This window comes from Streptomyces odontomachi, assembly GCF_024435355.1.
Lineage (GTDB): Bacteria > Actinomycetota > Actinomycetes > Streptomycetales > Streptomycetaceae > Streptomyces > Streptomyces odontomachi.
Genome location: NZ_JAMJWG010000006.1, coordinates 1 through 115,343, shown reverse-complemented (window position 1 = coordinate 115,343; position 115,343 = coordinate 1). Strand labels below are relative to the sequence as shown.

The following is a 115,343-nucleotide window of genomic DNA, read 5'->3' as shown; positions in this document are numbered from 1 at the left end:
CCCGCTGGACGGCGTGGTCCTGCTCTCCGGCTGCGACAAGACCACCCCTGGCCTGCTCATGGGCGCCGCCAGCGTCGACCTGCCCACGGTCATGGTCACCGGCGGCCCGATGCTGAACGGCAAGTTCCGTGGACAGGACGTCGGCTCCGGCACCCATGTCTGGAAGTTCGAGGCCGAGCTGGCGGCCGGGCGGATGAGCGAGTGCGAGGCACGCGCCGCCGAGGGCTGCATGGCGCGCTCCAAGGGCCACTGCATGACGATGGGCACCGCCTCCACCATGGCGTGCATGGCCGAGGCGCTCGGCATGCAACTGCCCGGCAGCGCCGCCTACCCCGCGGTGGACGCCCGCCGTTTCGAGGTGGCCCAGCAGGCCGGCCGGGCGATCGTCGACCTCGTCGAGCGCGACATCCGGCCCAGCGCGATCATGACCCGCGAGGCGTTCGAGAACGCCATCCGCGCCAACGCCGCCATCGGCGGCTCCACCAACGCCTTCATCCACCTCATGGCCATCGCCGGCCGCATCGACGGCGTCGAACTCGACCTGGACCTCTTCGACGCACTGGGCAGGGACGTGCCCACGCTGGTCGACCTGATGCCGTCCGGCCGCTTCCTCATGGAGGACTTCGCCTACGCGGGCGGGCTGCCCGTCGTGCTGCGCCGGCTCATCGACGCCGGGGTCATGCACCCCGAGTGCCTCACCGTGACCGGCCGCAGCGTCGGCGAGAACGTGGCCGGTGCCGAGTGCTTCAACGACGAGGTGATCCACCCCTGGGACGCCCCGTTCCAGCCGGCCGGCACCGGCACCGCCGTGCTGCGCGGCAACCTCTGCCCGGACGGCGCCGTGCTCAAGCAGTCAGCGGCCAGCCCCGAACTCCTGGTCCACGAGGGCAGGGCACGCGTCTTCGACTCACCCGAGGCCTACCACGAGGTCAGCGACGACCCCGACCTCGACATCACGGCCGACGACATCATCGTGGTGCGCGGCGCAGGGCCCAAGGGATACCCGGGCATGCCGGAGGTCGCCAACGTGGCCCTGCCCACCAAACTGCTCAAGCAGGGCGTCTCGGACATGGTGCGGATCAGCGACGGGAGGATGAGCGGCACCGGCTACGGCACCGTCGTCCTGCACGTCAGCCCCGAAGCGGCGGTGGGCGGACCGCTCTCCCTGGTGCGCGACGGCGACCGCATCCGCCTCGACGTGCCGGCGCGCGCACTGTCCCTGCTGGTCGACGATGCCGAGCTGGACAACCGCCGTGCCCAGGCCGACGCCGCCGCGGCCGGGAACAGCGAGGCCCCCGGCGCACCGGACGGCGCCGCGCCCACGACCCCCGGCGGCTACGCGTGGCTGTACCGCCGGCACGTCCAGCAGGCCCACCTGGGCGCCGACTTCGACTTCCTGTCCGGCACCCGGGGCCACGCCGTCCCTCGCGACTCGCACTGAGCGCGGCGAGGGGGCCGGTGTGACGATTCGCCGGGAGATCGTCACACCGGCCCCGTTCCGTGGTGAGGGAGCCGGAACGCGCAGGCGGTGTGTCAGTCGCGCCCGGCCCGTGCGGTGGCCGCCACCGCGGCCAGATGGTCCTTCAGGCCCTGGCCGTAGGCCGTCGGCGTGCCGTCGTAGTCGCTGATCAACGACGGACCGCTGCCGCAGTCCCAGGTGTTCCAGGTCCAGCCCAGGTAGCCGACGCCGTGCTGGTCGGCCCAGTTCATGACCTGGTCGACGAAGCCGTGCGAGCAGTCGTTCTCGCCGATCTCCGAAAGAGTCAACGGGACCTGCTGGGCCACGGGCGCCAGCTGGCTGTCGAAGCAGGACGTGTTCGAGCAGGAGTTGAAGTTGTACAGGTGCGCGAACGCGGCCAGATTGCCCGTCGGGTCCTGCGGCTTGTACTGCAACCACTGCGTGAGGTCGTTGGAGTACGCAAGACCACCCAGCAGGATCACATCGGTGTTCCCGGTCGCGCGCACCGTGTCGACCAGGGACTGGAACCCGGCGACCTGATAGCCGATGCCGGGGCAGCTGCCGCCGTCGCGCCAGCAGGTCCAGCCGGAGGCCTCACTGCCCGTGGCACGCTCCGGGTACGGCTCGTTGAACAGGTCGAGGACCACCCGGTTGTCCTTGAAGGCACCCGCCACGCCCTTCCAGAAGTCCGGCGCGTACTGGGCGTCCGGCATCGGCTTCTGGCAGGTCGCCTCGGCGTCGGAGCAGCCCGCCGACGGGCCGCTGTACGCGCCGTAGTTCCAGTGCATCTCCACGATCGGGGTGATGCCGCCTGCCAGCAGCAGGTTCACGTAGTCCTTGACGGCGCTCTGGTACGCCGCGCCACCGTACGCGGCGGGCACGTCGGCGGTGCCCAACCAGCACTCCTCGTTGAGCGGCACACGTACCGCGTTGACGTGCCAGGACCTGATGGCGTCGATGGATGCCTGGTCCATCGGTCCGTCCCAGAACCCGTTGCCCTGGATACAGGCGAACTCACCGCCGGAGCGGTTGACCCCGAGCAACCGGTGGGTGGCACCGCCGGCGTCGACGAGCCTGTTGCCGGACACCTGCAACGCGGGCGCTTCGGCTGCGACCGCCGGCCCCGGATCGGCCATCGCGGGAGCGACGGCGGAGAACACGGCACCGGCGAAGAGGGCCAGCGCGGACGCAAGGAGCGAGACATGGCGTCTCATGGGGGGCATCCCTTCGTTCTCGCGACAGGAGAGCCATGGGAGCGCCGGAAAACAGTGATCTTGGAAGCGCTTCCATAGCTGGCTCACAGTAGCGGCGCCGTATGCCGTTGGGAAGGCCCGCGCAACCCGGCGAGCAACGTGGGTGGTAGCACCGAGTTTCGCCGGGAAACCGCGGGTTCGCACCTGTGAGCGGCGAGGATGTTTCCCCCAATGCCTCCCCACGCACGTTCCAGTCGCCGTACAGTCGCGCCCGGCGACGTTTTCTCGGGAGCGCTTCCACACGCGTGGAGCAGCGCACCAGCGATACCGGCTCTCACCCAACGAAGGGAACGCACCGATGCAACGCGCGAGGCTTGCCGCGGCCGCGGCGGTCATGGTTCTGGCGGCGCTGACCACCGCAGGGTGCAGCTCGGGCGGCGACAGCCCGGCGAAGCCGAGTTCGGCACCCCCCGTCGGACCGGACGCCACCTCGTTGGTGAAGACGCTGAACCAGATTCAAGCCACCGATACCTCGCGCGCCTGGACCACCTACGGAGACCTGGCGGCCCAGCGTGCCCTCGGCGGCGGGAAGACACCGGAGGAACTCCGGGGCATGGCGTCCTACGGCTGGTCGACGACCTGGGAGCGCGACCCGGAGGCCAGGGCGCAGCTCGGTCTGTCCGGCGGCACCGCCGACCGGGCTGTCGAGGTCGGCCAGTCACACGGTGCTGGGCGGTTCGACGGCGGGGTCGACACCGCCGCGGTCGTCGACCACGCGAAGAAACTGGGCGCCGCGAAGGACGGCACGGCAGGCCCGCTCACCCTCTGGCGACTCGCTCCCGACAACGAGAACCGCCTCAGCCAGGAACTGGCCGAACTCTCCCGCGGCACTGCCGACTTCGACGTGCTGGCGGTCGGACCCCACACCGTGGTGCGCGCCGCGAGCCGGGCCCGGGCCGAAATACTCAGTGCGCAGGGGGGTAAGAACACCCTCGCCAGGGACCAGGACTTCCGAGCCGTGGCCGACTGCCTGGGCAAGCCCCTGGTGGCCACCTTGAGCAACGCCCGCATCGCGCCGGCCAGCGACGTCCAGAAGCCGGCCGGCTTCGTCGCCGGCGCCGGGGTGGTCGGCGGCAGCTCCACCAAGCTCGTCCAGACGGTCTGCCGCACCGCCTCCTCCGCGGACGAGGCGAAGGGGATCGCGGCCGCGCTGCGCAAGGAACTCGCCCACGGCAGCACGCGGTTGAGTCACCTTGCATGGCACACCCTGCTCTCCGGCGTCCAGGTCAAGGAGATGGGTGGCCCGGCGCACGTCGTCAGGATCACCGGCACCTCCGCGAAGAGTCCCCAGCTCGTCCTGGAGATGCTGCGCGGCGGCGACCTCTCCGATCTGCTGGACACCACCGACTGACAACAGGTCAGGCGCCCCTCGGGCAACGACGGCATGGTCCGTAACTCCCCTGCGGCGCCGCCCGGTTGAACCCATCCGTAACGCTCGTCCATGCACTCCTTGTGGAAATAGTGAGAATATTCCATGAAGCATGGAAGAGTGTCCGCAAGAGCATTTACCTCGCAACTGGCGCGCGCTACGTTAATGGGAGCGCTCCCATGTTGCATGGGTGCGACATCCGCATCACCCGCTCATTGCGTGTCCCGCAAGGCGGCACGCGATCAGCACGCCACCCGCACACGCGTCAGGTGCCGCCGTCACCGGTCGGCGTCCGTCCGGTCCACGGACCCGGCTCTCCTGCCGTAGTGGCATTTACCCCCCAGAGGAGACTCGTTCATGGTCATCCGAGCTCTTGAAAGAGCGAAGGTCCCGGTTCGCGCACAGCGGCTGTTGGGTGTGCTCGGGGCCGCGCTGCTGGCCTTCGTCTTCGTGTCGCAGCCGACACCCGCAGCGGCCCACGGCGTCGCCATGATGCCCGGTTCGCGCACCTACCTGTGCTACAAGAACGGGCAGCAGTCGGGCGGCGACCTCAACCCGTCCAACGCCGCCTGCAAGGCCGCCGTTGCGTCGGCCGGTACCACGCCGTTGTACAACTGGTTCGCCGTCCTCGACTCCAACGCCGGGGGCAAGGGCCAGGGTTACGTGCCGGACGGGAAGATCTGTAGCGCGGGCGACAAGTCCCCGTACAACTTCTCCCCCTACAACGCCGCTCGCTCCGACTGGCCCAAGACGCACCTGACGTCCGGCTCGTCGATCCAGATCCAGTACAGCAACTGGGCGGCGCACCCCGGTGACTTCCGGGTCTACCTGACCCACCAGGGCTGGTCCCCGACCACCCCGCTGGCCTGGGGTGACATGGACCTGATCCAGACGGTCACCAACCCGCCGGCCTCGGGCTCCGCCGGTCAGGACGGCGGCCACTACTACTGGGACCTGTCGCTGCCCTCCGGCCGCAGCGGTGACGCCCTGCTGTTCATCCAGTGGGTCCGCTCGGACAGCCAGGAGAACTTCTTCTCCTGCTCCGACATCCTCTTCGACGGTGGCAGCGGCAACGTGACGTACTAGAGGCCCACGCACCTCGTGCGCAGCGAGGTGTGCGGATGCCTTCCCCTACGTGCCCCCGGCGCGTAGGGGAGCCGCGCTCAGGTCCCCGCGTCGGCGGACGCGGGGACCTTCGTTCGGTCGGAGCCAGGACCGGAAGACCACGCCTCCCCGCAGGGTCGACGGGTCCCCGGCCAGCCACCGAGGAATCATCCCCCCTGCACGCGAGCACCGGGAACCACTTCCAGGGCCCGCGGCAGGGGGGATTTTCCGTCGTGCTCGGCCGGCTCCGCCGTGCTCCTCAGAGCGTCGCGACGCGGCCCGCGTACCGCTGGGTCCAGTCGGTCCCGGTGTCCGCGGTGATGACCACGTCGTAGTAGCCCTCGTGCGTCGGCCAGGTGACGACGGTCGACCTGCCGGCGGCGACGCTGCGGGTCTGGCTGCCGCCGAGGTAGTCGTTGGCCTTCAGGGAGTACCGCACCGGCCGCGTCCCGTCGTTGTGCAGGGTGAACCGCACCTTCCCGTGCGAACCGCCCACGAGGTGGACGTCGACGCGTGGTATCCCGATGTCCTGCCGGCCCGCGGGGACGACCTGGCCGGCGAAGGACCGGAGGAAGCCGTCGGGTCCGTAGACGGAGAACGCGTACCTGCCGCCGGTCTGCCGGGTGTCCCAGGTGTACCGGCGCGGATCCGACGCCGACACGGTGTACGGCGTGTTCGAGAAGTCCTGGTGGGCGTCGGGGAAGACCGACAGGCTGACCGCTTTCCCGTCGGGCCCGCCGGCGAGGGTCATCAGGGCGGTCACCGTGCCGGCTGAGCGGTCCTCGGCGAGCGTGGTGTGCGGGTGGAAGGAGAGGCCGCGGTGCTTCATCCGGTCGGCTGTCGTGGGCGGCGGCGTGCCGTTGACCGGATCGGCGATGACCACGGGGCCCGGCCGCGGATGGGCGAAGTCGATGGCGCTGGTGAGGTCACCGGCGATGGAGCGGCGCCATGCCGTGATGTTCGGGTTGGTGAACGGCTTTCCCAGGTACGCCGCCCACTTCTCGAGGAACTTGATCGTCGAGGTGTGGTCGAAGACCTCCGAGGCGACGTACCCTCCGCGCGTCCACGGCGAGACGAGCAGCGTCGGAACCCGCGGACCGAAGCCGTACGGTGTCTCACCCGAGAACTCGCCGGGGGTGCCCGGCTCGGGACGCGGCGGGAGCACATGGTCGAAGATGCCGTCGTTCTCGTCGTACGTGATGATGACCAGCGTGTGGTTCCAGATGTCGGGATTGCTCTGCAAGGTCTGGAGGACCTTGTTCATGTAGCGCTCGCCGTGCTGCGTGTCGAAGGCGGGATGCTCGCTCCACGCGGCCGGCATCACGATCCACGAGACCTCCGGCAGCGGGTGCTCCGCGCCCGGCCGGCACGCGGCGATGAGGTCGCGCAGAACGCCGTTCAGGTTCTCCTCGGAGTCGTCGTTCACCACGCCGGAGTCGGTGTAGACGAACGAGTTCGCCTTCCAGATCTTCCCGGTGCCCTCCGCCATGTCGGAGTCGCTCGCGATCCGCGGGTCGAACGCCCTGAAGCTGTTCGTCACATTGCAGCCGTACTCCCCGATGAACCCGCTCTGGAGGCTGCCCGTGACGCCGTTTCCGCTGTTGTCGGAGTAGACGCGCCAGTTGATCCCGGCTGACTGCAACTGCTCGGGGACCGTCAGCCAGGCGCGGCTGTAGTCGTTCTGGCCGGCGTTGGTGATCTCCCCGTTCGCCGTACCGGTCATGAAGTAGTACCGGTTCGGGAGCGTCCCGCCGTGCAGGGAGCAGAAGCTCATGTCGCAGACCGTGTACTGCGAGGCGAGGGAGTACATCCACGGCATCGTCTCGGGCCTGAAGTACCGCATCGCGTTCGTGCCCTTGTCCACGACCCAGGTGTTCCACCGGCCGCCGTTGGCGCCGTAGAAGGCGTGGTTGCAGGAGGCCTGGCTGGTCGAGGGGAACGGTGTGACGATGGTGCCGGCGGCGTCACGCTGCTGGAAGACGTTCGTGCCGTCCTGGAAGGTGAGCACCTGCTTGTCGTGCTGCCCGCGCACACCGGGCAGCTGGCCCAGGTAGTGGTCGAACGAACGATTCTCCTGCATCAGGATCACGACATGCTTCAGATCGGCCATGGTGCCGCTGTAGCCCTCGGGCAGAACGTAGCGCGATGTGCGGTGGTGCTGCCCGCCCGCGGCGACCGCCTCCGCGGGATCGAGGCCGACGGCCACCGCCCCCATCGCCACGCCGGCGGTCTGGAGGAAGCGGCGGCGAGGGAGTCGGGCACCCTCGCCGGTGTGTCTCTCGGACTCGGGATGGGTCTCGTTCGTCATGGAGGGCACCTTTGGTCGTCGATCTGCAAGCGCGTCCAGAGCGTCCCGTGCCGGCGGCGGAGCGCCGTGCAGGGGAAGCCCGAACCGGCACATGTTCGGCCGGCCGCGCGAACGGTATCGGGACCGCAGACGAAATGTCAGGGGCGGGCGCGGGAAAGGTTCGAGGTCACGTCGCCGGCCAAGGGGGCGGACCGCGGCGTCCGGCGCTTCCGGCCCTGCCGCCAGGGCGGCGGGTGAGAAGCACGGACCGCCGGCGGGACCCTCAACCCGCCGGCGGTCGGTCTGTTCAGCGGAGCCGTGGAGCCGTCAGCTCCGCCCCGCCGGTTCCGGCACCGCCTGCTCGCCGCGGAGCCGTTCGACCACCGAGCTCAGCGCCCAGCTGCCGGGACCGAAGAACATGATGAGCAGGAACGCCCAGCAGAACATCGCCGCCGGCTCTCCGTTGTTCTGGATGGGGAACAGCGCGTGCGGCTGGTGCTTGGTGAAGTACGCGTACGCCATCGACCCGGAGCAGATCATGGCTGCCGCCCGGGTGCCGATGCCCAGCAGCACGAGTATGCCGCCGACGAACTGGATGGCGGCGGCCCACCAGCTCGGCCACTCCCCGAAGGACGGGGAGCCACCGCCGTGCGGGGTGACCAGCACGCCGAACAGTGACGATGCTCCGTGGCAGGCGAACAGTAAGCCCACCACGACTCGGAAGATCCCGAGGACATGGGATTGGTACTTGTCCAGCTGATTCATCGAGAGGCCCTTTCTTGCATGCGCGATGATCAGGAATCACCCGCGAGGGCCTACGAACTCCCCGCGGGTCTGACAGGCGCACGCCGCACGTCGAGCCCCGGAAGGGACGACGTCCGTGTGCGCTTCCGGGCAGTCCCGGCGCGTCGGGGTACGCGTCGGAACTGCCCGGTGCTCAAGGGGGGACGGGCCCGTCGGCCGTGGCCGGCCGCGTCGGGTGGGGGTGATCCGACACGGACGGCCACGGCCCGGGGGTGCGCCCCCGTTGGCCGCCTGCGGGTTCAGGACCCGTTGGTGGCCAGACCGTAGGCGAGGTCCGGCACGAACTGCCCGGCCGTCGCCGCGCAGCCGTCGGCCTCGCCGGGCAGCTTGATCCACAGGAAGGCGTCGATCTGGGCGTCTCCCGTCTGGTCGGTGCTCGGCGTGCCGATGCGGCGCCCGGACGGGTCGCACCACGCACCGCCGGCCGCGGGACCGTTCCCGTTGCGGCTGGTGTCGATCACCGCGTGCAGGCTCGAGTCACCGATGCTCGCCAGGATCTGCTTGTCGTAGCTGATCTCGTTCGAGGTGTTGTTGTAGTTGGAGACGTTGGTGGCGATGCCGTCCGCGCTGTTGGTGATGTCGGCGGCCTTCAGCCGGGAGGCGATGTCGCCGGCCGAGAGCCAGGCGGAGTGCCCGGAGTCGAAGTACACCTTCGCCTGCGACGAGCCGGCCTTGAGGGCCTTGCCGGCGTACGCCAGCGACGCCTCGGTGTCCGCCTGCTGCTGGCCGTTCATGCACTGCGTCATCAGTGCCAGGACGTCCGGCTCCAGGATGATCACTGCTGGACGGTCGCCGAGACCGGCGGCGAACTCGTCGATCCAGGCCCGGTACGCGGCCTGGTCGGGGGCGCCGCCGCTGCTCGCGCCCGAGCAGTCCCGGTTGGGGATGTCGTAGGCGACGAGCAGCGGAACCTTGCCCGCGGCGGCCGCCTCGCCGACGAAGGAGTCCACCTGGCTGCGGATGGTGTCGGTGTTGGTCTCGGTGTACCACTCCGGCTGGGGCACGCTGGCGATCTTGTCCTTGATCGTCTGTGCGCGTGAGTCGCCGGGGTTGGCGGCCGCCCACTCGGCGGCGTTGGTGTGGGGGTTGACGTAGAACGGCGAGTCGGCGGCCGCTGCCGTGGGGTGGTCGGCCGCCGCGGCGCCGCCCGGCGCGGCCAGTGCGGTCACGGCGGCGGCCAGGGCACAGGCCGCTGCGAGTGCGGACCGGCGGGAGGCGCTGCTGTGGGGCATCGGGGGCTCCTCATGTGGGGGATGGTGCGGTAGGGGCAGGTGCACGGTGTCGTGCTCTGTCCCAGCCTCGCCTTCAGGCCTTCCCGAATGGATGAGGGCCCTCAGCATCCGACTGTTGTCTAGACCATGTCAAGAGCTTGGACTAGACCAAGCTCCTCGTCGGCCCGCGCGACGGTCGCCACGCGGGGTGGGGGTGACGGGATGAGGCTGGGGAAGTAGGCGTCCGGCCCGAGCGGGGCGGGAGGTGATCGGGCCGGACGGGTCTGGGGAGGGGCCGCGGCGCGGTTGGCGTCCGGTGGCCCCGGGGGTGCCGGGCCCGGCGGGGGTGACCGGGCCCGGCGACGCTCGGTCCTATCGCCTGGGGGAGGGCGAGGGCGAGCGTCTGGCCGCGGGGACGGCGGATGGATCCGGGAGGGTGCTGCTGGTCACGGGGTGCACGTGCCGGGTGGAAGCGGCGTGCGCGGGCGGCACCGGGCGGTCGCCCTGGGTGGCACGGGCCTCGTGGACCGGGGTGTCCGACGCGTCCTTGGCCTGGTCCGTACGGTCCGTGTGGGCCTGCGCCGCCACCTGGCCGGCCGCGGGAACGACCAGCTCGGTGATGGAGTAACCGGGCAGCGTCAGCGACGCCTGGCCGCCTGCGATCGCCTGGTCGGGCAGCTGCTGGATGGCGGAGGTGTCCGCCCCGCTGTACTGGAAGACCTGCGCGCTGGCGTCGCCCGTGAGGCCCTTGATGCTCAGCGGGGTGGTCAGCTCGCTAGTGGACTTGTTCACCAGCATCAGCGTCAGCGCGCCGTCCGACGAGCGCCGGGACGCGAAGACCGAGACCTGGTCCGCGTCCGCGGTGTTCGCCGTCAGGCTGGTGTCACCGAACTTCGAGCCCTTGCCGTCGTAGTCGAGGTACATCCGGAAGGCGAAGGCACCCGGGTCGGTGGGCGCCGGCGGCGACCACAGGGTGGCCAGGTCCAGGCCCTCCCGGCCGAAGATGCCGAGCACATCGGCCTCGGCGAGCCCGCCGTCGATGTGGTCCAGCGCACCGTAGTTGTACTCGCTGATGGCGATCTTGGTGCCCGGGTAGTTCTGGTCGACCAGCTGGCGCATCCGGGGGATCAGATCCACCTTCTGGTTGATCCAGCTCTCGTCGGTGTACTCCGGGTCCCACAGCTGCCGGGTGGAGCGCAACCGCAGAGCCTGGGTGGCGTCGTCCTCGCCGCCGCCGGTGACGCCCGTGCCCTGCGGGTACCAGTGGTTGTCGTAGTAGTCCAGGATGCGCAGGCCGTGCTGCTTCTGGTACGCGGCCATCTGCTGGAGGTACCACTCGGCGTACGGGACGCCGTCGTGCGCGGCCTGGTCCGGCGGGTTGGACCAGCAGTCGCCGCCCTGCTCGTTGCAGGTCTTCTGGTCGAGGCCGGAGAGCATGATCGAGTTCCAGCCCCAGCCGACCGGGCCCAGCGTCTTCGCGCTCTGGTCGGCCGCCTTGACCGCGTCGGCGATGGAGTACGTCCTGTCCCGCATCTCGTCGTAGCCGGCACCCTCCGGGTGCACGTCGCGGTGGGTGGCGTGCCAGATGTCGGCCTCGTTGTCGAGGTCGTAGAACTTCACACCGCCGTTGTTGGACCACCCGTACTTGCTGCCGAGATGCCCGATCCAGCTCTTGACGTAGTCGCCGCCGGCCGGGGTGCTGGTGTCGGTCGGGTCGTTGCCGGTGATGTTCTTGCCGTCCGCGTCGACACCGTTCCCGCAGTCCGGAGCCCACTGGTCGGTGCTCGCCTGCGGCCCGTACTTCTCGACGCTGAACCCGCACGCCTTCGCGCGGTCCTTGGGGATCCACCCGATCAGCGGCACCGTCATGATGGTCTGCGAGCCGTTCGCCTGGTCCTTCTCGACGAACTGGTCGGTGCTGGAACCGTCCGGGAGCGCGGCCGGGTCGGCCACGTCGTCCGGGATGTTCTCGAAGTACCAGTCGGAGGCACGGTTGCTGGTGCTGGTCAGGTAGTTGTAGCGGGTGGTCGCGTTGCCGCCCCACCGGTCCACCGGCAGTTTCAGCTCCTGGGCCAGGCCGGCGTCGGCGAAGTTCATGCCGTAGACGTCCTGGCTGATGGGGTGTCCGCTCACGGTGGCGTCCACGGTGAGCGCAGGGCCGTCGGCCGCGTGGGCGAGCGGCGACCCGGCCACCACGGTCGCCGCGGTGACCACCGCCGCGGCCAGCAACGACAGACCCGAGCGTCTGGAGTGCATGACTGGCCCCTCCTCAGGAGCGCGAAAGAAGCGGGACGTGCGCCGCACACCCCCGGGCGCCCGGGGAAATCCCCGAGTGACCACCGGTGCGGTGACGGAACGAACCGTGGTGCACGATCTCGTACAGGCTCCTGACCATGACATGACACCTGAAAAGACTGCGTCGGGCCCTGGGAGCGCTTCCAGACAACAACCATGACCCCGGCTGCGTCAAGAGGATGTTCAACTCTTGTTTCATCCAGGTCTCTACCAGAGGTTCACCCGCCCTGTGATCCTTCAACTCTTTGCGGTATCCCACTTCCGTAGGGGTTTATTACTCGTTACAGTCATTAGGTGTGGGAGCGCTTCCACAGAATGCTTCCAGAGGCCTTCCAGAGGCCGAAGGCGCAAGGCAAGGCACGACCGGCAATTCGTCGACAGCAGGGACACCGACGCTAAGGAAGATCTCGATGACCACAGTTGAAGTGCCCGTGCCGGTGGGGGAGGACATGAATCCGCTCAGCGGGGATCTGCCCGAATGCCCCGCGCTGTCCTGCGACTTCTCGCTTCCCACGGACCCGGTGTCCGTCCCGGCCTCGCGTGCCATCGCCGGCCAGACGCTGGACGCCTGGGGCTTCGCCCGGGACGACTCGGTACGCGAGACCGCGCTGCTCGTGCTGAGCGAGCTGGTCACCAACAGCGTGCGGCACGCGGCCCGGCTCTCCCCCCAGGTGGACGTCGGCCTCAGCCTGACCGACACCGAGCTGACCGTCGCCGTACACGACCGGCATCCGCACCGCCCGAGCCCCCTGACCCGGCCCCGTCTCGACGGCGAGGGCGGCTGGGGCCTCCGACTCGTGATGGAACTGGCCGCGGAGTCCGGCGGCGGCATGGCAGTACGGGCCGACCTGGAAGGTCCCGGCAAGACAGTGGCGGCGTACCTGCCGTTGGGCGCGTAACCGCGCGGGTGCGCCGGCGGTCCACGGCGCGGGGCGGGAGTCGTGCGGGGTGCCACGGAGCCGGGCGCCGATGCCGGACGGCGGTGCACGACCACGGTCGGTGACCCACCCGGCGGGAGCCGGAAGCGCGACGGCCGAAGGGCAATCAGTAAGTGGCGGTGTGACCGCCGGAGGTGGCGTGCGCATGCGCCGCCTTTTTTGCGTTTCCGGCCGTATCGAAAAGCGTTTACGGCCTTACCGAGAAAACGGGGCCGTGTGGTTCCTGCTCGGCTACGGGCGGAAGCGGCGGCTCAGGTGCCGCAACCGGGTGCGGTGCCGGGAAGAAGTGGCCTTCTGCGGAAGCAGTACCGCCACGCAGGAGGCCGTGCGCGCCGACGTGGGTCGAGTGGTGTCCGTGCCGCGCTCGGTACCATGTCGCATCCCTCCATGCGGGTCGCAGGAGCGCTGCTCACGTGCGGCGTTTGGGCGGAAGGGACGGATGGTGCCGCTGGCTGCGGGGCGGGGAGTGGTGGTGACGGTGTTTGGTGTGCGTGGGCCTGCGTGTGCGTGTGCCAGGCCTGTGCATGTGCCGTTACGGGTGTGGGTGGGGTTGCGTGTTCGTGTAGGTGGTTGCGTGCGCGTTTGTGGGACCGCGATGGAAGCGGGGATGCGGTGGCACGTCCTGCCCGACAGGGCGTGGTCGGGTTCCGCGCCTGCGGTGTGCTGGTTCGGTCCGCCCGTACCTGTGCGCACTTTGGAGCTGGGCCGCGGGCAACCTGCGTTCGGCTCACGCGATCGTGTGTAGCGGTGCGTGCGGGCGTGCGTGTGCGTGCGTAGGTGTGCGTAGGTGTGCGCGTACGTGTGTTGTTGCCGGTGTGTAGGTGTGTTGCTGCCTGTGTGTACGTGTGCGCTCCCGAGGCTTGGGTGCATACCGATCGTGGGTGTGCAGGCGGTGGTGTGTGCGGCGCTTGGCCACGGGCACGCCGCGCGCCCGCAGTTGCAGTCGCGCCACCGGAGCCGGCACCCCGCTCGAGCACCCTCATGCCAGCCTGACGCACCCCGCACACACCGAAGCGGGGCCCGACACGACCGGTGCGATCGTGTCGGGCCCCGCCTGGTTGCTGCGGGTTCGAGTGACCGTTGGCGAACGGTCACCGGGGGCCTACCGGCTAGCTGAGGGGCGGGTAGGCGTTCTGTACCAGCTGCTGGAACTGGGCCGAGAACCAGTCACCGGCCAGCGGCGAGTCGGCCATCGCACCGGTCGGGTTGTTCCCGTTCCGGTCGTTGCCACCGTAGGTGGGGTCGCACATCTGGTCGAACCCCTTGCCCTCGTCGTTGGGGATCTCCTTGCTCGACCCGTCCGACTCCCCCGGGGGCTTGGCCCACACGTAGGCGTCGACGCCCGAGGCGGGAGCCGTCTTCGGACGCTCACCGATGCCGGCGCCCTCCTGGTTGCACCAGTTGCCGGCGTGGATGCGGCGGTCGATGCGGCTCTCGTCGACGAAGGTGTTCACGTCGGTCGACGAGCTCTTGCCGGTGGGCCGTTCAGAGCCGCCCCAGCCGTTGCGGGCGGTGTCGATCAGCATGCCGATGTTGGACGGGAAACCCTGGCTGACCAGCTGGGAGCGGAACGCGGTGGCGAACGACTGCTCGTCCACGTAGTTGTTCCAGTCCACCCACTTCGACTGGCGCACCGAGGTGCCGTTCACCGAGTCGGTGACCTTGAAGTAGGGCTCCTGGAGCGCCGAGTAGTTGGCCGTGTTGACGATGAAGCCCGTCACGTCGTTGACGGTCGCGCCCTCCGTCGTGGCGGCCTTCTTCATCTCCTGCGCGGCCGGGTTGAAGTTGCTGTCCCAGCCGAGCCAGCCGTGGTGGCCCGCGTCGACGTAGTTGTACACGTTGGGGATGGCACCCAGCGTGTGCAGCGCGTACCCGACGCCCTTCTCGTAGTTGCCGTTGGACTTCATGGTCGCGCAGGCCTCGGTGGAACCAGCGCTCCCACCGGCGTTCGTGACCAGGTTCGGCAGCGAGTCCGGCTCGATCAGGGCGGCGATGCGGATGTTCGCGTACTTCGAGTCGCTGAGGATGTCGGCGATCGGGTCGATGTACTCCGACTCGTACCGGTCGATCTCGTCCGGGCCCAGCTCACCGTTGGAGGCGAGCGCGGCGCAGTCACGGCCGGGCAGGTCGTAGATGACCACCTGGAAGAGGTTGGCGCCCTGGGCCAGTGCCGCGTCGAGGTGCGCACGCAGGCCCATGGAGTCGCTGGAGCCCTCGATGGCGGCGATCCGGTCAATCCAGACGAAGGAAGGCGTGTTGGCGACGGCGGCACCGCCGGGCTCCGCAGCGGCCTCCTTCGACCACTCCTCGTTCACGTACCCGGTGGCACCCTGGTACGGATTGTCCACTCGTTCAGCGACCGCACCGTTCGCCGCGCCACCGCTGACCATCATCAGCCCGGAGGCCAGAGCCATCGCGGCCATCGCGGCAAGGCCGCCGCGGCGATAGCGAGAGCTGCGTGGGGGGCCTGATCTCATGCTGAGCTCCTTCGTTGTGACCGCGACGGGAGTGTCGTGATCATGACACAACTGCCAGAAACATCGCTCCATGAAGGGCGGGGGGATTGGGAGCGCTCCCATGGTCGGTGGAAGCGCTTCCAGATCCATGACCGTACCAGTGCTGTAACACTCTGAAAAGAGCCCGCAACAATCTGGCGGACATTCGGTTCGTCGTAGCAGGTCGGGACGGTGCCCGGGATGTGCCGCGCGGTCGGCCGGGGGTGTTGACACGCATGGACGACGTTGTGGTCGGCGCCCGGTAGGGCACCCCGACCAGGCTGCTGTACGACTCTTCCAGACGTCTGGACGCCCGTCCATACCCGGGAAGGGGAGCACTTGTGGAAGCGTGGAAGTGCCGTCCGGCCGCCGCCACGGCCGGACGGCACGAGGAGCCGGCGGGCACGGTGGCCCGCCGGCCCGTACCGGGCGGACGGCCCCTCAGTCGCGGGCCGCGGCGCCGCTCTTGGCGGCCTGCCGGTCCGCGTGGGCCGTGAACTCCGCCAGCTCGGGGGAGTTCTCCAGCACCGAGTAGATCGGGTCCACCCCCTGCTCCTGCATGTCCGGGAACCACCAGAAGGCGGTGGCGTCGCCGTTCTGCGCCTCGAACTCGCCGAACAACTCCTTCCACCACGTCGTGCGGTCGACGTTCTTGGTGTTGAACTCGCCCATCAGGAACGGCTTGCCGACCACGTCATGGGAGTCGGAGATCCAGCTGTCGACGAGCTTCTTGGTGTCGTCCAGCGACAGGTTGGCCCACTCCTCCGTCGGATACGGGTGAGCCGAGGTGAAGTCGATGTACGGCGACTCCTGGATGTGGACGAACGGATTGCCCTCGTCGCCCCCGAAACCGTACTTCGTGCCGTGCCCCTCGATCCCGGCGTCCACCATGTGCCGGGGGTCGATGCCCTTGATGTACCCGGCCATCTCGTCCACCCAGGCCCGCAGGGTGGTCCCGTCGGTGTTCTCCTCGGCGCTGACGTCCTGGTAGCGGGGCTCGTTCATGAGCTCCCAGGCGAAGATGGTGGGATCGTCCTTGTAGGCGATGCCGCTGTAGTGGTTGACGCGGTTCAGCGCGTACTTCACGTAGTCCTTGTACTGGGTGAAGCAGCCGGGGCACTCGGTCTTGTTGAAGAACCGCCAGCGGTTGGACTGGCCGCTCGGCAGCCCCTCCCACTTCAGCCGGGTGTCGATGCCGCCGTAGGCCTCCCAGTAGTTCTCCAGGGTGGGCAGCAGGCGGATGCCATGGCTCCTGGCGGACTCGACGACGTAGTCGAAGAGCGCGAACTCCTGGTCGTTGTACTGGCCCTTCGCGCTCTCGAAGCCGTGCCACTCCTCGTGGTCGAACATCCACAGGCGCACCAGCCCGACATGGGCGGCCTCGAGCCGGTCGAACTGCGCGTCGATGCGCGCCTTGTCCATGTACTGGGTCTCGGTGTCGCCGTAGCTGCCGCCGTACGTGAACAGGTCGTACACGTTCGTCCCGGCGACGTAGTACGGAGCGCCGTCCAGGCAGAAGTGGATGCCGCAGCGCTGCACGAAGCCCTCGTCGGCCGCGGTCGTCGCCTGGGCGCCGGTGGCCGGCAGGAACGCGGTGGCGAGCAGGAGCGCCACCGCGGAAGTGGTGAGCAGACGTGCTCTCATCAGGACTCCTCGTCAGTGTCCGTGGCCCGGTCCATGGTCGTGGGCGTGGCCGGCACCGGTGGCCGGGCCGGGGGTGAGGACGGCCAGGTCGATGCTGTCGGCCATGGCCTGGGTGCCGGTGTCGTTGGGGTGCAGCCCGTCGCCGCTGTCGTAGACCGGGTCGAGGGTGAGCGGATCGCCGGGGGCCGCGGTGGCGGCCGCGAAGTCGATGACCGCGTCGAAGTCGCCGCCGGTACGGATCCAGTCGTTGACGTCCTGCCAGGTCTGCCCGCGCGCGGCGGTCCAGATTGACGACGACCCGAACGGGGTCATGGTCGCGCCGATCACCTTCAGGCCGCGCTGGTGCGAGGCTTCGATGATCTTCTTGTAGGCGTCGATCATGTCGGCGGCCGAGGCGTCGTAGCCGATGTCGTTGATGCCCTCGAAGACGATCACGCTGCGCACCCCGCTCTGCTGGAACACATCGCGTTCCAGTCGTTCCAGGGCCGGCACGCCGTAGTACGGCTGGCCGTCGCGGGGGGCGAGCAGGCGGTTGCCGCCGAGGCCGGCGTTGACCACCGAGATGGACGGCCGGTCGGCCGGTCCCGCGGGGTCGGCGAGCCGCTTGGAAAGGTCGTCGGTCCAGCGGTCGTTGGCGTCGCCCTTGGTGTTCGCGGTGTCCGTGATCGAGTCACCGAGCGCCACCACCGCACCGTCCGGACGCGCGGCACCGTCCACGTCCACCCCGTCCACGAGCATCCAGCACGGTGTGGTGGTGAACGCAGCCGGGTCCGTCGACGTGGTCTGGTCGCCCGAGGCCACGAAGTTGGTGTTCGTGGTGAACGGATGGTTGGTCAGCGCACCTGTGGCATCCGGCACATAGACGCTGACCAGCAGGGTGGACAACGTTGTCACATTCAGCTGCACCGGGTCGCTGAAGAGTTCCTGGCCGGCCGGGATGGTGACCGATGCACCGCCGTCGAAGGTCAGCGGCACCGTGCCGCCCGGGGTCGGTGCGGCGCCACTGGCCTGCACCCCGACAGAGGCGTGGCCGACCGTCACGGGCGCGGTGCCGAAGGCGTTGGTGAGCCGGACACGCACCGAGCTGCCGCCCGCGCTGACGAACACCGCGTTGCGGACGGTCTGGTTCGCGAGTCCGTCACCGGCGGGGCAGGTGTTGCCGGGGATGGCGGAGCCGACGACCGGAGCGCCCTGCCAGGTGGCCACCCACTGCTGGCCCGTGGGATGCGGTGCCGCGGCGACCGGCGCCTGCCCGGCGGCGATCAGCCCCGCCGAGGCGGCCAGGGTGAGCGCCCCGGCGCGGAGTCTGCGGCGCCGCGCGGCGGTGGGCGTCCCTGTGCCGGGGTGCGGGGACGGGGCGGGGGAGTGCGGGTCGGTACCGGGCGCGGCCTCTGCCGCGCCGTCGTGGATGGGGTGCATACGGCCTCCGTGTCACCGGCGTGGGCAAGGGTGCCGGCGCGCGGCCGCTGGTGCGGAGGCCTCCTGCTCCAGGAGGGCAGGGGAAGGGCGCGGAGACGTCCGGGCGGGGCCAGGAGTGCTCGACGGCCGACCGGCCCGTTCCTCGCCCATGGCCTTCGGGAGTTCCCCGTGCCCTGAGGGTGTGTCGTGCCGCCTCATGGGTGTGGGGTGCTCCGGAGGTGCCCCAGCCGTCGCGCGCTGGTATGGACGTTCGCCGGATGCGCGCACCACCAAGGTGTGTGTGCGGGCGTGCGGGCGACGTCGATCCCGGGACGGCCCGGTGGGAACCGCCTGGGAGCGCTCTTAGAGTGGGTGGGCGACGTGCCCGTGTCAATAGGGTGAAGAGGGAAAGTTCCGCTTCGTACGGTCTGGTACCGCTGGCTGCTCCACAAACTGAATTCTGGTCGACGTGCAGGGTAAAGCAGCTGGTCATGGGCGAAGTTGAGGCGGTGTGACGGTCCGTGGCGGGTGCGCTTTCCCGGACGAGTTTGATTCAACGGGGTTTCCAGCCTGTCATGTCCCGGCTACAGTCCACCCTGGAAGCGCTCCCAGGGGCTTCCGGTACGTGCAACAGCCGAGCCTTTTCTCCGCCCCACAGGAGGAACGTCGTGCGCGACCGTGTGGCACACCTTTTCTTGTCGAACGCGGGGCCGTCGCTGTCCACACAGCCGTCGGCCGTGGCGCCCGTCCTGCTCGGTACCGCCGGGTGGTGCGAGAGCGTGCGACAGGGCAGGAAGGACGTCACTGCCGCCCTGTCCGCAGGCTCACCCGAGGTGTGGTTCCGGGCTTCGGCCCGACCTTGATCTCCGGCTCCGCAGTGGCCGCTCACCAGCCCATTCCGGAGCCGGCTCTCACGTGCGAAGGCCTCGGCGGCGCAGGCCGCCGGGGTGGTTCGCCGGTGCCAGCGCACCTGCGCCGACACCATGTGCGCGGTTCGCCCCAAGGACCGCCCACCCCCACAGAAGAGAGGCATCATCTCGCGATGAGACCACATAGGAAACGCCGGCTGCGGCCCGGCCCTGCCACCGGTGCGGTGGCGCTGGCCGCGCTGCTGGCGGGTGCACTGCCGGCGGTGTCGGTGGCCCAGTCGGGCGACGCCTCGGCGAAGCACGCGAGCGCGCTGTCCGTAGGGAAGATCAGCTCACTCAAGGGCGTTGGTCAGAACTACTTCCTGGGCAAGCACGCGACCGTCCCGCTGCAGACCAAGACCACGGGCGACGTCAGCAAGGTCGAGTACTACGCCGACGAGACCCTGCTGGCCAGGGACACCACTGCCCCGTTCACGGGCAAGTGGAAGGACGTTCCGGCGGGTCAGTACGAGATCACCGCCAAGGTGTTCAACAAGGACGGGAAGTCCTCGACGACCGAGCCGGTCGACGTGACGGTGCTGTCGAAGCCGACGATCATCGCCGCGCCGATCACCAGGCAGGTCCGGCAGGGCAAGTCCACGTCCTTCGGGGTCCACCTCGCCACCAAGCCGTCCAAGGACGTCACGGTGTCGGTGTCGCGGGCTGACGGCACCAAGGACCTGAGCGCCGCTCAGAAGACGCTCACGTTCACCCCCGAGAACTGGAGCCAGGACCAGCAGGTCCAGGTCACGTCCACCAAGAAGGGCGGCGACCTCGAGAACGCCACCTTCCGGGCGAGCGCCGACGGCTACAAGTCGGGTCTGGCCAAGGTCCAGGAGCTCAAGGCCGCCGCCTCGGACTACGAGCAGGCCTTCCTCGACCAGTACAACAAGATCAAGGACCCGGCCAGCGGTTACTTCCGCAACTTCAACGGCATCCTGGTCCCGTACCACTCGGTCGAGACCCTGATGGTCGAGGCTCCTGACCAGGGCCACGAGACCACCTCGGAGGCGTTCAGCTACTACCTGTGGCTGGAGGCCGAGTACGGCAAGCTGACCGAGGACTGGGCGCCGCTGAACGACGCGTGGAAGTCGATCGAGACCTACGCGATCCCGCCGCACAACGACCAGCCGACGAACGACAAGTACAACGCGAGCTCGCCCGCGACGTACGCGCCCGAGTCGAACAAGATGTCGGACTACCCGGCGCAGCTGGACAAGGGCGTCGCGGTCGGTCAGGACCCGATCGCCGGGGAGCTGAAGTCCGCGTACGGGTCGAGTGACATCTACGGCATGCACTGGCTGCTGGACGTCGACAACGTCTACGGCTACAGCAGCTGCGCCAACGGCGGTCCGTCGTACATCAACAGCTACCAGCGTGGCGCGTCGGAGTCGGTCTGGGAGACCATCACCCAGCCGTCCTGCGACGACTTCAAGTACGGCGGTCCGAACGGGTACCTCGACCTGTTCACCGGCGACGCGTCGTACGCCAAGCAGTGGAAGTACACCGACGCTCCGGACGCCGACGCGCGTGCCGTCCAGGTGGTCTACCAGGCCAAGCTGGTCGCGGCCAAGCAGGGCAAGAGCAGCGCCATCTCCGATGTGGTCGCCAAGGCCACGAAGATGGGCGACTACCTCCGGTACTCGATGTACGACAAGTACTTCAAGAAGATCGGTAACTGCACCAGCCCGAGCTGCTCCGCCGGCAGCGGCAAGGACAGCTCGCACTACCTGATCTCCTGGTACTACGCCTGGGGCGGCGCGCTCGACACGTCGAACGGCTGGGCCTGGCGCATCGGTGACGGTGCGGCTCACCAGGGCTACCAGGACCCGCTGACCGCGTACGCGCTGTCGACGGACTCGGACATGAAGCCGAAGTCGTCGACCGGTGCCCAGGACTGGGCGACCAGCCTCACCCGTCAGCTGGAGTTCCTCCAGTGGTTGCAGACGCCGCAGGGCGGCATCGCCGGTGGCGCCACCAACAGCTGGGACGGCCACTACGGCACCCCGCCGAGCGGTGACTCCACCTTCTACGGGATGTACTACGACCCGCAGCCGGTCTGGCACGACCCGCCGTCCAACCGGTGGTTCGGCTTCCAGACCTGGGGCATGGAGCGCGTCGCCGAGTACTACCAGCTGACCAAGAACGCCACCGCCAAGAAGATCCTCGACAAGTGGGTCGACTGGGCGCTGGCCAACACCAAGGTGGGCGACGGAACCTTCACCATCCCGTCCGACCTGTCGTGGAGCGGTCAGCCCGACACCTGGAACGCGAGCAGCCCGGGCAGCAACAGCGGCCTGAGCGTGACGGTGTCCACCACCACCAGCTCGGACGTCGGCGTGGCGGCCTCGCTGGCCAAGACCCTGATGTACTACGCCGCCGGCTCGGGTGACACCGAGGCCCAGACCACGGCCGAGGGTCTGCTGGACGCGATCAACACGCACCAGGACAGCATCGGTATCGCCCTGCCGGAGACCCGCGAGGACTACAAGCGGTTCGACGACAAGTACGACTCGTCCACCGGTGAGGGCCCCTACGTCCCGTCCGGCTGGACCGGCACGATGCCCAACGGCGACAAGATCGACTCCAGTGCGACCTTCGAGTCGATCCGCTCCTTCTACGAGGACGACCCGGACTGGCCCAAGGTGCAGTCCTACCTGAGCGGTGGCTCGGCTCCGAGCTTCACCTACCACAGGTTCTGGGCCCAGACCGAGATCGCCACGGCGTTCGCGATCCACGTGGATCTGTTCGGCTGAGCCATCCGGCTCACGCCTCGGAAGGAAAAGCAATGAAGCGGTTCCGTATCGTCAGATACGTGATCGCCGCGGTGTGCGGGCTCGTCGTCTTCGCTACGACGACGGCGAGCCCGTCCCTCGCGGCCTCAGCCGGGACACTCCACCCGGCGTCCGAGCGGTCCGTCACTGCGGCCGCCGGCACGGGTACCGGCTACTGGCACGCCGAGGGCTCCCAACTGGTCGACGCCACCGGTGCGAAGGTCCGGATGACCGGCATCAACTGGTTCGGCGCCGAGACCAGCAACTACCTCCCGCACGGCCTGTGGGCGCGCAGCTACCAGAGCATGCTCGACCAGATGGCCGAGCTCGGCTACAACACGTTGCGCCTGCCGTACTCCAACGAGATGCTGAAGTCGGGCTCCACCCCCAACGGTCTCGACCCCACCAAGAACCCGGACCTGGCGGGCCTCACCGGCCTCCAGATCCTGGACAAGATCATCGACTACGCGGGCACCAAGGGCATGCGGGTCATCCTCGACCGGCACCGCCCCGACTCGGGCCAGCAGTCCCCGCTGTGGTACACCAGTGCCTACTCCGAGAGCACCTGGATCGCCGACTGGAAGATGCTCGCGCAGCACTACGCGGGCAACACCACCGTGATCGGTGCGGACTTGCACAACGAGCCGCACTCCGTGCAGGGTGGAAGCGGCTCCTGCTGGGGCTGCGGCGACCAGGCCACCGACTGGCGGCTCGCCGCCGAGCGGGCCGGCAACGCGATCCAGTCGGTCAACTCCGACTGGCTGATCATCGTCGAGGGCGTCGACTGCGTCTCCGACACGGGCGATCCGCAGTGCGGCTGGTGGGGTGGCAACCTCTCCGGTGCCAAGGAGTACCCCGTCCGGTTGACCGTCCCGAACAAGCTGGTGTACTCGGCCCACGAGTACGCGACCTCGGTCTCCCAGCAGCCCTGGTTCGACGACCCGTCCTTCCCGGACAACCTGCCGGCGCTGTGGGACCACTTCTTCGGCTACCTGGAGAAGGAGAACATCGCCCCGGTGCTGGTCGGCGAGTTCGGCAGCACCCTGCAGAACCCGAAAGACGCCCAGTGGCTGGACGCCCTGATGAAGTACATGGGCACCGGCACCAGCGGCATGGACTTCACCTACTGGTGCATCAACCCGAACTCGGGTGACACCGGCGGCATCCTCCAGGGCGACTGGACGACGGTCGACAGCAACAAGCAGTCGCACATCGCCCCGTACCTCATCCCACCCGTGGCAACCGCCGTGAAGGCGGGTGCCGGCACCGGCTGACGCCGGTCGACAAGCCACTGAGCGCGTCCTGTCGTGGCGGCGGATTCCTCGCTCACGCCGCCGCTCGTGAGGAACGACGGACGCGCGATCCCCGGTGGTGGTACCGCGACCACCACCGAACGCGGTGGAGGGCTCGGTGGGAGCCCTCCACCGCGGCCTTCCCGGCCGCGGCCGAAGCACCTCCCCCCACACTCGGCTTGGTTCGAGCAGGGGACCCCGCACTTCCCGCCGCATCCGTCCGCCGTGGCCCGGCACCGTCCGGCCGGCACGGTGGGACGCGGCGCGATCCGGCACCGCCCCCCTCTCCTCCGGAGGATGACATGGCCTCATCATCTGCTCGCCCGGCCCGCCGGCGGACAACCGCCGCCGTCGGCACCGTCCTGTCCCTGACCGCCGCGTGCGCCCTCGGGCAGCTCGCCGTGCAGCCCGCGCTCGCCGCCGGCTCGTCGGCCAGCACCCCCACGGTCACCGCCTTCACCGACGGCTTCGAGGACCAGACGGGCACCACGCCGTCCGGACGCTGGAACACCACGGTGCGCGACTGCTCGGGCACCGGCACCGCCACCGTCGACTCCAGCAAGGCGCACAGCGGCACCAAGTCGATCAAGGTGGACGGCAAGACGGGCTACTGCAACCACGCCTTCGTGGGCACCACGCTGTCCGGCGGTGGCGCGCTCTATGTCCGCTTCTGGGTCAACCACACCACCGCACTGCCCACGGGCCACGTCGCCTTCGCCGCGATGCAGGACTCCAGCGACAACAACAAGGACCTGCGCATGGGCGGCCAGAACCAGGCGCTCCAGTGGAACCGTGAGTCCGACGACGCCACGCTTCCCGCGCAGAGCCCGGTCGGGGTCAGCATGAGCAAGCCGCTGCCCACCAACACCTGGTCCTGCCTGGAGTTCGGTGTCGACAGCGGCCACCTGACCACCTGGCTCAACGGCACCGTGGTCGACGGCCTGGTCGAGGACGGCGTCTCGACGCAGGACATCGACAACCAGTGGATCCAGTCCCGGCCCGGCTGGAATCCGACCCTGCAGAACCTGCGGCTCGGCTGGGAGAGCTACTCCGACGGCAGCGACACGCTCTGGTTCGACGACATCGCCGTCAGCTCCTCCAAGATCGGCTGTTGATCCGAGCCGATCCGACCCGGCGGGGCCGCCCCCGGCCCCGAAGCACACCGGTGCGCCCTGAGGGCCACCGCACAGACCACCATGGCCGATGACCGCACCAGCGGGGCTCGCTCAGCAGTTGAGCGGGCCCCGCAGGTGTGTCCGGGCACCCGCACCACTCGCCCTGTTGGAACTCGGCGCAGTCGGCCGAGGTCTCTTCCCACCGTCGTGCGGTAGGGCTAACCGTTCCTTGGCAGTGAGCGGGAGTGAGTCCGCGCACTGGCACGCCCCGAACGGTCTTGGACGTACTGGTCCCCGGCGTACTCGACCCCGGGGCGGCGACACGGATCCTGTCCGTGGTCCGGGCCCGGGAGGCCGGTTCCCTAGCGACCTGGCCACATGGGGGCGGCCAGAGGCGACGGGGAGGCCCTGAACCATCTCTCTGGTGGAGCAGGGGCCCCGCACGCTGGCACCGCACCCGGCGTCCCAGATCGCACGATCACGCTAACCCGAATCCCCCAGAGCATCGCAAACTCGGACGCTGATCATCACTCGATCGAGCGAAGCGGTAGGGCTAACCCCCCACTGAAGACACCGGCCCACCGCAGTGCACAGATACCTGTGCACGGACGACTGTGTACACATGGCACAGGAACCCGGCTCCCGCACCCCCCAGAGCCCCGACCCGGGCACGACGGGCACCCGCACGCGGCACCACGCGGGCGCACACACCACGCCGGCACCCGCTCGAGGCGGCACCAGCGTGCCGGTCCCGCACGAGCTGTCCGACCTCGGCGCGCTCAAGGCGCTGGCGCAGCCGCGCCGGCAGCAGATACTGCACCACCTCACCCTGCACGGCCCCGCCACCTCCGCGAGGCTCGCACGCGGCCTCGGGCTCAACACCGGTGCCACCAGCTACCACCTGCGCGAACTGGCTCGTAACGGCTTCGTCGAGGAGACCGGGGGCAGTGGCCACGGCCGGGAGCGCTGGTGGCGTGCCGTTCCTGGCGACCGGCGCCTCGTGCCGCCCAGCCGGCAGAGCCCCGAAATGCGGGCGGTGATGGACGCGGTGAACCACATCTCCTACACCGTGGACCTGGAACTCTTCGAGCGGCTGCAACGCGAGGCGAGCGCCGACGCGGGGGAGTGGGCGGACGCCTTCCCGTACTCGCGCGGCACGATCCGGCTGACCCTGTCCGAGCTCGGCGAGTTCTTCGAGGCCTACGTCGCCCTGCTCAACCGGTACAAGCGCCCGGACGCCGTGACCCCGCCCGGGGCGCGCACGATACTGACCCGCTTCCTCGCCTTCCCGGTGCCCGAACAGGCCCCGGCCGCCGGCACGACACCGTCCCCGGGCACCGCCGGGGACGTCGACCCATCTCACCACGGAAGAGAGACCGAGACCCCATGATGCTGCGTTACGCCCTGCGGTCGGTCCGGGCCCGCAAGGGCGGCTTCGCCGGTGCCTTCGTCGCCCTGATGTGCGCTGCGGCCCTCGTCACCGCCTGCGGCACGCTCCTCGAGACCGGCCTGCGCGGCACGATACGAGCCGAGCGCTACGCGGCCGTGCCGATCGTCGTCTCCGCCGACCAGAACGTGCACCAGACCACCGTCACGCACAAGAAGGGCAAGACGAAGGTCAAGCACAAGGCCAAGCCGATCGCCGAGCGGGCCTGGCTGCCGGCCGCTGCCGCCGACACCGTCCGCAGCGTGCCCCAAGTGGCCCGGGTCATCCCCGAACTCACCTTTCCCGCCGCGCCCCTCACGCCGTCCGGCACCGGTTCCCGCCCCGCGTACGGCCACGCCTGGGACTCTGCCGCCTTGACCCCGTACCGGCTCACCGCGGGCACGGCGCCCCGGGGGTCGGGAGACCTCGTCGTCGACCGTGAGTTCGCCGACCGCGCCGGCATCAAGCCCGGCGCTCGTCTCACCGTGCAGTCCACCCAGGCCCCGCGCACCTACCGGGTCACCGGCGTCGCCACCCCCGCTCACGCCGTGCGCCACCAGACCGCCCTGTTCTTCTCCGCCGCCGAGGCGCGACGGCTCGCCGCGCATCCGGGACAGGTCACCGCGCTGGGCGTGGTTCCGGCCCGGGGTGCGGACACCACGCGGCTGAAGTCGGCGATCGCCGGCGCGCTCAGCGGCCTGGGGGAACGCGACGGCGGCCCGGTGCAGGTGACGTCCGGTGCCGAGCGAGGCCGGGTCGAGTTCCTGGACGCGGCGCGTGCCCGGGTCCAGCTGGTCAGCATGGGCGGGGCGATGGGCGGCACCGCGCTGCTGGTCGCCGTGCTGGTGGTGGTCGGCACCTTCGCCCTCACCGTCCAGCAGCGGCACCGCGAGCTCGCCCTGCTGCGCGCCATCGCCGCCACACCGCGTGAGGTCCGCCGGATGCTCGGCCGGGAAGCGCTGCTGATCGGCGCGGCGGCGGGGGTGCTCGGCGCGCTCGCCGGCATACCCCTGGGCCGCTGGCTGTACGGCCGGTTCGTGGACATGGGCGCCGTGCCCGACACCCTCGACCGCGTCGTCAGCGTCTTCCCACCGCTGGCCGCGCTCGCCCTCACCCTGCTCGGTGCCTGGGCGGCCGCCCGTGTCGCGGCGCGCCGCAGCGCCCGGATCCGTCCGACCGAGGCCCTGGCCGAGGCCGGTGAGGAACGGACCCGGCTCGGGCTGGGCCGCATCCTGGCCGGACTGCTGTGCCTTGCCGGGGGCGCCACGCTGGTCGCCGTGCTCGGCCGACTGCGCACCGAGCCGGCCTCAACCCCCGTGACGTTCCTGACCGTCATCGTGCTCGCCTGCGCCGTCGCCCTGCTGGGGCCGCTCCTCGTGCGGGCCGCGGCGGCGGTGCTCCGCGGTCCGCTGCGGCTGACCGGGCACGGTGGCCGGCTCGCCACGGCCAACCTGCGCGGCAGCGCCGCCCGCACGGCCTCCGTGGTCACCCCTCTCACCCTCATGATCGGGATGACCTGCACGGTGCTGTTCGCCCAGCCCACCCTCGGTGCCGCCGCCCGGGCACAGGCCGGCGACGGCACCCGCGCGGACTGGGTGGTGACCGCCTCGGGGCCCGGCGTACCGGCGCAGGCGGCGCAGCGGCTACGCACCGACGGGGACGTGGCCACCGAAGTGGTCCGCACCACGGTCCGGGTGGGCCTCGACTCGTACCCGGCGCAGGGTGTCACCCCCGAGGGCCTCACCCGCACCTGGGACCCGGACGTCACCGAGGGGTCCCTCAAGGGCCTGGGCGACCATACGGCGGCCGTCAGCCAGCTGGCCGCCGACCAGCTCCACCTACGGCCTGGCAGCACCCTGCGGCTCACCCTCGGCGACGGCACACCCGAAACCTGCAAGGTGGTAGCCGTCTACGCCCGGGGCCTCGGTTTCGGGGACATCACCCTGGCGCACGACCTGGTCGCCCGCCACGTCGACGACCCGCTCGCCTCCGCCGTCCTCGTCTCCACCACCCGGTCGGAGCAGCAACTCGCGCAGGCCGTGGCGGGCTTCCCCGGTGTGCGGGTGCTGGCCCCGGATGCCGTCGACGACCTCCAGGCCGCCCGGCAGCGGGCGCACGCCGAGGCGGACTACCTCGCGATGGGGCTGGTCCTGGCGTTCACTGCGATCGCCGTCGTCAACACCCTGGCCATGTCGGTCTCCGCACGCGTCCGGGAGTTCGCGCTGCTCCGGCTGGCCGGTTCCACCCGCCGCCAGGTGCGCCGGATGCTGTGCATCGAGGCGCTGTCGGTGCTGTTGCTCGCGACGGCGCTCGGCAGCGGCATCGCGCTGGCCGTCCTCACGGCGTTCAGCATCGGTATGACCGGCACGGCGGCCCCGGCGGTCGCGCCACTCGGCTACGCCGCGCTGATCGCCGCCGCCGGGCTGCTGGCCCTCACGGCCACCACCCTGCCGGGCCGGGTCGCCCTGCGCCCCCGTCCGGTCACGGTGGTGACGGCCAAGGAGTGACAGGCGGTGCGTGGGGACGGGCCCCGGCGGGGGCGTGCTGGTGCAGCGTCAGGGTTGGGTGCCGAGTCAGGGGCTGGTGCAGCTCATGGAGCCGTTCGGGAAGTTCCAGCCCTTGTCGGACCGGGCGACGATGTCGAACGTCACTTCCTGGTCGTTCGGCGGGATGTACGCGGTCGCCCAGGTGGGGCGCACCGTCACGGTGCCGTCGGCGTGGTGGCGCAGCCATCCGCCGCGCACCTTGGTGATGTGCGTGCCGTCGCTGGGTTTCCAGGTGACCGACCAGCCCAGCATGGGGTCGGTGGTGTGGTTCATCACCTCGACGGTGGCCCGGAAACTGCCCTCCTGCTCCGAGGAGAGGTCGTACAGCGCCATGCAACTGCGCGGCTCGGGGAACGGCGGACCGGGCAGCGGCGGGAACGGGATGTGCCATTCCGCGGCCGATGTGTCCGGTGCCCCGGTGTCCTGTGCGGCAGCAGGGCCCTGGGCGAGGAAGACCAACCCGAGGACGGATGCCGTGGTGGCGAGTGAGGTCAGCAGCGATGGCGTGCCAGGTCTTCGCACAGCGTTCCTTTCGACGGAGCCGGGCGGCTCACGTCCGCCGCGGGTGCGCGGTGGACGTCCGTGAGATGCGGGGGAGCCCCGTGAGAGCCGACTCATCTGTCGCAGGCATGACATATGCGCACGGCATCATCGCTGGGAGCGCTTCCAGAAGCACCATACCGAGACCGCAACGGTGTGTAAACGGCTGGGACAGGCATGGCTGGTGGACGGTGCACGGAGCCAGACTGGAAGCGGTCCCAGAAAGGCGTCCCAGAAGGGCCCGGATCGGTACGTCAGCACCGCCGCCGCGGCCCGGCGCCGTCCGCTGGGGGACGGGGAGCGCCGGGCGCGGGTTCAGGTGGTGGACCGGCCCACGAACTCGGTGGGCAGCAGGATCGACGGCGGCAGGTCCGGATCCCCCGCCAGCTGGGCCTGGAGCCGCCAGGCCATCGTCCGGCCCAGCTCCTCGACCGGCTGCCGTATGGTCGTCAGCGGTGGTGCGGCGGTCGCGGCCACGTCCGAGTCGTCGAAGCCGACCACCGCGACATCGTCGGGCACCGACCGGCCCGCCGCCTGGAGTACCCGCAGCGCGCCCACCGCCATGAGGTCGGAGGCCACGAACACGGCGTCCAGGTCGGGCTGTGCTTCCAGCAGCCGCCGCATCGCAGCTTCGCCGCTGGCCATGGTGAAGTCGCCGTGCTCCACCGCGGCGGTCGACTGGCCGCCGGAGGCCATGCCACGGCGGAAGCCGGACAGCCGGTCGATGCCCACGGTCATGTCGCGCGGCCCGGCGATGGTGGCCACCTTGCGCCGCCCGATGTCGATCAGGTGACGGGCCGCCATGCTGGCGCCGTTGAAGTTGTCCGCGTCCACATACGGGACATCTGCCCTGATCAGCGGCCTACCGCAGACCACGAGCGGCAGCCCAGACTCCAGGAGTTGGCCCGCCAGGACATCTCCGCCGTGCACGCTGACGAGCAGCACGCCGTCGACATGGCCCTCCCGCAGGGAGCGCAGCGAGGCGTCGTCGGCGTGGTGCTCCTTGGCCATGATGAGCGAGAGTTGCAGGCCGTTCTCCCCGAGGCTGCCGGAGATGCCCCGCATGATGCGGGCGAAGAACGGGTCGCTGACCACGAACTTCTCCGACTCGGAAACCACCAGCGCGATGGAACCGGTCCGCTTGGTGGCCAGCGATCTGGCCACCTGGTTCGCCCGGTAACCGAGGCTCTCCACGGCGCGCTCCACCGCGGCTCGAGCGGTGGAGCTCACATAGGGCAGGCCGTTGATCGCTCGGGAAGCCGTGGCACGGGAGACCCCCGCCGCCCTCGCCACCTCGTCGAGCGTTGGCGGCCGCCCCGCCGTGGGGGCCTTCGCAGGATCATTCACCGGTTCTCCACTAGTGACAGGCTCGTCTGTCGTCGTCCGCACACTGTGTCAGGCCGCATCAGCGACGCCGTCCGCTCGGCATCGACGTGGCTCTTCCCGCGCCCGACCTTGGTAATCACCTGCGTACACGCTTCCTTCCTGCCCCTCCCGTCGCCGTGACGCATGGGAGTGCCCCCCTAAGCGGCAGTGCGAGAGCCACCGTCCGCCCGAGGTGCGTGCCCGCAAGATCCGATCCGACTGTTCCTGCTGTCCTCCCCCGACAGCAGGAGCGGCCTCCCGGCTCAGTGGTGTATCGCGCCTGCGTACAGAGCCTGGAAGCCGTTCCAGATTACCTGCCGGTTAGCTCCGATCACCATATTGGACCGGTCCTGGAACGAGGTGATTGCGATCACGGAGGGTACCGGAAGTGGAGCCGGCACCGCCGTCGGCGTCACTGCATCTGGCGTCGTACCAGCTCATGCAGCCTGCCGCCGGGGTTGGCGAGCAGCTGCGCGGGGGGCCCGACTTCCGTGATGCGGCCATCCGACATGACGACGACCCGGTCCGCGTCCAGCACGGTGGAGAGCCGGTGGGCGATGACGACCCGGGTGGCCTTGAGAGCGCGGGTGCTCTCCATGACGGTGCGCTGTGTCTCGTTGTCCAGGGCGCTGGTGGCCTCGTCGAAGAACAGGATCCGGGGCCGGCGGATGAGGGCCTGGGCGATCATCAGCCGCTGGCGCTGCCCGCCGGAGACCGCCCCGCCGTTCGCGACGATGGTGTGCATGCCCATCGGCATCCGCCGGATGTCCTCCGCGAGCCCGGCCATCTCCGCGGCCTCCCAGGCCTCCTCCTGGGTGAACGGCTCCGCCCCGCAGATGCAGTCCAGGATCGAACCGGACAGCGGCTGGGCATGCTGGAGCACCACCCCGCACTGCCGGCGCACCGCCGCCTGGTCGAGGGCCGCCAGGTCCTGCCCGTCGTACTGCACGCTGCCCGAGAGGGGCTTGTCGAAGCCGATGAGCAGCCGCAGCAGGGTCGACTTGCCGCAGCCGCTGGGCCCCACGACGGCCACGAACTCGCCCGGCAGCACTTCGAACGAGACATCGTCCAGCACGAGCGGACCGTCATCGGTATAGCGGAACGAGAGCTTCCGAGTCTCGATGGCGCCGCTGAGCTCACCGGGCCGGGTGTTCGCCCGGCCGACCTCAGGCCGCTCGTCGAGCACCGGCTTGATCTCTTCGAACATCGGCAGTGCGGCGACCACGGACACCAGCGCACCGGTGAGCTGGGTGGTGGCGGTGAGCATCATCGTCATGGCCGTGTTGAACGTCAGGAACGCGCTCGCCGACATGCTGCCGCGCGCGGGACCGGCGAGCAGCATGAACAAGATGAGCGCGCACAACGGCAGGTAGAGCGCGTTCACGACCGTGGTCAGGTTCTTGATCCGGCCGACCTTCTGCTGAAGCTCCCGACTGCGTGCGAACTCCCGTGCCCAGGCCGCGTACGCGTAGTTCTCCGCCGCCGCGATACGCAGCTTCGGCAGGCCGCGCAGGGTCTGGAAGGCCTGGTTGTTCAGCTTGTTGGTGAGCACCACCAGACGGCGCTGCCACCGCACCTGCCACAGCCCGAGGGCCAGGAACACGGCCGCGATGACCAGCAGCATCCCGGTCGCCGCCAGTGCCATCGGGACGCTGTAGCACAGCAGCAGCACGAAGTTCATCGCACCGACGGTGCCGGACTGCACCGCCACCGGGGCGATGCCGGCCAGCATCCGGCGGATGGCGCTGATGCCCATCGCCGCGCTGGCCAACTCGCCGGTGGAGCGCTGGGTGAAGAACTTGGTCGGCAGGCGCAGCAGCCGGTCCCACACCGCGGGTTGCAGGGACGCCTCCATCCGCCCCTCCACCCGCAGCAGCGTCAGGTTCTCCAGCAGCATGAACGCCGCCGCCACCACGCTGCTGATCATGACCGCGAGGCAGACCTGCTCGATCAGGCCACGCTCGGCCTGCGGCACGAACTCGCCGAGCACCTTGCCGGTGGCGATCGGCACCAGCGCACCGAGTCCGACGGTCACCAGCCCGCTCAGCACCAGATTGCGCAGGTCGAACCCGGTGCCCTGGATGCTGAAGCGGAGCAGCCCGAAGAGACTGAGCGGGCGCTCCGGCAGCGGCCGGTAGAACATCACGCCACGCGGCTCGAACTCCTCGGCGTTGTCGGCGTCGATCCGGGTGCCCCGGGTGGAGCCCGCGCCCACGGCCGTGTAGCCACCGCGCTGCCACAGCAGCGCCACCGGCGCGCCGGAGGCGGTCCGTTGCCCCACCAGCGGTCCCATGTCCTCGCGCCACCACCGCCCGGCGAGCCGCACACCACGGGTACGGACCCGGGAGGCGACGGCGATCCGCTCCACCGGATCCATCCGGTCGCCCAGCACGCCGCCCTGCGTGGGCTCGGTCAGCCTGATTCCCGAGGCACCGGCGACCAGCTTGCACACGGCGTAGGTGACGTCGTCACCGGCGCCCTGACCGCCGCCGCGTCCGGTGCCGCCGCGCTGCCGGCCGATGGAGGCCAGCAGCGTGCGGTCGGCCTGCGCACGCACCTGCTCGCCGGCCCGGATCCCGGCCGCGGTGCGGTCCGCGTGGCTGCGCTCCAGCTGCTCGATCCAACGGTCCAGCGCGGACAGCAGCCGATGCTGCTGGTCGACCATGGACTGCCACAGCACGGGGTCGACGAGCAGGTCGCCGGCGGCCTCCGCGCTGTACGTGGCGCCGTACTGCACGCTGCCCGGCGGCACCTGCATCCACAGCACATCGCCCTCGGCGCCCGGCTCCGCACCCAAGGGGGCCTCGAAGAGGATGCCCAGGCTGCGCCCCACGCCCAGCGAGAAGGCGTACTCCAGCGGGCTCAGCTCCCACCCCGTGCCCGGCGCCTGCCCCTGGGCCGGGTACGGGGCACCGTACGGATCGGTGAGGTACGTACCGGTGTCGTAGCCGGCGGTCGGGTAACCGCCGGTGTCGTACGCGCCGGTGGGATAGGCCCCGGTGTCCTGGGCACCGTAGGCGACCGGATACCCGCCGGTGTCCTGGCCGACCGTCGGGTAGGCCCCGGTGTCGTAGCCGCTGCCGTAGCCCGTCTGGTACGGGTCGGGCTGGGGCTGCCAGGACAGCTCGCGCAGGGCGATGCGACGCAGCACGCAGCCGCGCGACGGCCGGCCCACCAGGGTGTGCTGCGGGCCGGGCACCGGCCCCAGCAGCAGGCAGCCCGGCTCCAGACGGCCGAGGTGGTGCCAGTGGCCCTGCTGCGCGGCGTCGACCGCGAACAGGTCCAGCGCGCCCTCGGCGACCAGCCACAGCACCACCGGGCCCTCCAGCGGCACGCTGGACAGGCCGGTGCAGTCCACCGGCTCGCCCATCGTGCCCAGCGCCCCGAGCACCAGATCGTCCCCGGCGGGCCCAGCCGCCGGGCCGGATATGGACGTCACGTCAGTTCTCCCTGACCAGCTCGGCATACGGGCCGCCGGCCGCGACCAGCGCGTCGTGCCGCCCGCGTTCGACGACGGTGCCGTGGCTGAGCACCACGATCTCATCGCTGTCGCGCACCGTGCTCAGCCGGTGCGCGATCACCACGCAGGCGCAGCCCCGACGCCGCAGATTGTCGATGATGACCTGTTCGGTCTGTGCGTCCAGGGCGCTCGTCACCTCGTCGAGCACCAGCACGCTCGGCCTGCGCACCAGGGCGCGGGCGATCTCCAGACGCTGCCGCTGCCCGCCCGAGAAGTTCCGGCCGTCCTGCTCGACCCTGCTGTGGATACCGCCCGGCCGGCGCGCGACGACCTCGTACAGCGCGGCGTCCTTCAGAGCGCTGACCACCGCCTCGTCCGGGATCGAGGGGTCCCACAGGGCCACGTTGTCCCGGACGGTGCCCTCGAAGAGGAAGATGTCCTGGTCGACGAAGGAGACCGAGGCGGCGAGCGCACCGCGTGGAATGTCCGCCAGGCGCCGGCCGTCGATCCGGATCTCCCCCTCCCAGGGGGTGTACAGGCCCGAGATCAGCCGGGACACCGTCGACTTGCCGCTGCCGGAGCCACCCACCAGCGCGACCTGCTGCCCGGGCCCCACCGCCAGCGAGAAACCGGTGAGCAGCGGCTTGTCCAGCGGGCTGTAGCCGAAGCTGATGTTCTCCAGCTCCACATGCCCGTTCAGCCTGCGGGTCTCGTCGCCGGCGCCGGACGGGGCGCGGCGGTCCGTGCGGCCCCGGCCCGAGGTGGTGGGGGACGGGCGGGAGTAGAGCGTGTCGGCGGGGAAGTTCTCGACGTCCTTCAGCCGGGCCACGTCGGCGGCGAAGTCCTGGATGCGGCCGGTGACGCCGTTCAGCCGGGTGATGGGGGCGGTGAAGCGGGTGACCAGCGCCTGGAAGGCGACGAGCAGGCCGATCGAGATATGGCCGTCCACGGCACGCATGCCGCCCACCCACAGGATCAGCGCGCTGTTGAGGGTCGCGAGCGTCGGGGCCACCACGCCGAGCCAGGCGCTCGGCACCCCGAGCCGCTGCTGCACCTCCAGCGTCGTCGCATGCTGGCCGGCCCAGCGGCGGAAGTAACCGTCCTCGCCGCCGGTGGCCTTCAGCGTCTCGATCAGCTGGAGGCCGGTGTACGAGGTGTTCGTCAGCCGGGCGTTGTCCGCCCGCAGCTTCTGGGTACCGGTGGCCCGCAGCCGCACCACCACCCGCATCGCCACCACGTTCAGCAGCGCGACCAGTACCCCGATGACGGTCAGTTGCGGATCGTAGGTCCACAGCAGCACGGCGTAGAGCAGCACGACGACCGCGTCGACGCCCGCGGCGGCGAGGTCGCGGGCCAGGGTTTCGGCCACCGCGTCGTTGGACTGCAATCGCTGCACCAGGTCGGCCGGGCTGCGCTGCGCGAAGAACGTGACCGGCAGCCGCAGCAGATGGCGCAGGAAGCGGGCGCTGCCGAGGGTGGACGAGATCAGCCGGCCACGCAGCAGGTTCGCCTGCTGCAACCCCGTCAGCACCCCGGTCAGCAGCACCGTCGCCGCCATCGAGGCGAACAGCGCCCCGAGCAGCGAGGTCTGCCCGCCGATCAGGAAGGTGTCGATGTAGGTCCGGCTGAGCGCGGGCACCACCGCCCCCACCACGACCAGCAGCAGGCTGGCCAGGACGGCCGCCGGCATGGTGCCGGAGGTGCCGCGCAGCCGCGCGGGCATGGCACCGAGGATGCCGGGTTTGCGGCCGCCCTTGCGGAAGCCGGGGCCGGTCTCGAAGACCAGCACGATGCCGGTGAAGGAGGTGTCGAAGTCCTCCATGGACACGAAGCGGCGGCCCTTGCCCGGGTCGTTGATGTACACGCCCCGCTTGCCGAGACGGCGGCCCGTGCCGTCATAGACGACGTAGTGGTTGAACTCCCAGAACAGGATCGCCGGACCCTGCACATCGGCCAGGGCGGCCACGTCCATCTGCATGCCCTTGGCCGTCAGGTCGTAGGAGCGCGCGGCCTTCAGCAGGTTGCTGGCACGCGATCCGTCACGCGAGACGCCGCAGGCGATGCGCAGCTCCTCCAGCGGCACGTGCTTGCCGTAGTGGCCGAGCACCATGGCCAGCGACGCGGCGCCGCACTCCACGGCCTCCATCTGGAGCACCGTGGGACTGCGCACCGTCTTGACCTTGCCAGCCTTGGGCGCGGCCTTCGGCGGCGCGGGCGCGCGGCGCCGGCCACCGCGGTCCCCCTCACCGGGGCGGTGCCGACCGCGGTTGCCGGCAGGGGCGGGCAGCCGCGGGGGAGCCTCAGCCTCCAAGGGCGCTGCGGATGCGGTGCGTGCCGGCTGCGCGCTGTTCCTGTCGCGCCTGGCCTTCCGTGAAGTGCTCATGGCAGCAGCCAATCGACGGGGTGCTGCCGGGCCAGCCGGATCGCGGCGCTGGTTCCGATCATGGAGTCGAGCGCGAACGGTGGTCCCTGCGAGGAGGACCAGCGGTAGCCGGACTTGGTGGTCGACGAGGTGTCGAGCTGCACCAATACGGGGATCGGCCGGCCGTCACTGGTGAAGTCCGCACCGAGCTGGGCGTCGCCGAGGAACTCGGTGATCTGCTGGCGCGTCTGCGGTGCCGTGCCGACGCTCTTCACCCGTCCGTTCAGGGTGCCGTAGCGATCGGTGGAGACCGACTGCACGGTCAGGTCGACGGTGGCGCCGACCGGGACGCCCGGAGCGCTGTCCTGGGGGACGTAGATGAGCGCCATCAACGGGGCGTCGGACCGGTTGACGCGCTCCAACGTGGCGACGTTGGCGCCGGTGGTGACCACCGCCCCGATGGTGACCGTCAGCGTGGTGACACGGCCGGCGTCGATGGTGCGGATCACGTTGTCGCCCTGTGCGGTGTGCACCTTCAGCAACGGGGCGTGCGCCGGCAGGGTCTTGCCCGCCGCGGCGAGCACTGCGGTGACCTGGCCCGCCACGGGGCTCTGGAGGACGTAGCTGCCCTGCCCGTGGGTGAGCACTCCGGTGGCGCGCAGGGTGGAGGAGACGGTGCCGGTGACCGCCCAGAACGCGCCGACGGCCATGACGATCAGTGTCACGGCCAGGACGAGCCAGCCCTGCGGGCGGGCGAAGCGCACCGGCAGGTCGAGTTCCTCCGGTGATTGCAGTTTGGAAAGGGCCTGCTTGCGGAACTCCACGGAACTCTTCCCTCAACTGCTGTGCGTCTGGCGACGCTGTACCTACCGAGCGTCTGACGACGCTGTGTCGGACGGCCGTACGTCTGGCGGCTGTGTGTCTGACCGTAACGCCTCCGCCGGCCCAGTGCCCGCGTGATGGCAGCCAGAAGCCCCGGAGCCGGCTGGCTCCGGGACTCTAGCGGTATATCTCGTCTCAGAGACCCGAGACGACGCCGGTGACGGCACCGGTGTCAACGCCCAGGGTGGACTGGGCCAGACCCGTGACGGTGGAGAGGGTGCTGGTGACCGGAGCCACCGAGTCCGCCGTGCTGGCCAGGGTGCCCACGACCTCGCCGACCAGGCCACCGGAAACGTTGTCCAGCTCGCTGTCGGAAATCTCGGTGGTCGCAACCTGGGGGGTGGTGTTCATGACTATGAGTTTCCCTTCATGTGGACATTTCTCAGCTGCGGCCGGACGACCCGGGGAAACCGGAGCGCCAATGCCGCTGTGCGGTCACCTGGCCCGGCGATGGGAGTTCGCCGGAGGTATCCCGCAACGCAGAGGATCCAAGCATGCCGCCACGTCAGGCGGCCAATCCCCGGTGAGCCGATCTATCGACAAGGCCGCCTCCGCTTTCCGTGCGGTGCAGGCGCGTCCACGGATTGGTGCACATATCTTCACGTGCGGCCTCTGGTGCCCCGGTGGTGGTGGTGGGAGGCCGGAGGGGGGAATCCGGACACTCCTCACTAATGAGGTGGCGATGCATCCTTCCCCTCGAATTTCTGTCGGAACATGGGGCGCCCCTGCGTAATCGGTGTGCAGATTTACTGAAGGCGGACCGATAGTGAGCGCTAGTGAACGCTTTGTTATCACTTCATTGCGCAGGGCGATTCGCGCATCGCGGTGTGCCGCTTATTGGCATCTATCGCCCGGCATTGCGGAGGAAATTGCTCAAGAAGGGCATGCGGCAGAGCTGTTGGACGCACCGCCGTCGCCCGGCAGGGGGCGGAGTGCGGGGCTCATGTCGGGGGTGTGGGGCACCAGGCCCGCAGCAGCGCGAAGAAGTCGTCTTCGTTCCCGGTCATGCCGGCCTCGGCCAGCGCCTGGTCGGCCTCGGCCAGTAACGAGGGCGGGATCAGCGCGGGCCGGCCCGCACCGCCCGGGTCCCCGCCGCTCGAACCGCTCGTACTCCTTGAACCGCTCGTACTGCTCGTACCGCTCGGTCCCGCGGTGACGTCGAGTGCCGCACGCACCGTGTGCAGCAGGCGGAGGTAGGCCTGGACGGCGGCGCGCTCACGGTCGGTCAGAAGGGCGGTGTGCATGACGGCTCTCCCAGGTGGCAGGCGTCGCGCCCGGTCGTCGGGCGGCGCGGTCGTCGGTCGGTTGTGTGGTGCGCGGTGCCGGGTGGTGCGTGAGGCGGTGTACAGGGCGGTGCGTAGTGCTCAGCATGCCGCCCGGCACTGACAACGGGTCCTGAAACGGGACGGTCTGTGCAAGACGGACTTCGCAAGGCTGGCGGTCCGTGACGGCGGACGGCGGGGGAGTGGCCGTCAGGAGTGCCGTGCGGCCTGCCGGCGCGGTCGGGGGTGAGAAACGGGCCGAGGGTGGCGTGATGCGATCAGTCAGCAGGCCTTATATGACCCGATAATTGACAATGCCCTGAGGCGGCAGCAGGATCGCGACAGGTTTGAAGATCCGTTTCACCAGCGGGGTGACGGGCCCCAGGACGACAGAGCTTCGGGTGGGGGTGGTGCACCGATGGCGGACCGGGCGGGCGGGCGGCAGCCTGGGTCGGGGCTCGCCCCCGGCGATCCCGAGGTGCACGCCTACCTCGTGGACTACGCCGCCCTGCTGTACAGCCAGTCGTATCCATCGGTCGTCTTCGACCACCGCTGGGACGTCATTCTCGCCAATCCCGCCTTCGATGCGCTCTTCGAGGGGATCTCGCCGCACCCCACCGCCATGCCGGGGGACAATCTGCTGCGTTTCGTGCTGTTCCACCCGGACGCTGGCACGGTGCTCGAGGAGCACGAGTCGAGCTGGTGCCTGCCGATGCTGGCCCACTTAGCGCAGGCGTTGACGGAGCACGGCCAGGACGCCGAGCTGATGGCGATCCGGCGCGACATCGCCCAGGACCCGATCATGGAGGCGGCCTTCCGCCAGGGCCTGCCGCACTGGCTGCGGGCCGTCGGTCCCGCCGCCGTCGCCTACGACGGGCCGGTGCGCCCGCTGTGGCACCCGAACCCGCGCTGGGGCCGTACGCACTGCCGTCTCGTGTGCAACACGCCCCGCACGCTCGATCTGCTCGGCTACCGCCATCTCACCTTCGTGCTCCGCGAGCCGCTGGGCGCCGCCCGCACCGGACGCACGACACCGGGTGCCAGGCGGCCCCTGCAACACCTACGGTCGGTACCCGCGGTCGACGCATGACCGGACCGGCCGGCTGCGCGCGGTGGGGGCGTGACCGGCGCACCGCGGCGACCACGCCCCGGACCGCGGCCGCCCAGAGGCAGCGCAAGCGGCTTGCAAAACTTGCGCTATTCTTGCGGACATGACGCGACGACTTGCTCAGGTGGCCAAGAAGGTAGGAGTCAGCGAGGCCACCGTCAGCCGGGTGCTCAACGGCAAACCGGGGGTCTCCGAGGCCACCCGGCAAGCCGTGCTCTCCGCGCTCGACGTGCTCGGCTACGAGCGCCCCACCCAACTGCGCGGCGAGCGGGCCAGGCTGGTCGGTCTGGTGCTGCCCGAGCTGCAGAATCCGATCTTCCCGGCCTTCGCCGAAGTGATCGGTGGGGCGCTGGCGCAACTGGGGCTCACCCCGGTGTTGTGCACCCAGACCAAGGGCGGCGTCTCGGAGGCAGACTACGTGGCGCTGCTGCTCCAGCAGCAGGTCTCCGGGGTGGTGTTCGCGGGCGGCCTGTACGCCCAGGCGGATGCGCCGCACGACCATTACCGCCAACTGGCAGACCGCAAGATCCCTGTGGTGCTCGTCAACGCGGCCATCGATCACCTGGGCTTTCCCGGTGTCTCCTGCGATGACGCCGTCGCCGTCGAGCAGGCCTGGCGGCACCTCGCCTCGCTCGGCCACGAGCGCATCGGTCTGGTGCTCGGCCCCGGTGACCACATGCCGTCGCAGCGCAAGCTCGCCGCGGCCCGGGCGGTCTGCGCCGCCGGTGGTGGCCGGCTGCCCGACCAGCACGTCGGGCGCGCCCTGTTCTCGATCGAAGGGGGCCAGGCCGCGTCGGCCCGGCTGCTGGAGGCCGGCGTCACCGGGTTCATCTGCGCCAGCGACCCGTTGGCGCTCGGCGTGGTGCGTGCCGCTCGCCGCCGGGGCCTGTCGGTGCCCGGTGACGTGTCGGTCGTCGGGTACGACGACTCGGCGCTGATGAACTGCACCGAACCTCCCCTGACCACCGTGCGGCAGCCCATCGAGTCCATGGGGCGTGCCGCGGTCGAGATGCTGTACGCGCAGGTCGGCGGCAGTGATGTGCCCGCGCAGGAGCTCCTGTTCGAGCCTGAGCTGGTGGTGCGCGGCTCCACCGGCCAGGCACCGCGCACCTGACGACGGGTCCGCGGCGCCGTATCTGGGCGCACCTGGGTGTACCGGGCGAATTCCGGTAGGCCCAGGTGCGTTTTTGCGTGGTGGGTGCACGGGGGTGCAACCCGGTGCGCTCGGGTCGTGTCCATGAGGCCCATCGGGTGCGTCGCGTCCATCGGGTGCGTCGAGTCCATCGATCTGCCTGCGCCGTCGCAAGGCGCTGACCGGCCAGGTATGTACCAGTCTCAAGCTTGTTGAATATTTCCAAGGTGAGCGCGACATCTTGCGCTCTCCTATCGATGGTGGTTCAGTGGCGTGCGCCACACAGCGCGCACAACCCCTGACGGTGTGCCGCGCCGTGGGCCTTCCCTGCGCCTGCCCAAGAGGGGTCCACCGATGAGAAGTCCCGGGTTCCGCCGTACCTGCCGCCAGCCCCTCGCGGGCCGGGATGCGGGCACACCCACGTCCGCACGGCAGTGGAGGAGCACCTCCATCGCCGCCCTGGCCTCGGCCCTCGCCCTCACCGCCGTCTCCGCGTGCGGCTCGGGCGACGATGCGGCGCAGGACGGCAAGACCCACATCACGGTCAACTGCGAGCCGCCGAAGAGCGCCAAGGTCGACCGGTCCTTCTTCGAGCAGGACCTCGCCTCGTTCGCCAGGCAACACCCGGACATCGGCGTCGACGCGCACGACGCCTTCCCCTGCCAGGACCCCAAGACGTTCGACGCCAAACTCGCCGGCGGGCAGATGGAGGACGTCTTCTACACGTACTTCACGGACGTCAAACACGTCGTCGACATCAACCAGGCCGCCGACCTCACCCCGTACGTCCAGGACCTCAAGAGCTACCCCACCCTCCAGAAGCAGCTGCGCGACATCTACACCGTGGACGGCAAGGTCTACGGCATCCCGCGCACCGGCTACTCGATGGGCCTCATCTACAACCGCAAGCTCTTCAGCAAGGCCGGACTCGACCCCGACAGGCCGCCGACCACCTGGGGCGAGGTGCGCGCCGACGCCAAGAAGATCGCCGCGCTCGGCGGCGGCACGGTCGGATACGCCGACTACAGCGCCCAGAACCAGGGCGGCTGGCACTTCACCGCCGAGGTCTACTCGCGCGGCGGAGCCGTGGTCAGCCCGGACGGTTCGAAGGCCACCGTGAACACGCCCGAGGGCCGCGCCGTCCTTCAGACCCTCAAGGACATGCGCTGGAAGGACGACTCCATGGGCAGCAAGCAGCTGCTCGTGATCAACGACGTCCAGCTGATGATGGGCTCGGGCAAGCTCGGCATGTACCTCGCCGCCCCCGACAACATCCCCATCCTGGTCAAGGAGAAGGGCGGCAACTACAAGGACCTGTCGCTCGCACCGATGCCGGGCGGCAAGGGCACCCTGCTCGGCGGCGACGGGTACATGTTCAACAAGCACGACACCCCGGCACAGATCAGGGCCGGACTGAAGTGGCTCGACCACATGTTCCTCACCCCCGGCAAGGGCTTCCTCGGCGACTACGCACGCGCCAAGCAGCACGACGCCCCAGTGGGCCTGCCCGAGCCCCGGCTGTTCACCGGCGCCGCCGACGCCCGGGACCAGCAGGTCAAGAAGGCCAACGCCAATGTGCCCGTGGACAACTACCAGGGCTTCCTGACGGGCACGCAAAAGCTCGAGCTCAAGATCGAGCCGCCCCAGGCGCAGCAGATCTACTCGGTCCTCGACGGCGCCGTCTCGGCCGTCCTCACCAAGAAGGACGCCGACATCGACCAGTTGCTCAAGGACGCCTCAGGCAAGATCGACGGCATCCTGGCACGGGGCTGACGGGGACGACCGCGATGAAGACCGCACGGAGCGCCGCCCCCCGGGGCGGCCGCCACCCCGACCCCGTCCCCGCCCCCGGGCCCATGCCCGCCGCCGGGCCGGCCGCGACACCGTCCGTGCCCCGGTCCCCGGGCGCACCGGTGCACGGCACCGGCAGCCCGAGCCCGCTGCGCCGCAAGCTGATCGCCCAGGCCCGGGCGTACGCCTTCCTGCTGGGCGGGCTGCTCTGCTTCGCGCTGTTCTCCTGGTACCCGGCGATCCGCGCGATCGTCATCGCCTTCCAGAAGTACACGCCCGGCTCCGACCCCCAGTGGGTGGGCACCGCCAACTTCACCCGCGTCTTCCACGACCCGGAGTTCGGCGCGGCCTGGCGCAACACCCTGGAGTTCACCCTGTTCGCGCTGGTCCTCGGGTTCGCGGTGCCGTTCCTGACGGCGCTCGTACTGAACGAGCTGCGGCACTGGCGGGCGTTCTTCCGGGTGGTGGTCTACCTGCCGGTCATGATCCCGCCGGTGGTCAGCGCCCTGCTGTGGAAGTGGTTCTACGACCCGGGCGCCGGGCTCGCCAACGAGGTGCTGCGCTTCGCGCACCTGCCCACCTCGAACTGGTCCAACGGCGCCGACACCGCCCTGGTCTCCCTCGTCATCGTCGCCACCTGGGCCAACATGGGCGGCACCGTCCTGATCTACCTCGCCGCGCTCCAGGGCATCCCCGGCGAACTGTACGAGGCCGCCGAGATCGACGGGGCGAGCCTGCTCCAGCGGATCCGGCACGTGACGATCCCGCAGACCCGGTTCGTGATCCTCATGATGATGCTGCTCCAGATCATCGCCACCATGCAGATCTTCACCGAGCCCTTCGTGATCACCGGCGGCGGCCCACAGAACGCCACGGTCACCGTGCTCTACCTGATCTACAAGTACGCCTTCCTCTACAACGACTTCGGCGGAGCCTGTGCCCTGAGCGTCCTGCTGCTCCTCCTGCTCAGCGCGTTCTCCGCGCTCTACCTGCGCCTGACCCGTTCGGGGGAGGACACATGAGAAGCACCGACCGTCGTGCCGTGCGCACCCTCGTCTCCCCGCACACCCTCGGCCGCCCGCGCGGCAGGGCCGTGTACTGGACCGTCTTCAGCGGCGTGGTGCTGCTGTTCGCCTTCGCGTTCCTCTTCCCCGTGTACTGGATGGTGTCCGGCGCGATGAAGTCACCCGACGAGGTGACGCGCACCCCGCCGACCGTCGTCCCGCACTCCTGGCACCTGACCGGCTACACCGACGCCTGGGACCTGATGCAACTGCCGCAGCACCTGTGGAACACGGTCGTCCAGGCAGCCGGCGCCTGGGTGTTGCAGATCGTCTTCTGCACCGCCGCGGCCTACGCGCTGTCCAAGCTGCGGCCGGCCTTCGGCAAGGTCGTCCTCGGCGGCATCCTGGCCACCCTGATGGTGCCGGCCCAGGCCCTCGTCGTACCGAAGTACCTCACCGTCGCCGACCTGCCACTCCTGCATGTCAGCCTGCTCAACGACCCCCTCGCGATCTGGCTGCCGGCCGTCGCGAACGCCTTCAACCTCTACCTGCTCAAGCGGTTCTTCGACCGGATACCCCGGGACGTGCTGGAGGCCGCGGAGATCGACGGCGCCGGCCGGCTGCGCAGCCTCGTCTCGATCGTGCTACCGATGTCGCGGCCGGTGCTCGGCGTGGTGTCGATCTTCGCGCTGGTCGCCGTCTGGCAGGACTTCCTCTGGCCGCTGATGGTCTTCTCCGACACCACCAAGCAGCCCATCAGCGTGGCCCTGGTCCAGCTGTCCCAGAACATCCCGCTGACCGTGCTGATCGCCGCAATGGTGATCGCCAGCGTGCCGATGGTCGTGATGTTCCTGGTGTTCCAGCGGCACATCATCGCCGGCATCGGCGCCGGCGGCAGCAAGGGCTGAGCCCACCCGGACAGCACCACACCCCGCCCGCACCTGCGCACCGGCGCCGCCCACCACTTCGGCCCGACCGCCGACCCGTACCACCCCGCTCCTACCACCCCCCTGACCAGCACCTGCGAAAGGCATGCCCCGTGGGACAGCCCACCCCTGCCCAGAAACGGACCCCTGACCCGAGCCCGGCCGACACATGGTGGCGATCCGCCGTCATCTACCAGGTGTACGTCCGCAGCTTCGCGGACGGCGACGGCGACGGCACCGGAGACCTCGCGGGCGTCCGCGCCAAGCTGCCGTACCTGGCCGACCTCGGCGTCGACGCCCTCTGGTTCAGCCCGTGGTACCTGTCACCGATGGCGGACGGCGGCTACGACGTCGCCGACTACCGCACCATCGACCCGGCCTTCGGCACCCTCGCCGAAGCCGAGAAACTCATCTCCGAGGCGCGTGAACTGGGCATCCGCACCATCGTCGACATCGTTCCGAACCATGTGTCCGACCAGCACCCCTGGTTCCGTGCCGCACTCGAAGCCGGTCCCGGCAGCCCCGAGCGCGAGCTGTTCCACTTCCGCCCGGGCCGCGGGCCGCACGGCGCGCAGCCACCGAACGACTGGCCCTCCGAGTTCGCCGGCGGCACCTGGACCAGAGTCCCCGACGGCGAGTGGTACCTGCACCTCTTCGCACCCGAGCAACCCGACCTGAACTGGGACCACCCCGCGGTCCGCCAGGAACACGAGGACATCCTGCGCTTCTGGTTCGAACGCGGCGTGGCCGGTGTACGCATCGACTCGGCCGCACTGCTCGCCAAGGACCCCGAACTGCCCGACTTCGTCGAAGGACGCGACCCCAACCCGTTCGTCGACCGGGACGAACTGCACGACATCTACCGCTCCTGGCGGCGGGTCGCCGACGCCTACGACGGGGTCTTCGTCGGCGAGGTGTGGCTGCCCGACACCGAACGCTTCGCCCGCTACCTGCGCCCCGACGAACTCCACACCGCCTTCAACTTCAACTTCCTCAGCTGCCCGTGGGACGCGACCCGGCTGCGCGCCGCCATCGACGACACGCTCGCCGAACACGCACCGGTGGGCGCCCCCGCCACCTGGGTGCTGTGCAACCACGACGTCACCCGCACCGTGACCCGCTACGGCCGCGAGGACACCGCCTTCGCCTTCGCCACCAAGGCCTTCGGCACCCCCACCGACCTGGCCCTGGGCACCCGGCGGGCACGCGCCGCCGCACTGCTCTCGCTGGCCCTGCCCGGCTCCGTCTACCTCTACCAGGGCGAGGAACTGGGGCTGCCCGAAGCGGACATCCCCGCCGACCGCATCCAGGACCCGATGCACCACCGCTCCGGCGGCCGCGACCCGGGCCGCGACGGCTGCCGGGTACCGCTGCCCTGGCTGGCCGACGCCCCCTACGCCGGCTTCGGCGCACAACAGGAGCCCTGGCTGCCGCAGCCACCCGACTGGGCCTCGTACGCCGCCGACCGTCAGGAGGCCGACCCCGACTCCATGCTCCACCTGTACCGCACGGCCCTCAGCATCCGCCGCACCCGACCGGGCTTCGGCGACGGACCCCTGCGCTGGCTGCCCGCCGAACCAGGAGTGCTCGCCTTCACCCGCACCGACGGACTGATGTGCATCGTCAACCTCGCCGCCGAAGCGGCACAACTGCCCGACCACTCCGACATCCTGCTGACGAGCGGCCCGCTCGACGACACGGGCCGACTGCCCTGCGACACGGCGGCCTGGCTGCTCCTGTTTTGAGCCCCCTTTTTTTAGAGCTCGGTTCGCCTCCGGGCGCCTCAGCCGGTGTCGAGCGCCTCTTTTTTAGAGCTCGGTTCGCCTCCGGGCGCCTCAGCCGGTGTCGAGACCCCAACCGTGCTCGACCCTCCTTCGTCGGGCGCTCCGCGCGGTTGGGGTCTCGACACCGGCGCGCCCTTCGGCTCACTCGCTGGGCGGGGGCGCCGGGCCGACAAGTGTTCGACAGCGAACTAAGCATCCCCCCGACGAACCCCTATCCCCCCAACGAAAGGGAAGAGTCATGCAGAGCACAGCTCGGCGCATCGCCCCACGCTGGACGGCGGCTGCCGCGGCCGTAGCGCTGGCCAGCGGCATGCTCAGTGCCCTCGCTCCCACGGCCCAGGCGGCAGCCACCGTGGGCGCGAGCCTGCCCTTCACCTCGGTGGAGGCGGAATCGGCCACCACCGACGGCCAGAAGATCGGCCCCGACTACACCCAGGGCACCGTCGCCTCCGAGGCCTCGGGTCGCCAGGCGGTGAAGCTGGGCGCCGGCCAGCAGGTCGAGTTCACCGTGCCGTCGGCCGCCAACGCGGTGAACGTCGCGTACAACGTGCCCGACGGGCAGACGGGCACCCTCGCCGTGTACGTCAACGGCCAGCAGACCGGCAAGACGCTCGCCCTCACCTCCAAGTACTCCTACGTCGACACGTCGTGGATCGTCGGCTCGAAGACCCACCACCTCTTCGACAACACCCGGGTGCTGCTCGGGCAGAGCCTCAAGGCGGGCGACAAGGTCGCGCTCAAGGCGTCCGGCACGGTCACCGTCGACGTGGCCGACTTCGAGCAGGTCGCTGCCGCCGGCCAGGCCCCCTCGGGCGCGGTCTCCGTGGTCGACAAGGGCGCCGACCCGACCGGCCAGGCCGACTCCACCCAGGCCTTCAACTCCGCCATATCCGCCGCCCAGGGCGGCACGGTGTGGATCCCGCCGGGCGAGTACAAGGTGGGCTCCGCACTACAGAACGTCGCCAACGTCACCCTCAAGGGCGCCGGCAACTGGTACTCGATCGTGCACTCCTCGCACTTCATCGACCAGATGAGCTCCTCGGGGAACGTCCACATCCAGGACTTCGCCGTCATCGGTGAGGTCACCGAGCGCGTCGACTCCAGCCCGGACAACTTCGTCAACGGCACGCTCGGCCCGAACTCTTCGGTCTCCGGCATGTGGATCCAGCACGTCAAGGTCGGCCTGTGGCTGATGAACAACAACGACGACCTGGTCGTCGAGAACAACCGGATCCTCGACACCACCGCCGACGGCCTGAACCTCAACGGCAACGCCAAGGGCGTCGTCGTCCGCAACAACTTCCTGCGCAACCAGGGCGACGACTCCCTCGCCATGTGGTCGCTGTACGCCGCCGACACCGGCAGCAGCTTCGAGAACAACACCATCTCGCAGCCCAACCTGGCCAACGGCATCGCGATCTACGGCGGCCGGGACATCACCGTCAAGGGCAACCTGGTGCAGGACACCAACGCCCTCGGCAGCGGCATCGCGATCTCCAACCAGAAGTTCGCCGACCCGTTCTCCCCGCTCGCCGGCACCATCACCGTCTCCGGCAACACCCTGGTGCGCACCGGGGCCATCAACCCCAACTGGCAGCACCCGATGGGCGCGATCCGCGTCGACTCCTACGACAGCGCCATCGAGGCGAACGTCAACATCACCGACACCACGATCACCGACAGCCCGTACAGCGCCTTCGAGTTCGTCTCCGGCAGCGGCAACGGGTACGCGGCCAAGAACACCACCGTCGACGGCGCCACGGTCGACAAGGTCGGCACGGTCGTCGTCCAGGCCGAGGCCCAGGGCGCCGCGAAGTTCAGCAACGTCCAGGCCACCGGGGTGGGCTCGGCCGGCGTCTACAACTGCCCGTATCCGAACGGCTCCGGCACCTTCACGCTCACCGACGGCGGCGGCAACTCCGGCTGGGACAGCCTCTGGTCCGACTGCTCGACCTGGCCGCAGCCGGGCGAGGGCAACTCGGACCCCGACCCCACCCGCAACCTCGCCAAGGGCCGGCCCGCCACCGCCACCGGCTCCGCGGACGTCTACACGCCCGGCAAGGCCGTCGACGGTGACGCGAACACCTACTGGGAGTCCACCAACAGCGCCTTCCCGCAGGCCCTGACCGTCGACCTCGGCTCGGCCCAGGCCGCCCGCCGGGTGGTACTGAAGCTGCCGCCGGCCTCGGCCTGGGCCGCACGCACGCAGACCCTGTCCGTACTCGGCAGCACGGACGGCTCGGCCTACTCGACGGTGGTCGCCTCGCACGACTACCGCTTCGACCCGGCATCCGGCAACACGGTGGCGGTGGACCTGCCCAGCGGCACGAACCTGCGCTACCTGAAGCTGAACGTCACCGCCAACACGGGGTGGCCGGCCGCCCAGCTCAGCGAGGTGGAGGCCTACCTGAACTGACCCGCAGCAGCAGCGCACGGGCTCAGGCCGTGATCCGCCCGTGCGTACGGCTGCCCGCTCCGGCCGCGCCGCAGCGCCGGGCCGGCCGCCCGGCCCCGGTGAGGTCCACGTCACATGGGCTGGATCACACCGGGGCCATCCGCATAGTGTGCTTGGGTGACGACGCAATCGAACGTGCCACCCGGCTGGTATGCGGACCCCCACGGCACACCCCAGTTGCTGCGCTGGTGGGACGGCTCCCAGTGGACCGAGCACACCCACGCCGGCCAGCAGGGGGCCCAGGCCGGCCAGCAGGCTCAGGCCCAGCAGGCCCCTCAAGCGCAGCAGGCCCCTCAGGCGCAGCAGGCCCCTCAGGCGCAGCAGGCACAGGGCTCCCCCCAGCAGTTCGGTCAGCAAGGGGGACAGCAGCAGTTCGGGCAGCAACAGGCCCAACAGCCGCAGGCCGGCCAGCAGCACGCACAGCAGTCACAGCAGCCGCAGTTCAACCAGCAGCACGCACAGCAACAGCAGCACGCACAGCAACAGCAGCAGTTCGGGCAGCAGGCAGGGCAGCAGCAGTTCGGGCAGCAGCAGGCCCAGCAGCCCGGGCAGCAGCAGTTCGGTGGGGGTGCGCAGCAACCCGGTGGCCAGCCGCAGTTCGGCCACCCCGGGCAGCAGCAGGGGCAGCCGCACCCGCAGCAGCAGGCAGGTCAGCCGTTCGGGCAGCAGCCAGGGCAGGCGGCCGGGGCGGCGCGGGACGCCGAGCGGGTGCAGCGGCAGGTGCAGGGCCAGGCCGGCGTGGCACCGTCGGGCCCCGGTGGCGGCTCGCTCTTCACCGAGCCGGTGCTGGTGGTCAACCAGAAGGCCAAGCTGATCGAGCTGACCAACGAGTACAGCGTCTTCGACCAGAACGGCAACACCATCGGCTCGGTCACCGAGGTGGGGCAGACCGCGCTGAAGAAGGCGGTGCGCTTCCTCTCCAGCGTCGACCAGTTCATGACCCACCGCCTGGAGATCCGCGATGCGTACGGGCAGCCGCAGCTGGTCCTGACGCGGCCCGCGAAGTTCGTGAAGTCCCGGGTGATCGTGGAGCGCCCGGACGGCTCCCCGGTCGGCGAGATCGTGCAGCAGAACGCCATCGGGAAGATCAACTTCGCGATCAACGCGAACGGTCAGCAACTCGGCGCGATCAAGGCCGAGAACTGGCGGGCCTGGAACTTCGCGATCGTCGACCACGCCGAAACCGAGGTCGCCCGGATCACCAAGACCTGGGAGGGCCTGGCCAAGACGATGTTCACCACCGCGGACAACTACGTCCTACAGATCCACTTCCAGCTGCCCGAGCCGCTGCTCAGCCTGGTCGTGGCGACGGCGCTGACGGTGGACACGGCGCTCAAGCAGGACTCCCGCGGGTTTGGGTGATCCAGGGCTGGCGTCCTGGTCGACCTGCTGATGGGCCTGGGGTGCCCCCTGCTGACCCGGCGGTCCGGCTGGTTTTCAGGCCCTTTCGGGCCTGTCCCCCCGGGGGGTACGCGCCGCGGGTTGTCGGCGGTTTGTGGGGGTGCGGTTCGGGGTGTTCCCTGCGGTAGTGGCGATCCGGCCGTTTCGTTGTGGTCGGTCGCGCAGTTCCTCGCGCCCCTTCGCGGGGTGCCCCCTGGAGTAGCGGCGATCTTGCGGTTGCGTCGTGGCTTGTCGCGCAGCTCCCCGCGCCCCTTTGCGGGGCGCCCGGAGGCGCCCCTTCAGGTGTGGGGTCAGACCTGTTTGCCGGAGCCGCCCGCGCCGCCGCCGGCGGTGCCAGCGGACTTGATGCCCTTGGTGATGGTGTCCATCTCGGACACCTTCGGCGCCTTGGCGTTCACGTCGAAGCCGAACCGGACCACCACCAGCATGCTGGAGTCGGCCGGTGACGGGAACGCCAGCGACTCGACGTAGCCGTCGTCGCCCTTGCTGGTGACGACCTTCCAGCGCACCAGGTAGCCCTTCTGGCCCGCCACGTCCACGGCCTTCGAGGCGAGTTCGTCGTGCGAGGAGATCTCGCCGTAGACGCTGCCGCCGTACGACTGCTCGGCGTTCTTCGAGATGTCCGCCTTGGCTGCCGCCTTCGCCGTCGTCTCGGACAGCTTCAGGGCGGCCGCCGGCGCCGAAGAGACACCGCCGCGCGAGCACTTCTGCGACGTGTCGCCCGGGCACTTGTAGTCGCCGATGGTCAGCTGGGCTCCGATGGTGCCCGACTGGCCCTTCCAGCCGTCCGGTACCGGCAGGCTGATGCCGCTCGCCATGTCGACGGCATAGCCGTCCTCCACCTGCGGGCCGGGGCTCTGCGGGGTGTCGGGCTCCCCGGATCCGCCGGATCCACCGGATCCCCCGGGACCGTGCGGGAGGCCGCCGCCGTTGTGGGAGGTCTCCGGCTTCGGCGCGGACGACTCGCCGGCCTTGTCGTTGCCGGTGAGCGCGTACACACCACCGCCTATGCACGCCAGCACCACGACCGCCACCACCGCCGCGATCGCCGTGCGTGGTCCGCGCCGCGCGGCGCCCGGAGCTCCGGGCGGCATCATCGGGGCGCCCGCCGGATACGCGGGCGGCGCGTACGGGCCCGCCACCTGGGCCGGGCGGACCTGGTCCGTCCAGGCACTGCCGTTCCACCAGCGCTCGGCGCGCGGTCCGTCACTAGTCTGCCCGGGGTCCGGATACCAGCCGGGAGGAGTTGCCTGAGTCATGACGCCACACTAAGAGACCTGAGTGAAAACGCTATGAGAGGGGGCAGAAAGAACGGGGTGCCCGGCCGCCCGGCAGCGAGTCGGAGACACCGGGAGGGGCGGCACGTTGCTCCTACCACCCCCTATGCGCCCATGTCCGCGGTTCGTGCACACCGGCCGCATCACGTCTCGCGGTCCGCCGCCACGTCCCGTGCCGGGCTAGTCTCATGGTGTGTTCACGTGTGCTGACGGGCCTTGGGGAGGGACTGGGATGACACAGGGCCGGCAGGAGGGCGCCTTAGCGACGCTGTTCGAGCGCGATGTCGAACTGGCCGAGGCCACCGACGCCGTCGACCGGCTCCGCGCGGACCGCCACGGCCCCGGCAGCCTGCTCGTCTACCGCGGTGAGGCCGGCATCGGCAAGACCGCGCTGCTGTCCGCGGTGCGCCGGACGGCCGAAGGCCGGTGCACGGTGTGGAGCGCGCGCGGCGGCGAGACCGTCACCTCCGTACCCTTCCACGTCGTACGGCAGTTGCTGACCCCCGCCCTGCTGGCACTCGACACGTTCGAGGCGCGCGAGTGCTTCGGCGACTGGTTCGAGATCGCCGGGCCCGCGCTGGGCATCGCCGAGCCGGGCGAGCGGCAGCCCGACCCGCAGGCCGTCTGCGAGGGCCTGGTCGTCGCGGTCGGCCGGCTCGCCACGCTGACCTGGCCGCTGGTACTGCTCATCGACGACGCGCACTGGGCCGACCTGGAGTCCCTCCAGTGGCTCGCCGCGTTCGCCGAACGCCTGGACGCCCTGCCGGTTCTCGTGGCCGTCGCGCACCGCCCCGGCGAGGCCACCGCCCGCGGCACCACCCTCCTCGAGCGTGTCGGAGCCGCCGCCCGCCCCACCGCCACCCTGCGCGCCCTCACCCCCGAGGCGACCGCCGAGCTGACCCGTGCCAGCCTGGGCGAGCACGCCGACGCCCCGTTCTGCCGTGAGGTGTGGGCCGTCACCGGCGGCAACCCGTACGAGGCGGTGGAACTCCTCGCCAAGGTGCAGGACTGCGAGCTGGAGCCGGTGGAGGCGGCGGCGAACGAGCTGCGGGCGTTGGGACGCACCTCCCGTGGCCGCGGCCTCGTCGCCCGGCTCGAAGGGCTCGGCACCGATGTCACCCGCTTCGCCCGGGCCGCCGCCGTGCTCGGCACCGAGATCTCCCTGGACCTCGCCGCGACCCTGGCCGGCATGGGCGCCGAAGAGGCCAGACGCTGCGCCGAACGGCTGTGCACGGCCCGCATCCTGAGACCGGGCCCGGACACGTCCGGCTCCCGGCTGGGCCCCGACGAGCTCGAGTTCGTCCACCCTCTGATCGCCAGCGCCGTCTACCGCTCCATCCCGCCGGCGCTGCGCACCGCGCTGCACGGCCAGGCGGCCTGGGCCCTCACCGAAACCGGCCGGGGCGCCGCCGCGGCCTCCGGGCACCTGCTGGAGGTGCACCCCGACGACGACCCCGAACTCGTCGAGCAACTGCGCGAGGCCGCACGGGAACACCTCGCGGTGGGCGCCCCCGACGCGGCACGCCGCTGCCTGGAGCGCGCCCTGAGCGAACCGCCGCGGCCCGGTGCGCACGCCCAGGTGCGCTACGAGTTGGGCTGCGCCACCCTGCTCACCTCGCCCGCCACCACCATCGGCCACCTCCAGGACGCGCTCACGAGTCCGGGGCTCGACGGCGATCTGCGGGTGGACGCGGTGTGCCGGCTGTCCCAGGCACTGGTCCACAACGGCCAGCTGGAGGAGGCGGTCGCCGCCGTCGACGCCGAGGCGGCCCGGTTGCCACCCGGCCCGGCGCGCCTGCGGTTGCAGGCCGTGCACTACATGTGGGAGAGCATCCACGCCGGTGTCGAGGACGGTGCCGACCATCGCTCCGAGCGGCTCGCCGCGCTCGCCGGACCGCTCACCGGCCGCGACAACGCCGAGCGTGCGCTGCTGATCCTGCGCGCCTTCGACGCGACGAAACGCGGCGAGAACGCCGAAGAGGTCGTCGAACTCTGCGACCGCGCGCTGGTCAACGGCCGTCTGGCACCCGGCCTCGGCTGGACCGACACCGAATGGGGCTTCGAGCTGCTCACCATGCTCGGCAGCTCGTATCTCTTCGCCGACCGGCTCGACCGCGCCGAGAGCCTGTTCACCGAGGCCCTGCGCGCCTACGAGAGCGCGGGCTGGAGCGGTGGCCACCTCGCCCTCGCGCACGCCTTCGTCGGCTTCGTGCACCGCAGGCGCGGCCGGCTGCCGGACGCCGAGGCGTTCCTGCGGGAGGCGCTGCGACTGGCCGACCGGGTCGGCACCGGCCTGCCGATGCACTGGGACGCGGCGTGCATGCTCATCGACACGCTGCTTGCCCGCGGCAGGACCGGAGCAGCCGAGGAGATCGCGGAGCGCTACGGGTTCACGCCGCCGTACCCATCCACCGTGGTGCTGCCCGACGCGCCCTCCGTACGCGGCCGGCTGCTGATCGCCGCCGGCCGCACCAAGGACGGTGTGGCCGCACTGGAAGCGGCCGAGCAGGTGGCGGTCGCCCGCGGCCAGCACAACACGGTGATGGCGCCGTGGGCCGCCGACCTGGCTCGCGCGGTGGCCCCCGAGGACCCCGGCCGAGCCGCCGAGCTGGCCGCGACCGCCCGGGTGCAGGCCGAACGGTTCGGCACCGACACCGCGATCGGCGAGGCACTGCGCTGCGCAGCCGCCCTGGAGACCGGCCAGCGCCGGGTCACCCGGTACGCGCGCGCCGTGGCCTATCTGGAGGCGTCGCCCTGCGCCTACGAACACGCCCTGGCCCGCGTCGAGTACGGCATCGCGGCGCGTTCCACGGCGGAACTGGGCCGCGGCCTGACGCTGGCCCGGGCCTGCGGTGCCGAGGGGCTGGTGGCCCGCGCCCGCGAGGTCCTGGAGACCGGACGGGGCCTGCACTGACCCGCAGCGACCGCGCAGCGCACCGGCCGGTACGCCGTCAGGACGCCAGCAGCTGCTCCGTCACCGCGGCGAGCCGCTTGCGCAGGTCGGGGTCGTAGGCGTCCGGGTGGGCCTGCGAGGGGCGGGTGCCGTCGAAGTAGCCACCGTTGTGGGTGATGCCGGCGTCGGTGGTGGCCAGCCGGAGCACCCCCGCGACGCCCTCCGGGACGGACGACAGCGGCGTGACCCCGCTCTCGCGCACCATCGCGGTGTCCATGAACGTCGCCGGATGCAGCACGTTGACCGACACCCCGCTGCCCGCCAGCTCCTCGGCCAGGGTGAAGGTGTACGCGGCCAGCGCGAACTTGCTGCGCCGGTAGGCCTCCACACCCACGTAGCCCTCGGTGAACTCGATGTCGTCGGGGTCGATCGGCAGCTGTCCCGCCGAGCCGACGTTGACGATCCGCGCGGGGGTGTTGGCGCGCAGCACCGGAAGGAGGGCACGGGTCAGGGCGACGGGCGCGAGGTAGTTCACGGCCAGCCGTAGCTCGTGACCGTCCGCGCTCTCCTCGCGCCCCGCGTCCGGTGCGCCGAAGCCGATCCCGGCGTTGTTGATCAGCACATCCAGGTCCGGATGGGCCTCGGCGACCCGGTTGCCCAGGGCGCGCACCTCGGCGAGCGAGGCGAGGTCCGCCACGACCGCCTGGGCCTCGCCTCCGGCGTCGTCGAGCTCGGCTACCAGCTGCGCGGTGCGGTGCCCGTCACGCCCGTGGGCCACCACGACATGACCGGCCCTGGCCAGCTCGAAGGCGAGCTGGCGGCCCAGGCCCGACGTCGAGCCGGTGAGCAGAACGGTGGACATGTCGGCTCCTTCCGTGCGGAACACGTTCTTCACCCTAGGTCCTGCCGGAGTCAGGCAGCGGCATACGGGACCCTGGTCGGCCACGTACGCCCGGCAGGAGTACCCGGGTGCACGGAGGGCGATGCCGTCAGGAACGCTCGGCCGGCGGATCCGCCTCCCCGGACTCCTCGGCGAGTACCCGCCGTGCGATGGCGAACGCCGTGTTGGCGGCCGGCACCCCGCAGTAGACCGCCGTCTGCAACAGCACCGCGCCGATCTCCTCCGGCATGAGGCCGTTGCGCCGCGCGGCACGTACGTGCATGGCCAGCTCGTCGTGGTGGCCGTGGGCCACCAGCGCGGTCATGGTGATCATGCTGCGCTCGCGCCGGGAGAGCGTGGTGTCGGTCCAGATCTCGCCCCAGGCGTAGCGGGTGATGAAGTCCTGGAAGCGCGTGGTGAAGTCGTCCGTACGGGACTGGGCGCGGTTCACGTGCGCATCGCCGAGGACGGCCCGGCGCACCGCCATGCCGCTGCGCGGCTCGCCGTCGAGGTGGCCGCGCAGCGCGGCGAGCACCGCCCCGGGGTGCTCGGCCGGCGCCAGGTGCGAGGCACCGGCCAGCTCGGTGAGCGTGGCGCCGGGCACCGCGTCGGAGATCTCCCGCAGATGTGCGGGCGGGGTGGCCGGGTCCTCGCGGCCGGCGACGAGCAGCGTCGGCACGGCGATCCGGGGCAGCTCGGCGCGCAGGTCGAAGCCGGCGAGCGCATCACAGCACGCCGCGTACGCGCCGGGATCGGCCGCGCGCTGGTCCGCCAGGAGCCCGGGGTCGCTGAACCCGGGCGTGAACCAGCGCGAGTTCGCCGTCTCCACCAGCGGTCCGGTGCCTTCCGCACGCACCAGTGCGGCGCGCTCACGCCAGCCGTCCGGCTCTCCGAAGCGTGCCGAGGAGCAGATCGCCGCCAGGCTCGTGATCCGCTCCGGATGGTGCACCGCCAGGTGCATGCCGACGGCGCCTCCGATGGAGACCCCGGCGTACCCGAACCGCTCGACGCCCAGCGCGTCGGCGAGCCGGAGCACCAGCTCCGCCAGGTCGGCGACGGTGGCGCCCGGTCCGATCAGCGCCGGGCTCGACCCGCCGTGCCCCGGCAGGTCCCAGCGGATGACCCGGTGCGTGGTGGACAGCTCGGGCGCCACGCCGTCCCACAGGGCGAGGGAGGTGCCGAGTGACGGGCCGAGCAGCAGCGGCGGCGCGGTGGGCGCGCCTTCGATGCGGTGGTGCAGCAGCGTGTCGTTCATGAGCGCTCCAGAGCGCGATCGGTGAGGGCCTCCGCACGGCCGGTGTACCGGGCGGGGTCGGTCAACTCGGCCAGGTCGAGACCGAGGCCGGCGAGGTCGGGAAGGTCGGCGAGCACGTCGGCGAGCGCGCGCTGCTCGGCGTCGGCGCGCCGGGCCGCCTCGGTGAGCAGCGCGCCGGCGCGGTGGCGGCCGAGCAGCGGGGCGAGCCGGGCGGACAGCCGCTCGGAGACGATCAGACCGTGGGTGAGGTCCAGGTGGGCGCGCATCGCCTCCGGGCGCACGATCAGGTGCTCGGCCAGGTCCGCGGCGTCCCGGGCCGCCCCGCCGGTGAGCCTGAGCAGCTCGCGCAGCGGCTCCCACTCGGCGTGCCAGGTCCCGGCCGGGCGCTCGTCCTCGGCGGTGAGCGCGCCGTAGAGGGTGGCGGCGAGTGCGGGGGCGCGGCGGGCCGCCGCGGTGATGAGGGTGGCGCGGACCGGGTTCGCCTTGTGCGGCATGGCGGACGAGCCGCCCCGGCTGCCCTCGGCGACCTCGGCGATCTCCGTACGGGACAGGGTGGCCACGTCCGTGGCGGGTTTGCCGAGCGCGGCGGCGGTGAAGGCCAGCGCGTGCGCGAGGTCGGCGACGGGGGTGCGCAGGGTGTGCCAGGGCAGGAGCGGTGCGGCCAGCGAGAGTTCACGCGCGTAGGCCGCCGGCAACGCGTCGACCCCGGCGTGGTCCGCGCTGCCCGCGTCGGCGGCGTACACGGTGAAGGCGGCCAGCGTGCCCGCCGCCCCGCCGAGTTGGCACGGCAGCGCCTGTCGCACGGCGCCCAACCGGTCCCGTGCGTCCAGTACGAGGGACCGCCACCCCGCCGCCTTCAGGCCGAAGGTGGTCGGGACGGCGTGCTGGGTGAGCGTGCGCCCGGGCATGGGGGTGGCGCGATGGGCGCGGGCGAGCCGGCCCAGCGCGTCGGCCGTGCGGACCAGGTCGGCGTGGATCAGGTCGAGGGTGCGCGCGGCCACCAGCATCAGCGCGGTGTCCAGGATGTCCTGGCTGGTCGCGCCCCGGTGCACGTATCCGCCGCACTCCTCGGGAACGGCCGCGGTCAGCTCCTTCACCAGCGGGATCACCGGGTTGCCGCCGGAGCGGGCGCGCAACGCCAGGTCCCGGGCGTCGAACCGGTCCGCGTCGGCCGCCGCCGTCACGGCGTCGGCCGCTTCCGCGGGCGCCAGCCCGCACGCCGCCTGTGCGCGGGTGAGCGCCGCTTCCGCGTCGAGCAGCGCCTGGAGGACGGCGGTGTCCCCCGTCGCTGCCTCGGCGGCGGATCCGGCCCGCCCGGGGGAGAGGAGGCCGGTGTCGGGGTCTGCGCTGGTCACGGTGGCTCCATCGGGTCGGGTGTCGGCCTGCGGCCCGCGGCGCCGGGCGCGGGCGAGTTGCCTGTGGGGCGGGTCGGACGTCCGGTGGTCCGGCCGGCCCCGCGCCCCTTCCAGGGGAACCCACGGGCGTCGGGGGGAGCCGCCCGTGGGTTCCCCTGCAAGGGGCGCGGGGCCGTTATACATGCGGCTTCGCCACGGTCAGGACGCGGCGCGCCACCGTCACCGACCAGGGGCCGATGCCCGGAACCGAGACCAGCCGACGGGGATCGGCGGGACCTGTCTTCCCCGGAGGCAGGACCTAGCCGAACTGGAGGAACACCGTTTCGTCCGCGCCCTGGAGACGGATGTCGAACCGGTACGAGCGGTTCGGCTCCGCCCGGGCCAGCAGGGTGCGCCGCCGCTCCGCCGGCAGCGAGTCCAGCAAGGCGTCGCCCGACGTGGCGGCGTGCGCCGGGTCCGCCGCGCCCGCCACGTCACCGTCGACCAGGTAGGCGCGGGTGAACAGGTGGTGCAGCAGGCCGCGGGCGAAGACGCACACGCTGATGTAGGGCACGCCCGGGTTGCCGGGGGGCAGGGTCTGCACGACGTAGTGGCCGTCGGCGTCGGTGCCGACCCGGCCGAAGCCGGTGAAGTCGGTGCCGTTGCGCCCGAGGAAACCGCCGTCGAAGGGGTCACGCCGCATCGATCCGGGCGCGCCCTTGAGGGAGCCGTCGGGTGCCGCCTGCCAGAACTCCAGGAGCGCGTCCGGCACGGGATCGCCCGCGCCGTCCAGGACCCGGCCGTGCAGGGTGATCGTGTCGGGGTGGCGCTCCGGCGCGATCCGGCCGCCCTCCCGGAACGGCAGCGCGTACCCGTAGAAGGGTCCCACCGTGTGGGACGGCGTGGGCGGCGTCGACGTCGGGACGGGCGGGGCGGCGTCCGGGGACGTCGCCGCGGCCGACGAGGGTGCGACAGCTGCGGTGTCGGACATCAGCGGCCTTCCTCGATCCAGGTTGCGGAGGGCCCGTCCAGCACGATGTCCCACTCGTAGCCGAGCGAGAACTCGGGCTGGGACAGCTCGTGCCGGTAGGACGCGACCAGACGGGCCCGGGCGGCCTCGTCGGTCACCGACTGGAGGATCGGGTCGTAACGGAACAACGGATCGCCCGGGAAGTACATCTGGGTCACCAGACGCTGGGTGAACGCGGTGCCGAAGACGGAGAAGTGGATGTGGGCGGGGCGCCAGGCGTTGTCGTGGTTGCGCCAGGGGTAGGCGCCCGGCTTGATGGTGGTGAAGCGGTAGTGACCGGTGTCGTCGGTGAGGGTGCGGCCGACGCCGGTGAAGTTCGGGTCGAGCGGCGCCGGGTGCTGGTCGCGCAGATGGGCGTACCGGCCCGAGGCGTTGGCCTGCCAGATCTCCACGAGCTGCCCGCGGATCGGGCGGCCCCGGCCGTCCAGCAGTCGCCCCGAGACGGTGATCCGCTCGCCCAGCGGCTCGCCCGGGTGCTGGACGGTGAGGTCGTTGTCCGTGTCGGTGATGTCGGTGACGCCGAAGACGGGGCCCGACAGCTCCACCGTCTCCGGGTCCGAGCCCGACACCGGGACCAGCGGCTGCTGGGGGTGGCGCAGCACCGAGCTGCGGTAGGGGCGGTAGTCGCGCGACGGGTGGTGCTGGACGGGGGCGCCTGCGGCGCGTGCCGTGTCGTACGCGCTGCGGAGGTCGGCGACCTCCGTGTCGATGTCCGACTGGGTGAGAGCCATGAGCATTCCTGGGGGTAGTACCGAAGACGTCCGGGCCGTAGGGGCGCATCGGGGCCGGTGGGGCCAGGTGCGTCACGCCGCGGCGGGGGACGGGGGAGTCAGCGGCGGGCGCCGCCGGTGGCCTGCTCCGGGACGGTCACCGTGGCGGCCGTCCGCTCGCGGACCTCGGCCTTGGTGACACCCGGCGCGCACTCGACGAGGACGAGTCCGCCGTCCGTGACGTCGAGCACCGCCAGGTCGGTGATGATGCGGTTGACGCAGGCCCGGCCGGTCAGCGGCAGCGAGCACTCCGCGACCAGCTTCGGCGTGCCGTCCTTCGCGTTGTGGGTCATCACCGCGATCACCTGGCGGGCCCCGTGCACCAGGTCCATGGCGCCACCGATCCCGGTGATCATCTTGCCGGGCACCGCCCAGTTCGCCAGGTCACCGTGCTCGGAGACCTGCATCGCGCCGAGCACGGCCACGTCGATATGGCCGCCGCGGATCATTCCGAAGGACAGTGCGGAGTCGAAGTAGGCGGCACCGGGCAGTACCGTCACGGTCTCCTTGCCCGCATTGATCAGATCGGGGTCGACCTCGTCCTCGCGCGGGTACGGGCCGACGCCGAGGATGCCGTTCTCCGACTCCAGGATCACCTCGACGCCCTCGGGCAGGTGGTTCGGGATGAGCGTCGGCAGGCCGATGCCCAGGTTCACGTACTGCCCGTCCTCGAGCTCGAGCGCTGCCCGGGTCGCCATCTGCTCACGTGTCCAGGCCATTACGCCCCCTCCGTCCGGGTCGTCCGCTTCTCGATGGCCTTGTCCGCGGCCTGTTCGGGGGTCAGTGCCACCACGCGCTGGACGAAGATGCCGGGCAGGTGCACGGCGTCCGGGTCCAGCGCGCCTGGTTCGACCAGCTCCTCGACCTCGGCGACGGTGATCCGGCCGGCCATCGCCGCCAGCGGGTTGAAGTTCCGGCTGGACTTGGCGAAGACCAGGTTTCCGTGCCGGTCGCCCTTGGCCGCCCGCACCAGTGCGAAGTCGGTGCGGATGCCGTGCTCCAGCACGTACGGCACGCCGTCGAACTCCCTGACCTCCTTCGGCGGCGAGGCCACCGCGATGCCGCCCTGGCCGTCGTAGCGCCAGGCGAGACCGCCGTCCGCGACCTGCGTGCCGACCCCGGCCGGGGTGTAGAAGGCGGGGATCCCGGCGCCGCCGGCCCGCAGCCGCTCGGCCAGGGTGCCCTGCGGGATCAGCTCGACCTCCAGCTCACCGGCCAGATACTGACGGGCGAACTCCTTGTTCGCGCCGATGTAGGAGCCGGTGACACGGGCGATGCGGCCGGCGGCCAGCAGGACCGCGAGCCCGGAGTCCATCGCCCCGCAGTTGTTGGACACCACCCGCAGGTCGGTCACGCCCCGCTCGTACAGCGCCTGGATCACCGCGTTCGGCACCCCGCTCAGGCCGAAACCGCCGACCGCGAGCGACGCCCCCTCGGGGACATCGGCCACCGCCTCGGCGGCGGTGGCGACCACCTTGTCCATCCGTGCAGCTCCCTTGTTCCGAGCGCCGGTGCCTGCCGCCCCGCATACCGCGCGGACGGCCGTGCGGCCCCGCCCCGCCGACCGGCGCTCCCTCCGGCGGGAAAAATTAATCAGGGCACTGACTATTTGGTTGGCGACCCGGGCGTTTCGGCGGGCTGAACCTCACGCTGCCACCGGACCTGCGAAGCCGTCAATACCTCTCCTGAGCTGGAATCGAAGTGATGCCTCTCCGGTTCTCGAGGATATGGAGGGGGCGGCGACGGCTGGTTGTCGACATCTCGTCCGAGGTGGGTCACTATGATCCGTGCACCGATCAAGTTTCGATCGCTCCCGGCTTGCTCCCGGCTCGCTGCGGGCCGCCAGGGCACTGCACCCACCCGCGGTGCGTCGCGTCGACCGGCCCGGGGACAATGCGGCGATCGCGTCGATACGAGCGGAGGACCGCATGGCGGCGGTGGACCTGACCACCCACCCCGGGCACCTGGCCCGGCGGCTCCAGCAGGCGCACTACCTGCTGTGGACCAGCATGGTCTCCGAGGAGACCACCTCGCCGCAGTTCGCGGTGCTGAACACCCTCATGGCCGAACCGGGCCTCGACCAGCGCACCGTGGGGGAGCGGGTCGGACTCGACCGCTCGACCGTCGCCGAGGTGATCAGCCGACTCGGCCGGCGCGGCCTGCTCGACAAGGTACGCGACCCGCAGGACGGCCGCCGCTTCCTGCTCCGGCTGACCGAGGACGGTGCCCGTACGCACCGCCGCCTGACGGTGCGCGTCGCGCGGATGAACCAGGTGTTCCTCGCCCCGCTCTCCGCCGACGAGCAGCGGGTCTTCTGCGAGCTGCTGCGCAGGGTCTCGGATGCGGCGGAGGGCCTCCGTAACCCCCTCGCACCTGCGGCGTTGGCCCCCGAAGGCGCGTAGCGGTGGCGTAGCGGGCCGCGGCGCCGTGCCGTCAGGCGGACGGTGGCGTGCCCAGGACCTGAGCAAGGTCGTAGCGGACCGGTTCCTCCAGCTGGGTGTAGGTGCAGCTGGCGGGTGTCCGGTCGGGGCGCCAGCGGCGGAAGTGGGCGGTGTGCCTGAAGCGGACGCCGTTCTCCATGTGGTCGTAGGCCACCTCGCACACCCGCTCGGGCCGCAGCGGTACCCAGGACAGGTCCTTCCGGCCCGACCAGCGGCTCGGCGCACCCGGCAGCCGGGCGGTCTCATGCGCCGTCTCGTCGGTCCAGGACGCCCACGGGTGATCCTCGGCCGACGTCATCCGCAGCGGCTCCAGCTCCTCGATCAGCGCGGCGCGCCGCTTCATGGGGAACGCGGCCGAGACCCCCACGTGCTGGAGGGCGCCCTGGGAGTCGTAGAGACCGAGCAGGAGCGAGCCCACCACCGGGCCGCTCTTGTGATAGCGGTAGCCCGCCACGACACAGTCCGCGGTCCGCTCGTGCTTGATCTTGAACATGACGCGTTCGTTCTGCCGATACTGCGAGGTCAGCGGCTTGGCGACGATCCCGTCGAGCCCCGCGCCCTCGTAGCGGTCGAACCACTCGGCGGCGAGCGCGGCGTCCGTGGTGGCGGGGGCCAGATGCACGGGGGGAGTCACTCCGGCCAGGGCCGCTGCCAGGCGGTCGTGGCGCTCGGTCAGCGGCTCGGTGAGCAGCGCCGCGTCCCCGAGCGCGAGCAGGTCGAAGGCCACGAAGGAGGCCGGCGTACGCTCCGCCAGCATCCGCACCCGGGACGCGGCGGGGTGGATGCGCTCCGAGAGCGCATCGAAGTCCAGCCGCCCACCGAGCGCGACCACGATCTCGCCGTCCATCACGCACCGCTCGGGCAACCGCTCCGCCAGCGCCTCGACCAGCTCGGGAAAGTACCTGGTCAGCGGCTTACCCGTACGGCTGCCCAGTTCGATCTCGGGCCCGTCACGGAAGACGATGGTGCGGAACCCGTCCCACTTCGCCTCGTAGTGCATCCCCGGCGGGATGCTCGCCACCAACTTGGCGAGCATCGGCTTCACCGGGGGCATCACCGGCAGATCCATGTCTGTGATTCTGCCTCCCGCACGCTCGAATCGGCCTCCGCTGGGAATGCCTCGTTCACGCGATGGGCCCCAATATGCGCCATGTGGCGGACCCCCCTACCGTGGCGGCATGGGTGCGAGCGGTAACCGTGCGCGTGACGACACCGCGGGTGCAGAGAGCACGAGCGGCAAGAGCCCTGGTGACGAGGGCCCCCATGGCGAGGGTCCTGGTGGCGAGGGCACCGGCGGTGCAGGCACCGGCCGCAAGAGCGCCGGCGGGAAACGGGCCGGTGGCAAAGGCGCCGGCGGCGGCAAGAGCGCGGCCATCGAGCTCCAGGCGGCCGGGCGCACCATCCGGCTGTCCAGCCCCGACAGGATCTTCTTTCCGGAACGCGGATTCACCAAGCTGGACGTCGCCCAGTACTACCTGTCGGTCGGCGACGGCATCCTGCGCGCGCTGCGCGACCGCCCGACCACCCTGGAGCGCTACCCCGAGGGCCTCACGGGGGAGTCCTTCTTCCAGAAGCGCGCCCCCAAGAACCTGCCCGACTGGACCCCCACCGCCCACATCACCTTCCCCAGCGGCCGGTTCGCCGACGAGATGTGCCCCACCGAGGTCGGCGCCGTCATCTGGGCCGCCCAGTTCGGCACCCTCACCTTCCACCCCTGGCCGGTGCGGCGCCCGGACACCGAGCACCCCGACGAGCTCCGCCTCGACCTCGACCCGCAGCCCGGCACCGACTACGCCGACGCCGTGCGGGCCGCCCACGAGCTGCGAATGGTCCTGGAGGAGAACGGGCTGCACGGCTGGCCGAAGACCTCCGGCGGACGGGGGCTGCACGTCTTCGTGCCGATCGAGCCGCGCTGGACCTTCACCCAGGTACGGCGGGCCGCCATCGCCTGCGGCAGGGAGCTGGAGCGCCGGATGCCGGGCCGGGTCACCACCGCTTGGTGGAAGGAGGAGCGTGGCGCGCGGATCTTCCTCGACTACAACCAGACCGCACGCGACCGCACCATCGCCTCCGCGTACTCGGTCCGCCCCCGCCCGCGTGCCACCGTCTCCGCGCCACTGCGCTGGGACGAGCTGGATTCCGCGCTGCCCGCGGACTTCGACCTGGCCACCATGCCCCGCCGCTACGCCGACCTCGGCGATGTGCACGCCGGCATGGACGACGAGCGGTACGTGCTGGACGGGCTGTTGGAGCTGGCCCGCCGTGACGAGCGTGACCACGGGCTGGGCGATCTGCCGTATCCGCCGGAGTATCCGAAGGTGCGGGGGGAGCCCAAGCGGGTGCAGCCGAGTCGGGCGCGGCGTGCGGATTGACGTCCGCGGGTCTGGTTGGTCGGGTTCCGTCCCGGGCGGGTGCGGCTCGGCCTTTGCCCCGGCGGGCAGCCTTTGCCCTGGCGGGCGGCCTGTGCCCTGGCGGGCAGTTGGGGTGCCTCGTGCGTTCCATCGGCACGCCGGTGGTCTCGGCCGGTTCGGGGTACCCCTGGGGCGGTGGCGATCTGGCGGTTTCGTCGGGGCTGGTCGCGCAGTTCCCCGCGCCCCTTGGACGCGTGGTTCCCGCGCTTCTGATGCGGGCTCGCCGGCCCTGGATGTGTGGTTCCTGCCCTCCTGATGTGGGGGCTCCCCGCGCCGAGGATGCGCAGGCCCCCGCGCCCCTTGCAGGGCGCGGGGGGTGCGTTGTGAGCTACAGGTCCTCGATGCGGACGTCCCGGTATGAGATGCGGTCGGCCGTGCTGTGTACCTGGAGGCCGATGTAGCCCTCGTCCCAGCGCCGTCCGTCGGTGCCCGGGTCGTCCGACCGCGGGGGCTCGAAGACCTGCCCGCCGACGTTGTCGAACTCGTTGATCAGTGTGCCGTTGCGGTACAACTGGAAGTGCTGGTCGATCACTCGGATCTCGTAGTCGTTCCAGGTGCCCTTCGGGGTGGGCCTGGCGCCGGCGAGGCCGACCCGGTCGAAGCCGTAGACCGAACCGGTCTTGTACATGTCGCCCGTGGGGCTGTCCAGGATCTGCATCTCGTGGCCGTACTCGATGGCCACCCACTCCGGACGGGGCTCCAGCGGGTTGTCATGCACCTGGGGGAACCGGACGAAGACGCCGCCGTTGGCGTTGGCGTCACCCGCCGCGTCGTCGCGCCACTGCAACTTCAGCGAGAAGTCACCGTACTTGCGAACCGGGTACCAGAGCATGCCCAGGCTGTCCGCCTGCTGGCTGGTGATGGAGCCGTCGTCGTTCAGCTTGAACGAGCCGCCGCCGACCTGCTCCCAGCGGTCCAGTGACTTCTGGGTGCCGTCGAAGATGGTCGTGTAGCCCTCGGTGTGTCCCGGGGTGCCGATGCCGGACTGCTTCGCCGCCTTGTTGATCAGCCGGTACTCGCGCTGGTCGATGACGCCGTCGGCGAGCAACCGGTCGGTGACCGTCTTGACGTGCTTGAGGAACAGTGCCTGGGACGTCCACTCCTTCTCGTCCTCGATGAGTTCGTTGATCCGGCACCGGTTGTTCGTCACACGGTTCGGCACCCCGGTGTCGACGGTGCCGACGAACACCGTCGTGCGCTCGTCGTACTCGGCACACGGCGGACCCGGCACACCGCCGCCCGGTGCCACCGTGAACGACACCGACGCCGCCGCACTGGTGTTGCCCGCCTTGTCGCTCGCCCGGTAGGCGACGGTGTGTGCCCCGGTGCGGTCCACCACCACCGGGTCCGCGTAGGCGAGGTACGGGCCGCCGTCGAGCGAGTACTCGACGGACGCCACGCCCGAGTCGGCGTCGGTTGCCGTCACCGTCACCGTGGCGCGGGTCAGGTAGGCGCCGTCGGAGTTCTTCTCACCGTCGACCTTGGCATGCACCTCGGGCGGTGTGGTGTCATCGGCGGGTGGCGCCACCACCGTGAAGTCCACCGACTTCTCGGCCGCCGCGTTGCCCGCCTTGTCGGTGGCCCGGAAGCGCACCGTGTGCTCGCCCGGATCGTGCACCATCACCGGCGCGGTGTACGGCTGCCACGCACCGTCCGCCTCCAGCGCGTACTCGATGGTGTTGACCCCGGAACCGGTGTCGGACGCGGTCACCGTCACCGTCGCCATGCCCACGTAGGCGCCGTCGGCGTCCTGCTCGCCGGTGACCGTGCCGGAGGTGTCCGGTGGTGTGGTGTCGTCGGTGGGTGGTGCCGCCACCGTGAAGTCCACCGACTTCTCGGCCGAGGTGTTGCCTGCCTTGTCGGTGGCCCGGTAGCGCACGGTGTGCGTGCCGACCTGGTCGATCACCAGGGCGGTGGTGTACGGCTGCCAGGCACCGTCGGCCTCCAGCGCGTACTCGACGGTGTCCACGCCGGAGCCGTCGTCGGTGGCGTCGACGGTCACCGAAGCGGAGCCCACGTACGCCCCGTCCGCGTTCTGCTGTCCCTCGACCTTCGCCGAGGCCTCCGGCGCCGTGGTGTCGTCCCCGCCCCCGCCGTCGGTGACGACGAGGGTGCCGGACATGGAGGTGTGCCCGGGCATCGAGCAGAAGTAGTGGTAGGTGCCCGGGGTGAGGGTCACCTCCGCGGTGTGCTTGCCGCCCTGGGTGTCGGTGGGGCTGGCCTGGAGGTTCAGCTTGACGTCGTTGTTGTACTGCGAGTCGGTGACGTCGAAGGTGAGGGTGTGCGGCATGTTGGTGGTGTTGCCGGTGGCCGTGCTGTTCTCGAAGACGATGGTCGCCGCGCCCGCCGTCGCGGTCGTAGGCGCCGAGGTGTATTCGGTGATGCTGTCGCCTGCCGTCCAGGTCAGCGTCTGGGCCGCCGCACCGCCGGCGCCGGCCGGTTCGGTGGTACGCCCGTAGGCGGCCGTCGAACCGAGGCCCAGCACCATCGCCAGACAGGCCAGCAGCACGACGACCGGATGCCGCTGCTGGTGCCGCTGCCGCTGCCGCTGCCGCTGCAGCGGTCTGTGGTGCCCGGGTGCTCTCCCGGGTGCTCTGCCGCTCATCACTGCGCCTTCCTTGCCAGGTCCTCGGGGGCCGGGGTCGGAGCGCCGCCCGTGTAGGTCACGTGCCACAGCGCCGAGTGCTCGTCGGAGGTGAAGAAGCCGCGACCGTAGTCCAGCACGTAGAGCGAGCCGTCCGGGGCGAACTCCCAGTCCATCAGGTTCCCGATGCCGTCGTTTCCGGTGGGGATGATCTTCTTCAGGGACTCCGAGTGCACCGGCAGCCCACCGTCGCCCATGGTCTTCGGATCCATGATCACGGCGTTCCGCGGCTGGGTCTGGTCGTAGAAGTCGCCCACGAACCACTTGCCGTCCCAGTACGCGGGCCAGGCGTTCGGGCCCGCGGTGGCGGCGTCGTAGTGGTAGATCGGGCCGTCCATGGTGGCCTGGCCGCCGCCCTTGAGCCACGGCAGCAGATAGGTGGCCTGGTCCTTGTCGTAGGAGGGGATGCCGTCCGCGTTCCTCGGGTAGTCGGGAGCGCCGCCCTGCGGCGAGTACCAGATGTTGTTGCCGGTCACCGGCGGCAGGTTCACCAGGCCGTCGTTGTTGGGCGACTCGTTCTTCGGGTGGTCGCAGTCGTACCAGCCCAGCGGTTGGGTCGGATCGGGCAGGTTGCGGTCACGGTAGGGCTGCTTGTTGCCCATGCAGTACGGCCAGCCGCGGTTGCTCGCCTTGGTGATCACGGCGAACTGGTCGTACTTGGCCGGTCCCCAGGTCGGTGACGGGTCGTTGGCGTCCGGACCGACCCAGCCCGCGTAGAGGATGTCGGTCTTCTTGTCGACGAAGATGCGTGCCGGGTTGCGTACCCCCATCGCGTAGATCTCGCCGCGCGTCTTGCCGCCGCCCTCGTCGGTCTCCTTGCCGGTGAAGAGGTTCCCCTCGGGGAGGGTGTAGGTGCCGTCCGGCTCGGGGTGGATGCGCAGGATCTTGCCGTTGAGGTTGTTGGTGTTGCCGGCCGTGCGACGGGCGTCGGCGAACGAGACCCCCTGGTAGTTGGGCTCGGGGTTGTTGCCGGAGTAGCCGTCGCTGAACTGCGAGGAGTTGTTGTCCCCGACCGCGATGTACAGGTTGCCCTTGGAGTCCCAGCTCATGCCGCCGCCCGCGTGGCAGCAGCTGTGCACCTGGGCCGGCCACTTCAGCAGCACCTTCTCGCTGCTCACGGCCAGCTTGTTGGTCGCCAGGTCGAGGGTGAAGCGGGAGACCTGCCGGGTGTCCATCTGGGTCTCGCGGTTCAGCCCCGAGAACGGGGTGTAGTAGACGTACACCCACCCGTTGTGCTCGAAATCGGGGTCCAACTCGATGCCCAGCAGACCCTCTTCGATCTTGGTGAGCTCGTCGCCGCCGCCCTTGTTGCCGAACACGTCCAGCTCGGCGGCGAGGGTGACCTGACCGGTCTTCGGGTCGTAGACGTGGATCTGGCCCTTGCCGCGGCCGACGTTCGGGTCGTTCCAGTCGGTGACCACGGGCTGTGCGGCGTCCGCGCCGCCGCGGCCGATGTAGAACACCCGCCCGTCGGGTGCGATGGTCATCCCGTGCGGCTCGCCGATCTGGTCGTTCTGGCCGGGCTGGTTGGGCTTGGTGACCCGCTCGGCCTTGTAGTCGGCGGTGATGGTGGCCTTGCAGTCGGCCTGCACCAGACGGGTCGTCCACAGCAGGGCGCCGCGCAGATGGCTGCGGAAGTCGGTCTCGTCGTACGACGACGCGGTGCCGCCCATCGCGGTGTAGAAAGAACGCCCGCCGTCGTAGTCACGACACCAGGACACCGGGTGGTCCCAGCCGTTGGCGCCGGTGCCCGGCTGGTACGTCGACTCGCGTACCCGCGCCACGGTGTGCACGGTGCCGGTCGGGTTCTGCTGCCAGTTGAACCACTGGTCGGGGCGCTTCCACTCCAACGGCAGCTGCTGGGTGGCCGGATTCACCCGGTCGCCCACCTCGACGGTGGCCCGCTGGACGGAACCGGGGCTGTCCGCGGCCGGCCGGGCGCCGATCAGGCCGGTGAACCAGTCCGAGTACGGCTCCGCACGTGCCGCGTCATGCAGGCCGACGAAGCCGCCGCCCGCTTCCATGTACGCCTCGAGGCCCGCCTCCTGCTCGGGGTCCAGCACATCGCCGCCGCCGGTGAGGAAGACGACGGAGTTGTACGAGCCCATCTTCTTGGCGTTGGTGAAGACTCCGGGGTCGTCCGTGGCCTGCACCCTGAACTGCTGGTCCGTCGGACCCGACTGGCCGATCTTCTCGATGGCCGCGATGGCCGGGTTCACCACGGGGGATTCATCACCGTCGGCGGCGCTGCCGTAGAAGAGCAGCACTTTGACGTCGTCACTGCCGGGCGGCGACGGCAGGTCCAGGGCCGCCGCCATGGCGTTCGGGTCGAGCCGCGCTGCGGCGGCCGGGCCGGTCAGTAAGCCTGCGGCGAGTGCTCCGGCGGCCATGGCTGAGTACCAGGCACGCCGCGAGCGGCTCGGTCTGTGATGTCCGGATCTGTCGGGCCCTCGCGCCGCTGAGGGCTTTTGACGCGGTGTGAGCCGCATGTCGTCAGTCACCCAACCCCTCATGGTCATGACATCAACCTGGTTGAAGCTAGACCTCTTTTCATGGTTCGCCAATAGGTATAACCGGGATTGCACGAACTTTGTCCTGAGTGTGGATAAACGAAGATCGCGGGGTTACCGTGTGCCCGTGCCGGGGCCTTCGGTGCCCCTTGTACCTCCATGCGAAGGGCGGGACTTCGGTGAAGGACGACGCAACGGACGAGACGGTCGGCACGACGGCGGACGGCACGACGGCGGACGGCACGCCAGGGCCGGCGACGGCCGGGCGCGACGCCCCCGGGACCGGGCACGGCAGACGGGCGGCGCCGCTGGGGCGGCGCGCCTTCGCCGGTCGCCTCCTGGCCGCCGGTGCGGCGACGGCCTCCCTCGGACCGGTCGCCGCGGCGACCGCCGCAGCGAGCCCGGCGAGCGCCGCCCCCGTGACCCGGCCGGCCCGAACGGCCGCGGCGGGCGGCACGGTCCGGCATCTCACGATGTACGCGGAGAAGCTGTCCGACGGGCAGCTGGGCTACGGCCTGGAAGCGGGCAAGGCCACCGTCCCCGGCCCCCTCATCGAGCTCACCGAGGGCGACACGCTGCACATCGAGTTCCACAACACCCTGGACGTCGCCGCGAGCCTGCACGTGCACGGCATGGACTACGAGATCACCAGCGACGGCACCGCGATGACCGGCAGCGACGTCGAACCGGGCGGCACCCGCACCTACACCTGGCGCACCCACGCCCCCGGCCGGCGCGCCGACGGCACCTGGCGCGCCGGCAGCGCCGGGTACTGGCACTACCACGACCACGTGGTCGGCACCGAACACGGCTCCGGCGGGATCAAGGCGGGCCTGTACGGGCCGGTGATCGTCCGCAGGGAGGGCGACGTCCTGCCGGACAAGACGTACACGGTCGTCTTCAACGACATGACGATCAACAACCTGTCACCGGGCCCCGATCTGGAAGCCACCGTGGGTGACCGGATCGAGTTCGTCCAGATCACCCACGGGGAGTACTTCCACACCTTCCACCTGCACGGTCACCGCTGGGCCGACAACCGCACCGGCATGCTCACCGGGCCCGACGACCCCAGCCCGGTCGTCGACGACAAGACCGTCGGTCCCGGGGACTCCTTCGGCTTCCAGGTGATCGCCGGAGAGGGCGTCGGCGCGGGCGCCTGGATGTACCACTGCCATGTGCAGAGCCATGCGGACATGGGCATGGTCGGGCACTTCCTGGTCAAGAAGGCGGACGGCACCATACCCGGACAGCAGGCGAAGAAGGGCTGAGACCCGCGCGGCACGGCGCGTGCCGCGTCACGCACCGCAGCGGTGCGCGGCACGCGGCCCGCCCTGCCCGACAACACGCTGCGTCAAGGGCAGGGACGGCATGTGGCCACGCCGGACGGACCGTGCGCCACCGGGACGATCATCGCGAACGGTGCCGGCCCGCTGGCTCGGCGTGCCACGCGGGGCGGTGTCCGGTCCCTCGTGTCCCCACGCAGGGAGCGCTCTCTCGCCGCCTGGGCACCGTGTATATGGTGGTCGGCAACCTGCTGTCCCACACGCGGAGGAGCCCCAGGTGTCCGAACCGACCGATGCACGGCCCACGCTGGAAGCGGTGGCCGCACGGGCGGGAGTCTCCCGGGCCACCGTGTCCCGTGTCGTCAACGGCAGCACAGGTGTCCGGAAATCGCTTGCCGAACGGGTGCGGCGCGCCGTCGACGAACTCGGCTACGTCCCCAACCAGGCCGCGCGGAGCCTGGTCACCCGGCGTCACGACGCCACCGCCGTGGTGGTGGCGGAGCCGGAGACACGGATCTTCACCGACCCGTTCTTCGGCCTCCAACTGCGCGGCATCAGCAAGGAACTGGCCGCCCACGACTCCCAACTGGTGCTGCTGCTCACCGAGGGGCCCGACGACTATGCCCGGGTGGGGCGCTATCTCGCCGGCGGCCATGTCGACGGCGCCCTGGCCTTCTCGCTGCACCTGGACGACGCCCTGCCCGGCATCATCCGGGCCGCCGGCCTGCCCGCCGTCTTCGGCGGCCGGCCCTACTGGTCCGACGGGGGCGGGGGCATCCCGTACGTCGACTGCGACAACCACGGCGGCGCCCGGGACGCGGTGCGGCACCTGGTCTCGCTCGGTCGTACCCGGATCGCCCACATCACCGGACCGTTGGACCAGACCTCGGCCGTCGACCGGCTCGACGGGTACCGCGAGGTGCTGGGCGACCCCGACCCGCGGCTGACGCAGGAGTGCGACTTCACCCAGGCCGGCGGTGAACGCGCGATGCGAGCCCTGCTGGAGCGCTGTCCGGACCTGGACGGCGTCTTCGCCGCCAACGACCTGTCCGCCGCCGGCGCCCTGCGGGTGCTGCGCGAGCGCGGGCTGCGGGTGCCCGAGGACGTCGCGGTCGTCGGCTTCGACAACATGCTCCACGTCGCGGAGCACACCGACCCGCCCCTGACGACGGTCCGTCAGAACATCGAGGGCATGGGACGGATGATGGTCCGCCTGCTGCTGCGCGGTCAGGGTCGTGGCCCGGACACCGGGAACCCGGACGAGATGCCCGGCGAGGACGACGGCCGCGTGGTCACCCAGACCACCCTGGTCCGTCGCGCCTCGGCCTAGCCTGCTCCAGGACCTGTCCGTCGTGTCCGACCTGTTCGACCTGTTCGACGTGCCCCTGCGGAGGCCGAGGTGAGAGCGCTCTCTGATCGGGGTGCGCTCGGGCGGCAGGCGCCGATGCGCGGTGTCAGACTCGGGGGTGAAGGGACAACGGGGAACCCTCAAGGAGGGCATCATGCTCACTACCCGTTATGTCGACGGGGCCCCGGACTGGCTCGATCTCGCCACCCCTGACATCGCCGGCGCCCAGTCCTTCTACAACGGGCTCTTCGGCTGGGACTACCGGCTCGCGGGCCCCGACGCCGGTGGTTACGGCATGTTCCGTACCCACGACAAGGTCGTGGGGGGCGGCATGACCGTGGAGCCCGAGCAGAGCCCGCCCGGCTGGACGATCTTCTTCCAGGCGACGGCCGCCGACACCACGGCCCGCGCCGCCGAGGACGCCGGCGGCTCGGTGCGGTTCAAGCCCATGGACGTCATGGACCAGGGCCGCATGGCCATCCTCGCCGATCCCGCAGGCACCCCCTTCGGCATCTGGCAACCCGGCTCCAACAAGGGCATGGACGTCGTGAACGACCCCGGTGCGCTGTGCTGGACCGAGCTCTACACCCCGGACGTCCAGGCGGCCGGGCGGTTCTTCGGCTCGGTGCTCGGCTGGACCACGGAGGAGCAGGCGTTCAGCGGCGGCACGTACACCATCGCCTCCCCGGCCGCCGGCGGCGAGAACGCCGGCTTCGCCGGTCTCGTGCCGCTCTCCACCGACCCGCAGGCCCCCGGCCCGTACTGGCTGCCGTACTTCGCGGTCGACGACCCCGACGCAAGCCGCGCCAAGGCGCAGCAACTCGGGGGCCGGGCGCTCGGCTCACCCATGGACATCGAGGGCGTCGGCAGGATCGCCCAGCTCGCCGATCCCTACGGGGCGCGGTTCGCGGCGTTCAAGGCTGCACCGCGGTCGTAGCACCGGCGGACCGCCTCCGCGCAAGGTGTACACGCCGACGGTGCGGCAAGGTGCGGTGCGGCGGGGGGCCTGCCGGTAGGCTCCGATCTGTCGTCGCGTGGTGACTGCACGTTCGGCCGTCCGCCGGCTGCCCGAAGGGGAAGAATTGCCTGCCCCCGAGTGCGGCGGGCCGTGGCCGCGGGTCCCTTCGGACGTGTGGCGTGCGGGGCCTGAGGGCAGCCCGCTGCTGGGTAGCGGCCTGCTGCCGGGATCGCCGGTCGGCGGCCCGCGGCGCGGGACTGAACGGGCGTTGATCGTTCGTTGATCGGTTGTTTTTCTCCGCCGGGAACGATGCCGTGCCATGCAGATCGACAGCATCAGCGAAGCCGACCTCGACTGGCAGCAGCGCGCTCTGTGCGCGCAGGTCGGTACGGATTTCTTCTTCCCGGAGCCAGGCAGCTCCGTGCGCGAGGCCAAGCGCATCTGCCAGCTGTGCGACATGCGCGCCACCTGCCTGGAGTACGCGTTGGAGCACGACGAGAGGTTCGGCGTGTGGGGCGGCCTTTCCGAGAAGGAACGTCTGGACCTGCGGCGCGACCCGTCGTGAGTCCGTGGCGCGCGATGCCTCCACTCCCGGGCGCGCGCTCCCGTCCGAAAGATCGTCCGAAAACCCTCGGGGCGCCGCTCAGCAGTCCGGGCGGCGCCGTGCGCGGCCCGGACTCCGGGCCCGCGGGATGCGCCTGACGCGTGCCACGCGCGGGGCAGAGTGGCGGAAAGGCCGCGCTGCAAGCGGGGGGGACACGCGTCCGCCCGGAGTGCCGGAACCGTAGATTCCGGTGTCGTGGGCTAGTTTCCGGAACATGGACTCCGTTTCCTTCCTCCGCCATCTGGACCAGGAACTCGGCGCCTTCCGCAGCTGCCTCGGCGCCGACCTCACGACACCCGTCGAGCACTGCGGAGCCTGGACGCTGCACGACCTCGCCGAGCACCTGGGGCAGTCCAACCTGTGGGTGGCCGCCGCGGTGACCGAGGGGCACGGTGACTTCCGGGCGCCCGCCGCACCACGCGGCCGGGATCTGCTGGTGCCCTGGTTCGACGGAGGTGTCATGACCCTGCTCGACGCGCTCGACGCCGACCCCGCCACCCCCGCCTGGACCGTTCAGCCACCCCACACGGTCGGCTTCTGGCAGCGTCGACGCTGCCTCGAGACCCTGGTGCACCGCTGGGACGCCGAACACTCCCTCGGTACGCCGGCTCCGCTCGACGCCGAGCTGGCGGACGAGGGAGTGGCCGAGGTGTTCGACACGATCGCGCCGCGGCAGATCGCACGGGGCCGCGCCCGGCCACCCCGGTACGCGGTGCGACTCGACGCCACCGACACCGGCGGGTCATGGACCTACGGTCCCGGCGACCCCGTCGCGGGAGTCACCGCCTCGGCGCAGGACCTGCTGTTGATGCTCTGGCGCCGGCTGCCGAGCGATGCGGGGGCCTTCACCTGGGACGGTGACCGGGTGGCCGGGCGCCGCCTGCTGAACGACCCGCTGGTGGCCTGACCCGTCCTGGTCGCTGTGCGCTGCATTGCCGTCGGCCGCCCCGGGGTGCGCCCCGGGGCGGCCACGCAGCCAGTGCGCCCCCGTCAGTCGTCCGCGCCGGGCGCACCGTCCGCTTCCGCCACGCCGGGAGGCTCGGACGCGCCGCCCACCACCGCACCGTCCCCGTCGAGATCGGGCAGCTCGTGATGCTCGGTGAGCTGACCGTCCGCCAGCAGCAGCCAGCGGGTGATCCCGATCGATTCGAGGAACGGCATGTCGTGGCTGGCGACCACCAGGGCCCCCTGGTAGGACTCCAGCGCGCTGGTGAGCTGCCGGACGCTCGCCATGTCCAGGTTGTTCGTCGGCTCGTCCAGCAACAGCAGCTGCGGCGCCGGCTCGGCCAGGAGCAGGGCGGCGAGCGCCGCACGGAACCGTTCTCCGCCGGACAGGGTCGACGCCTTCTGGTCGGCCCGCGCGCCCTTGAACAAAAAGCGCGCAAGCCGTGCGCGAATGGCGTTGTTGGTGGCCCCGGGGGCGCGCTGCACCACGTTCTCGGCGACCGTCAGATCGCCGTCGAGCACATCGAGCCGCTGGGGCAGGAACCGCAGCGGCACATGGGCCACCGCCTCGCCGGCAACGGGCGCGAGCTCACCGGCGACGGTGCGCAGCAAGGTGGTCTTGCCCGCGCCGTTGCGCCCTACCAGCGCGACGCGCTCCGGGCCGCCCAGCGTGAGGGTGCCACCCACCCGTGCGCCGTAGCACAGGGCGAGGTCGTGCAGGGTGAGCACGATGCGGCCCGGCGGCACCGCCGTGGCCGGCAGGTCGACACGGATCTCGTCGTCGTCGCGCACCGCTTCCACCGCCTCGTCCAGGCGTTCCTTCGCCTCCGCGAGCCGTTCCTCGTGCATGATGCGGTGCTTGCCGGCGGAGACCTGGGCCTGGCGCTTGCGCTCACCCATGACGATCTTGGGCTCGCGCTTGTTCTGCTCCATCTTCTTGCCGTACCGGCGGCGCCGGGCCAGCTTGACCTGGGCGTCGGCGAGCTCCCTGCGCTGCCTGCGCAGATCGGACTCGGCGGCCCTGACGGTGCGCTGGGCCGCCTCCTGCTGGGTGGCCAGCAGCTCCTCGTACATCGAGAAGTTGCCGCCGTACCAGGTCACTTCGCCCTCGTGCAACTCGGCGATCTGGTCGACCAGGTCCAGCAGCGCCCGGTCATGGCTGACCACGATGAGCACGCCGGTGAAGGCCTCGACCGCGGCGTACAGCCGGCTGCGGGCATAGCGGTCCAGGTTGTTGGTGGGCTCGTCGAGCAGCAGCACGTCGGGCCTGCGCAGGAGCAGCGCGGCCAGCCGCAGCAGCACCGCTTCGCCGCCGGAGACCTCACCGGTGGTCCGGTCGAGCCCGATGTGGCCGAGGCCGAGCTGGTCGAGGGTGGCGCGGGCGCGCTCCTCCACGTCCCAGTCGTCGCCGACCGCGGTGAAGTGCTCCTCGGCCACGTCGCCCGCCTCGATGGCGTGCAGCGCGGCACGGGCCTCGGCGATGCCGAGCACCTCGTCGACGCGGAGCGCGGTGTCCAGGGTGACGTTCTGCGGGAGATAGCCGGTCTCGCCGGCCACCCGGACGGCGCCGTCGGTGGGGGTGAGCCGCCCGGCGATCAGTTTCAGCAGGGTCGACTTGCCCGACCCGTTGGACCCGATCAGGCCGGTCCTGCCCGGTCCGAACGCGGCCTGCAACCCGTCGAAGACCGGGGAGCCGTCGGGCCAGCCGAAGGACAGCGCCGAACAGGTGATGGACGTGTGCGAGCCGGGGCGTCCGGACGCGGCGGATACAGAAGACATGAAACCTCGCGGTGGCAGGAAGCGGTCAGGGCGACGCGTTCGGGACACCGCGAGGTGCGGGGATCGACGACGAGGAGGCGGAGTCGCTGCCGGTCCGTACCGTTGGATTCCGGAGGTTCTCGGGAATCAACGGGCAGAAGCCGGAGCGGAGCGCTACGGGAAGCAGACGCGGGACGGACGCGGGGTCCGCACGCCGGGATCGTGCCCCAGAAGGCCTTGAGGAGGAGGGTCCGCGGGACGGCTCGTACGCCGAGGTCGCACGCTCCACACATGCTGACGCTGACGGTCAGGTGCGGCGCGCGGTGCCTTCGGACTCAGACGAGCAACGTCCTTCTCCTGTCGACGGCAATGGGACGCCATCCAACGTACGGTCCCGGTCCGGCATCGTCAAAAGAATTACCGGCGGACGATGCGCCGGGCGCACGCCGAAGCGCCGGGCGCCCGGGTCCGCACGCGAGGTGCGGCCCGGGCGCAGGGCGGAGGACCGGCGGCCGGGAGCCAGGTCAGCAGGCGTCGCGCATGAGCTCGGCGAGGTCGTGGTCCAGGTCGACGTACCGGCCCTCATCGCCGGGCGCGACCAAGGCGGCACTGCGGGTCAGGAAGCGGCGCAGGTCCTGGCTGCGGATGTGCACGAGCGCAGTGCCCTCCGGGGCGTGGAACTCCAGGACCGTACGGTCGTACCCGTACGGGCGTACCCGTACGTCGCCCTGCCCGGTCTCCTCTTCCAGGCCGTCGGAAAGCAGCTCGCGCGCGAACGTCCAGCACACCTCGACCCCCTCCAGGGTCGCGGCGGCCGGGAAGGTCATGCGGACGGCGAACGGATCGCTCCGGTCGTAGTGGAGCGTGGCGGAGACGGTCGGCGTGCGCGGCGCGGCGGCGACCAGGCGGGCCTCTACGGCTTGCTCGATGACGGTGGACATCGCCTGCTCCCTGGTGACGGCTGATTCAAGGGTTAGGACGGTGACGGCTCCCCGGCCGTTCCCGGCTGTACATGGCACGCTGTTCTGACGACTTCGTGGGCAGTGGGTGAACTGCGGGTCACCCGGACGCGGCGACCCTCACCAAGTGAGACGGTTGAGCGGCCAGTTCCGTGCACGTTCAGGCGAGTGACCTCTGTCACCGCGCTCCAAGCACCCGTGTCACGGCGCCCCGTGGAGGCCGTCTGGGCCCGGCGTCGTATCCTCGGGCGCACCATGGCCGCAGTGATCCCCGCTCCCGTACCCGCCGGCTGGCCCGTCACCGAAGGTCAGGCCACCGCCGTCCAGGACGAGTTGCGCCACCGCGTGGTGCTCGACGAGCCGGGGCCGCCACCCGGTACCGGCCGGGTGACCGGCGTCGACGTGGCCTACGACGACGAGCGTGACCTGGTCGTCGCGGCCGCCGTCGTGCTGGACGCGGCCACGCTCGACGTGCTCGAAGAGGTCACCGCGGTGGCCCGGGTCGCCTTCCCCTACGTGCCCGGCCTGCTCGCGTTCCGGGAGCTGCCGGCGGTGCTGGCCGCCCTCGAGGCGTTGCGCACCGACCCGGGGCTGGTGCTCTGCGACGGATACGGCCGGGCGCATCCGCGGCGCTTCGGACTCGCCAGCCACCTCGGCGTGCTCACCGGGCTGCCGTCCATGGGCGTGGCCAAGAACCCGTTCACCTTCACGTACACGGAGCCGGCGGCCGCGCGTGGCTCCACGGCGCCGCTGGTCGACGGGGCGGAAGTGGTCGGGCGGGCACTGCGCACCCGGCACGGCGTCAAACCGGTCTTCGTCTCCGTCGGCCACCGGGTCGACCTGGACACGGCCTGCGGCCACACCCTGCACCTCGCCCCGCACTTCCGGCTGCCCGAATCCACCCGGCGTGCGGATGCGCTCTGCCGGCGCGCGTTGCGCACGGCGATCACTTCGGCACGCGGGTGAGCGGGCAGGCCACTGTCAGTGGCCGCGGCTAGCGTGAACGGTGACGCTGGAGTCGACCGTGGAGGTGGCCGTGGCAGCCGTCGGCAGCGAGCTGAAGACCTGGGAGACCGTGCGCGCCTTCGCGCTCGGGCTGCCGGAGGCGGTGGAGGAGTTCCCCTGGGGCGAGAGCGTCGCCAAAGTCCGCAGGAAAGTCTTCGTCTTCCTCGGCGTCGACGACGGCAGCCACCAGCCGGGGATCACCGTCAAACTCGCGGACGAGGAGGCGCACGCCCACGCCCTCACCATGCCGGGCGCCGAGCCGGCCGGGTACGGCCTCGGCCGGGCGGGCTGGGTGCACATCCCGCTCGGCAAGCGGGGCGGCCCGCCGCCCGAGCTGCTGTGCGAGTGGGTGGAGGACAGCTACCGCACCATCGCCCCGAAGAGGCTCGTCGCCGGACTCGACGCGCGACCCGGGGCCGACCCCGGGACCGGCGGCCCGGCGGAGGCATAGCCACGGCCGGTGGTGCCCCGGCCGGTGCTGCCGGTCGCGGACCACCGGGCGAAAAACTGAGCGCTTGCTTGCCAAAGTCCTTGTGCCGCGCGCTGCGCATTCCTAACATCATCACTGTTACATCGGTTGTGTCACAGAGTTGGGGGCCTGATGACCGGGGCACGGACGACCGGGACCCCGCAGCAGGGGCAGCACGGTCCGCTCACCGGGGTGCGCGTCGTGGAGCTGGCCGGCATAGGGCCGGGCCCGTTCGCCGCCATGCTCCTCGCCGACCTCGGCGCCGACGTCGTCCGGGTCGACCGCCCCGGTGGCACGGACCTCGCCGTCGACCCCGCCCACGACCTCAGCAACCGCAACAAGCGGTCCGTGCTGATCGACCTGAAGTCCCCCGACGGCCCGGCGCGCGTCCTCGACCTCGTGGCCCGCGCCGACCTCCTCGTCGAGGGCTACCGCCCTTCGGTCGCCGAGCGGCTGGGCCTCGGCCCCGAGGCCTGCCACGCCCGCAACCCCCGGCTCGTCTACGGCCGGATGACCGGCTGGGGCCAGGACGGACCGCTCGCCGGACGCGCCGGCCACGACCTGTCCTACCTGGCGCGCACCGGCGTCCTCGGCATGATCGGCACCCCGGACGGCCCGCCCGCCATCCCCGCGAACCTGCTGGGTGACTTCGCCGGCGGCTCCCTCTACCTCGTCGTCGGCCTCCTCGCCGCCCTGCACCACGCCCGCGCCACCGGCGTCGGACAGGTCGTGGACGCCGGGATCGTCGACGGTGCCGCGCATCTGTCGACGTTCATCCACGGCCTGCTGGCGGCCGGCACCTGGCAGGACCGGCGCGGCGTCAACCTGCTCGACGGCGGCTGCCCCTTCTACGGCTGCTACCGCACGGCGGACGGCGGCTACATGGCGGTGGGCGCGCTGGAGCGGCGGTTCTACGATGAATTCGTGAAGCTGCTCGGCATCGCCGACGAGGTGCCCGAGCGCGATGACGTGGCCCGTTGGGGTGCGCTGCGGGCGAGTGTGGCGGCCCGCTTCGCCACCCGCACCCGCGACGAGTGGACCGCCGTCTTCGCCGACTCGGACGCCTGCGTGGCGCCCGTGCTCGCACTGCGCGAGGCGCCCGCCGACGAGCACCTCGCCGCCCGTGGCACCTTCACCGAGCACGCCGGCATCACCCAGCCCGCCCCCGCACCGCGTTTCTCCCGCACCCCCACAGCGGTGCGCACGCCCCCCACCCGACCCGGCGCCGACACGGCGGAGGTGGTACGCGACTGGGGCGTGCCCTGGCCGGACGAGGACAGCGGGACACCGGAATGAACACCGGACGCCCCCGCGCGAGTACCGCACCGCAATCCCTGAACGGCTCGTCAGCAGCCGTACCACAGGCCATGAGGAGGCCACGAGGATGACTGAGCCGACCGAAGCGTACGTCTACGAAGCGATCCGCACCCCACGCGGACGGGGCAAGGCCAACGGCGCCCTGCACGGCACCAAGCCCATCGACCTGGTCGTCGGCCTGATCCACGAGATGCGGGCCCGCTTCCCCGGCCTGGACCCGGCCGCCATCGACGACATCGTGCTCGGCGTCGTCAGCCCGCTCGGCGACCAGGGCTCCGACATCGCCCGGATCGCGGCGATCGCGGCCGGCCTGCCGGACACCGTCGCCGGCGTCCAGGAGAACCGCTTCTGTGCGTCCGGCCTCGAAGCGGTCAACCTCGCCGCCATGAAGATCCGCTCCGGCTGGGAGGAGCTGGTGCTGGCCGGCGGCGTCGAGTCGATGTCGCGGGTGCCGATCGGCTCCGACGGCGGCGCCTGGTTCCACGACCCGCTGACCAACCTCGACACCGGCTTCGTCCCCCAGGGCGTCGGGGCCGACCTGATCGCCACGCTGGAGGGCTTCTCGCGGCGTGACGTCGACGAGTACGCGGCGCTCTCGCAGGACCGTGCCACGGCGGCCTGGAAGGGCGGGTACTTCGAGAAGTCCGTGGTGCCGGTGCGCGACCGCAGCGGCCTGGTCGTCCTCGACCACGACGAGCACCTGCGCCCCGGTACCACGGCCGACACCCTGGCGAAGCTCAAGCCGTCCTTCGCGGACATCGGTGACCTGGGCGGCTTCGACGCGGTGGCGTTGCAGAAGTACCACTGGGTGGAGTCCATCGACCACGTGCACCACGCGGGCAACTCGTCCGGCATCGTCGACGGCGCCGCACTCGTCGCCGTCGGCTCCAAGGCGGTGGGGCAGCGGTACGGGCTCACGCCCCGCGCCCGTATCGTCTCGGCGGCTGTGTCAGGATCCGAACCCACGATCATGCTCACCGGCCCGGCGCCCGCCTCCCGCAAGGCACTCGCCAAGGCCGGTCTGACCATCGACGACATCGACCTCATCGAGATGAACGAGGCCTTCGCCGCCGTGGTGCTGCGCTTCGTCAAGGACATGGGCGTCTCGCTCGACAAGGTCAACGTGAACGGTGGCGCGATCGCCATGGGCCATCCGCTGGGCGCCACCGGCGCGATGCTGCTGGGCACCGTCGTCGACGAGCTGGAGCGGCAGGACAAGCGTTACGGCCTGATCACGCTCTGCGTCGGCGGCGGCATGGGCATCGCCACGGTGGTCGAGCGCCTGTGACCACCCCGCGCGACCCCGCGCGCCCGCGCCCCGCCGCGTGCCGGCGGCGCCCCGAGCCCCTGTGTCCGTCCCGCCCCACCTTCACGGAGAAAGCCAGATGAGCGAGTCCGCAGTGCCGTCAGCAGCGTCGCAGTCGCCGGCGCCCGGCGAGCCCGCCACGTCCACCGCCCCCTCGACGATCCGCTGGGAGCAGGACGAGACCGGTGCCGTCACCCTGGTCCTGGACGATCCGGCCCAGTCGGCGAACACCATGAACGCGGCCTTCGCCGCCTCCCTGACCGCCGTCGCCGACCGGCTCGAAGCCGAGCGCGACACCGTGCGCGGCGTCATCGTCGCCTCCGCGAAGAAGACCTTCTTCGCCGGCGGCGACCTGCGCGACCTGATCGCCGTGCGCCCCGAGGAGGCGCAGGACGCCTTCGACCACAGCATGGCGATCAAGCGGGATCTGCGCCGCATCGAGACCCTGGGCAAGCCGGTCGTCGCAGCGGTGAACGGCGCGGCGCTCGGCGGCGGCTACGAGATCGCGCTCGCCTGCCACCACCGCGTCGCGTTGGACGCGTCCGGGTCCAAGATCGGCCTGCCGGAGGTCACCCTCGGGCTGCTGCCCGCGGCCGGTGGCGTGGTGCGCACGGTACGGCTGCTCGGCATCACCGACGCGCTGCTGAAGGTGCTGCTGAAGGGCACCCAGTACAGCCCGCGGCGGGCCCTGGAGCACGGCCTGGTGCACGAGGTGGTCGACACCCCCGAGGAGCTGCTCGCCAGGGCCCGCGCCTTCATCGACGCCCATCCCGAGTCCCGGCAGCCCTGGGACACCCCCGGTTACCGCATCCCCGGCGGCACCCCGGCGCACCCCAAGTTCGCCGCGAACCTCCCCTCCTACCCGGCCAACCTGCGCAAGCAGACCGCCGGCGCCCCCTACCCGGCGCCGCGCAACATCCTCGCCGCGGCCGTCGAGGGCTCCCAGGTCGACTTCGAGACGGCCCAGCGGATCGAGGCACGCCACTTCACGGAGCTGGTCACCGGCCAGATCGCGAAGAACATGATCCAGGCCTTCTTCTTCGACCTCCAGGCCGTGAACGCGGGCGCCAGCCGGCCCACCGGCATCGAGCGGCGCACCGTGCGCAAGGTCGCCGTCCTCGGCGCCGGGATGATGGGCGCCGGCATCGCCTACACCTGCGCACGGGCCGGTATCGACGTGGTCCTGAAGGACGTCTCCGTCGACGCCGCGGTGCGCGGCAAGGGCTACGCGGAGCGGCTCTGCGAGAAGGCCGTCAGCACCGGCCGCACCACACGCGAGAAGGCGGACGCGGTCCTCGCCCGCATCACGCCCACCGCCGAGGCGCACGACCTCGCGGGCAGCGACGCCGTGATCGAGGCGGTCTTCGAGGACCCGGCGGTCAAGCACAAGGTGTTCCAGGAGATCCAGGGCATCGTCGAGCCGGACGCCCTGCTCTGCTCCAACACCTCCACGCTGCCCATCAGCCTGCTCGCCGAGGGAGTGGAGCGCCCGGCGGACTTCATCGGCCTGCACTTCTTCTCTCCCGTCGACAAGATGCCGCTGGTAGAGATCATCCGGGGCGAGCGGACCGGGGACGAGGCACTGGCACGCGCCTTCGACCTGGTCCGACAGATCCGCAAGACCCCGATCGTGGTGCGCGACGCCCGCGGCTTCTTCACCTCACGCGTCATCGGCCAGTTCATCAACGAGGGCGTGGCGATGGTCGGCGAGGGCATCGAGCCCGCCTCCGTCGAGCAGGCCGCGGCCCAGGCCGGCTACCCGGCGAAGGTCCTCTCCCTCATGGACGAGCTGACGCTCACCCTGCCCCGCAAGATCCGCAACGAGTCCCGGCGGGCCGTCGAGGAGGCCGGCGGCACCTGGCAGCCGCACCCGGCGGAGGCCGTGATCGACCGCATGGTCGACGAGTTCGACCGCCCCGGTCGAAGCGGCGGCGCGGGCTTCTACGAGTACGTGGACGGGCGGCGCGCCGGGCTCTGGCCGGGGCTGCGCGAGCACTTCACCCGGCCGGCCCAGGACGGCGCCACGGCCGAGGTGTCCTTCCGCGACATGCAGGAACGCATGCTGTTCTCCGAGGCGCTCGACTCGGTGCGGCTGCTCGAGGAGGGCGTCCTGACCTCCGTGGCCGACGCCAACGTCGGCTCGCTCCTCGGTATCGGCTTCCCCGGCTGGACGGGCGGCGTCCTTCAGTACATCAACGGCTACGAGGGCGGACCCGCCGGTTTCGTGGCCCGCGCGCGCGAGCTCGCCGAGCGGTACGGGGAGCGGTTCGCGCCGCCCGCGTTGCTGGTCGAGAAGGCGGAGCGCGGCGAGCGGTTCACCGACCCGGCGCGGTGAGCTGATCCCGGGGCCCTTCGCCTCGGCTCCCTCGCGCCCCGGCCGGGGCTTCGGCCCCGGCCGAGTCGCGCCCGCCTCGGCTCCCTCGCGCCCCGGCCGGGGCTTCGGCCCCGGCCGAGTCGCGCCGGGGGAGTGGGCCCGGGCCCGGCACCCGGGGCGCCGCCGGGCCGTCCGGCTGCCGTCATGGCTCAGGTCTGGCCGAGCCACTCCCGTAGCTCCTGGCTCAGGGAGCGCTGGAAGATGGTCACCAGGGCCTGGATCACGAGTGGCTGCATGTGGGCCGAGAGCGATCGGGCCTGTGCCACCCGCTCCGGGTGCTGCTCGCCTTCGGCGCCCGGCTCACCCACCGCGTCCCGGAAGAGTCGTGCGAGCTCCACCGCCGCCGCCCGGCTGTGCTCCAGCAGGGCGCCGCGCGCGGCGAGCACCGCCTTGGGGGGTATGGGAAGGTCCAGCAGCTGTATCCCGAGGCCCAGCAGCCCGGGATCCACCCGGAAGACGTCGGGCGCACCGGTGCGTGTGATCACGTCCATCGCCGCCAGGCGCTCCAGGTCGTCCGCGTTCAGGGCGCGGCCCGCGCGGCGTTCCAGCTCGGTGAGGGTGGCCTCCTCGGCGTTCTCCGGGGCCCAGGACGCCACCAGGGCACGATGGATGGCCAGGTCGTGCGGGCTGAGGTCGGCGGGCAGCCGTTCCAGGTAGCGCTCGATCGCGGCCAGCGTCATGCCGTGCCGTTGCAGCTCTTCGATGAGCGCGAGCCGCGACAGGTGCTCCGGTCCGTACCGTCCCACCCTGCGTGGCCCGAGCACGGGTGGCGGCAGCAGCCCCCGGGTGCTGTAGAAGCGGACCGTACGCACCGTGACACCCGCGCGGGCGGCCAGCTCGTCGACCGTCAACGCCGGTTCCTGGGCGCCTCCACGTCCTTCGGGCAGTGGGTGGGGGTCCCTCTCACGCCTTTCAGGCAGTGGGTGGGGGTCCCTCCCACGCCTTTCAGGCAGTGGGTGGGGGTCCCTCCCACGCCTTTCAGGCGGTGGGGGAGTGTCCGCCGTCATGACAGTCAGCTCCTTGCTTCCCCGGTGCTGCGGTTCTCGTCTCCGGCCACGTCCGGCGATCCGGTGCAACAGTATTGCTGTCTCACCAGTAATGTGAATGCTTCGTACGACCCTCTGACCAGCATGTGAGATGCTCCCGCCGCTGCGCAGCGCAGGCGTGGGAGGTAACTCCCACTGTGATCTGCACCATCGCGTAACTCGCCGGCGCAAGGGAAAGTGACCCGCGGTCCGTGCCGCCCCCACCCGAGGTGTCACGGACCGTGGCACGGACCGGCCGCCGGCGATCCCGGCGCACTAGAAAGTGAAAGACCCCTTTGAGCGAGAAGCCCGTAGACGCCGCGAGCGCCCGTGAAAACCCTCCCGCCGCGGGCACCGCACCGGGAAACCTCCGTCTCGGTGCGGACGGCAGACCCGGGGACGCGGGTGACGCCGGTTACAGCAAGGACCTCAAGACCCGCCACGTCAACATGATCGCGATCGGCGGCGCGATCGGCACCGGACTCTTCCTCGGTGCCGGCGGCCGTCTGAACTCGGCCGGTCCCGCGCTCGCCGTGGCCTACCTGGTCTGCGGCATCTTCGCCTTCTTCGTGGTGCGCGCGCTCGGCGAGATGGTCCTCTACCGGCCGTCGTCCGGCTCCTTCGTGAGCTACGCACGCGAGTTCCTCGGCGAGAAGGGCGCGTACGTCGCCGGCTGGATGTACTTCCTCAACTGGTCGACGACCGGTGTCGCCGACATCACGGCGATCGCCCTCTACATGCACTACTGGGGCGCCTTCGAGGCCGTCCCGCAGTGGGTGCTGGCCTTGATAGCGCTCGGCGTGGTGCTCTCCGTGAACCTGATCTCGGTGCGGTTCTTCGGCGAGACGGAGTTCTGGTTCTCGATCGTCAAGGTCGGGGCGCTGGTCGGCTTCATGGTGATCGGCATCTTCCTGCTGGCCACCCGCCATCACGTGGGCGGTGCGTCCCCCGGCCTCGGGGTGATCAGCCAGCACGGCGGGGTGTTGCCGCACGGCCTGATGCCGGTCGTCATAGTGATGCAGGGCGTCGTCTTCGCCTACGCGGCGCTGGAACTGGTCGGTGTCGCCGCGGGCGAGACCGCCGAGCCGCACAAGGTCGTGCCCCGTGCCGTGAACTCGATCATGTGGCGGGTCGGCCTGTTCTACGTCGGTTCGGTGATACTGCTTGCGCTGCTGTTGCCCGGTGCCCTGTACTCGGCCGACGAGAGCCCGTTCGTGACGGTCCTGTCGAAGATCGGAGTTCCGGCTGCGGGCGACGTGATGAACCTCGTCGTGCTCACCGCCGCCATGTCGAGCCTGAACTCGGGCCTGTACTCCACCGGGCGCATCCTGCGCTCGATGGCGAGTGCGGGTTCGGCGCCGCGGTTCACCGCCCGGATGAACCGCCACCAGGTCCCCTACGGCGGCATACTGCTCACCTCCCTGGTGTGCGTGGCGGGCGTGGGCCTGAACTACCTGGTGCCCAGCGATGCCTTCGAGATCGTCCTGAACATCGCCTCGCTCGGTGTCATCACGACCTGGGTGATCATCATGGTGTGCCATCTGGTGTTCGTGCGGCGGGCCCGTGCGGGGCTGGTCGAGCGGCCGCACTTCCGCCTGCCGGGCAGCCCGGTCACCGAGATCCTCACCATCGCCTTCCTGCTGGCCGTGCTCGTGCTCATGGGCAAGGACGCCGAGGTCGGGCGCAAGACCCTGTACCTGGTGCCGATCGTCGCGGCCGCCCTCGTCGCCGGCTGGTACGCCGTCCGCGGCCGGGTGCTCGCGACCGCGGCCAAGGGCGGCATGGCGGAGCAGCCCGAGGAGTCCTGAGGCCGGCGCGCCCCGCCGTCCCGTCGCCGGGGCGCGCCGACCGGTATGACGACGGGCATGACGACGGGCATGACGACCGGCACGAGGCGGGCACGACGACCGGCACGGGCACGGGCCGGGACCTGGCGCGCGCGGTGCGCATACTGGAAGGACGGACCCCCACCCACGGCCCGAAGGGCGTGGGCGGTACCCCACCAGGAGCCGCGGTGGGACGGCGTCCGGCCGCGTGGCGTGGGCGGCCGGAGCCGTCGTCCGGCCCGGCACGGGAGCCATGCCATGACCGAGCACGACCGGCCGGGGGAGCGGCCGGAGCCCAGGACCGAGCAGCGCAGGGCGGCAGCCGACCCCGGGTACGTGCCGCCCCCACCGCCGGGCGGCGTCCTCTGGGACGTCGTCGGGGACATCCGCACCGTGCTCAGCCTGCCCGCCGCCTTCACCCTCCAGGTCGCCCATCCGGCGGTGGGCGCCGGCGTCGACGACCACTCCACGTTCCGCACCGACCCGTGGAGTCGCGGGGAGCGCTCCCTGCGCTCCCTGCAACGGTGGGTGTACGGCGGCCCGGACGCCGTCGCCGAGGGCCGCAGGCTGCGGCAGGTGCACGCCGGCATCCAGGGCACCGACGCGCACGGCCGCCCCTACCACGCGCTGGACCCCGCCACCTACGCCTGGGTGCACGCCACCGGCTTCCCCATCGTCCGCCGGAGCCGCGGTTACCTGGCCCACCGCCCCTTCACCGCCGCCGAGGAGCACCGCCTGTACGCGGAGTGGCGGCAGGTCGGCCGGGTGCTCGGTATCCGGGAACGGGACATGCCGCGCACGGTGGAGGAGTTCTGGCCCTACTACCGGCGTGTCGTCCGGGACGAGCTGGAACGGACGAAGGTGGCCGGTGAACTCCTCGCCGTCGACGCCCCTGTGCCGCCACCGGATCGCGGACCGCGGGCGGTGCGGCGGGCGGTGCGTGCGCTGTGGCCGGTGCTGTGGCCGCCGGTGGCCCGGCTGCGGTGCTTCCTCACGGTGGGCTTGCTGCCGCCGGAGGTCCGGGTCGCCCTCGGACTGTCCTGGACCGCGCGCCAGGAGCGGATGCTGCGGCACTTCGGGCGCGCGGTCGCCGTCGTCGTCCCGCTCCTCCCGGAGCGCTTGCGCTACCTCCCGCCGGCCCGCCGCGCCCGTCGGGCGGCGGGCCGGTAGGGGCGCCCGGCCCGGGCGCCCCCGGCGGGAGCCGTCACCGGGTGCCGTGCCCCCGGGCCATCCCGGTCCACGAGGCCGGCTTCGCCGGCGTGCCCGCCGCCCGGACACCCGCAGCCTGCGCCGCCGGCGCCGCGGGCTTGGACGGCTGGTAGAGCCAGGTGTCGAACAGCGCACCGAGCCGCTGGCCGGAGACCCGCTCGGCGTATGCCTCGAACTCCTGCACCGTCGCGTTGCCGTACCGGTGCTGCTGCGGCCAGCCCTTGAGGATGGCGAAGAAGGCGTGGTCACCGATGGCGTTGCGGAGCGCCTGGAGCGCGAGGGCGCCCCGGTCGTAGACGGCGTCGTCGAACTGGTGCGTGGGGCCGGGGTCTCCGGGGGCGACGGTCCAGAACGGGTCGTCGGCCGGATGCTGCGCGTACACGTAGTCCGCCAGCTCCTGCGCGGTGCCCTCGCCCTGGTCCTCCGACCACAACCACTCGGCGTACGAGGCGAACCCCTCGTTCAGCCAGATGTCCCGCCACCCGTGCACCGACACGCTGTCGCCGTACCACTGGTGGGCCAGCTCGTGCACCACCACCGACAGGTTCGGACCCTTCGCGAAGAACTTCGGGCTGTAGAACGGTCGCGTCTGGGTCTCCAGCGCGAAGCCCGCGGTCACGTTCGGAACGTAGCCGCCGACCGCGTTGAACGGGTAGCGGCCGAAGTAGCCCTCCAGGAACCGCACGACCTCACCGGTACGCTCCAGCGAGGCCCGTGCGCCGTCCTGGGTGGCGGCGGGCAGGTCCGTGCTGTAGGCGTTGACCACCGGCAGACCGTCCGCCGTCTTCGCGGTGGAGACGTCGAACTTCCCGATCGCGAGCGTGGCGAGGTAGGTGGCCTGCGGCCTGTCGGAGCGCCAGGTGGAGCGGGTCCGGCCGTGCCGTGTGGTGGTCGACGTCAGCACGCCGTTGGAGAGCGCGCGGGTGCCGTCCGGCACCTCGATCGACACGTCGTAGGTGGCCTTGTCGAGCGGGTGGTCGTTGGACGGGAACCACCAGGCGGCCGACTCCGGCTCGTTCGCCCCGATCCCCCCGTCGGGTGTGCGCATCCAGGAGGTGAAACCGAAGAGCTCCACGTCGGACGGGGTGCCGGAGTACTTCACCACCACCGTGATCGGTGCGCCCCTGGGCAGCCCCCTGGCCGGAGTGATCTCCAGTTCCTCGTCACCGGACGTCGTGAACGCGGCCTTCGCGCCGTTCACCCGCACCTCGCTGACCGTCAGCCCGAAGTCCAGGTCGAAGCGCGAGAGGTTCTGCGTGGCGGTGGCGCGGATCGTCGCAGTGCCCTCCAGCAGGTCCGTCGTGGGCTGGTACTTCAGTTGCAGGCCGTAGTGCGCGACGTCGTAACCGCCGTTTCCGTAGACCGGGTAGTAGGGGTCGCCGATGCCCGGGGCCCCCGGCGAGTAGCCGTCGGCCGATGCCGGGATCGCCAGCATCAACGAGACCGCGAGGGCGCCCGGGGCAATGAGTCTGCGGTACACGAGAGCTCCAAGTCGTCGAGTGGAGTCCGTTGTCGTCCGCACCCTATTGAGCACGCGGCCGGCGGTCATGTCCATGGCCCCACCCGTCACACGACTGCCATACGCGGCGCGGCTCCGCGGGTGAGCGGACGGAGGCGAGCCCGGACCGCCAGGGGAGGCGCGGAGGGCGGGGCGAGGTGTGCCGTGGAAATACGGGCGAGGTCCGCCCGGGGCCATCGCTAGGATCGTCCCTGATGACTGCCACTCTCGTCGCCAAGGACCTCGCCGCGGGGCATGGCGACCACTCCCTCTTCACCGGCCTGGACCTCGTGGTCGCGCCGGGCGACGTGATCGGCCTGGTCGGTGCCAACGGCGCGGGCAAGTCGACGCTGCTGCGGCTGCTCGCCGGGCTCGACACGCCCGAGCGGGGCGGGCTCAGGCTCTCCCCGCCCACCGGCACCGTGGGCCACCTGCCCCAGGAGCCCGAGCGGCGGCCCGGCGAAAGCGTGCGGGACTTCCTGGCCCGGCGCACCGGCGTGGCCGCCGCCCAGCGCGCCCTGGACACCGCCACCGAAGCCCTGGTCGCCGGGGCACCCGGCGCCGACGACGCCTACGCCACCGCCCTGGAGCGCTGGCTCGGGCTCGGCGGCGCCGACCTCGACGAACGGGCGGTGGAGACCGCGGACGCCCTCGGCCTCGGAGTCTCGTTCGACCGCCCCATGACCTCGCTGTCCGGCGGGCAGGCGGCCCGTGCCTCGCTGGCCTCGCTGCTGCTCTCGCGGTACGACGTCTTCCTGCTCGACGAGCCGACCAACGACCTGGACCTCGACGGTCTCGAACGACTGGAGCGCTTCGTCACCGGCCTGCGGGCCGGCACCGTCGTCGTCAGCCATGACCGGGAGTTCCTCGCCCGCACCGTCACCAAGGTCCTCGAACTCGACCTCGCCCAGCAGCAGATCCACCTCTACGGCGGTGGCTACGAGGCCTATCTGGCGGAACGCGAGACGGCCCGCCGGCATGCGCGCGAGGAGTACGAGGAGTACGCCGACAAGCGGGCGGCACTTCAGGACCGCGCCCAGATGCAGCGGTCCTGGATGGACAAGGGCGTCAAGAACGCCCGCCGCAAGGCCACCGACAACGACAAGATCGGCCGCAAGTACCGCAGCGAGGCCAGCGAGAAGCAGGCCGCGAAGGCGCGGCAGACCCAGCGCATGATCGAGCGGCTCGAGATCGTCGACGAGCCGCGCAAGGAGTGGCAGCTGCGCATGGAGATCGCGGCGGCACCCCGCTCCGGCGCCGTCGTCGCGACCCTGCGCGAGGCCGAGGCACGGCGCGGCGACTTCCGCTTCGGACCGGTGTCACTGGAGATCGACTGGGCCGACCGGGTCGCCATCACCGGTGCGAACGGCGCGGGCAAGTCCACCCTGCTGGCGGCGCTGCTGGAGCGGCTGCCACTGGACGCCGGGCATGCCGCGCTCGGCTCCGGCGTGCTGGTCGGCGAGGTGGATCAGGCCCGACGGCTCTTCCACGGCCCGGACGCGCTGCTGGACGCCTTCCAGGCGGCCATGGGCACCTCCCCGGTCGCCAAGGCGTCCGGGACGGGGAGCGCCGACCCGGCGGACGTGCGCACCCTGCTCGCCAAGTTCGGCCTGAAGGCCGATCATGTGCTGCGCCCCGCCGCGACCCTGTCCCCGGGTGAGCGCACCCGCGCCGCCCTCGCCCTCCTCCAGGGCCGCGGGGTGAACCTCCTGGTCCTGGACGAGCCGACCAACCACCTCGACCTGCCGGCCATCGAACAACTGGAGTCCGCCCTGGCGTCCTACCAGGGCACCCTGCTGCTCGTCAGCCATGACCGCCGGCTGCTCCAGGCGGTGCACACCACCCGTCGCTTCGAGGTCGCCGCCGGCAAGGTCACCGAGGTCTGAGCCGAGCGCGGCCCCGAGCCGAACGGAGTTTGCGCCGCACGGAGTCGTGCCCCGAACGGAGCCGGACCGGACGGCGGCACGCGGGACCCCGCACCGCACGGGGTCCCGCCCAGGTCACCGCTTGGGGTCCACCAGGCCCGCCCGGCGCAGCGCGTCGGCCATCGCGCTGTTCGCGGGTGCCGGGGCCGGCGCCCTTCCGCCACGGCCCTGCTGGCCCTGCCGGCCGCCCTGCCGCTGCGCGCCGCCGCCGCCCTGCCGCTGGGCACCGCCTTGCCGTTGGCCCGCAGCGCGTCCCCGCTGCCCGCCCCGGCCGTTGCCCGCGGCGGCGGGTGCTGCCGCGTCGTCGTCCAGTCGCAGGGTCAGCGAGATGCGCTTGCGTGGAATGTCCACGTCGAGCACCTTCACCTTGACGATGTCGCCCGGCTTGACCACGTCCCGCGGGTCCTTCACGAACGTCTTCGACATCGCGGAGACGTGTACGAGGCCGTCCTGGTGCACGCCGACGTCCACGAACGCGCCGAACGCGGCCACGTTGGTCACCACGCCCTCCAGCACCATGCCCGGGGTCAGGTCGGAGATCTTCTCCACGCCCTCCTTGAACGAGGCCGTCTTGAACGCCGGCCGGGGGTCGCGCCCCGGCTTCTCCAGCTCGCGCAGGATGTCCGTCACGGTCGGCAGGCCGAAGGTGTCGTCGACGAAGTCATCGGGCTTCAGCGAGCGCAGCACCGACGTGTTGCCGATCAGCGCGGCGACGTCGCCGCCGGCCTTCTGCATCATGCGGCGCACCACCGGATAGGCCTCGGGGTGCACGCTGGAGCCGTCCAGCGGGTCGCTGCCGCCGCGGATCCGCAGGAAGCCAGCGCACTGCTCGTACGCCTTCGGGCCGAGCCGGGCCACGTCCTTCAGTGCGGTGCGGGAGCGGAACGGGCCGTTGGTGTCGCGGTGCGTGACGATGTTCTCCGCGAGGCCCGAGCCGATGCCCGAGACGCGGGCGAGCAGGGGGGCGGAGGCGGTGTTCACGTCCACGCCGACGCCGTTGACGCAGTCCTCGACGACCGCGTCCAGCGAGTGGGAGAGCTTCACCTCCGACAGGTCGTGCTGGTACTGGCCGACGCCGATCGACTTGGGGTCGATCTTCACCAGCTCGGCCAGCGGGTCCTGGAGCCGGCGTGCGATCGACACCGCGCCGCGCAGCGAGACGTCCATGTCCGGCAGTTCCTGCGAGGCGAACGCCGAGGCGGAGTACACCGAGGCGCCCGCCTCGGAGACCATCACCTTCGTCAAACCCAGCTCCGGGTGCCGGGTGATCAGGTCGCCGGCGAGCTTGTCGGTCTCGCGGGACGCCGTGCCGTTGCCGATCGCGATCAGCTCGACAGCGTGCTCCTTGGCGAGCCGGGCCAGCGTGGCGATGGACTCGTCCCACTTGTTCTGCGGCACGTGCGGGTAGATCACGCCGGTGGCGACGACCTTGCCCGTCGCGTCGACCACGGCGACCTTCACGCCGGTGCGGAAGCCGGGGTCGAGGCCCAGCGTGGCGCGGGTGCCGGCGGGGGCGGCGAGCAGCAGGTCGCGCAGGTTCGCCGCGAAGACCCGGACCGCCTCGTCCTCGGCAGCGGTGCGCAGCCGGAGCCGGAGGTCGATGCCGAGACGCACCAGGATGCGGGTACGCCAGGACCAGCGCACCGTCTCCTGAAGCCACTTGTCCGCGGGCCTGCCGCGGTCCGCGACCCCGAACCGGGAGGCGATGATGGGCTCGTACGACGAGGGGGCGCCGGGCTCGGCGGACGGCTCCTCGGGCTCCAGGACGAGGTCGAGGATCTCTTCCTTCTCGCCGCGCAGCATGGCCAGCACGCGGTGCGAGGGAAGCTCGGTGTACGGCTCTGCGAAGTCGAAGTAGTCGGCGAACTTGGCGCCCGCCTCCTCCTTGCCGTCCCGCACCCGGGCGGCCAGCCGCCCGCGTGTCCACATCCGCTCACGCAGTTCGCCGATCAGGTCGGCGTCCTCGGAGAACCGCTCGGCGAGGATCGCGCGGGCGCCCTCCAAGGCGGCTGCTGCGTCGGCGACGCCCTTGTCCGCGTCGATGAACGCGGCGGCTGCGGCGGCCGGCTCCACCGACGGGTCGCCCAGCAGGCCGTCGGCGAGCGGCTCGAGCCCCGCCTCACGGGCGATCTGTGCCTTCGTGCGCCGCTTCGGCTTGTAGGGCAGGTAGATGTCCTCAAGGCGCGCCTTGGTCTCCGCGGCGCGGATCTGGGCCTCCAGCTCCTCGGTGAGCTTGCCCTGTTCGCGCACCGATTCGAGGATGGTGGTGCGCCGCTCCTCCAGCTCGCGCAGATACCGCAGCCGCTCCTCGACGGCCCGCAGCTGCGCGTCGTCGAGCATCTCGGTCGCCTCTTTGCGGTAACGGGCGATGAAGGGCACCGTCGAACCACCGTCGAGCAGCTCGACGGCCGCCTTCACCTGCCGCTCCCGTACGCCGAGCTCCTCGGCGATCCTGCCTTCGATGGACCCCACCTGGGGTACCGAGGGTGTCGTCACGATCCCGTACCGCCTTCTCCGTTCATGGTTGCGCCGCAATTGTGGCAGGCGGCACCGACAATCGGGCTCAGGGCACCCCCACCGAGTCCCGTTGCCCGCGTCACCCCTGTCACCGACGTGCTCGGGGTGGCCACCCGGTCTAGCACACAGGACGACCGCGTCACGGTCATCGCTGCTCGGGCCACCTGAATTGCGGTGTCCTGCGTTCCAGGAACGCGGCCGCTCCCTCCGCGGTCTCGCCGCTGCGTCGGGCCTCCGCGGCGAAGTGGTCGGCCCGGTCCGTGCGGCCGGCGATGAACTCTTTCGTGGCCGTCTGCGTCAGTTGCGAACGCGACATCAGAATGCGGCTGAACTCGGCGACCCGTGCGTCGAGTCCGCCGTGTGGCAGTACCTCGTCCACCAGACCGGTGCGCAGGGCGCGTCCCACATCGATCAACTCGCCGGAGAACAGCAGGTATTTGGCGGTGGCAGGTCCGACGAGTTCGACCAGGCGGCGGGTGGCGGACGGCGGGTAGACGACCCCCAGCTTTGCGGGGGAGACGCCGAACAGCGCGTTCTCGTCCGCGAAGCGCAGATCGCAGGCCACCGCCAGCTGGCAACCGCCGCCCACGCAGTGACCGCGCACTGCGGCGAGCGTCGGTCTGGGAAAGTCGGCGAGCGCCTCCTCGGCCGCCATGGCGAGCCGCCGCGGCCCGGCTTGCTCCCCCGCTGCCGGTGCTGGCTGCTCCTCCGCCACCTGCGCCGGGTCCGAATCCGTCCCCCGCAGCAACGAGATGTCGGCGCCCGCGCAGAACGTGCCGCCGGACCCGGTGAGCACCAGCACCCGGACCTGCGGATCCGCTGCGAGTGTGGCCAGCAGCGGCGGCAGCGCCAGCCACATCTGCGCGGTCATGGCGTTCCGCTTCGCCGGGTGGTGGAGGACGACGGTCGCGACGCCGTCCTCGATGGTGTGGAGCACCTGGGGGATCATGCGCCGGATGGTATCCGCCGGTCTCCCGCCGCTGGGTGCCCCTGATCACGGTGGTAGTGACGGAGCGTAATCAAAAGCCGTACAACACGAAAAAGGGCAAGAATCGGCAGAAGAGGGACGGAATCGCTCTGTGGATCATCTTGGTCATGCGCCGACGGTCGAGTTCCGTCGATACACGCCGAGTTACGCGCAGTCGTGGGACATGGCGCCGGGCTTGCCCACACTCGTCACGTGGTGACAACCGAGCGTGAGGGCGGGGACCGGACGATGGACAGCGGCGGGTGGAGAGACCTTCCAGGCTCCCAGGGCGGCACGGGAGCGCCACCCGGGCCGGGCGCCGACCCCGCGGCACGCCCGTACGAAGGCGTCTGGCGCTTCACCGCCCCCGCGCTGGACTCCTCGGTGCCGCAGGCCCGGCACGCCGTGCGGGAGCTGCTCGCCCGCCAGGGCGTGCCGGTCGGCGACGACGTCCTGCACGGCCTGCTGCTCATCGTCTCGGAGCTGGTCACCAACGCCGTACGGCACGCGGCACTGCTCTCCCCGATGCTCGCCGTGGAGGTCGGCGTGGGCGCCGAATGGGTGCGGGTCTCCGTGGAGGACAACCACCCCTACCGCCCCGCCGCGCTGGTGGCCGACCACGGTCAGACCGGTGGACGCGGCCTGCTGCTGGTCCGGGAGATCGCGCGGGAAGCGGGCGGGGTGTGCGACGTGGCCCAGACCGCGGGCGGCGGCAAGATCATCTGGGCGGCGCTGCCGCTGCACCTGCCCGTGCAGGATCGGTACGCCGGACCTGGCGCCGTGCCCGCGACGGCTCACCAGCCGGCGTCGGGTCCGGTCAGTTCCTTGATGGTGGGCCGGGCGGCCTCCAACACCGTCATGAACCACGCCGAGAACGGATCCTGATCATGCCGCTGGGCCAGTTCGGTCGCGGTCACGAAGGCCGTGGCACCGATCTCGTCGGGATCCGGCCGCAGCGTGGTGCGGACCAGGCCGGCGAACAGGTGGTTGAACTCCTGCTCGACCAGGCCGGACGCCGGGTCGGGATGGTTGTACCGGACGGTGCCCGCCTCGGCGAGCAGGGACGGGGAGACGCCCAGCTCCTCGAAGGTGCGGCGGGCCGCCGCGGCGAACGGCGACTCGCCGGGGTACGGGTGCCCGCAGCAGGTGTTCGACCAGACACCGGGGGAGTGGTACTTGCCGAGGGCACGCTGCTGGAGCAGCAACCGGCCCAGGTCGTCGAAGAGGAACACCGAGAACGCCCGATGCAGCTGTCCCGGTGGCTGATGGGCGGCGAGCTTCTCCGCCGTGCCGATCGTGGTGCCGTCCTCGTCGACCAGTTCGAGCAGGATCGCTTCGGCGGCGCCGTTCGGAGAACGGTGATCTGTGGGGGTAGGTGTGATCGGCATACCCATCCTTAACCTCGTTCGTCGAACCTCAAGTCTGCCGTACGGTGCCGACCCTCCCGGGAGCGGCTGCTCCCCACATGTTCCGTCGTGGGCGGTCGGGGCATACGGGGCGTCCCGGCAGGTCCCCGGAACCTGACCGGAGATCTGATCATGCCCCCGCGTGCCCCGGCGGAATCGTCGCGCGGCCCCGGACCGAGGCGTGCGCATGGCGACGGCGTACACCCTTGGGCGCGTGCATCCCGATGCGCCCGCGCGCCCCGCCCACCGCGGCTCAGCGGCAGAGGCCCGCCTCGTGCTCGGCGTGCCCGCCGGGCTCCAACTGGAAGGTGCAGTGCGCCACATCGAAGTGCTCCCCGAGACAGCCCTGGAGCTCGTGCAGCATCTTCTCGTGCCCGGGATCGCTCAGTGCCGCGGTGCTGACCACCACATGTGCGGACAGCACCGGCATCCCCGACGTGATCGTCCAGGCATGCAGGTCATGGACGTCCTCCACCCCCGGAAGCGCCAGGATGTGCGCTCTCACCTGCGCCATGTCGACGCCCTCGGGCGCCGCCTCCAACAGCACGTTCACCGTTTCACGGAGCAGTCTCACGGTGCGCGGGACGATCATGAGGGCGATCGCCAGCGACGCGACCGGGTCGGCGGTGCGCCAGCCGGTCGTCAGGATGACGGCGGCCGACACCAGCACCGCCACCGACCCCAGCGCGTCCGCGGCCACCTCCAGGAAGGCCGCGCGCACGTTGATGCTCTGCTGCCTGCCGCGCATCAGCAGGGTCAGCGAGACCATGTTCCCCACCAGGCCCACCAGCGCGAAGACGACGGTGAGCCCGCCCGAGGTGGACGTCGGTGTGATGATCCGCTCGACCGCCTCGAAGACGACGTAACCGCCCACGCCGAGCAGCAGCAGACAGTTGGCGAGTGCGGCCAGGATCTCGGCGCGGGCGTAACCGAAGGTGCGCCTGCCGGTCGCCGGACGGGCCGCGAAGTGGATGGCGATCAGCGCCATCGCGAGCCCCAACGCGTCGGTGGCCATGTGCGCCGCATCGGCGATCAGTGCCAGCGAGTCGGCCAGCAGCCCACCGGAAAGCTCCGCCAGAGTGATCGCCACCGTGATCGACAGCGCGATGCGGAGCTGTCCGCGGTACCCGTGGGCCGCGGTGCCCTCCCCCACTGCCGTGAGGGCGTGGGAGGTGCCCCCGGCCGGGGCGCCGCGCGCGTGCCCGTGATGGTGCCCAGCCCCCATGGAAGCCTCCGCCTCGGTCCACCCAGTGGTCCATGATCTGCCCGACGCTGTCAGTGAACTACGTGCCAGGGGCGCCCGGCAACATGGCACTGAACACCGTTGTCACTGTCCTGACCTGCGCAAACAAAAACATGCAGAGTCGAAAGACAGACCCTTGACGGCGGCGACCGGCGCTGGCCGGCGGGGGGCCGGTGATGGGCGTCGGTGGGCGGGAACGGCCCGGTACAGCGCAACGTCCACCGGGGGAACCCCGCTGGAACCGGGCCTACCCGAAGGTCACCCGCGCGTCGCGCCGGGGTGCCGCAGCTGCCAGCCACGCCACGCCGACTCGATCATCTCGTGCACCCCGCGCCGCGCCGTCCAGCCCAGTGTCTCCTCGGCCCGTGTCGCCGAGGCGACGGCTCGCGGTGCGTCACCCGGACGGCGGCCCTCCACGAGGGCGGGCCGCTGGTCGCCGGTGACATCGGCGATCACCGAGATCAGCTCGCGCACGGACACGCCCTCGCCACGCCCGACGTTCACCGTGAGATCTCCCACGTCACCCGCGTCACCCCTGGTCAGCCACTGCGCAGCGGCCAGATGGGCGTCGGCGAGGTCGGCCACGTGGATGTAGTCACGGACGCAGGTGCCGTCCGGCGTCGGGTAGTCGTCCCCGAAGATCCGCGGCGACTCGCCCCGGGTGAGCCGGTCGAACACCATCGGGATGACGTTGTACACGCCGATGTCCGCCAGCTCCGGCGCGGCGGCCCCGGCGACGTTGAAGTAGCGCAGGCACGCCGTCGCGATGCCGTGCGCCCGGCCCGCCGCACGCACCAGCCACTCACCGGCGAGCTTGGTCTCGCCGTACGGGCTCAGCGGGACGCAGGGGGTCTCTTCCGTGATCAGGTCCACGGCAGGATTGCCGTAGACCGCCGCCGACGACGAGAAGACGAACCGCGTGATGCCCGCGGCGACCACCGCCTCCAGGAGGGTCGTCAGGCCGCCGACATTCTCCCGGTAGTACCGCAGTGGCCGCTCGACCGACTCGCCGACCTGCTTCTGCGCCGCGAGATGCACCACACCGGTCACCGAGTGCTCCGCGCACACCTGCTTCACCAGGTCGGCGTCGGCCACCGTGCCCTGCACTATCGACACGTCAGGACCGAGCCGCCCGGCCACACCGGTGGAGAAGTCGTCCAATACGACCACCCGCTCGCCCGCGCCCATCATGCTGCGCACCACATGCGCCCCGATGTATCCGGCACCGCCGGTGATAAGCCACGTCATGGGCAGCCACCCTAATAAGCGGCCGGAACGTACGCCCCTGCCCGGTCCTCCCGGCGCGCTGCGGCGCGTCAGCGCAGGTACGCCCGGTGCCGTCGCAGTGATCGTCCGTGATCGCCCGTGATCGGTATCGGGTGCCCGATGACCCGGCTGATCGGCACGTGAACAGGCGGTGAACACCTGCTTCGCGCAATCAGATAGCCTCTGCCGACATGCCGCCCGGCCGTCCCCGGCCGGCCGCGCTCCCGTCATCGCAGCTGCCCCGGCGAGAAGCACCGCCGGCACCCAAGGAGTGAGTTCGTCTGTCGACCGCCATCCTCACCGGCCAGCCGGTCCCCGGATCATCGCTTGAGGACGATCTGCGGTCGCTCGGCTTCGATGTGCGCCAGGCCACCGACGCAGCCCACGCCGGAACGCTGCTCGCCGACATCCCGACCGCACAGCGGGTGGCCGTCGTGGACCAGCGCTTCGTCGGCCACCTGCACGCCCTGCGGCTCGCCCTGACCGACCCGCGCTTCGACGCCGGTGCCGTGTCCGGAGCGGTGGCCGTCGCCCCCGTGGCCCGGCCGGCTCTCGACCGTGCCCTGCGCCACGCGGCCGCCGCGACGGCGTACCCGAGCGGGACGACGGCCGGCGCGAGCGACGCGGAGGGCGGCGCGGCGCGCACCACGGGCGCGGCGACCACCGCCGCCGGAACCCTGGCCGACGGGCTCGCCGACCGTGTGGCGGCCGCGCTCACGGACGCCGGCACCGAGGTGCACCGTCCGGAACTCGGCACCCTCGTCGCCGCCGTCCCCACCGACCAGGCGGCACGCGACGAGGCCGTGCACGCCGTGGCCGCCGTCGACGACGAGGCCGTCCGGCTGCGCAGCGCCGTGAAGGCGCGGGACGGCTTCTTCACCACCTTCTGCATCAGCCCCTACTCGCGTTACCTCGCCCGGTGGTGCGCACGCCGCGGCCTCACCCCCAACCAGGTGACCACCGCCTCGCTGCTCACCGCACTGATCGCGGCGGCCTGCGCGGCGACCGCCACCCGGGGCGGCTTCATCGCCGCCGGCGTGCTGCTGCTGTTCTCCTTCGTGCTGGACTGCACCGACGGGCAGCTCGCCCGCTACGCCCTGAAGTACTCCACGCTCGGCGCCTGGCTGGACGCCACCTTCGACCGGGCCAAGGAATACGCGTACTACGCGGGTCTCGCGCTCGGCGCCGCCCGCGGCGGGGACGACGTCTGGGCGCTGGCGCTCGGCGCGATGGTGCTCCAGAGCTGCCGGCACATCGTGGACTTCGCCTTCAACGAGGCGAACGCCGACGCGCAGGCCAACACCAGCCCCACCGCCGCCCTCTCCGACCGGCTCGACAACGTCGGCTGGACGGTGTGGGTGCGCCGCATGATCGTGCTGCCGATCGGGGAGCGCTGGGCCCTCATAGCCGTGCTCACCGCCGCCACGACACCGCGGATCACGCTCGTCGTGCTGCTCATCGGCTGCGCCTTCGCGGCCCTGTACACCACCGCGGGCCGGCTGCTGCGCTCGGTGACCCGGAAGGCCCAGCGCACCGCACGCGCGGCGCGGGCGCTGGCCGACCTGACGGACCGCGGCCCCCTCGGGGACGCCGTCGCCGCCGGCTCCCAGGGCTTCGCGCGCCACCTGCCGTCCTTCGCGCCCCCGCTGGTGGTGCTGGTCGGCGGCCTGCCGGCGGTCGTGCTGAGCGCCACCTCGCCGTACGGGACCTTCCTGCCCGTCATCGGGGCCGCGCTGTACTGCGTCTTCTCCGGTGTCGCCACCGCGCGCCCCCTCATGGGCGCCGTCGACTGGCTCGTGCCGCCCTTCGTCCGGGCCGTCGAATACGGCACCGTCCTGCTGCTCGCGGCCCGCGCGGACGTGAACGGGGCCTTGCCCGCGGCTTTCGGGCTGGTGGCCGCCCTCGCCTACCATCACTACGACACGGTGTACCGCATCCGCGGCAACACCGGCGCACCACCGGCCTGGCTGGTGCGTTCGATCGGCGGACACGAGGGCAGGACACTCCTGGTCACCGTCCTGGCCGCAGTGCTCGCCCCCGCTGATTTCGCCACCGCGCTCACGGTCCTGGCCGTGCTCGTGGCCCTGCTGGTGCTGACCGAGAGCATCCGTTTCTGGGTGACGCAGGTCTCCTCGGGAGCACCCGCCGTACACGACGAAGGAGAACCCGCATGATCGGCCTCGTGCTGGCGGCCGGCGCCGGACGGCGTCTGCGTCCCTACACCGACAGCCTCCCCAAGGCTCTGGTGCCGGTCGGCCGTGCGGGCATAGAGGGTGAGGACCCCGACGGGCGCACGGTGCTCGACGTCATCCTGGGCAACTTCGCCGAGATCGGCCTCACCGAGGCCGCGATCGTCGTCGGGTACCGCAAGGAGGCCGTGTACGCGCGCAAGGCCGCGCTGGAGGCCAGGTACGGCCTCAAGCTCACGCTGGTCGACAACGACAAGGCAGAGGAGTGGAACAACGCCTACTCCCTGTGGTGCGCCCGTGACCTCTTCGCCGACGGCGTGATCCTCTCCAACGGCGACACCGTGCACCCCGCCTCCGTCGAGAAGACGCTGCTCGCCGCACGCGGCGCCGGCAAGCAGATCATCCTGGCGCTCGATGCGGTGAAGCAGCTGGCCGACGAGGAGATGAAGGTGGTCGCCGACCCCGCCAAGGGGGTGCGGAAGATCACCAAGCTGATGGACCCCGCCGAGGCCTCCGGCGAGTACATCGGCGTCACCCTCATCGAGGGAGCCGCCGCAGCCGGGCTCGCCGACGCGCTGAAGACCACCTTCGAGCGCGATCCGCAGCTGTACTACGAGGACGGCTACCAGGAAATGGTCGACCGGGGCCTGCGGATCGACGTGGCGCCCATCGGCGACGTGCCGTGGGTCGAGATCGACAACCACGACGATCTCGCCAAGGGGCGGGAGGTCGTATGCCGGTACTGACCAGGCTGATCCCCTCGCCGGTGGTCGTCGACATCCGGCGCGGTGCGCTCGACGACCTGGCCGAGATCCTGTCCGACCAGCGCATCGCCCCCTCCGGCCGGATGGCCTTCGCCATCAGCGGCGGTTCGGGACAGGCACTGCGGGAACGCTTCGCACCCGCGCTGCCCGGCGCCGACTGGTTCGACGACGCCGACGGCACCATCGACGGCGCCGTCCGGCTCGCCGACTCGATCAAGAAGGCGGGCCACTACGACTCGGTGGTCGGGCTCGGCGGCGGCAAGGTCATCGACTGCGCCAAGTACGCCGCGGCGCGGGTGGGCCTGCCGCTGGTCGCGGTGGCCACCAACCTCGCCAACGACGGTCTGTGCTCCCCGGTCGCCACCCTCGACAACGACGCGGGCCGCGGCTCGTACGGGGTGCCCAACCCGATAGGGATCGTCATCGACCTGGACGTCATCCGGGACGCGCCGGTGCGCTACGTCCGGGCCGGGATCGGCGACGTGATCTGCAAGATCTCCGCGGTTGCCGACTGGGAGCTGTCGCACCGGGAGACCGGCGAGCCGGTCGACGGCCTGGCCGCGGCGATGGCAAGGCAGGCCGCCGAGGCCGTGCTCCGCCACCCCGGCGGCATCGGCGACGACGCGTTCCTGACGACGCTCTCCGAGGCCCTGGTGCTCTGCGGGATCTCCATGTCGGTGGCGGGTGACAGCCGCCCGGCCTCCGGCGCCTGCCATGAGATCTCTCACGCGTTCGACCTGACCTTCCCGCGGCGCAACGCGCTGCACGGCGAGCAGTGCGGCCTCGGCGGCGCGTTCGCCACGTTCCTGCGCGGTGATCACGACACGGCCGGGCAGATGGCCGAGGTGCTGCGCCGGCACGGCCTGCCGGTCGCGCCCGAGGAGATCGGCTTCACCCTGGACGAGTTCGTCCAGGTGGTGCAGTTCGCTCCGCAGACCCGACCCGGCCGCTTCACCATCCTGGAACACCTCGACCTGTCCACCCACCAGATCAAGGACGCATACGCCGACTATGCCAAGGCCATCAGTAGCTGAACTCCGCCCGGTCGTGCACCCCGCGGGGGTGAAGGACCGGCGCAGCGGTGAGCATTGGGGGGGACGCCTGTACATGCGGGAGGTCTCCCTGCGGGTGGACCGGTACCTGGTGAACACCCGGGTCACGCCCAACCAGCTCACCTACCTGATGACCCTCTGCGGTGTGCTCGCCGCCCCGGCCCTGCTGGTGCCGGGGATCACCGGCGCGGTGCTCGGCGTCGTCGCGGTCCAGCTGTATCTGCTGCTGGACTGCGTCGACGGTGAGATAGCCCGCTGGAAGAAGCAGTTCTCACTCGGCGGGGTGTACCTGGACCGGGTCGGCGCCTACCTGACCGACGCCGCGGTCCTGGTCGGCCTCGGGCTGCGCGCCGCCGACCTGTTCGGCGACGGGCGCATCGACTGGCTGTGGGCCTTCCTCGGGACGCTCGCCGCGCTCGGCGCCATCCTGATCAAGGCGGAGACCGACCTCGTCGGCGTCGCCCGGCACCAGGGCGGGCTGCCGCCCGTGAAGGAGGCGGCGAGCGAGCCGCGTTCCTCCGGAGTGGCGCTGGCCCGCCGGGCCGCCGCGGCACTCAAGTTCCACCGGCTGGTGCTGGGCATCGAGGCCTCCCTGCTGATCCTGCTCCTGGCCATCTGCGACGCGGTCCGCGGGGATCTGTTCTTCACCCGGCTCGGCACCGCCGTGCTCGCCGCCATCGCGCTCCTCCAGACCCTGCTCCACCTGGTCTCCATCCTGGCCTCCAGCCGGTTGAAGTGAGGATGCCCGTGAGCCCCGTCACCGAGAGCAAGACGCTGAAGGTGGGTGTGGTGATCATCACCATGGGCACCCGCCCCGCCGAGCTGCGCGCCCTGATCGACTCGATCGCCAAGCAGGAGGGCGACCCGGTCGAGGTCGTCGTGGTCGGCAACGGCTCACCCGTGCCGGACGTCGCGGGCCTGGCCTGCCCCGTGCGGACCGTCGAGCTGCCCGAGAACCTGGGCATCCCCGGCGGGCGCAACGTCGGCATTGCGGCGTTCCGCACCGGATCGGACGAGCGGGAGCTTGCGCCCACGGCGGCGGCCACGGCGTCCGGGACCCCCGGCGAAACGGTTGCTCCCGGTCGCCTCGGCGACACCGCCGGGTCCGGCCCCTTCACCGTCGACGTCCTGCTCTTCCTGGACGACGACGGACTGCTCGCGCAGCACGACACCGCCCGGCTCTGCCGCGAGGCCTTCGCAGCGGACCCCGAGCTCGGCATCATCAGCTTCCGCATCGCGGACCCGGAGACCGGCGTCACCCAGCGCCGCCACGTGCCGCGCCTGCGGGCCTCCGACCCGATGCGCTCCTCGCGGGTGACCACCTTCCTGGGCGGCGCCAACGCGGTGCGTACCGATGTCCTCGCCCAGGTCGGCGGCCTGCCCGGCGACTTCTTCTACGCCCACGAGGAGACCGACCTGGCCTGGCGGGCCCTGGACGCCGGATGGCTGATCGACTACCGCTCCGACATGGTGCTGTACCACCCGACGACGGCGCCGTCCCGGCACGCCGTCTACCACCGGATGGTGGCCCGCAACCGCGTCTGGCTGGCCCGGCGTAACCTCCCTGCCCTCCTCGTCCCGGTCTACCTCGGGGTCTGGCTGCTGCTGACCCTTTTGAGGCGTCCGTCACGGCCCGCGCTCAAGGCGTGGTTCGGCGGCTTCAAAGAGGGCTGGTCGACGCCTTGCGGGCCGCGTCGGCCCATGCGGTGGCATACGGTGTGGCGGTTGACCCGACTGGGCCGACCTCCGGTGATCTGACAAGCTCGTATCCAGGAACCCGGCCGTGCGCTCGCCCCGCGGGCGCGCGCCCGCGTCCGGGAGCGCCCCGGGCACCTCCCCCACTGCCTTATAGGCGTGGGAGGTACCCCCAGACGAAAGTTTCCGCTGTGAGTGAGACAACGCGCGACGGCGGCGTTGTGGTAAGCACGCCTCCGTCCCCCGACGACGGGCTGACGCCCGCCGAGCTGGCCGCCAGGCACGGACTCTCCGTGAGCGGTGCCCGGCCCGGCCTGCTGGCGTACGTGCGCCAGCTGTGGGGGCGGCGGCACTTCATCCTGGCCTTCTCGCACGCCAAGCTGACCGCCCAGTACAGCCAGGCCAAGCTCGGCCAGCTGTGGCAGGTGGCGACCCCGCTGCTCAACGCTCTGGTCTACTACCTGATCTTCGGGCTGATCCTGAAGGCCAGCCGCGGCATGTCGCACGAGGTGTACATCCCGTTCCTGGTGACCGGTGTGTTCGTGTTCACCTTCACGCAGAGCTCGGTGATGGCCGGCGTACGGGCGATCTCCGGCAATCTGGGCCTGGTGCGCGCCCTGCACTTCCCGCGCGCCTCGCTGCCCATCTCGTTCGCGTTGCAGCAGCTCCAGCAGCTGCTCTTCTCGATGGTGGTGCTCTTCGTCGTCGCGATCGCGTTCGGCAGCTACCCGGGCCTGTCCTGGCTGCTCATCGTGCCGATCCTGGTCCTCCAGTTCCTCTTCAACACCGGCCTGGCCCTGGTCATGGCCAGGATGGGCGCCAAGACACCCGACCTCGCGCAGCTGATGCCGTTCATCATGCGGACCTGGATGTACGCGTCCGGTGTGATGTTCTCCATCCCGGTGATGCTGAAGGACCGGCCGGGCTGGATCGCGGACGTTCTCCAGTGGAACCCGGCCGCCGTCTACATGGACCTGATGCGCTTCGCCCTCGTCGACGGCTACGGCTCCGCCAACCTGCCGCCGCACGTCTGGGCGGTCGCCCTCGGCTGGGCCGTGCTCGTCGCGGTCGGCGGCTTCGTGTACTTCTGGAAGGCGGAGGAGCGGTACGGACGTGGCTGAGCAACACACCGGGGCACGACGACCCACCGTCATCGCGGACGAGCTGCACATCGTCTATCGCGTCAACGGCGCGAAGACCGGTCGCGGCACCGCGACCTCCGCGCTCAGCCGGATCGTGCGCCGCGGCCAGGAGCGCGGGGTGCGCACCGTCCACGCCGTCAAGGGCGTCTCCTTCGTCGCCTACCGCGGCGAGGCCATCGGCCTGATCGGGTCCAACGGCTCCGGCAAGTCGACGCTGCTCCGGGCCATCGCCGGACTGCTGCCGGCCGAGCGCGGCAAGGTCTACACCGACGGGCAGCCCTCCCTGCTGGGGGTCAACGCCGCCCTCATGAACGACCTGACCGGCGAGCGGAACGTCATCCTGGGCGGGCTCGCCATGGGCATGCCCCGGGAACAGATAAAAGAGCGCTACCAGGACATCGTCGACTTCTCCGGCATCAACGAGAAGGGCGACTTCATCACCCTGCCGATGCGCACCTACTCCTCCGGCATGGCGGCCCGGCTGCGCTTCTCCATCGCGGCGGCCAAGGACCACGACGTCCTGATGATCGACGAGGCGCTGGCCACCGGTGACCGCAAGTTCCAGAAGCGCTCCGAAGAGCGCATCCGCGAGCTGCGCAAGGAGGCCGGCACGGTGTTCCTCGTCAGCCACAACAACAAGTCCATCCGGGACACCTGTGACCGGGTGCTGTGGCTGGAGCGCGGCGAACTCCGCATGGACGGTCCGACGGAGGACGTCCTGAAGGAGTACGAGAAGTTCGCGGGCAAGTAGTCCGCCCGGCCGGCGAGTCCGAAGCCCCGGCACCCCTGTGCCCGGTGTCCGGGCGAGTCTGAAGCCCCGCCACCTGATGTCCCGGCAGCTCTGCGTGACGGGCATGCCGTAACGCCGTAAGGGGCGTGCCCCCGCGGTACTCCCTGCGCTCCACTGCAGCCCGGCGTGCTGGGCGCCGCGCCCGTGCGGCCGTGCGGAAGGCGCTGTGCCGGCGGGTCCGTTCGGGTGTGTGGACCGTTACGGGCGTGCCGCGTGGGGCGGTTGATGTCCGTCGGGCCGCTCACCCAAGGTCTGCCGATCTTCTCTGCCGGATCCGGAATCTTGGCGCCGATCGGTGTGTTCTTGTGATGTGCAGGACACCCCGACGATCTCTAATGCGTTGTACAACGTAAGCTGGAGTGGTGCTGAAAGGCGCCAAGTGGGTGATACCGCCCCATGCCTCGGTGCGGGGGACCGAGGCGGCCGAGTGCACCGCTGAGCGGCGTGTCCGAAAGAGGGTCTCTTGGGTCGGCAGTGTAGAACGGGAGATGTGACGGCAATGGCTACGGGAAGTCCCCAGCTCCGCACTGCTCGTGCCGTCCCCGCGCCGGGCAGCACGCGGTGACGAGACCTCGTGACACGCGCGACACCCGCGCCAAGGAAGCGGCCCAGGGCACCGAGGCGGTCGTACGCGGCACGCTCGACAAGGCCGCGCACGAGAACTTCCCCGTGGCCCCCTTCTTCCTGCCCCGTGCCTGGCGGGACGACCTCATGGCGGTCTACGGCTTCGCCCGTCTGGTGGACGACATCGGCGACGGAGACCTCGCGCCCGGCGGCGGTGACGCCCGCCATCTGGGTGTCGCCCCTGAGCAGGCCGACGACCGGCTCGCGCTGCTGGACGCCTTCGAGGCCGACCTGCTCACCCTCTTCGAAGGGGACACGGCGTCGGACGGCGGAGGCCCGCGCCACCCGGTGCTGCGCCGGCTCGCGCCGACCGTGCACCGGCACTCCCTGACCCCGGACCCGTTCCTCGGCCTGATCGCGGCCAACCGGCAGGACCAGCTCGTCAAGCGCTACGAGACCTACGACGACCTGCTGGCCTACTGCGAGCTGTCCGCGAACCCGGTCGGTCGGTTGGTGCTCGCCGTCACCGGCACAGCGACGCCCGAGCGCATCCGGCTCTCGGACGCCATCTGCACCGCGCTCCAGATCGTCGAGCACCTCCAGGACGTCTCCGAGGACCTGGCCCAAGATCGTATCTATCTGCCAGCGCAGGACATGAAGCGGTTCCACGTGCGTGAGGAGGACCTGACCGCTGCCACCGCAGGCGCATCGGTGCGCGCGCTGATCGCCTTCGAGGCGGACCGCGCTCGCGATCTACTGAATGAAGGGACCCCCCTGGTGGGTAGCGTCCACGGCAAGCTGACGCTGCTGCTGGCGGGGTTCGTGGCCGGGGGGCGGGCCACGATCCGAGCGATCGCCGCCGCCTCCTACGACGTACTTCCCGGACCACCGAAGGCCAGCAAGATTCAGTTGCTGCGTGAGGTGGTAGCGACTCTGCGAGGAAAGGGGTGAGTCGGACCGTGGAGACGGATCAGCACGTGTCCGCGCCGGTACTCGCCGCATACGGCTACTGCGAGACCGTCACCGGGCAGCAGGCCCGGAACTTCGCGTATGGGATCAGACTGCTCCCGGCGCCCAAGCGTCGTGCCATGTCCGCGCTGTACGCGTTCTCGCGGCGCGTCGACGACATCGGAGACGGGGCGCTGGAGCCGACCGCCAAGGAGGCACGACTCGAAGAGACCCGCGCCCTGCTCAACCGGATCCAGTCCGGCGACGTGGCCGAGGACGACACCGACCCGGTGGCCGTCGCCCTCACGCACGCCGCAGAGCACTTCCCCATCCCGCTCGGCGGACTCGACGAACTCATCGACGGCGTCCTGATGGACGTACGCGGCCAGAGCTACGAAACCTGGGACGACCTGAAGGTCTACTGCCGGTGCGTGGCCGGGGCCATCGGACGGCTCTCGCTCGGCGTGTTCGGCACCGAGCCCGGCGCGCGAGGAGTCGAGCGCGCCGCCGAATACGCCGACACCCTCGGGCTCGCCATGCAACTCACCAACATCCTGCGGGACATCCGCGAGGACGCCGAGGGAGGCCGCACCTACCTTCCCTCCGACGACCTGGGGAAGTTCGGATGCTCCGCCGGCTTCGGCGGCCCCACCCCGCCCGAGGGGTCCGACTTCGCCGGCCTGGTGCACTTCGAGGCACGCCGGGCACGGACGCTGTTCGCCGAGGGCTACCGCCTGCTGCCCCAGCTGGACCGGCGCAGTGGTGCCTGCGTCGCCGCCATGGCCGGCATCTACCGCCGCCTGCTCGACCGCATCGAGCGCGATCCGTACGCGGTGCTGCGCGAACGGGTCTCGCTGCCGGGGCGCGAGAAGGCCTATGTCGCGGTGCGCGGACTGTCCGGCGCCGACGCCCGCCATGTCTCCCGCGGCACCCCCCGACTGGGCATCAGGAGGCGTGCCTGATGCACCCGTGCACGGATCGCCGCCCATCTGATTGCAGGTGTAGGTCAACCCCAGGCGGGCACACGGCGTCCCAGATTGCGACGGCCCGGCCCGCCCCAGTCATGCGTGCCCAGGGCCCGGCCGACAAGGAGCGCGCATGAGGGACGACGCCCCGCTGTCCCAGCGGGCCGATCCAGCAGAGACTGCCACCGACCCCACTGACGCCGACACCACAGGCCGCCCCGGGAGGGCGGCCGCCGTAGTGGTCGGCGGCGGGCTCGCCGGCATCACCAGCGCACTGGCGCTGGCTGACGCAGGCCTGCGGGTGACCCTGCTCGAGGGACGGCCACGACTGGGCGGCCTCGCCTTCTCCTTCCAGCGCGGCAACCTGTCGGTCGACAACGGCCAGCACGTCTACCTGCGCTGCTGCACCGCGTACCAGTGGTTTCTCGACCGCATCGCGGCCACCGACCTCGCGCCACTGCAAAGACGTCTCGACGTCCCGGTGCTTGACGTTGCCGCTTCAAGGGGTCCTCGTCTGGGCCGGCTGCGACGCACCGCGCTTCCGGTGCCGTTGCATCTGGCGCAGAGCCTGACGACCTACCCGCACCTGTCGCTCGCCGAGCGCGCCAAGGTCGGCCGTGCCGCGCTTGCCCTGGGCCGGCTCGACCTGACCGATCCTGCCCTGGACCGTCAGGACTTCGCGAGCTGGCTGGCCCGGCAGGGACAGTCGGCGCGCGCCATCGAGGCACTGTGGGACCTGGTGGGCGTAGCGACCCTCAACGCTCGGGCCGGCGACGCCTCGCTCGGGCTTGCCGCCATGGTCTTCAAGACCGGGCTGCTGTCCGCCCCGGGAGCGGCCGACATCGGCTGGGCGCAGGTACCCCTCGGTGACATCCATGACACGCTCGCCCGCAAGGCGCTCGACGCCGCGGGAGTCCGTACCGAACTGCGAACACGCGTCACCTCCGTGGCCCGGACACCTGACTCGGCGCCAGGATCTCGATCGGGTAACTCTCTCATGAAGAACGGGCACTGGACCGTTGAGGTTCCCGGGGAGCGCATCGAAACCGACATCGTCGTCCTCGCGGTCCCGCAGCGCGAGGCGCACGCCCTGCTGCCGTCCGGAGCGGTCGCCGATCCCGACCGGTTCCTTCGGATCGACACCGCCCCGATCCTGAACGTGCACGTGCAGTACGACCGCACCGTGCTCAAGCGCCCCTTCTTCGCCGTGCTGGGCTCACCCGTCCAGTGGGTCTTCGACCGCACCCGGGCTTCCGGCCTGACGGACGGCCAGTACCTGGCGCTCTCCCAGTCGGCCGCCCAGGACGAGATCGACGAGCCCGTGGCCAAGCTCCGCGCACGCTACCTGCCCGAGCTGGAGAAACTGCTCCCGGCCGCACGCGACGCACGGGTGCGGGACTTCTTCGTCACCCGGGAGCGGACCGCGACCTTCGCCCCCACCCCCGGCGTGGGTGCGCTGCGGCCCGGCGCCCGTACCGAGGCGCCCGGCCTGTACCTGGCCGGGGCGTGGACCGCCACCGGCTGGCCCGCGACGATGGAGGGCGCCGTACGCAGCGGTACCAGCGCCGCCCGCGCCGCGCTCACGGCCCTCGGCCGCCCCGGTGGTCACCTCTTCGAGGAGGCGGCATGACATCCGACCCGAACGGGGCAGGCCCCCGCACCCCAGCCAGCGCAGGCCCGCCCGGTGCGGTCGGAGGCGCCATCGGCGTCGCCCCGGCCGCCGTCGCCGGCGCCGCAAGAGCCGGCATCGCAACAGAAGGAGAGACCGTGCCCACTGAGCCATCGGGCGTCACCCCTGCCGAGGCGGTCGACGTCTCCGCACTGCTGGAGCGCGGCCGGGCGCTGACCACACCCGTGCTCCGGGCCGCCGTGGACCGCCTCGCCCCTCCGATGGACACCGTTGCCGCCTACCACTTCGGTTGGATCGACGCCCAGGGCAATCCGGCCGAGGGCGACGGCGGCAAGGCGGTGCGGCCCGCACTCGCCGTGCTCTCCGCCGAGGCCGCCGGAGCGCCGCCCGAGGTCGGCGTGCCCGCCGCGGTCGCCGTGGAACTGGTGCACAACTTCTCGCTGCTGCACGACGACCTCATGGACGGCGACGAGCAGCGCCGCCACCGTGACACCGTCTGGAAGGTGCACGGCCCCTCCCAGGCGATCCTCGTCGGCGACGCCCTGTTCGCGCTGGGCAACGAGATCCTGCTGGAGCTCGGCACGGTGGACGCGGGCCGTGCCGCACGGCGCCTGACGGCCGCCACCCGCGCCCTCATCGACGGTCAGGCGCAGGACATCTCCTTCGAGCACCGAGAGCGGGTCACCGTCGAGGAGTGCCTGGAGATGGAGGGCAACAAGACCGGTGCGCTGCTCGCCTGCGCGGTCTCCATCGGCGCCGTGCTGGGGGGCGCCGACGACCACACGGCGGACGTTCTCGCCCGGTTCGGACACCACCTGGGACTGGCCTTCCAGGCCGTGGACGATCTGCTCGGCATCTGGGGCGACCCGCAGGCCACCGGCAAGCAGACCTGGAGCGATCTGCGTCAGCGCAAGAAGTCGCTGCCGGTGGTGGCGGCGCTCGCGGCCGGCGGCCCCGCCTCCGAACGGCTCGGCGAGCTGCTCGCAGCGGACGCCAAGAGCAGCGACTTCGACAGCTTCTCCGAGGAGGAGTTCGCCACCCGCGCCGCCCTCATCGAGGAGGCGGGCGGGCGCCGGTGGACCAGCGAGGAGGCACGGCGCCAGCACACCATCGCGGTCCGGACGCTGGAGGCCGTGCACATGCCCGAACGGGTGCGGACCGAACTGGCCGCGCTCGCCGACTTCGTGGTCGTACGGAAGAGATGATCGATATCGGCCGGCTGCACCTGTCGTCTGGAGCCATGCTCCAGAACCCGTAGCGAGTCGCCGGCCGGTGCGCCCACCAGCGCACCGGCCGACGGCGGACCCAGCAGACCCACTGCACGAAGGGGAAGCCATGACAGCGACGACCGACGGAAGCACCGGAGCGGTACCGCCCCGCGCTGCCTCGGCCAAGAAGACGACCCCAGCTTCCAAGAAGAAGGAGGAGACCGCACCCTCTGGTGACCCCACCACCCAGGACGCAGCCGAGGTTCCCCAGGACCCCGCCCACCGGGCCATCCAGCGCGCCACCGACTTCCTGCTCTCCCGTCAGGACGCCCAGGGCTGGTGGAAGGGCGACCTGGAGACCAATGTCACCATGGACGCCGAGGACCTGCTGCTCCGCCAGTTCCTCGGCATCCTCGACGAGGCCACCACCAAGGCCGCCGCCCTCTTCATCCGCGGCGAGCAGCGCGACGACGGCACCTGGGCCACCTTCTACGGCGGCCCCGGCGAGCTCTCCACGACCATCGAGGCGTATGTCGCCCTGCGGCTGGCCGGGGACGAGCCCGACGCGCCGCACATGGCACGGGCCTCCGCCTGGGTGCGCGAGCAGGGTGGCGTCGCCGCATCCCGGGTCTTCACCCGGATCTGGCTCGCCCTGTTCGGCTGGTGGAAGTGGGCCGACCTGCCGGAGCTGCCCCCGGAGCTGATCTACTTCCCGAAGTGGTTCCCGCTCAACATCTACGACTTCGGCTGCTGGGCGCGGCAGACCATCGTGCCGCTCACCATCGTCTCGGCCAAGCAACCGGTGCGCCCCGCGCCGTTCCCCCTCGACGAGCTGCACACCGACGCCTCCGACCCCAACCCGCAGCGCCCCATGGCGCCGGCCGCCAGCTGGGACGGTGTCTTCCAACGCCTGGACAAGGCCCTGCACGCCTACCACAAGGTCGCCCCGCGCCGGCTGCGCAAGGCGGCCATGAACAGCGCGGCACGCTGGATCATCGAGCGCCAGGAGAACGACGGCTGCTGGGGCGGCATCCAGCCACCCGCCGTCTACTCGATCATCGCCCTGCACCTGCTCGGCTACGACCTGAAGCACCCGGTGCTGCGCGAGGGCCTGGCCTCGCTGGACAGGTACGCCGTGTGGCGCGAGGACGGGGCCCGGATGATCGAGGCCTGCCAGTCGCCGGTGTGGGACACCTGCCTGGCGACCATCGCACTCGCCGACGCCGGGCTGCCGGCCGACCACCCGCAGTTGGTGAAGGCCGCCGACTGGCTGCTGTCTGAGCAGGTGGTGCGGCCCGGCGACTGGTCGGTGCGCAGGCCGGAGCTGGCGCCCGGCGGCTGGTCCTTCGAGTTCGACAACGACAACTACCCCGACATGGACGACACCGCCGAGGTGGCGCTGGCCCTGCGGCGCGTCAGGCACCCCGACCCGGACCGCGTCGACATCGCCGTCGAGCGTGCGACGCACTGGAACCTGGGGATGCAGTCGAAGAACGGTGCCTGGGGCGCCTTCGACGTCGACAACACCAGCGCCTTCCCCAACCGGCTGCCGTTCTGCGACTTCGGGGAGGTCATCGACCCGCCCTCCGCCGACGTCACCGCGCACGTGGTGGAGATGCTGTCCGTGGAGGGCAAGGCGCACGACGCGCGCACCCGGCGCGGCGTCGACTGGCTGCTCGCCGAGCAGGAGAAGGACGGCTCGTGGTTCGGCCGCTGGGGCGTCAACTACGTCTACGGCACCGGCTCGGTGCTGCCCGCCCTCGTGGCGGCCGGGCTGCCCGGCTCCCACCCGGCGATCCGGCGCGCGGTGAGCTGGCTCGGATCGGTGCAGAACGAGGACGGCGGCTGGGGCGAGGACCTGCGCTCCTACCGGGACGTGCAGGAGTGGTCGGGCCGCGGCACCTCCACCGCCTCGCAGACCGCCTGGGCCCTGATGGCGCTGCTCGCGGCGGGCGAGCGGGACTCCAAGGTGGTCGAGCGCGGGGTGGACTTCCTGGCCCGCACCCAGGCGGAGGACGGCTCCTGGGACGAGCCCTACTTCACCGGCACCGGATTCCCCTGGGACTTCTCCATCAACTACCACCTGTACCGCCAGGTGTTCCCGCTCACCGCCCTGGGCCGTTACGTCCACGGGGAGCCCTTCTCCGGCAAGGGGAGCTGATGGCCCCGACCCCGGCGTCCGAGGACCCGACGGGGGCCGCGCCGCTGTTGATCGCCTGCGCGCTCGGCATCGAGCACCTTGCGCTGCGCTCGGGCGCGCACGGCGGCGCCCTCGGTCCCGTCACCGTGCTCCGTAGCGGCATGGGTCCGAAGGCGGCGGACCGTGCCGTGGCACGGGCGCTCGCGGCACCCGAGCTGCGCGACGCGCCCGTGATCGCCGCCGGATTCTGTGCCGGGCTCGCCCCCGGCATGCACCCCGGCGACGTGGTCGTGGCGGAGGAGACCCGGGACCCGCGGGGCAGCACCCTGTGCCAGGGCACGGAGCTGCTCCGAGCCGAGCTGGCCCGCGCGGCGCCGGGCCGTACCGTGCACACCGGCCCGCTCACCGGCTCCGACCACGTGGTGCGCGGCCCGGAGCGTGCCGATCTGCGGGCCACCGGCGCCATCGCGGTCGACATGGAGTCGGCGGCGACCCTGTACAGCGCGGTGCGTGCCGGACCCCGTCCGGTTGCGGCCGTACGAGTGGTCGTGGACGCCCCAGAGCACGAACTTGTTCGTATCAGCACGGTGCGCGGGGGAATATCAGCCTTCCGTGTTCTCCGTGCCGTACTTCCTACTTTCTTTGAATGGCACCGTAACGTGCTGCTACCCCGGAGGTGAGCCCTCATGGCCATGCCGCTCCGTCAGTCCATCAAGGTTGCGACCTACCTCTTTGAACAGAAAGTGCGCCGACGTGACAAGTTTCCGCTCATCGTGGAACTTGAACCGCTGTTCGCCTGCAATCTGAAGTGCGAGGGGTGCGGAAAGATCCAGCATCCGGCCGGTGTGCTCAAACAGCGCATGCCGGTGGCGCAGGCCGTGGGCGCGGTACTGGAGTCCGGTGCGCCGATGGTGTCCATCGCGGGCGGCGAACCCCTGATGCACCCGCAGATCGACGAGATCGTGCGGCAACTGGTGGCCAAGCGGAAGTACGTCTTCCTGTGCACCAACGCCATGCTGCTGCGCAAGAAGATGGACAAGTTCACGCCCTCGCCGTATTTCGCGTTCGCGGTGCACATCGACGGGCTGCGTGAGCGCCACGACGAGTCCGTGGCCAAGGAAGGCGTCTTCGACGAGGCCGTGGCGGCCATCCGGGAGGCCAAGCGCCGTGGCTTCCGGGTCACCACGAACTCCACCTTCTTCAACACGGACACCCCGCAGACCATCATCGAGGTGCTGAACTACCTCAATGACGACCTGAAGGTCGACGAGATGATGATCTCGCCCGCCTACGCCTACGAGAAGGCGCCCGACCAGGAGCACTTCCTGGGCGTCGAGCAGACCCGGGAACTGTTCAAGAAGGCCTTCTCGGACGGCAACCGGCGGCGCTGGCGGCTCAACCACTCACCCCTCTTCCTGGACTTCCTCGAGGGCAAGGTGGACTTCCCCTGCACCGCCTGGGCCATCCCCAACTACTCGCTGTTCGGCTGGCAGAAGCCCTGCTACCTGATGAGCGACGGCTACGTGCCCACGTATCGCGAGCTCATCGAGAAGACCGACTGGGACGCCTACGGCCGCGGCAAGGATCCACGGTGCGCCAACTGCATGGCGCACTGCGGCTACGAGCCGACCGCGGTGCTCGCCACCATGGGGTCCCTCAAGGAGTCGCTGCGCGCCTTCACCGAGACCGTCTCGGGGAACCGGTGATGGCCATGACCTCAGGTCAGCCGGTCTCCCTGGGCCTTCCCGACCTGCCGCCCCGCCCCCTCGCCGAGCGCCGTAAGAGCCGGCGCCTTCAGGTGGGGTCGGTT

At 71.0% G+C, this 115,343-nt stretch carries 78 protein-coding genes and 7 pseudogenes (1 of these 85 running past the window's edge); 50 read left to right on the top strand and 35 right to left on the bottom strand.

All coding sequences use genetic code 11. From position 1 onward, the window contains the following. Positions 1-1,441: the 3' portion of an IlvD/Edd family dehydratase gene (locus NQO67_RS15170; RefSeq protein ID WP_255950718.1), read on the top strand. 275 nt of this gene lie to the left of the window's left edge; only the last 1,441 of its 1,716 coding nucleotides appear in the window; its start codon lies beyond the left edge, outside the window; the stop codon is at positions 1,439-1,441. A 92-nt stretch (positions 1,442-1,533) separates the two neighbouring features. On the opposite strand, the gene NQO67_RS15165 is transcribed toward NQO67_RS15170, so the two are convergent. Next, on the bottom strand, positions 1,534-2,673 hold the full coding sequence (locus NQO67_RS15165) for a glycoside hydrolase family 5 protein (RefSeq protein WP_374118995.1): 1,140 nt from the start codon (positions 2,671-2,673) through the stop codon (positions 1,534-1,536). A gap of 337 nt (positions 2,674-3,010) precedes the next feature. Between NQO67_RS15165 and NQO67_RS15160 the strand changes: the two genes are divergently transcribed. Further along, positions 3,011-4,063 (top strand): hypothetical protein, encoded by a 1,053-nt coding sequence (locus NQO67_RS15160; RefSeq protein WP_255950488.1) that lies wholly within the window; start codon positions 3,011-3,013, stop codon positions 4,061-4,063. Positions 4,064-4,438: 375 nt separating this feature from the next. Then, positions 4,439-5,161: pseudogene (locus tag NQO67_RS15155) on the top strand (lytic polysaccharide monooxygenase auxiliary activity family 9 protein); the annotation flags it as partial. Between the two features lie 283 nt (positions 5,162-5,444). Here NQO67_RS15155 and NQO67_RS15150 read toward each other — a convergent pair. The 4 genes from NQO67_RS15150 to NQO67_RS15135 form a co-directional block, all read right to left on the bottom strand. Next, positions 5,445-7,493 (bottom strand): alkaline phosphatase family protein, encoded by a 2,049-nt coding sequence (locus tag NQO67_RS15150; protein ID WP_255950487.1) that lies wholly within the window; start codon positions 7,491-7,493, stop codon positions 5,445-5,447. Positions 7,494-7,799: 306 nt separating this feature from the next. Then, entirely contained in the window at positions 7,800-8,237 is a 438-nt protein-coding gene (locus tag NQO67_RS15145) for a DoxX family protein (protein WP_255950486.1), read from the bottom strand. Between the two features lie 278 nt (positions 8,238-8,515). Next, positions 8,516-9,508, bottom strand: a complete 993-nt coding sequence (locus NQO67_RS15140; protein ID WP_255950484.1) for a glycoside hydrolase family 6 protein — start codon at positions 9,506-9,508, stop codon at positions 8,516-8,518. A 351-nt stretch (positions 9,509-9,859) separates the two neighbouring features. Next, positions 9,860-11,743 (bottom strand): glycoside hydrolase family 44 protein, encoded by a 1,884-nt coding sequence (locus tag NQO67_RS15135; protein ID WP_255950483.1) that lies wholly within the window; start codon positions 11,741-11,743, stop codon positions 9,860-9,862. A 449-nt stretch (positions 11,744-12,192) separates the two neighbouring features. On the opposite strand from NQO67_RS15135, the gene NQO67_RS15130 reads away from it, so the two are divergent. After that, positions 12,193-12,681 carry an ATP-binding protein gene (locus NQO67_RS15130; RefSeq protein WP_255950482.1) on the top strand — a complete coding sequence of 163 codons (489 nt, stop codon included), beginning with the start codon at positions 12,193-12,195 and terminating at the stop codon, positions 12,679-12,681. A 1,154-nt stretch (positions 12,682-13,835) separates the two neighbouring features. Here NQO67_RS15130 and NQO67_RS15125 read toward each other — a convergent pair. The 3 genes and pseudogenes from NQO67_RS15125 to NQO67_RS15115 all read right to left on the bottom strand — a co-directional run. After that, positions 13,836-15,197 (bottom strand): annotated as a pseudogene (locus NQO67_RS15125) (glycoside hydrolase family 6 protein); the annotation flags it as partial. Positions 15,198-15,656: 459 nt separating this feature from the next. Then, positions 15,657-16,859 (bottom strand): cellulase family glycosylhydrolase, encoded by a 1,203-nt coding sequence (locus tag NQO67_RS15120; protein WP_255950481.1) that lies wholly within the window; start codon positions 16,857-16,859, stop codon positions 15,657-15,659. A 12-nt stretch (positions 16,860-16,871) separates the two neighbouring features. Further along, positions 16,872-18,278 (bottom strand): SGNH/GDSL hydrolase family protein, encoded by a 1,407-nt coding sequence (locus NQO67_RS15115; protein WP_255950480.1) that lies wholly within the window; start codon positions 18,276-18,278, stop codon positions 16,872-16,874. A 1,021-nt stretch (positions 18,279-19,299) separates the two neighbouring features. Here NQO67_RS15115 and NQO67_RS15110 point away from each other — a divergent pair. The 5 genes from NQO67_RS15110 to NQO67_RS15090 all read left to right on the top strand — a co-directional run bounded on the left by NQO67_RS15110 (position 19,300) and on the right by NQO67_RS15090 (position 28,279). Next, a complete protein-coding gene (locus NQO67_RS15110) occupies positions 19,300-21,921 on the top strand; it encodes a glycoside hydrolase family 48 protein (RefSeq protein WP_255950479.1) in 2,622 nt (873 codons plus the stop codon). A 32-nt stretch (positions 21,922-21,953) separates the two neighbouring features. Continuing rightward, on the top strand, positions 21,954-23,213 hold the full coding sequence (locus NQO67_RS15105) for a glycoside hydrolase family 5 protein (RefSeq protein ID WP_374118994.1): 1,260 nt from the start codon (positions 21,954-21,956) through the stop codon (positions 23,211-23,213). A 320-nt stretch (positions 23,214-23,533) separates the two neighbouring features. Continuing rightward, on the top strand, positions 23,534-24,346 hold the full coding sequence (locus NQO67_RS15100) for a hydrolase (protein WP_255950478.1): 813 nt from the start codon (positions 23,534-23,536) through the stop codon (positions 24,344-24,346). 622 nt (positions 24,347-24,968) lie between these two features. After that, positions 24,969-25,736, top strand: coding sequence for an ArsR/SmtB family transcription factor (locus tag NQO67_RS15095; protein ID WP_255950477.1), 768 nt, complete (start codon positions 24,969-24,971; stop codon positions 25,734-25,736). Further along, positions 25,733-28,279 (top strand): ABC transporter permease, encoded by a 2,547-nt coding sequence (locus tag NQO67_RS15090; protein ID WP_255950476.1) that lies wholly within the window; start codon positions 25,733-25,735, stop codon positions 28,277-28,279. The genes NQO67_RS15095 and NQO67_RS15090 overlap by 4 nt, the downstream gene beginning before the upstream one ends. Positions 28,280-28,345: 66 nt before the next feature. On the opposite strand, the gene NQO67_RS44250 is transcribed toward NQO67_RS15090, so the two are convergent. From NQO67_RS44250 to NQO67_RS15055, 7 genes are all read right to left on the bottom strand, one after another. Then, complete coding sequence (locus NQO67_RS44250) at positions 28,346-28,840, bottom strand: cellulose binding domain-containing protein (RefSeq protein ID WP_255950475.1); 495 nt, start codon at positions 28,838-28,840, stop codon at positions 28,346-28,348. A 333-nt stretch (positions 28,841-29,173) separates the two neighbouring features. Continuing rightward, complete coding sequence (locus tag NQO67_RS15080) at positions 29,174-30,205, bottom strand: LacI family DNA-binding transcriptional regulator (RefSeq protein WP_255950474.1); 1,032 nt, start codon at positions 30,203-30,205, stop codon at positions 29,174-29,176. A 430-nt stretch (positions 30,206-30,635) separates the two neighbouring features. Beyond that, entirely contained in the window at positions 30,636-33,593 is a 2,958-nt protein-coding gene (locus NQO67_RS15075; RefSeq protein WP_255950716.1) for an NHLP bacteriocin export ABC transporter permease/ATPase subunit, read from the bottom strand. A 70-nt stretch (positions 33,594-33,663) separates the two neighbouring features. Then, the gene (locus NQO67_RS15070; RefSeq protein WP_255950473.1) at positions 33,664-36,066 is read right to left on the bottom strand and encodes an NHLP family bacteriocin export ABC transporter peptidase/permease/ATPase subunit; all 2,403 of its coding nucleotides are present in this window, start codon (positions 36,064-36,066) and stop codon (positions 33,664-33,666) included. Next, the gene (locus NQO67_RS15065; protein WP_255950472.1) at positions 36,063-36,869 is read right to left on the bottom strand and encodes an HlyD family efflux transporter periplasmic adaptor subunit; all 807 of its coding nucleotides are present in this window, start codon (positions 36,867-36,869) and stop codon (positions 36,063-36,065) included. The genes NQO67_RS15070 and NQO67_RS15065 overlap by 4 nt, the downstream gene beginning before the upstream one ends. A 193-nt stretch (positions 36,870-37,062) precedes the next feature. Then, entirely contained in the window at positions 37,063-37,278 is a 216-nt protein-coding gene (locus NQO67_RS15060; protein ID WP_255950471.1) for a type A2 lantipeptide, read from the bottom strand. 590 nt (positions 37,279-37,868) lie between these two features. Beyond that, positions 37,869-38,171 (bottom strand): hypothetical protein, encoded by a 303-nt coding sequence (locus tag NQO67_RS15055; RefSeq protein WP_255950470.1) that lies wholly within the window; start codon positions 38,169-38,171, stop codon positions 37,869-37,871. A gap of 436 nt (positions 38,172-38,607) precedes the next feature. Between NQO67_RS15055 and NQO67_RS15050 the strand changes: the two genes are divergently transcribed. From NQO67_RS15050 to NQO67_RS15010, 9 genes and pseudogenes are all read left to right on the top strand, one after another. Further along, positions 38,608-39,279 carry an MmyB family transcriptional regulator gene (locus NQO67_RS15050; protein WP_255950469.1) on the top strand — a complete coding sequence of 224 codons (672 nt, stop codon included), beginning with the start codon at positions 38,608-38,610 and terminating at the stop codon, positions 39,277-39,279. A gap of 121 nt (positions 39,280-39,400) precedes the next feature. Beyond that, positions 39,401-40,411 carry a LacI family DNA-binding transcriptional regulator gene (locus NQO67_RS15045; RefSeq protein ID WP_255950468.1) on the top strand — a complete coding sequence of 337 codons (1,011 nt, stop codon included), beginning with the start codon at positions 39,401-39,403 and terminating at the stop codon, positions 40,409-40,411. 372 nt (positions 40,412-40,783) lie between these two features. Beyond that, entirely contained in the window at positions 40,784-42,202 is a 1,419-nt protein-coding gene (locus NQO67_RS15040) for an ABC transporter substrate-binding protein (RefSeq protein WP_255950467.1), read from the top strand. Between the two features lie 83 nt (positions 42,203-42,285). After that, a complete protein-coding gene (locus tag NQO67_RS15035) occupies positions 42,286-43,242 on the top strand; it encodes a carbohydrate ABC transporter permease (protein ID WP_374119006.1) in 957 nt (318 codons plus the stop codon). Then, entirely contained in the window at positions 43,239-44,132 is an 894-nt protein-coding gene (locus tag NQO67_RS15030) for a carbohydrate ABC transporter permease (RefSeq protein ID WP_255950464.1), read from the top strand. The genes NQO67_RS15035 and NQO67_RS15030 overlap by 4 nt, the downstream gene beginning before the upstream one ends. A gap of 131 nt (positions 44,133-44,263) precedes the next feature. Continuing rightward, entirely contained in the window at positions 44,264-45,895 is a 1,632-nt protein-coding gene (locus tag NQO67_RS15025; RefSeq protein ID WP_255950463.1) for a glycoside hydrolase family 13 protein, read from the top strand. Between the two features lie 277 nt (positions 45,896-46,172). Beyond that, a complete protein-coding gene (locus NQO67_RS15020) occupies positions 46,173-48,350 on the top strand; it encodes a discoidin domain-containing protein (RefSeq protein ID WP_255950462.1) in 2,178 nt (725 codons plus the stop codon). 156 nt (positions 48,351-48,506) lie between these two features. Beyond that, positions 48,507-48,620: pseudogene (locus tag NQO67_RS15015) on the top strand (DUF2510 domain-containing protein); the annotation flags it as partial. A 372-nt stretch (positions 48,621-48,992) separates the two neighbouring features. Continuing rightward, positions 48,993-49,751: pseudogene (locus NQO67_RS15010) on the top strand (LURP-one-related/scramblase family protein); the annotation flags it as partial. 329 nt (positions 49,752-50,080) lie between these two features. Here the strand turns inward: NQO67_RS15010 and NQO67_RS15005 are convergent. Then, positions 50,081-51,049 carry a DUF2510 domain-containing protein gene (locus tag NQO67_RS15005; protein WP_255950461.1) on the bottom strand — a complete coding sequence of 323 codons (969 nt, stop codon included), beginning with the start codon at positions 51,047-51,049 and terminating at the stop codon, positions 50,081-50,083. A gap of 250 nt (positions 51,050-51,299) precedes the next feature. Here NQO67_RS15005 and NQO67_RS15000 point away from each other — a divergent pair, with 250 nt between their 5' ends. Beyond that, positions 51,300-53,981, top strand: a complete 2,682-nt coding sequence (locus tag NQO67_RS15000) for an ATP-binding protein (protein ID WP_255950460.1) — start codon at positions 51,300-51,302, stop codon at positions 53,979-53,981. 37 nt (positions 53,982-54,018) lie between these two features. Here NQO67_RS15000 and NQO67_RS14995 read toward each other — a convergent pair whose 3' ends face one another. The 7 genes from NQO67_RS14995 to NQO67_RS14965 all read right to left on the bottom strand — a co-directional run bounded on the left by NQO67_RS14995 (position 54,019) and on the right by NQO67_RS14965 (position 60,712). Further along, positions 54,019-54,822 carry an SDR family NAD(P)-dependent oxidoreductase gene (locus tag NQO67_RS14995; RefSeq protein WP_255950459.1) on the bottom strand — a complete coding sequence of 268 codons (804 nt, stop codon included), beginning with the start codon at positions 54,820-54,822 and terminating at the stop codon, positions 54,019-54,021. Positions 54,823-54,949: 127 nt separating this feature from the next. Beyond that, entirely contained in the window at positions 54,950-56,095 is a 1,146-nt protein-coding gene (gene pcaDC, locus NQO67_RS14990) for a bifunctional 3-oxoadipate enol-lactonase/4-carboxymuconolactone decarboxylase PcaDC (RefSeq protein ID WP_255950458.1), read from the bottom strand. Beyond that, positions 56,092-57,450: a 3-carboxy-cis,cis-muconate cycloisomerase gene (pcaB, locus tag NQO67_RS14985; RefSeq protein ID WP_255950457.1), complete on the bottom strand. Its 1,359-nt coding sequence runs from the start codon at positions 57,448-57,450 to the stop codon at positions 56,092-56,094. Before pcaB ends, pcaDC begins: the two co-directional genes overlap by 4 nt. Positions 57,451-57,748: 298 nt before the next feature. Next, positions 57,749-58,420 carry a protocatechuate 3,4-dioxygenase subunit alpha gene (pcaG, locus tag NQO67_RS14980; protein WP_255950456.1) on the bottom strand — a complete coding sequence of 224 codons (672 nt, stop codon included), beginning with the start codon at positions 58,418-58,420 and terminating at the stop codon, positions 57,749-57,751. Beyond that, entirely contained in the window at positions 58,420-59,190 is a 771-nt protein-coding gene (gene pcaH / locus NQO67_RS14975) for a protocatechuate 3,4-dioxygenase subunit beta (protein ID WP_255950455.1), read from the bottom strand. The genes pcaG and pcaH overlap by 1 nt, the downstream gene beginning before the upstream one ends. Positions 59,191-59,288: 98 nt before the next feature. Beyond that, a complete protein-coding gene (locus NQO67_RS14970) occupies positions 59,289-59,948 on the bottom strand; it encodes a CoA transferase subunit B (RefSeq protein ID WP_255950454.1) in 660 nt (219 codons plus the stop codon). Next, positions 59,948-60,712: a CoA transferase subunit A gene (locus tag NQO67_RS14965; RefSeq protein WP_255950453.1), complete on the bottom strand. Its 765-nt coding sequence runs from the start codon at positions 60,710-60,712 to the stop codon at positions 59,948-59,950. The genes NQO67_RS14970 and NQO67_RS14965 overlap by 1 nt, the downstream gene beginning before the upstream one ends. A gap of 445 nt (positions 60,713-61,157) precedes the next feature. Here NQO67_RS14965 and NQO67_RS14960 point away from each other — a divergent pair, with 445 nt between their 5' ends. Then, entirely contained in the window at positions 61,158-61,631 is a 474-nt protein-coding gene (locus tag NQO67_RS14960; protein WP_255950452.1) for a MarR family winged helix-turn-helix transcriptional regulator, read from the top strand. A gap of 31 nt (positions 61,632-61,662) precedes the next feature. Here the strand turns inward: NQO67_RS14960 and NQO67_RS14955 are convergent, their stop codons facing one another. Continuing rightward, positions 61,663-62,739: an ATP-dependent DNA ligase gene (locus NQO67_RS14955; protein ID WP_255950451.1), complete on the bottom strand. Its 1,077-nt coding sequence runs from the start codon at positions 62,737-62,739 to the stop codon at positions 61,663-61,665. A gap of 109 nt (positions 62,740-62,848) precedes the next feature. Here NQO67_RS14955 and ligD point away from each other — a divergent pair, with 109 nt between their 5' ends. Continuing rightward, positions 62,849-64,042, top strand: a complete 1,194-nt coding sequence (gene ligD / locus NQO67_RS14950; protein ID WP_255950450.1) for a non-homologous end-joining DNA ligase — start codon at positions 62,849-62,851, stop codon at positions 64,040-64,042. A 367-nt stretch (positions 64,043-64,409) separates the two neighbouring features. On the opposite strand, the gene NQO67_RS14945 is transcribed toward ligD, so the two are convergent. After that, complete coding sequence (locus tag NQO67_RS14945) at positions 64,410-66,569, bottom strand: OmpL47-type beta-barrel domain-containing protein (protein WP_255950715.1); 2,160 nt, start codon at positions 66,567-66,569, stop codon at positions 64,410-64,412. Between the two features lie 116 nt (positions 66,570-66,685). After that, on the bottom strand, positions 66,686-69,115 hold the full coding sequence (locus NQO67_RS14940) for a ThuA domain-containing protein (protein WP_255950449.1): 2,430 nt from the start codon (positions 69,113-69,115) through the stop codon (positions 66,686-66,688). 428 nt (positions 69,116-69,543) lie between these two features. Here NQO67_RS14940 and NQO67_RS14935 point away from each other — a divergent pair, with 428 nt between their 5' ends. The 5 genes from NQO67_RS14935 to NQO67_RS14915 all read left to right on the top strand — a co-directional run bounded on the left by NQO67_RS14935 (position 69,544) and on the right by NQO67_RS14915 (position 74,338). Then, entirely contained in the window at positions 69,544-70,506 is a 963-nt protein-coding gene (locus NQO67_RS14935; protein ID WP_255950714.1) for a multicopper oxidase domain-containing protein, read from the top strand. A gap of 292 nt (positions 70,507-70,798) precedes the next feature. After that, positions 70,799-71,851, top strand: coding sequence for a LacI family DNA-binding transcriptional regulator (locus tag NQO67_RS14930; RefSeq protein WP_255950448.1), 1,053 nt, complete (start codon positions 70,799-70,801; stop codon positions 71,849-71,851). A gap of 172 nt (positions 71,852-72,023) precedes the next feature. Further along, positions 72,024-72,806, top strand: a complete 783-nt coding sequence (locus tag NQO67_RS14925) for a VOC family protein (RefSeq protein ID WP_255950447.1) — start codon at positions 72,024-72,026, stop codon at positions 72,804-72,806. Positions 72,807-73,146: 340 nt separating this feature from the next. Continuing rightward, positions 73,147-73,392 (top strand): WhiB family transcriptional regulator, encoded by a 246-nt coding sequence (locus NQO67_RS14920; protein ID WP_255950446.1) that lies wholly within the window; start codon positions 73,147-73,149, stop codon positions 73,390-73,392. A gap of 253 nt (positions 73,393-73,645) precedes the next feature. Next, positions 73,646-74,338: a maleylpyruvate isomerase family mycothiol-dependent enzyme gene (locus NQO67_RS14915; RefSeq protein WP_255950445.1), complete on the top strand. Its 693-nt coding sequence runs from the start codon at positions 73,646-73,648 to the stop codon at positions 74,336-74,338. 83 nt (positions 74,339-74,421) lie between these two features. Here the strand turns inward: NQO67_RS14915 and NQO67_RS14910 are convergent, their stop codons facing one another. Together NQO67_RS14910 and ssgD are read right to left on the bottom strand one after the other, a co-directional pair. Continuing rightward, a complete protein-coding gene (locus NQO67_RS14910; protein WP_255950444.1) occupies positions 74,422-76,155 on the bottom strand; it encodes an ABC-F family ATP-binding cassette domain-containing protein in 1,734 nt (577 codons plus the stop codon). 503 nt (positions 76,156-76,658) lie between these two features. Next, a complete protein-coding gene (gene ssgD, locus NQO67_RS14905) occupies positions 76,659-77,075 on the bottom strand; it encodes a spore wall synthesis regulator SsgD (RefSeq protein ID WP_255950443.1) in 417 nt (138 codons plus the stop codon). Positions 77,076-77,348: 273 nt separating this feature from the next. On the opposite strand from ssgD, the gene NQO67_RS14900 reads away from it, so the two are divergent. The 5 genes from NQO67_RS14900 (at position 77,349) to NQO67_RS14880 (ending at position 83,525) form a co-directional block, all read left to right on the top strand. Next, a complete protein-coding gene (locus NQO67_RS14900; protein WP_255950442.1) occupies positions 77,349-78,059 on the top strand; it encodes an endonuclease V in 711 nt (236 codons plus the stop codon). A 46-nt stretch (positions 78,060-78,105) separates the two neighbouring features. Continuing rightward, positions 78,106-78,549, top strand: a complete 444-nt coding sequence (locus NQO67_RS14895) for an MmcQ/YjbR family DNA-binding protein (protein ID WP_305125876.1) — start codon at positions 78,106-78,108, stop codon at positions 78,547-78,549. 150 nt (positions 78,550-78,699) lie between these two features. Beyond that, complete coding sequence (locus NQO67_RS14890) at positions 78,700-79,863, top strand: CaiB/BaiF CoA transferase family protein (RefSeq protein ID WP_255950441.1); 1,164 nt, start codon at positions 78,700-78,702, stop codon at positions 79,861-79,863. An 88-nt stretch (positions 79,864-79,951) separates the two neighbouring features. Further along, entirely contained in the window at positions 79,952-81,172 is a 1,221-nt protein-coding gene (locus NQO67_RS14885; RefSeq protein ID WP_255950440.1) for an acetyl-CoA C-acetyltransferase, read from the top strand. A gap of 97 nt (positions 81,173-81,269) precedes the next feature. Further along, complete coding sequence (locus NQO67_RS14880) at positions 81,270-83,525, top strand: 3-hydroxyacyl-CoA dehydrogenase NAD-binding domain-containing protein (protein ID WP_255950439.1); 2,256 nt, start codon at positions 81,270-81,272, stop codon at positions 83,523-83,525. 188 nt (positions 83,526-83,713) lie between these two features. Here the strand turns inward: NQO67_RS14880 and NQO67_RS14875 are convergent, their stop codons facing one another. Next, positions 83,714-84,415, bottom strand: coding sequence for a MerR family transcriptional regulator (locus tag NQO67_RS14875; protein ID WP_255950438.1), 702 nt, complete (start codon positions 84,413-84,415; stop codon positions 83,714-83,716). A 470-nt stretch (positions 84,416-84,885) separates the two neighbouring features. Between NQO67_RS14875 and NQO67_RS14870 the strand changes: the two genes are divergently transcribed. Continuing rightward, positions 84,886-86,397 (top strand): amino acid permease, encoded by a 1,512-nt coding sequence (locus NQO67_RS14870; protein WP_255950437.1) that lies wholly within the window; start codon positions 84,886-84,888, stop codon positions 86,395-86,397. A 276-nt stretch (positions 86,398-86,673) separates the two neighbouring features. After that, positions 86,674-87,585, top strand: a complete 912-nt coding sequence (locus NQO67_RS14865) for an oxygenase MpaB family protein (RefSeq protein WP_255950436.1) — start codon at positions 86,674-86,676, stop codon at positions 87,583-87,585. A 34-nt stretch (positions 87,586-87,619) separates the two neighbouring features. Here the strand turns inward: NQO67_RS14865 and NQO67_RS14860 are convergent, their stop codons facing one another. Next, the gene (locus tag NQO67_RS14860) at positions 87,620-89,104 is read right to left on the bottom strand and encodes a M1 family metallopeptidase (RefSeq protein WP_255950435.1); all 1,485 of its coding nucleotides are present in this window, start codon (positions 89,102-89,104) and stop codon (positions 87,620-87,622) included. A gap of 233 nt (positions 89,105-89,337) precedes the next feature. On the opposite strand from NQO67_RS14860, the gene NQO67_RS14855 reads away from it, so the two are divergent. Next, on the top strand, positions 89,338-91,008 hold the full coding sequence (locus tag NQO67_RS14855; RefSeq protein WP_255950434.1) for an ABC-F family ATP-binding cassette domain-containing protein: 1,671 nt from the start codon (positions 89,338-89,340) through the stop codon (positions 91,006-91,008). 114 nt (positions 91,009-91,122) lie between these two features. On the opposite strand, the gene NQO67_RS14850 is transcribed toward NQO67_RS14855, so the two are convergent. After that, the gene (locus NQO67_RS14850) at positions 91,123-93,543 is read right to left on the bottom strand and encodes a Tex family protein (RefSeq protein ID WP_255950433.1); all 2,421 of its coding nucleotides are present in this window, start codon (positions 93,541-93,543) and stop codon (positions 91,123-91,125) included. Positions 93,544-93,709: 166 nt separating this feature from the next. Further along, positions 93,710-94,513 carry an enoyl-CoA hydratase/isomerase family protein gene (locus NQO67_RS14845; protein WP_255950431.1) on the bottom strand — a complete coding sequence of 268 codons (804 nt, stop codon included), beginning with the start codon at positions 94,511-94,513 and terminating at the stop codon, positions 93,710-93,712. 231 nt (positions 94,514-94,744) lie between these two features. Between NQO67_RS14845 and NQO67_RS14840 the strand changes: the two are divergent. After that, a pseudogene (locus NQO67_RS14840) lies at positions 94,745-95,272 on the top strand (ATP-binding protein); the annotation flags it as partial. A 53-nt stretch (positions 95,273-95,325) separates the two neighbouring features. Here the strand turns inward: NQO67_RS14840 and idi are convergent. The 3 genes from idi to galE form a co-directional block, all read right to left on the bottom strand. Further along, positions 95,326-95,919 (bottom strand): isopentenyl-diphosphate Delta-isomerase, encoded by a 594-nt coding sequence (idi, locus tag NQO67_RS14835; RefSeq protein WP_255950430.1) that lies wholly within the window; start codon positions 95,917-95,919, stop codon positions 95,326-95,328. A 271-nt stretch (positions 95,920-96,190) separates the two neighbouring features. Next, positions 96,191-97,162, bottom strand: coding sequence for a cation diffusion facilitator family transporter (locus NQO67_RS14830; RefSeq protein WP_255950429.1), 972 nt, complete (start codon positions 97,160-97,162; stop codon positions 96,191-96,193). Between the two features lie 276 nt (positions 97,163-97,438). Continuing rightward, on the bottom strand, positions 97,439-98,428 hold the full coding sequence (gene galE / locus NQO67_RS14825) for a UDP-glucose 4-epimerase GalE (protein ID WP_255950428.1): 990 nt from the start codon (positions 98,426-98,428) through the stop codon (positions 97,439-97,441). Between the two features lie 299 nt (positions 98,429-98,727). Between galE and NQO67_RS14820 the strand changes: the two genes are divergently transcribed. The 15 genes and pseudogenes from NQO67_RS14820 to hpnH all read left to right on the top strand — a co-directional run bounded on the left by NQO67_RS14820 (position 98,728) and on the right by hpnH (position 115,239). After that, entirely contained in the window at positions 98,728-100,620 is a 1,893-nt protein-coding gene (locus NQO67_RS14820) for a DUF5941 domain-containing protein (RefSeq protein ID WP_255950712.1), read from the top strand. Beyond that, positions 100,617-101,381, top strand: a complete 765-nt coding sequence (locus NQO67_RS14815) for a phosphocholine cytidylyltransferase family protein (protein WP_255950427.1) — start codon at positions 100,617-100,619, stop codon at positions 101,379-101,381. Before NQO67_RS14820 ends, NQO67_RS14815 begins: the two co-directional genes overlap by 4 nt. Then, positions 101,369-102,433: an iron-containing alcohol dehydrogenase family protein gene (locus tag NQO67_RS14810; protein ID WP_255950426.1), complete on the top strand. Its 1,065-nt coding sequence runs from the start codon at positions 101,369-101,371 to the stop codon at positions 102,431-102,433. Before NQO67_RS14815 ends, NQO67_RS14810 begins: the two co-directional genes overlap by 13 nt. After that, positions 102,411-103,190 (top strand): CDP-alcohol phosphatidyltransferase family protein, encoded by a 780-nt coding sequence (locus NQO67_RS14805; RefSeq protein WP_255950425.1) that lies wholly within the window; start codon positions 102,411-102,413, stop codon positions 103,188-103,190. Before NQO67_RS14810 ends, NQO67_RS14805 begins: the two co-directional genes overlap by 23 nt. 2 nt (positions 103,191-103,192) lie before the next feature. Then, positions 103,193-103,438 (top strand): annotated as a pseudogene (locus tag NQO67_RS44245) (glycosyltransferase family 2 protein); the annotation flags it as partial. Between the two features lie 114 nt (positions 103,439-103,552). After that, positions 103,553-104,209 (top strand): annotated as a pseudogene (locus NQO67_RS44240) (glycosyltransferase family 2 protein); the annotation flags it as partial. Between the two features lie 128 nt (positions 104,210-104,337). After that, entirely contained in the window at positions 104,338-105,267 is a 930-nt protein-coding gene (locus NQO67_RS14795) for an ABC transporter permease (protein WP_255950424.1), read from the top strand. Beyond that, on the top strand, positions 105,260-106,039 hold the full coding sequence (locus NQO67_RS14790) for an ABC transporter ATP-binding protein (RefSeq protein WP_255950423.1): 780 nt from the start codon (positions 105,260-105,262) through the stop codon (positions 106,037-106,039). Before NQO67_RS14795 ends, NQO67_RS14790 begins: the two co-directional genes overlap by 8 nt. Positions 106,040-106,639: 600 nt before the next feature. Beyond that, positions 106,640-107,593: a squalene synthase HpnC gene (gene hpnC, locus NQO67_RS14785; protein ID WP_255950422.1), complete on the top strand. Its 954-nt coding sequence runs from the start codon at positions 106,640-106,642 to the stop codon at positions 107,591-107,593. Further along, on the top strand, positions 107,590-108,552 hold the full coding sequence (gene hpnD / locus NQO67_RS14780) for a presqualene diphosphate synthase HpnD (protein WP_255950421.1): 963 nt from the start codon (positions 107,590-107,592) through the stop codon (positions 108,550-108,552). The genes hpnC and hpnD overlap by 4 nt, the downstream gene beginning before the upstream one ends. A 136-nt stretch (positions 108,553-108,688) precedes the next feature. Next, complete coding sequence (gene hpnE, locus NQO67_RS14775) at positions 108,689-110,185, top strand: hydroxysqualene dehydroxylase HpnE (protein ID WP_255950420.1); 1,497 nt, start codon at positions 108,689-108,691, stop codon at positions 110,183-110,185. Positions 110,186-110,322: 137 nt separating this feature from the next. After that, complete coding sequence (locus NQO67_RS14770) at positions 110,323-111,390, top strand: polyprenyl synthetase family protein (RefSeq protein ID WP_255950419.1); 1,068 nt, start codon at positions 110,323-110,325, stop codon at positions 111,388-111,390. A 130-nt stretch (positions 111,391-111,520) separates the two neighbouring features. Further along, the gene (gene shc / locus NQO67_RS14765) at positions 111,521-113,554 is read left to right on the top strand and encodes a squalene--hopene cyclase (protein ID WP_255950418.1); all 2,034 of its coding nucleotides are present in this window, start codon (positions 111,521-111,523) and stop codon (positions 113,552-113,554) included. Further along, complete coding sequence (locus NQO67_RS14760) at positions 113,554-114,213, top strand: phosphorylase family protein (RefSeq protein WP_255950417.1); 660 nt, start codon at positions 113,554-113,556, stop codon at positions 114,211-114,213. Before shc ends, NQO67_RS14760 begins: the two co-directional genes overlap by 1 nt. A gap of 6 nt (positions 114,214-114,219) precedes the next feature. Beyond that, positions 114,220-115,239 carry an adenosyl-hopene transferase HpnH gene (gene hpnH, locus NQO67_RS14755; protein WP_255950416.1) on the top strand — a complete coding sequence of 340 codons (1,020 nt, stop codon included), beginning with the start codon at positions 114,220-114,222 and terminating at the stop codon, positions 115,237-115,239. Positions 115,240-115,343: the final 104 nt, after the last annotated feature.

Bases quoted from the DNA above. Each gene is read 5' to 3' on its own strand.
- NQO67_RS15160 (WP_255950488.1), top strand. From the start codon at position 3,011: ATGCAACGCGCGAGGCTTGCCGCGGCCGCGGCGGTCATGGTTCTGGCG.
- NQO67_RS15055 (WP_255950470.1), bottom strand. From the start codon at position 38,171: ATGCACACCGCCCTTCTGACCGACCGTGAGCGCGCCGCCGTCCAGGCC.
- NQO67_RS15115 (WP_255950480.1), bottom strand. From the start codon at position 18,278: ATGCACCCCATCCACGACGGCGCGGCAGAGGCCGCGCCCGGTACCGAC.
- NQO67_RS15145 (WP_255950486.1), bottom strand. From the start codon at position 8,237: ATGAATCAGCTGGACAAGTACCAATCCCATGTCCTCGGGATCTTCCGA.
- NQO67_RS14885 (WP_255950440.1), top strand. From the start codon at position 79,952: ATGACTGAGCCGACCGAAGCGTACGTCTACGAAGCGATCCGCACCCCA.
- NQO67_RS14910 (WP_255950444.1), bottom strand. From the start codon at position 76,155: ATGTCTTCTGTATCCGCCGCGTCCGGACGCCCCGGCTCGCACACGTCC.
- ligD (WP_255950450.1), top strand. From the start codon at position 62,849: ATGGGTGCGAGCGGTAACCGTGCGCGTGACGACACCGCGGGTGCAGAG.
- pcaDC (WP_255950458.1), bottom strand. From the start codon at position 56,095: ATGAACGACACGCTGCTGCACCACCGCATCGAAGGCGCGCCCACCGCG.
- shc (WP_255950418.1), top strand. From the start codon at position 111,521: ATGACAGCGACGACCGACGGAAGCACCGGAGCGGTACCGCCCCGCGCT.
- NQO67_RS14920 (WP_255950446.1), top strand. From the start codon at position 73,147: ATGCAGATCGACAGCATCAGCGAAGCCGACCTCGACTGGCAGCAGCGC.
- NQO67_RS15165 (WP_374118995.1), bottom strand. From the start codon at position 2,673: ATGAGACGCCATGTCTCGCTCCTTGCGTCCGCGCTGGCCCTCTTCGCC.
- NQO67_RS14915 (WP_255950445.1), top strand. From the start codon at position 73,646: ATGGACTCCGTTTCCTTCCTCCGCCATCTGGACCAGGAACTCGGCGCC.
- pcaG (WP_255950456.1), bottom strand. From the start codon at position 58,420: ATGTCCGACACCGCAGCTGTCGCACCCTCGTCGGCCGCGGCGACGTCC.
- NQO67_RS15120 (WP_255950481.1), bottom strand. From the start codon at position 16,859: ATGAGAGCACGTCTGCTCACCACTTCCGCGGTGGCGCTCCTGCTCGCC.
- galE (WP_255950428.1), bottom strand. From the start codon at position 98,428: ATGACGTGGCTTATCACCGGCGGTGCCGGATACATCGGGGCGCATGTG.
- NQO67_RS14845 (WP_255950431.1), bottom strand. From the start codon at position 94,513: ATGATCCCCCAGGTGCTCCACACCATCGAGGACGGCGTCGCGACCGTC.
- NQO67_RS14965 (WP_255950453.1), bottom strand. From the start codon at position 60,712: ATGGACAAGGTGGTCGCCACCGCCGCCGAGGCGGTGGCCGATGTCCCC.
- NQO67_RS15070 (WP_255950473.1), bottom strand. From the start codon at position 36,066: ATGAGCACTTCACGGAAGGCCAGGCGCGACAGGAACAGCGCGCAGCCG.
- NQO67_RS14830 (WP_255950429.1), bottom strand. From the start codon at position 97,162: ATGGGGGCTGGGCACCATCACGGGCACGCGCGCGGCGCCCCGGCCGGG.
- NQO67_RS15060 (WP_255950471.1), bottom strand. From the start codon at position 37,278: ATGAACACCACCCCCCAGGTTGCGACCACCGAGATTTCCGACAGCGAG.
- NQO67_RS15030 (WP_255950464.1), top strand. From the start codon at position 43,239: ATGAGAAGCACCGACCGTCGTGCCGTGCGCACCCTCGTCTCCCCGCAC.
- NQO67_RS14815 (WP_255950427.1), top strand. From the start codon at position 100,617: ATGATCGGCCTCGTGCTGGCGGCCGGCGCCGGACGGCGTCTGCGTCCC.
- NQO67_RS15140 (WP_255950484.1), bottom strand. From the start codon at position 9,508: ATGCCCCACAGCAGCGCCTCCCGCCGGTCCGCACTCGCAGCGGCCTGT.
- idi (WP_255950430.1), bottom strand. From the start codon at position 95,919: ATGCCGATCACACCTACCCCCACAGATCACCGTTCTCCGAACGGCGCC.
- pcaH (WP_255950455.1), bottom strand. From the start codon at position 59,190: ATGGCTCTCACCCAGTCGGACATCGACACGGAGGTCGCCGACCTCCGC.
- NQO67_RS14890 (WP_255950441.1), top strand. From the start codon at position 78,700: ATGACCGGGGCACGGACGACCGGGACCCCGCAGCAGGGGCAGCACGGT.
- NQO67_RS14865 (WP_255950436.1), top strand. From the start codon at position 86,674: ATGACCGAGCACGACCGGCCGGGGGAGCGGCCGGAGCCCAGGACCGAG.
- NQO67_RS14955 (WP_255950451.1), bottom strand. From the start codon at position 62,739: ATGGATCTGCCGGTGATGCCCCCGGTGAAGCCGATGCTCGCCAAGTTG.
- NQO67_RS14945 (WP_255950715.1), bottom strand. From the start codon at position 66,569: ATGGTGCTGGGCCTCGGTTCGACGGCCGCCTACGGGCGTACCACCGAA.
- NQO67_RS15135 (WP_255950483.1), bottom strand. From the start codon at position 11,743: ATGCACTCCAGACGCTCGGGTCTGTCGTTGCTGGCCGCGGCGGTGGTC.
- ssgD (WP_255950443.1), bottom strand. From the start codon at position 77,075: ATGTCCACCGTCATCGAGCAAGCCGTAGAGGCCCGCCTGGTCGCCGCC.
- NQO67_RS15035 (WP_374119006.1), top strand. From the start codon at position 42,286: ATGCCCGCCGCCGGGCCGGCCGCGACACCGTCCGTGCCCCGGTCCCCG.
- NQO67_RS14940 (WP_255950449.1), bottom strand. From the start codon at position 69,115: ATGGCCGCCGGAGCACTCGCCGCAGGCTTACTGACCGGCCCGGCCGCC.
- NQO67_RS14900 (WP_255950442.1), top strand. From the start codon at position 77,349: ATGGCCGCAGTGATCCCCGCTCCCGTACCCGCCGGCTGGCCCGTCACC.
- NQO67_RS15020 (WP_255950462.1), top strand. From the start codon at position 46,173: ATGCAGAGCACAGCTCGGCGCATCGCCCCACGCTGGACGGCGGCTGCC.
- NQO67_RS14880 (WP_255950439.1), top strand. From the start codon at position 81,270: ATGAGCGAGTCCGCAGTGCCGTCAGCAGCGTCGCAGTCGCCGGCGCCC.
- NQO67_RS14995 (WP_255950459.1), bottom strand. From the start codon at position 54,822: ATGTCCACCGTTCTGCTCACCGGCTCGACGTCGGGCCTGGGCCGCCAG.
- NQO67_RS15095 (WP_255950477.1), top strand. From the start codon at position 24,969: ATGGCACAGGAACCCGGCTCCCGCACCCCCCAGAGCCCCGACCCGGGC.
- NQO67_RS14925 (WP_255950447.1), top strand. From the start codon at position 72,024: ATGCTCACTACCCGTTATGTCGACGGGGCCCCGGACTGGCTCGATCTC.
- NQO67_RS14970 (WP_255950454.1), bottom strand. From the start codon at position 59,948: ATGGCCTGGACACGTGAGCAGATGGCGACCCGGGCAGCGCTCGAGCTC.
- NQO67_RS15075 (WP_255950716.1), bottom strand. From the start codon at position 33,593: ATGGGCGAGCCGGTGGACTGCACCGGCCTGTCCAGCGTGCCGCTGGAG.
- NQO67_RS15005 (WP_255950461.1), bottom strand. From the start codon at position 51,049: ATGACTCAGGCAACTCCTCCCGGCTGGTATCCGGACCCCGGGCAGACT.
- NQO67_RS15090 (WP_255950476.1), top strand. From the start codon at position 25,733: ATGATGCTGCGTTACGCCCTGCGGTCGGTCCGGGCCCGCAAGGGCGGC.
- NQO67_RS15000 (WP_255950460.1), top strand. From the start codon at position 51,300: ATGACACAGGGCCGGCAGGAGGGCGCCTTAGCGACGCTGTTCGAGCGC.
- NQO67_RS15130 (WP_255950482.1), top strand. From the start codon at position 12,193: ATGACCACAGTTGAAGTGCCCGTGCCGGTGGGGGAGGACATGAATCCG.
- hpnE (WP_255950420.1), top strand. From the start codon at position 108,689: ATGAGGGACGACGCCCCGCTGTCCCAGCGGGCCGATCCAGCAGAGACT.
- NQO67_RS15100 (WP_255950478.1), top strand. From the start codon at position 23,534: ATGGCCTCATCATCTGCTCGCCCGGCCCGCCGGCGGACAACCGCCGCC.
- hpnH (WP_255950416.1), top strand. From the start codon at position 114,220: ATGGCCATGCCGCTCCGTCAGTCCATCAAGGTTGCGACCTACCTCTTT.
- NQO67_RS15150 (WP_255950487.1), bottom strand. From the start codon at position 7,493: ATGACGAACGAGACCCATCCCGAGTCCGAGAGACACACCGGCGAGGGT.
- NQO67_RS15105 (WP_374118994.1), top strand. From the start codon at position 21,954: ATGAAGCGGTTCCGTATCGTCAGATACGTGATCGCCGCGGTGTGCGGG.
- NQO67_RS14855 (WP_255950434.1), top strand. From the start codon at position 89,338: ATGACTGCCACTCTCGTCGCCAAGGACCTCGCCGCGGGGCATGGCGAC.
- NQO67_RS15045 (WP_255950468.1), top strand. From the start codon at position 39,401: ATGACGCGACGACTTGCTCAGGTGGCCAAGAAGGTAGGAGTCAGCGAG.
- NQO67_RS15040 (WP_255950467.1), top strand. From the start codon at position 40,784: ATGAGAAGTCCCGGGTTCCGCCGTACCTGCCGCCAGCCCCTCGCGGGC.
- NQO67_RS15110 (WP_255950479.1), top strand. From the start codon at position 19,300: ATGAGACCACATAGGAAACGCCGGCTGCGGCCCGGCCCTGCCACCGGT.
- NQO67_RS14810 (WP_255950426.1), top strand. From the start codon at position 101,369: ATGCCGGTACTGACCAGGCTGATCCCCTCGCCGGTGGTCGTCGACATC.
- NQO67_RS14960 (WP_255950452.1), top strand. From the start codon at position 61,158: ATGGCGGCGGTGGACCTGACCACCCACCCCGGGCACCTGGCCCGGCGG.
- NQO67_RS14805 (WP_255950425.1), top strand. From the start codon at position 102,411: ATGCCAAGGCCATCAGTAGCTGAACTCCGCCCGGTCGTGCACCCCGCG.
- NQO67_RS14760 (WP_255950417.1), top strand. From the start codon at position 113,554: ATGGCCCCGACCCCGGCGTCCGAGGACCCGACGGGGGCCGCGCCGCTG.
- NQO67_RS15050 (WP_255950469.1), top strand. From the start codon at position 38,608: ATGGCGGACCGGGCGGGCGGGCGGCAGCCTGGGTCGGGGCTCGCCCCC.